Origin of the sequence: Nonomuraea sp. NPDC049684 (assembly GCF_044465345.1) — a bacterium.
Lineage (GTDB): Bacteria > Actinomycetota > Actinomycetes > Streptosporangiales > Streptosporangiaceae > Nonomuraea.
This window is the reverse complement of the sequence record NZ_JBITLO010000019.1, coordinates 57,425-168,061: the sequence shown is the minus strand read 5'-3', so window position 1 is coordinate 168,061 and position 110,637 is coordinate 57,425. Positions and strand designations below refer to the sequence as shown.

The 110,637-nt window shown below is 73.9% G+C and carries 109 protein-coding genes and 2 pseudogenes (2 of these 111 only partly in view); 65 read left to right on the top strand and 46 right to left on the bottom strand.

The genetic code is table 11. From position 1 onward, the window contains the following. Positions 1 to 417 carry the start of a CocE/NonD family hydrolase gene (locus ACIBST_RS42120; protein WP_397179109.1) on the bottom strand. Its footprint begins 1,383 nt before the window's first position, so 417 of the gene's 1,800 nt are visible here — the first part of the coding sequence; the start codon lies at positions 415 to 417; its stop codon lies off the left edge, out of view. A gap of 108 nt (positions 418 to 525) precedes the next feature. Beyond that, positions 526 to 1,809, bottom strand: coding sequence for a cytochrome P450 (locus tag ACIBST_RS42115; protein ID WP_397179108.1), 1,284 nt, complete (start codon positions 1,807 to 1,809; stop codon positions 526 to 528). 157 nt (positions 1,810 to 1,966) lie between these two features. Between ACIBST_RS42115 and ACIBST_RS42110 the strand changes: the two genes are divergently transcribed. Together ACIBST_RS42110 and ACIBST_RS42105 are read left to right on the top strand one after the other, a co-directional pair. After that, the gene (locus ACIBST_RS42110) at positions 1,967 to 2,863 is read left to right on the top strand and encodes a sigma-70 family RNA polymerase sigma factor (RefSeq protein ID WP_397179107.1); all 897 of its coding nucleotides are present in this window, start codon (positions 1,967 to 1,969) and stop codon (positions 2,861 to 2,863) included. Positions 2,864 to 2,955: 92 nt separating this feature from the next. Continuing rightward, positions 2,956 to 3,852, top strand: coding sequence for a polysaccharide deacetylase family protein (locus ACIBST_RS42105; RefSeq protein WP_397179106.1), 897 nt, complete (start codon positions 2,956 to 2,958; stop codon positions 3,850 to 3,852). 36 nt (positions 3,853 to 3,888) lie between these two features. Here the strand turns inward: ACIBST_RS42105 and ACIBST_RS42100 are convergent, their stop codons facing one another. Together ACIBST_RS42100 and ACIBST_RS42095 are read right to left on the bottom strand one after the other, a co-directional pair. Further along, positions 3,889 to 5,220, bottom strand: a complete 1,332-nt coding sequence (locus ACIBST_RS42100) for an FtsX-like permease family protein (protein WP_397179105.1) — start codon at positions 5,218 to 5,220, stop codon at positions 3,889 to 3,891. After that, complete coding sequence (locus ACIBST_RS42095; protein WP_397179104.1) at positions 5,217 to 5,996, bottom strand: ABC transporter ATP-binding protein; 780 nt, start codon at positions 5,994 to 5,996, stop codon at positions 5,217 to 5,219. The genes ACIBST_RS42100 and ACIBST_RS42095 overlap by 4 nt, the downstream gene beginning before the upstream one ends. Before the next feature lie 75 nt (positions 5,997 to 6,071). Here ACIBST_RS42095 and ACIBST_RS42090 point away from each other — a divergent pair, with 75 nt between their 5' ends. Further along, entirely contained in the window at positions 6,072 to 6,962 is an 891-nt protein-coding gene (locus ACIBST_RS42090) for a TetR/AcrR family transcriptional regulator (RefSeq protein ID WP_397179103.1), read from the top strand. Here the strand turns inward: ACIBST_RS42090 and ACIBST_RS42085 are convergent. The 3 genes from ACIBST_RS42085 to ACIBST_RS42075 are packed head-to-tail and all read right to left on the bottom strand — an operon-like array spanning position 6,935 to position 8,475. Beyond that, positions 6,935 to 7,462, bottom strand: a complete 528-nt coding sequence (locus ACIBST_RS42085) for a GNAT family N-acetyltransferase (RefSeq protein ID WP_397179102.1) — start codon at positions 7,460 to 7,462, stop codon at positions 6,935 to 6,937. The two genes, ACIBST_RS42090 and ACIBST_RS42085, sit on opposite strands and share 28 nt — an antisense overlap. A 25-nt stretch (positions 7,463 to 7,487) precedes the next feature. Next, complete coding sequence (locus ACIBST_RS42080; protein ID WP_397179101.1) at positions 7,488 to 8,084, bottom strand: TetR/AcrR family transcriptional regulator; 597 nt, start codon at positions 8,082 to 8,084, stop codon at positions 7,488 to 7,490. 1 nt (position 8,085) lies between these two features. Next, complete coding sequence (locus ACIBST_RS42075; RefSeq protein WP_352330754.1) at positions 8,086 to 8,475, bottom strand: hypothetical protein; 390 nt, start codon at positions 8,473 to 8,475, stop codon at positions 8,086 to 8,088. Between the two features lie 87 nt (positions 8,476 to 8,562). Between ACIBST_RS42075 and ACIBST_RS42070 the strand changes: the two genes are divergently transcribed. Next, positions 8,563 to 9,351 carry a class I SAM-dependent methyltransferase gene (locus ACIBST_RS42070; protein ID WP_397179100.1) on the top strand — a complete coding sequence of 263 codons (789 nt, stop codon included), beginning with the start codon at positions 8,563 to 8,565 and terminating at the stop codon, positions 9,349 to 9,351. A 7-nt stretch (positions 9,352 to 9,358) separates the two neighbouring features. On the opposite strand, the gene ACIBST_RS42065 is transcribed toward ACIBST_RS42070, so the two are convergent. Continuing rightward, on the bottom strand, positions 9,359 to 10,123 hold the full coding sequence (locus tag ACIBST_RS42065; RefSeq protein ID WP_397179099.1) for an NAD(P)-binding domain-containing protein: 765 nt from the start codon (positions 10,121 to 10,123) through the stop codon (positions 9,359 to 9,361). Between the two features lie 107 nt (positions 10,124 to 10,230). On the opposite strand from ACIBST_RS42065, the gene ACIBST_RS42060 reads away from it, so the two are divergent. Genes ACIBST_RS42060 through ACIBST_RS42040 form a run of 5 tightly spaced genes read left to right on the top strand, consistent with a single transcriptional unit; the run spans position 10,231 to position 15,487 of the window. Beyond that, complete coding sequence (locus ACIBST_RS42060) at positions 10,231 to 10,485, top strand: hypothetical protein (protein ID WP_397179098.1); 255 nt, start codon at positions 10,231 to 10,233, stop codon at positions 10,483 to 10,485. Positions 10,486 to 10,505: 20 nt separating this feature from the next. Next, positions 10,506 to 11,231 (top strand): ABC transporter ATP-binding protein, encoded by a 726-nt coding sequence (locus ACIBST_RS42055; protein ID WP_397179138.1) that lies wholly within the window; start codon positions 10,506 to 10,508, stop codon positions 11,229 to 11,231. Next, positions 11,228 to 13,627 carry an FtsX-like permease family protein gene (locus ACIBST_RS42050; protein ID WP_397179097.1) on the top strand — a complete coding sequence of 800 codons (2,400 nt, stop codon included), beginning with the start codon at positions 11,228 to 11,230 and terminating at the stop codon, positions 13,625 to 13,627. Before ACIBST_RS42055 ends, ACIBST_RS42050 begins: the two co-directional genes overlap by 4 nt. 40 nt (positions 13,628 to 13,667) lie before the next feature. Next, positions 13,668 to 14,858 (top strand): sensor domain-containing protein, encoded by a 1,191-nt coding sequence (locus tag ACIBST_RS42045; RefSeq protein WP_397179096.1) that lies wholly within the window; start codon positions 13,668 to 13,670, stop codon positions 14,856 to 14,858. Next, on the top strand, positions 14,846 to 15,487 hold the full coding sequence (locus ACIBST_RS42040) for a response regulator (RefSeq protein ID WP_397179095.1): 642 nt from the start codon (positions 14,846 to 14,848) through the stop codon (positions 15,485 to 15,487). The genes ACIBST_RS42045 and ACIBST_RS42040 overlap by 13 nt, the downstream gene beginning before the upstream one ends. Before the next feature lie 10 nt (positions 15,488 to 15,497). Here the strand turns inward: ACIBST_RS42040 and ACIBST_RS42035 are convergent, their stop codons facing one another. Next, positions 15,498 to 16,400 (bottom strand): aldo/keto reductase, encoded by a 903-nt coding sequence (locus ACIBST_RS42035; protein ID WP_397179094.1) that lies wholly within the window; start codon positions 16,398 to 16,400, stop codon positions 15,498 to 15,500. 1 nt (position 16,401) lies between these two features. Beyond that, complete coding sequence (locus tag ACIBST_RS42030; RefSeq protein ID WP_397179093.1) at positions 16,402 to 17,427, bottom strand: hypothetical protein; 1,026 nt, start codon at positions 17,425 to 17,427, stop codon at positions 16,402 to 16,404. Between the two features lie 85 nt (positions 17,428 to 17,512). Between ACIBST_RS42030 and ACIBST_RS42025 the strand changes: the two genes are divergently transcribed. Continuing rightward, a complete protein-coding gene (locus ACIBST_RS42025) occupies positions 17,513 to 18,109 on the top strand; it encodes a TetR/AcrR family transcriptional regulator (RefSeq protein WP_397179092.1) in 597 nt (198 codons plus the stop codon). 7 nt (positions 18,110 to 18,116) lie between these two features. Here ACIBST_RS42025 and ACIBST_RS42020 read toward each other — a convergent pair whose 3' ends face one another. Then, on the bottom strand, positions 18,117 to 18,698 hold the full coding sequence (locus tag ACIBST_RS42020; RefSeq protein ID WP_397179091.1) for a GNAT family N-acetyltransferase: 582 nt from the start codon (positions 18,696 to 18,698) through the stop codon (positions 18,117 to 18,119). A 68-nt stretch (positions 18,699 to 18,766) separates the two neighbouring features. Then, positions 18,767 to 19,975: an aromatic acid exporter family protein gene (locus tag ACIBST_RS42015; protein ID WP_397179090.1), complete on the bottom strand. Its 1,209-nt coding sequence runs from the start codon at positions 19,973 to 19,975 to the stop codon at positions 18,767 to 18,769. A gap of 88 nt (positions 19,976 to 20,063) precedes the next feature. Here ACIBST_RS42015 and ACIBST_RS42010 point away from each other — a divergent pair, with 88 nt between their 5' ends. Next, positions 20,064 to 20,393, top strand: a complete 330-nt coding sequence (locus ACIBST_RS42010; protein WP_397179089.1) for a cupin domain-containing protein — start codon at positions 20,064 to 20,066, stop codon at positions 20,391 to 20,393. A gap of 146 nt (positions 20,394 to 20,539) precedes the next feature. Next, entirely contained in the window at positions 20,540 to 21,016 is a 477-nt protein-coding gene (locus ACIBST_RS42005; RefSeq protein WP_352363651.1) for a hypothetical protein, read from the top strand. Here the strand turns inward: ACIBST_RS42005 and ACIBST_RS42000 are convergent. Then, positions 20,982 to 22,778: a glycoside hydrolase family 15 protein gene (locus ACIBST_RS42000; protein WP_397179088.1), complete on the bottom strand. Its 1,797-nt coding sequence runs from the start codon at positions 22,776 to 22,778 to the stop codon at positions 20,982 to 20,984. The genes ACIBST_RS42005 and ACIBST_RS42000 overlap by 35 nt on opposite strands. A gap of 18 nt (positions 22,779 to 22,796) precedes the next feature. Further along, complete coding sequence (locus ACIBST_RS41995; RefSeq protein ID WP_397179087.1) at positions 22,797 to 23,894, bottom strand: enolase C-terminal domain-like protein; 1,098 nt, start codon at positions 23,892 to 23,894, stop codon at positions 22,797 to 22,799. Between the two features lie 102 nt (positions 23,895 to 23,996). On the opposite strand from ACIBST_RS41995, the gene ACIBST_RS41990 reads away from it, so the two are divergent. The 3 genes from ACIBST_RS41990 (at position 23,997) to ACIBST_RS41980 (ending at position 25,589) form a co-directional block, all read left to right on the top strand. After that, positions 23,997 to 24,212, top strand: a complete 216-nt coding sequence (locus tag ACIBST_RS41990; RefSeq protein WP_352324434.1) for a hypothetical protein — start codon at positions 23,997 to 23,999, stop codon at positions 24,210 to 24,212. Next, a complete protein-coding gene (locus ACIBST_RS41985) occupies positions 24,209 to 24,673 on the top strand; it encodes a Clp protease N-terminal domain-containing protein (RefSeq protein WP_397179086.1) in 465 nt (154 codons plus the stop codon). Before ACIBST_RS41990 ends, ACIBST_RS41985 begins: the two co-directional genes overlap by 4 nt. 79 nt (positions 24,674 to 24,752) lie before the next feature. Next, positions 24,753 to 25,589 (top strand): SMP-30/gluconolactonase/LRE family protein, encoded by an 837-nt coding sequence (locus ACIBST_RS41980; RefSeq protein ID WP_397179085.1) that lies wholly within the window; start codon positions 24,753 to 24,755, stop codon positions 25,587 to 25,589. Between the two features lie 51 nt (positions 25,590 to 25,640). Here ACIBST_RS41980 and ACIBST_RS41975 read toward each other — a convergent pair whose 3' ends face one another. Together ACIBST_RS41975 and ACIBST_RS41970 are read right to left on the bottom strand one after the other, a co-directional pair. Beyond that, on the bottom strand, positions 25,641 to 26,642 hold the full coding sequence (locus tag ACIBST_RS41975) for a serine hydrolase domain-containing protein (RefSeq protein WP_397179084.1): 1,002 nt from the start codon (positions 26,640 to 26,642) through the stop codon (positions 25,641 to 25,643). 209 nt (positions 26,643 to 26,851) lie between these two features. Next, on the bottom strand, positions 26,852 to 27,304 hold the full coding sequence (locus ACIBST_RS41970) for a MarR family winged helix-turn-helix transcriptional regulator (RefSeq protein ID WP_397179083.1): 453 nt from the start codon (positions 27,302 to 27,304) through the stop codon (positions 26,852 to 26,854). Positions 27,305 to 27,418: 114 nt separating this feature from the next. Here ACIBST_RS41970 and ACIBST_RS41965 point away from each other — a divergent pair, with 114 nt between their 5' ends. Then, positions 27,419 to 27,595, top strand: a complete 177-nt coding sequence (locus ACIBST_RS41965; protein WP_189650423.1) for a hypothetical protein — start codon at positions 27,419 to 27,421, stop codon at positions 27,593 to 27,595. A 220-nt stretch (positions 27,596 to 27,815) separates the two neighbouring features. On the opposite strand, the gene ACIBST_RS41960 is transcribed toward ACIBST_RS41965, so the two are convergent. Beyond that, the gene (locus ACIBST_RS41960; protein ID WP_358297465.1) at positions 27,816 to 28,235 is read right to left on the bottom strand and encodes a MarR family transcriptional regulator; all 420 of its coding nucleotides are present in this window, start codon (positions 28,233 to 28,235) and stop codon (positions 27,816 to 27,818) included. 98 nt (positions 28,236 to 28,333) lie between these two features. Between ACIBST_RS41960 and ACIBST_RS41955 the strand changes: the two genes are divergently transcribed. Together ACIBST_RS41955 and ACIBST_RS41950 are read left to right on the top strand one after the other, a co-directional pair. Further along, positions 28,334 to 29,797 carry an MFS transporter gene (locus ACIBST_RS41955; RefSeq protein ID WP_397179082.1) on the top strand — a complete coding sequence of 488 codons (1,464 nt, stop codon included), beginning with the start codon at positions 28,334 to 28,336 and terminating at the stop codon, positions 29,795 to 29,797. A gap of 80 nt (positions 29,798 to 29,877) precedes the next feature. Further along, entirely contained in the window at positions 29,878 to 30,828 is a 951-nt protein-coding gene (locus ACIBST_RS41950) for a sulfotransferase family protein (protein ID WP_397179081.1), read from the top strand. A 128-nt stretch (positions 30,829 to 30,956) separates the two neighbouring features. On the opposite strand, the gene ACIBST_RS41945 is transcribed toward ACIBST_RS41950, so the two are convergent. Continuing rightward, complete coding sequence (locus ACIBST_RS41945) at positions 30,957 to 31,862, bottom strand: hypothetical protein (protein ID WP_397179080.1); 906 nt, start codon at positions 31,860 to 31,862, stop codon at positions 30,957 to 30,959. A 197-nt stretch (positions 31,863 to 32,059) separates the two neighbouring features. Here ACIBST_RS41945 and ACIBST_RS41940 point away from each other — a divergent pair, with 197 nt between their 5' ends. From ACIBST_RS41940 to ACIBST_RS41920, 5 genes are all read left to right on the top strand, one after another. Then, positions 32,060 to 32,536: an NUDIX hydrolase gene (locus ACIBST_RS41940; protein WP_397179079.1), complete on the top strand. Its 477-nt coding sequence runs from the start codon at positions 32,060 to 32,062 to the stop codon at positions 32,534 to 32,536. A gap of 117 nt (positions 32,537 to 32,653) precedes the next feature. Then, a complete protein-coding gene (locus ACIBST_RS41935; protein ID WP_397179078.1) occupies positions 32,654 to 33,475 on the top strand; it encodes an SDR family NAD(P)-dependent oxidoreductase in 822 nt (273 codons plus the stop codon). A 94-nt stretch (positions 33,476 to 33,569) separates the two neighbouring features. Further along, a complete protein-coding gene (locus ACIBST_RS41930; protein WP_397179077.1) occupies positions 33,570 to 34,721 on the top strand; it encodes a sensor histidine kinase in 1,152 nt (383 codons plus the stop codon). Then, complete coding sequence (locus tag ACIBST_RS41925; RefSeq protein WP_397179076.1) at positions 34,718 to 35,374, top strand: response regulator transcription factor; 657 nt, start codon at positions 34,718 to 34,720, stop codon at positions 35,372 to 35,374. The genes ACIBST_RS41930 and ACIBST_RS41925 overlap by 4 nt, the downstream gene beginning before the upstream one ends. Before the next feature lie 175 nt (positions 35,375 to 35,549). Continuing rightward, positions 35,550 to 36,338, top strand: a complete 789-nt coding sequence (locus ACIBST_RS41920; RefSeq protein ID WP_397179075.1) for an alpha/beta fold hydrolase — start codon at positions 35,550 to 35,552, stop codon at positions 36,336 to 36,338. An 11-nt stretch (positions 36,339 to 36,349) separates the two neighbouring features. On the opposite strand, the gene ACIBST_RS41915 is transcribed toward ACIBST_RS41920, so the two are convergent. Continuing rightward, positions 36,350 to 36,733 carry a VOC family protein gene (locus tag ACIBST_RS41915; RefSeq protein WP_397179074.1) on the bottom strand — a complete coding sequence of 128 codons (384 nt, stop codon included), beginning with the start codon at positions 36,731 to 36,733 and terminating at the stop codon, positions 36,350 to 36,352. Positions 36,734 to 37,208: 475 nt separating this feature from the next. On the opposite strand from ACIBST_RS41915, the gene ACIBST_RS41910 reads away from it, so the two are divergent. After that, the gene (locus tag ACIBST_RS41910) at positions 37,209 to 37,853 is read left to right on the top strand and encodes a TetR/AcrR family transcriptional regulator (protein WP_397179073.1); all 645 of its coding nucleotides are present in this window, start codon (positions 37,209 to 37,211) and stop codon (positions 37,851 to 37,853) included. A gap of 279 nt (positions 37,854 to 38,132) precedes the next feature. On the opposite strand, the gene ACIBST_RS41905 is transcribed toward ACIBST_RS41910, so the two are convergent. Both ACIBST_RS41905 and ACIBST_RS41900 read right to left on the bottom strand, forming a co-directional pair. Further along, positions 38,133 to 39,275: a Glu/Leu/Phe/Val dehydrogenase dimerization domain-containing protein gene (locus tag ACIBST_RS41905; RefSeq protein ID WP_397179072.1), complete on the bottom strand. Its 1,143-nt coding sequence runs from the start codon at positions 39,273 to 39,275 to the stop codon at positions 38,133 to 38,135. Positions 39,276 to 39,684: 409 nt separating this feature from the next. Beyond that, positions 39,685 to 41,562, bottom strand: coding sequence for a trypsin-like serine peptidase (locus ACIBST_RS41900; protein ID WP_397179071.1), 1,878 nt, complete (start codon positions 41,560 to 41,562; stop codon positions 39,685 to 39,687). Positions 41,563 to 41,906: 344 nt separating this feature from the next. On the opposite strand from ACIBST_RS41900, the gene ACIBST_RS41895 reads away from it, so the two are divergent. Then, on the top strand, positions 41,907 to 42,881 hold the full coding sequence (locus ACIBST_RS41895) for an NAD(P)-dependent alcohol dehydrogenase (protein ID WP_397179070.1): 975 nt from the start codon (positions 41,907 to 41,909) through the stop codon (positions 42,879 to 42,881). A 1-nt stretch (position 42,882) separates the two neighbouring features. Here the strand turns inward: ACIBST_RS41895 and ACIBST_RS41890 are convergent, their stop codons facing one another. Then, on the bottom strand, positions 42,883 to 43,611 hold the full coding sequence (locus ACIBST_RS41890; RefSeq protein WP_397179069.1) for a ThuA domain-containing protein: 729 nt from the start codon (positions 43,609 to 43,611) through the stop codon (positions 42,883 to 42,885). Positions 43,612 to 43,755: 144 nt separating this feature from the next. Here ACIBST_RS41890 and ACIBST_RS41885 point away from each other — a divergent pair, with 144 nt between their 5' ends. The 3 genes from ACIBST_RS41885 to ACIBST_RS41875 all read left to right on the top strand — a co-directional run bounded on the left by ACIBST_RS41885 (position 43,756) and on the right by ACIBST_RS41875 (position 46,849). Then, complete coding sequence (locus ACIBST_RS41885; protein WP_397179068.1) at positions 43,756 to 44,826, top strand: hypothetical protein; 1,071 nt, start codon at positions 43,756 to 43,758, stop codon at positions 44,824 to 44,826. Positions 44,827 to 44,987: 161 nt separating this feature from the next. Continuing rightward, entirely contained in the window at positions 44,988 to 46,169 is a 1,182-nt protein-coding gene (gene manA, locus ACIBST_RS41880; RefSeq protein ID WP_397179067.1) for a mannose-6-phosphate isomerase, class I, read from the top strand. 59 nt (positions 46,170 to 46,228) lie between these two features. Then, positions 46,229 to 46,849 (top strand): flavin reductase family protein, encoded by a 621-nt coding sequence (locus ACIBST_RS41875; RefSeq protein ID WP_397179066.1) that lies wholly within the window; start codon positions 46,229 to 46,231, stop codon positions 46,847 to 46,849. Between the two features lie 13 nt (positions 46,850 to 46,862). Here ACIBST_RS41875 and ACIBST_RS41870 read toward each other — a convergent pair whose 3' ends face one another. Then, on the bottom strand, positions 46,863 to 47,558 hold the full coding sequence (locus ACIBST_RS41870; RefSeq protein ID WP_397179065.1) for a hypothetical protein: 696 nt from the start codon (positions 47,556 to 47,558) through the stop codon (positions 46,863 to 46,865). Between the two features lie 266 nt (positions 47,559 to 47,824). Here ACIBST_RS41870 and ACIBST_RS41865 point away from each other — a divergent pair, with 266 nt between their 5' ends. The 4 genes from ACIBST_RS41865 to ACIBST_RS41850 all read left to right on the top strand — a co-directional run bounded on the left by ACIBST_RS41865 (position 47,825) and on the right by ACIBST_RS41850 (position 51,148). Continuing rightward, the gene (locus tag ACIBST_RS41865; RefSeq protein ID WP_397179064.1) at positions 47,825 to 48,316 is read left to right on the top strand and encodes a GNAT family N-acetyltransferase; all 492 of its coding nucleotides are present in this window, start codon (positions 47,825 to 47,827) and stop codon (positions 48,314 to 48,316) included. A gap of 171 nt (positions 48,317 to 48,487) precedes the next feature. Further along, entirely contained in the window at positions 48,488 to 49,384 is an 897-nt protein-coding gene (locus ACIBST_RS41860; RefSeq protein WP_352363708.1) for an alpha/beta hydrolase, read from the top strand. 69 nt (positions 49,385 to 49,453) lie between these two features. Beyond that, positions 49,454 to 49,915, top strand: a complete 462-nt coding sequence (locus ACIBST_RS41855) for a nuclear transport factor 2 family protein (protein WP_397179063.1) — start codon at positions 49,454 to 49,456, stop codon at positions 49,913 to 49,915. 147 nt (positions 49,916 to 50,062) lie between these two features. Next, positions 50,063 to 51,148 carry a hypothetical protein gene (locus ACIBST_RS41850; protein WP_397179062.1) on the top strand — a complete coding sequence of 362 codons (1,086 nt, stop codon included), beginning with the start codon at positions 50,063 to 50,065 and terminating at the stop codon, positions 51,146 to 51,148. Positions 51,149 to 51,199: 51 nt separating this feature from the next. On the opposite strand, the pseudogene ACIBST_RS41845 reads toward ACIBST_RS41850, so the two are convergent. Both ACIBST_RS41845 and ACIBST_RS41840 read right to left on the bottom strand, forming a co-directional pair. Then, positions 51,200 to 52,198: pseudogene (locus ACIBST_RS41845) on the bottom strand (MFS transporter); the annotation flags it as partial. Positions 52,199 to 52,210: 12 nt separating this feature from the next. After that, positions 52,211 to 52,591, bottom strand: coding sequence for a MerR family transcriptional regulator (locus tag ACIBST_RS41840; protein ID WP_352330857.1), 381 nt, complete (start codon positions 52,589 to 52,591; stop codon positions 52,211 to 52,213). Positions 52,592 to 52,875: 284 nt separating this feature from the next. Here ACIBST_RS41840 and ACIBST_RS41835 point away from each other — a divergent pair, with 284 nt between their 5' ends. From ACIBST_RS41835 to glgB, 17 genes are read left to right on the top strand one after another with little or no spacing between them, the layout of a single operon-like run. Beyond that, positions 52,876 to 53,121 carry a hypothetical protein gene (locus ACIBST_RS41835; RefSeq protein WP_387682278.1) on the top strand — a complete coding sequence of 82 codons (246 nt, stop codon included), beginning with the start codon at positions 52,876 to 52,878 and terminating at the stop codon, positions 53,119 to 53,121. Continuing rightward, positions 53,118 to 53,426, top strand: coding sequence for a Nif11-like leader peptide family natural product precursor (locus ACIBST_RS41830; protein WP_397179061.1), 309 nt, complete (start codon positions 53,118 to 53,120; stop codon positions 53,424 to 53,426). The genes ACIBST_RS41835 and ACIBST_RS41830 overlap by 4 nt, the downstream gene beginning before the upstream one ends. Continuing rightward, positions 53,423 to 54,952, top strand: coding sequence for a GMC family oxidoreductase (locus ACIBST_RS41825; protein ID WP_397179060.1), 1,530 nt, complete (start codon positions 53,423 to 53,425; stop codon positions 54,950 to 54,952). The genes ACIBST_RS41830 and ACIBST_RS41825 overlap by 4 nt, the downstream gene beginning before the upstream one ends. Before the next feature lie 6 nt (positions 54,953 to 54,958). Continuing rightward, positions 54,959 to 56,578, top strand: coding sequence for a GMC family oxidoreductase (locus ACIBST_RS41820; protein ID WP_397179059.1), 1,620 nt, complete (start codon positions 54,959 to 54,961; stop codon positions 56,576 to 56,578). Next, entirely contained in the window at positions 56,575 to 57,276 is a 702-nt protein-coding gene (locus tag ACIBST_RS41815) for an EthD domain-containing protein (RefSeq protein ID WP_397179058.1), read from the top strand. The genes ACIBST_RS41820 and ACIBST_RS41815 overlap by 4 nt, the downstream gene beginning before the upstream one ends. Continuing rightward, the gene (locus tag ACIBST_RS41810) at positions 57,273 to 58,100 is read left to right on the top strand and encodes a type 1 glutamine amidotransferase domain-containing protein (protein ID WP_358297542.1); all 828 of its coding nucleotides are present in this window, start codon (positions 57,273 to 57,275) and stop codon (positions 58,098 to 58,100) included. Before ACIBST_RS41815 ends, ACIBST_RS41810 begins: the two co-directional genes overlap by 4 nt. 9 nt (positions 58,101 to 58,109) lie before the next feature. Next, the gene (locus ACIBST_RS41805; protein WP_397179057.1) at positions 58,110 to 59,762 is read left to right on the top strand and encodes a thiamine pyrophosphate-binding protein; all 1,653 of its coding nucleotides are present in this window, start codon (positions 58,110 to 58,112) and stop codon (positions 59,760 to 59,762) included. Further along, entirely contained in the window at positions 59,759 to 60,358 is a 600-nt protein-coding gene (locus tag ACIBST_RS41800) for a DJ-1/PfpI family protein (protein ID WP_397179056.1), read from the top strand. The genes ACIBST_RS41805 and ACIBST_RS41800 overlap by 4 nt, the downstream gene beginning before the upstream one ends. Before the next feature lie 8 nt (positions 60,359 to 60,366). Then, positions 60,367 to 62,169 (top strand): AGE family epimerase/isomerase, encoded by a 1,803-nt coding sequence (locus tag ACIBST_RS41795; protein WP_397179055.1) that lies wholly within the window; start codon positions 60,367 to 60,369, stop codon positions 62,167 to 62,169. Between the two features lie 11 nt (positions 62,170 to 62,180). Next, positions 62,181 to 62,540, top strand: coding sequence for an STAS domain-containing protein (locus tag ACIBST_RS41790; protein ID WP_358010729.1), 360 nt, complete (start codon positions 62,181 to 62,183; stop codon positions 62,538 to 62,540). Then, positions 62,537 to 64,666 (top strand): glycogen debranching protein GlgX, encoded by a 2,130-nt coding sequence (glgX, locus tag ACIBST_RS41785; protein ID WP_397179054.1) that lies wholly within the window; start codon positions 62,537 to 62,539, stop codon positions 64,664 to 64,666. Before ACIBST_RS41790 ends, glgX begins: the two co-directional genes overlap by 4 nt. 19 nt (positions 64,667 to 64,685) lie before the next feature. Beyond that, complete coding sequence (locus ACIBST_RS41780; RefSeq protein WP_352329001.1) at positions 64,686 to 65,006, top strand: anti-sigma factor antagonist; 321 nt, start codon at positions 64,686 to 64,688, stop codon at positions 65,004 to 65,006. Further along, on the top strand, positions 64,990 to 65,421 hold the full coding sequence (locus ACIBST_RS41775) for an ATP-binding protein (protein ID WP_397179053.1): 432 nt from the start codon (positions 64,990 to 64,992) through the stop codon (positions 65,419 to 65,421). The genes ACIBST_RS41780 and ACIBST_RS41775 overlap by 17 nt, the downstream gene beginning before the upstream one ends. A gap of 9 nt (positions 65,422 to 65,430) precedes the next feature. After that, positions 65,431 to 66,603: a PP2C family protein-serine/threonine phosphatase gene (locus tag ACIBST_RS41770; RefSeq protein ID WP_397179052.1), complete on the top strand. Its 1,173-nt coding sequence runs from the start codon at positions 65,431 to 65,433 to the stop codon at positions 66,601 to 66,603. Further along, complete coding sequence (locus tag ACIBST_RS41765) at positions 66,600 to 67,907, top strand: sugar phosphate nucleotidyltransferase (RefSeq protein ID WP_397179051.1); 1,308 nt, start codon at positions 66,600 to 66,602, stop codon at positions 67,905 to 67,907. The genes ACIBST_RS41770 and ACIBST_RS41765 overlap by 4 nt, the downstream gene beginning before the upstream one ends. 3 nt (positions 67,908 to 67,910) lie before the next feature. Continuing rightward, positions 67,911 to 69,893: an alpha-1,4-glucan--maltose-1-phosphate maltosyltransferase gene (locus tag ACIBST_RS41760; protein ID WP_397179050.1), complete on the top strand. Its 1,983-nt coding sequence runs from the start codon at positions 67,911 to 67,913 to the stop codon at positions 69,891 to 69,893. Beyond that, positions 69,893 to 71,797: a 1,4-alpha-glucan branching protein GlgB gene (gene glgB, locus ACIBST_RS41755; RefSeq protein WP_397179049.1), complete on the top strand. Its 1,905-nt coding sequence runs from the start codon at positions 69,893 to 69,895 to the stop codon at positions 71,795 to 71,797. The genes ACIBST_RS41760 and glgB overlap by 1 nt, the downstream gene beginning before the upstream one ends. A 22-nt stretch (positions 71,798 to 71,819) precedes the next feature. On the opposite strand, the gene ACIBST_RS41750 is transcribed toward glgB, so the two are convergent. Both ACIBST_RS41750 and ACIBST_RS41745 read right to left on the bottom strand, forming a co-directional pair. Continuing rightward, a complete protein-coding gene (locus ACIBST_RS41750; RefSeq protein WP_358297574.1) occupies positions 71,820 to 72,458 on the bottom strand; it encodes a response regulator transcription factor in 639 nt (212 codons plus the stop codon). Then, positions 72,436 to 73,317, bottom strand: coding sequence for a sensor histidine kinase (locus ACIBST_RS41745; RefSeq protein WP_397179048.1), 882 nt, complete (start codon positions 73,315 to 73,317; stop codon positions 72,436 to 72,438). The genes ACIBST_RS41750 and ACIBST_RS41745 overlap by 23 nt, the downstream gene beginning before the upstream one ends. A gap of 330 nt (positions 73,318 to 73,647) precedes the next feature. Between ACIBST_RS41745 and ACIBST_RS41740 the strand changes: the two genes are divergently transcribed. The 3 genes from ACIBST_RS41740 (at position 73,648) to ACIBST_RS41730 (ending at position 77,000) form a co-directional block, all read left to right on the top strand. Then, on the top strand, positions 73,648 to 74,799 hold the full coding sequence (locus tag ACIBST_RS41740) for an IS701 family transposase (RefSeq protein ID WP_397179047.1): 1,152 nt from the start codon (positions 73,648 to 73,650) through the stop codon (positions 74,797 to 74,799). Between the two features lie 35 nt (positions 74,800 to 74,834). After that, positions 74,835 to 75,947 carry a low temperature requirement protein A gene (locus ACIBST_RS41735; RefSeq protein WP_397179046.1) on the top strand — a complete coding sequence of 371 codons (1,113 nt, stop codon included), beginning with the start codon at positions 74,835 to 74,837 and terminating at the stop codon, positions 75,945 to 75,947. Positions 75,948 to 76,037: 90 nt separating this feature from the next. Beyond that, a complete protein-coding gene (locus tag ACIBST_RS41730; protein ID WP_397179045.1) occupies positions 76,038 to 77,000 on the top strand; it encodes a hypothetical protein in 963 nt (320 codons plus the stop codon). Between the two features lie 85 nt (positions 77,001 to 77,085). Here the strand turns inward: ACIBST_RS41730 and ACIBST_RS41725 are convergent, their stop codons facing one another. From ACIBST_RS41725 to ACIBST_RS41715, 3 genes and pseudogenes are all read right to left on the bottom strand, one after another. Next, positions 77,086 to 78,420, bottom strand: coding sequence for a sensor histidine kinase (locus ACIBST_RS41725; RefSeq protein WP_397179044.1), 1,335 nt, complete (start codon positions 78,418 to 78,420; stop codon positions 77,086 to 77,088). Beyond that, a pseudogene (locus ACIBST_RS41720) lies at positions 78,417 to 79,087 on the bottom strand (response regulator transcription factor). Before ACIBST_RS41720 ends, ACIBST_RS41725 begins: the two are co-directional and overlap by 4 nt. A gap of 51 nt (positions 79,088 to 79,138) precedes the next feature. Beyond that, positions 79,139 to 79,669, bottom strand: a complete 531-nt coding sequence (locus tag ACIBST_RS41715; RefSeq protein ID WP_397179043.1) for a hypothetical protein — start codon at positions 79,667 to 79,669, stop codon at positions 79,139 to 79,141. 231 nt (positions 79,670 to 79,900) lie between these two features. Here ACIBST_RS41715 and ACIBST_RS41710 point away from each other — a divergent pair, with 231 nt between their 5' ends. Beyond that, a complete protein-coding gene (locus ACIBST_RS41710; protein ID WP_397179042.1) occupies positions 79,901 to 80,776 on the top strand; it encodes a diacylglycerol/lipid kinase family protein in 876 nt (291 codons plus the stop codon). A gap of 4 nt (positions 80,777 to 80,780) precedes the next feature. Here the strand turns inward: ACIBST_RS41710 and atpB are convergent, their stop codons facing one another. The 5 genes from atpB to ACIBST_RS41685 form a co-directional block, all read right to left on the bottom strand. Then, positions 80,781 to 81,557, bottom strand: a complete 777-nt coding sequence (gene atpB / locus ACIBST_RS41705; RefSeq protein ID WP_397179041.1) for a F0F1 ATP synthase subunit A — start codon at positions 81,555 to 81,557, stop codon at positions 80,781 to 80,783. A 40-nt stretch (positions 81,558 to 81,597) separates the two neighbouring features. Continuing rightward, positions 81,598 to 82,191 carry a response regulator gene (locus ACIBST_RS41700; RefSeq protein WP_397179040.1) on the bottom strand — a complete coding sequence of 198 codons (594 nt, stop codon included), beginning with the start codon at positions 82,189 to 82,191 and terminating at the stop codon, positions 81,598 to 81,600. After that, the gene (locus ACIBST_RS41695) at positions 82,188 to 83,525 is read right to left on the bottom strand and encodes a sensor histidine kinase (RefSeq protein WP_397179039.1); all 1,338 of its coding nucleotides are present in this window, start codon (positions 83,523 to 83,525) and stop codon (positions 82,188 to 82,190) included. Before ACIBST_RS41695 ends, ACIBST_RS41700 begins: the two co-directional genes overlap by 4 nt. A 138-nt stretch (positions 83,526 to 83,663) precedes the next feature. Next, positions 83,664 to 84,869, bottom strand: a complete 1,206-nt coding sequence (locus ACIBST_RS41690; protein WP_397179038.1) for an MFS transporter — start codon at positions 84,867 to 84,869, stop codon at positions 83,664 to 83,666. Positions 84,870 to 85,020: 151 nt separating this feature from the next. After that, entirely contained in the window at positions 85,021 to 85,614 is a 594-nt protein-coding gene (locus ACIBST_RS41685) for a helix-turn-helix domain-containing protein (RefSeq protein WP_397179037.1), read from the bottom strand. Positions 85,615 to 85,727: 113 nt separating this feature from the next. Here ACIBST_RS41685 and ACIBST_RS41680 point away from each other — a divergent pair, with 113 nt between their 5' ends. From ACIBST_RS41680 to ACIBST_RS41650, 7 genes are all read left to right on the top strand, one after another. After that, a complete protein-coding gene (locus ACIBST_RS41680) occupies positions 85,728 to 86,150 on the top strand; it encodes a nuclear transport factor 2 family protein (protein WP_397179036.1) in 423 nt (140 codons plus the stop codon). A gap of 247 nt (positions 86,151 to 86,397) precedes the next feature. Beyond that, entirely contained in the window at positions 86,398 to 86,913 is a 516-nt protein-coding gene (locus ACIBST_RS41675) for a (2Fe-2S)-binding protein (protein ID WP_397179035.1), read from the top strand. Beyond that, complete coding sequence (locus tag ACIBST_RS41670) at positions 86,910 to 87,905, top strand: FAD binding domain-containing protein (protein ID WP_397179034.1); 996 nt, start codon at positions 86,910 to 86,912, stop codon at positions 87,903 to 87,905. The genes ACIBST_RS41675 and ACIBST_RS41670 overlap by 4 nt, the downstream gene beginning before the upstream one ends. Before the next feature lie 104 nt (positions 87,906 to 88,009). Beyond that, complete coding sequence (pip, locus tag ACIBST_RS41665) at positions 88,010 to 88,981, top strand: prolyl aminopeptidase (RefSeq protein WP_397179137.1); 972 nt, start codon at positions 88,010 to 88,012, stop codon at positions 88,979 to 88,981. Between the two features lie 107 nt (positions 88,982 to 89,088). Next, positions 89,089 to 89,757, top strand: coding sequence for a LuxR C-terminal-related transcriptional regulator (locus ACIBST_RS41660; RefSeq protein ID WP_397179033.1), 669 nt, complete (start codon positions 89,089 to 89,091; stop codon positions 89,755 to 89,757). After that, entirely contained in the window at positions 89,754 to 90,938 is a 1,185-nt protein-coding gene (locus tag ACIBST_RS41655) for a sensor histidine kinase (RefSeq protein WP_397179032.1), read from the top strand. The genes ACIBST_RS41660 and ACIBST_RS41655 overlap by 4 nt, the downstream gene beginning before the upstream one ends. A 26-nt stretch (positions 90,939 to 90,964) precedes the next feature. After that, positions 90,965 to 91,291, top strand: coding sequence for a hypothetical protein (locus ACIBST_RS41650; RefSeq protein WP_397179136.1), 327 nt, complete (start codon positions 90,965 to 90,967; stop codon positions 91,289 to 91,291). Between the two features lie 15 nt (positions 91,292 to 91,306). On the opposite strand, the gene ACIBST_RS41645 is transcribed toward ACIBST_RS41650, so the two are convergent. From ACIBST_RS41645 to ACIBST_RS41625, 5 genes are all read right to left on the bottom strand, one after another. Further along, the gene (locus ACIBST_RS41645; RefSeq protein WP_397179031.1) at positions 91,307 to 92,920 is read right to left on the bottom strand and encodes a serine/threonine-protein kinase; all 1,614 of its coding nucleotides are present in this window, start codon (positions 92,918 to 92,920) and stop codon (positions 91,307 to 91,309) included. A 71-nt stretch (positions 92,921 to 92,991) separates the two neighbouring features. Beyond that, positions 92,992 to 95,781, bottom strand: coding sequence for an FAD-binding and (Fe-S)-binding domain-containing protein (locus tag ACIBST_RS41640; protein WP_397179030.1), 2,790 nt, complete (start codon positions 95,779 to 95,781; stop codon positions 92,992 to 92,994). 20 nt (positions 95,782 to 95,801) lie between these two features. Further along, the gene (locus ACIBST_RS41635) at positions 95,802 to 96,815 is read right to left on the bottom strand and encodes a zinc-binding dehydrogenase (protein WP_397179029.1); all 1,014 of its coding nucleotides are present in this window, start codon (positions 96,813 to 96,815) and stop codon (positions 95,802 to 95,804) included. After that, positions 96,815 to 97,663 carry a fumarylacetoacetate hydrolase family protein gene (locus ACIBST_RS41630; protein WP_397179028.1) on the bottom strand — a complete coding sequence of 283 codons (849 nt, stop codon included), beginning with the start codon at positions 97,661 to 97,663 and terminating at the stop codon, positions 96,815 to 96,817. Before ACIBST_RS41630 ends, ACIBST_RS41635 begins: the two co-directional genes overlap by 1 nt. A 46-nt stretch (positions 97,664 to 97,709) precedes the next feature. Further along, on the bottom strand, positions 97,710 to 98,474 hold the full coding sequence (locus tag ACIBST_RS41625) for an IclR family transcriptional regulator (protein WP_397179027.1): 765 nt from the start codon (positions 98,472 to 98,474) through the stop codon (positions 97,710 to 97,712). Positions 98,475 to 98,597: 123 nt separating this feature from the next. Between ACIBST_RS41625 and ACIBST_RS41620 the strand changes: the two genes are divergently transcribed. From ACIBST_RS41620 to ACIBST_RS41610, 3 genes are read left to right on the top strand one after another with little or no spacing between them, the layout of a single operon-like run. Then, a complete protein-coding gene (locus tag ACIBST_RS41620) occupies positions 98,598 to 99,974 on the top strand; it encodes an MFS transporter (RefSeq protein WP_397179026.1) in 1,377 nt (458 codons plus the stop codon). Positions 99,975 to 100,033: 59 nt separating this feature from the next. Further along, positions 100,034 to 100,465 carry an SRPBCC domain-containing protein gene (locus tag ACIBST_RS41615; RefSeq protein WP_397179025.1) on the top strand — a complete coding sequence of 144 codons (432 nt, stop codon included), beginning with the start codon at positions 100,034 to 100,036 and terminating at the stop codon, positions 100,463 to 100,465. Continuing rightward, the gene (locus tag ACIBST_RS41610) at positions 100,452 to 100,784 is read left to right on the top strand and encodes a metalloregulator ArsR/SmtB family transcription factor (RefSeq protein WP_364335006.1); all 333 of its coding nucleotides are present in this window, start codon (positions 100,452 to 100,454) and stop codon (positions 100,782 to 100,784) included. The genes ACIBST_RS41615 and ACIBST_RS41610 overlap by 14 nt, the downstream gene beginning before the upstream one ends. Positions 100,785 to 100,804: 20 nt before the next feature. On the opposite strand, the gene ACIBST_RS41605 is transcribed toward ACIBST_RS41610, so the two are convergent. Then, positions 100,805 to 101,989, bottom strand: a complete 1,185-nt coding sequence (locus ACIBST_RS41605; RefSeq protein ID WP_397179024.1) for an MFS transporter — start codon at positions 101,987 to 101,989, stop codon at positions 100,805 to 100,807. 153 nt (positions 101,990 to 102,142) lie between these two features. Further along, positions 102,143 to 104,386, bottom strand: coding sequence for an arylsulfatase (locus ACIBST_RS41600; RefSeq protein ID WP_397179023.1), 2,244 nt, complete (start codon positions 104,384 to 104,386; stop codon positions 102,143 to 102,145). A 110-nt stretch (positions 104,387 to 104,496) separates the two neighbouring features. On the opposite strand from ACIBST_RS41600, the gene ACIBST_RS41595 reads away from it, so the two are divergent. After that, positions 104,497 to 105,084 carry a TetR/AcrR family transcriptional regulator gene (locus ACIBST_RS41595; RefSeq protein WP_397179022.1) on the top strand — a complete coding sequence of 196 codons (588 nt, stop codon included), beginning with the start codon at positions 104,497 to 104,499 and terminating at the stop codon, positions 105,082 to 105,084. A gap of 105 nt (positions 105,085 to 105,189) precedes the next feature. Here the strand turns inward: ACIBST_RS41595 and katG are convergent, their stop codons facing one another. The 3 genes from katG to ACIBST_RS41580 all read right to left on the bottom strand — a co-directional run bounded on the left by katG (position 105,190) and on the right by ACIBST_RS41580 (position 109,610). Continuing rightward, entirely contained in the window at positions 105,190 to 107,418 is a 2,229-nt protein-coding gene (gene katG, locus ACIBST_RS41590) for a catalase/peroxidase HPI (protein WP_397179021.1), read from the bottom strand. A gap of 34 nt (positions 107,419 to 107,452) precedes the next feature. Then, the gene (locus ACIBST_RS41585) at positions 107,453 to 107,890 is read right to left on the bottom strand and encodes a Fur family transcriptional regulator (protein WP_352327424.1); all 438 of its coding nucleotides are present in this window, start codon (positions 107,888 to 107,890) and stop codon (positions 107,453 to 107,455) included. A 94-nt stretch (positions 107,891 to 107,984) separates the two neighbouring features. Further along, complete coding sequence (locus ACIBST_RS41580; protein WP_397179020.1) at positions 107,985 to 109,610, bottom strand: ABC-F family ATP-binding cassette domain-containing protein; 1,626 nt, start codon at positions 109,608 to 109,610, stop codon at positions 107,985 to 107,987. A gap of 315 nt (positions 109,611 to 109,925) precedes the next feature. On the opposite strand from ACIBST_RS41580, the gene ACIBST_RS41575 reads away from it, so the two are divergent. After that, positions 109,926 to 110,531, top strand: coding sequence for a TetR/AcrR family transcriptional regulator (locus ACIBST_RS41575; protein ID WP_397179019.1), 606 nt, complete (start codon positions 109,926 to 109,928; stop codon positions 110,529 to 110,531). A 26-nt stretch (positions 110,532 to 110,557) separates the two neighbouring features. Here ACIBST_RS41575 and ACIBST_RS41570 read toward each other — a convergent pair whose 3' ends face one another. After that, positions 110,558 to 110,637, bottom strand: the 3' portion of a protein-coding gene (locus ACIBST_RS41570; RefSeq protein ID WP_397179018.1) for an ankyrin repeat domain-containing protein. The gene runs 595 nt beyond the window's last position; the window shows 80 of its 675 coding nt (coding positions 596–675); its start codon lies off the right edge, out of view; its stop codon occupies positions 110,558 to 110,560.

Genomic DNA, 110,637 nt, shown 5'->3' with positions numbered 1-110,637 from the left:
GCCGCCGAAGCCGCGCAGGTCGACCATCACGAAGGTGTAGCCGCGGCCCATCAGCCCGGCGCCGTCGACGAAGTCGCGGAAGCGCGCCGACGGCCCGACCTGGTCCCATCCCTCCGGGCCGGTCTGCCCGGCGTGGGCGAAGTAGGGGCCGACCGAGACGATCACCGGCGTCCGCGCGCCGGCCGGCAGGTGCGCCGGGCGCAGCACGTCGGCGTGCAGCTCGACGCCGCTGCCGTCGGAGGAGGGGAAGTACGCCTCCGTCCACGCGGCGCCCGCGGGGACCCGGGGGTTCTCCTCGTGCGTCACCCCCGGGGCCGTGGTCCTGGCCGAGGCGGGCGGGCCGCCCGCGGCGAGGGTGGTGATCGTGACCAGGACGCCGGCCGTCACAGCGGCCGTCGCCTTCCCGCGGATGTTCATCGACTCTCCCCGTGCATGCCGGTGGCGTCCGAACGAGCGTGCATCACTCATATGCCAGCGGGCACGCCGAGGCAAGCCCCGCCACACCCGTCCGGCGAGGACGGCGGCTCAGCCGGGACGGCGGGTCAGCCGCATCCGGATGTCGTGCTCGGCCCACAGCACGAACCGTTCGACGGGCGTCACCGGATGGTCCTCGACCGGCTCGAAGGCGAACCTCCTGAGCAGCACGGCGAGCACCAGCTCGGCCTCCACCATGGCCAGGCTCGCGCCCTCGCAGCCGCGCGGCCCGAGGCCGAAGGGCAGGTAGGCGTAGCGGTGGCGGGCGGCCTGCTCCTCGGGGGTGAAGCGGGCGGGCCGGAAGGCGTGCGGGTCCGGCCAGTGGCGGGGGTCGAGGTGCACGGCCCAGAAGGGGTAGAAGATCGTGGTGCCCGCCGGGACGTGGTGGCCGTCCAGGGTGAGGTCCTCGGTGGTCTCGCGGGCGCCGTACGGGCCGGGCGGGTAGAGCCGCATCGACTCCTTGAGCGCCATCTCCAGGTACGGCAGGCGCCGCAGGTCGGCGTAGCCGGGGGCGGCGCGCCCGCCCAGCACGTCGTCCAGCTCGGCGGCCACGCGCGCGGCCGGACCGGGGTGGCGGGCGAGCAGGTGCAGGGTCCAGGAGACGGCCACGCCGGTGGTGTGGTGGGCGGCGAGCATGATCATGAGCACGGTGTCCCTGATCCGGGCGGGCGACATGTCCGCCCGTGCCAGGGCGGTGACCAGCTCGCTGCCGCCGCGGGCCAGCACGCCGTCCACGACCTCGCGCAGGTGGGCCAGCGCCCGGTCGGCGCGCGCGAGGTCGTCGTCGCGCTCGTACAGGCGGCCGAGGTGGACGGTCAGCACGGTCTCGAACGCGCTCACCACCCGCGCCGGGTCGGCCAGGCCGCCGCCCAGGGCGTACTGGGCGATCATGCGCAGGGACAGCTCGCTCAGGTCCTGCTGGAGCGCCACCGGGCCGTCGGCGGCGCGGCGCTCCCAGCGGTCGGCCAGCTCGGTGGCCAGGGTGACGAAGCCGGCGAAGTGCGCCTCGTGCGAGCGGCGGCCGGCGAGCACCGACAGCAGCACCCGGCGGAAGGGGCCGTGCTCGTCGGCGGGCAGCGTCTGCAGGTTGCCGGCCTCGCAGAGGGGGTCCAGGAACTCGAACAGCTTGCCGGGGCGTTCGTCGATCGCGGCCGTGGCCTCCAGCAGCACGGGGTCGGCCACCGAGATCGCGGCCGGCGCGCCGGGGAGCTGGAAGCGCACCAGCGGGCCGTACCGCTCGTGCAGCCGTAGCTGGTAGGTGTGCAGGCCGCCGGCGGCCGCGATGGCGCTCAGCCCGCCGTCCGCCGCGGGAGGAGGGCCGGGGATGTCACGCATCCGGCCACCGTCTCGCGGACGCGCGCGCCCGGCAAGGGTCCGGGCCGTGATCACCTTTGTCCGGGCCGCGATCACCTTTGTCCGGGGCCGCGGTCACCTTTGTCCGGTCCGGTGCGTCAGCAGAATGAGCATGTCACCCTTGAGAGGAAATATCGCCATGACTGCCCATGACCTGCTGGCCGACCGGTTCGAGGGGCATCGTCCCCGGCTGAAGGCGGTCGCCTACCGCATGCTCGGCTCGCTGACCGAGGCCGAGGACGCGGTCCAGGAGGCGTGGCTGCGGCTGGCGCGCTCGGACTCGGGCGACATCGCCAACCTGGGCGCCTGGCTGACCACCGTGGTGAGCCGGGTCTGCCTGGACCTCCTGCGCGCCCGCAAGGCCCTGCGGGAGGAGCCGCTGGAGGCGCGGCTGCCGGACCCGGTGGTCGGACGCGCCGAGGCCGCCGACCCGGCCGCGGGCCCCGAGCAGGAGGCGCTGCTGGCCGACTCGGTGGGCCTGGCGCTGCTGGTCGTGCTGGAGTCGCTGTCGCCGGCCGAGCGGCTGGCGTTCGTGCTGCACGACCTGTTCGGCCTGCCGTTCGAGCAGATCGCGCCCATCGTGGAGCGCACGCCGGCGACGGCCAAGAAGCTGGCCAGCCGGGCGCGTCAGCGGGTGCGCGGCGCGGCCCCGGCCCCCGATCCCGACCTCGCCGGTCAGCGCCGGGTGGTGGAGGCGTTCCTGGCCGCGGCCCGCGAGGGCGACTTCGACGCGCTGCTGGCCGTCCTCGATCCGGACGTGGTGCTGCGCGCCGACGGCGGCCTGCTCACCGGCGGCATGAGGGTCGTCCGCGGCGCCGCGGAGGTGGCCGGGCAGGCCGCCGCCTTCCGCCGTTCGATCGGGGTGGTCGCCCGCCCGGCGCTCGTCAACGGCCTGGCGGGGCTGGTCAACACCGTCGAAGGCAGGCTGTACTCGGTCATGAGCTTCACCGTCAGCGACGGCCGGATCGCCGCGATCGACATCCTGGCCGACCCCGACCGGCTGGCCGCGCTCGACCTCACGTCCTTCGGGCTCTGATCGCCGGACGGTGATTGACGAAGGTCGGCGCGGTGCTGCACGATCGGTCGCGCGGGGTCGTCCACCGGCCGCCACCTACGAAGGGTTCGCTGATGACGCTCGCCTCCCGGCTCGGCCACGCCCCCGACGACCGGCTGCTCATCGTCAACGCCGACGACTACGGCATGAGCCGGTCGGCCAACCTCGGCGTCACCTCCCTCCTGCGGGCGGGGGCGATCAGCTCGGCCACGGTGATGACGCCCTGCCCGTGGGCGCCGCAGGCCGCCGCGCAGGCCGCGGGCTTCGACGTCGGGGTGCACCTGACGCTGACCAGCGAGTGGGAGGGCTACCGCTGGGGGCCGGTCACCCGCGACCGGCCCGTCCCCACGCTGGTGGACGAGGCCGGCTACTTCTTCCGCGACTGCGCCTCCTTCGAGCGGTCCGCCGACCCCGGCGAGGTCCGCGTCGAGATCGTCAACCAGATCCGCAAGGCCGTCGCGCTCGGCCTGGACCCCTCGCACGCCGACAACCACATGGGCAGCCTGTACGGCCTGGCCACCGGCCGCCACTTCCTGGACGTCGTCCTGCCGGTGTGCGCCGAGTTCGGCCTGCCCTTCCGCCTGCCCCGCTCGCTGGCCGGCACCGGCGCGCCGGAGGAGCTGGAGCCCGTGGCCCGGGCCCTGGCCGCGATGGCCGACGAGGCCGGGGTGGTCATCCTCGACCACCTGTGGTCGCTGCCCTTCCACCAGGCCGAGGGCGAGGACTACGACTCGCTCAAGAAGGACATGATCGGGCTGCTGCGCTCGCTGCGGCCGGGCGTGACGGAGATCTACATCCATCCCTTCGAGGACACCGACGAGCTGCGCGCCATCATGCCGGGGGCGGCCAAGCGCGGCTGGGAGCTCGCCCTGTTCACCGACCCCGACGTCCGCGAGGTCCTGGACGGCGAGGACGTCAAGCTGATCGGCTGGCTGGACCTGCGGGCCGTCCAGCGCGGGCAGCGCCCCTGACCCCGGCCGCCGGTCGCACGCCGTCCCGCACGCGGGTCAGGGGGCGGACAGCGCGTCCACCGGACGGACGCGCAGCGCTCCCGCGGCCGTCGGGATCGAGGCCGCCAGGACGAGCAGCAGCGCCCCGCCCGCGACGGCCGCGTACGTCCACCACGGCCCGGACGGCAGCGGCGAGCCGGTCTTGACCAGGCTGTAGGGGACGGTGGTCGCCGCGGCGGCGACCGTGCCGAGCACGACGGCCACGACCGCCGTCACCGTGCCCTCGGCCACGACCGTGGCCATGACCTGCCCGCGCGTGGCGGCCGACAGCCGCAGCAGCCCGAACTCCCGGCCGCGCCGCCGGGTGGCCGCGATCAGCGTGTTGACCACGACGATCGCGGTGAACGTGATGATCATGGCGACGACCAGGTAGTTGACCGGGGCGAGGCGGCCGCTGACGTCGGCCGCGGTCCGGTGGAGGCTGTCCTCGGTGCTCTGCATGTAGAGCGTCCCGGCGGCGATGCCGACCAGGAGGATCAGCGGCCCGGCCACGCCGCCGGCGTGCCGGGCGCGGGCGTGCAGGTTGCGGGCGGCCAGCCGCCCGGCCGCGCCGAGCCGGGCCCGGGAGAGCCATCCCACCGGCGCGACGAACAGCGGGCTGAGCAGGGCCAGGCCGACCGCGACGGCGACCCCGGCCGGGCCGGCGGTGCTGGACAGGAGCGGGCCGTCGTCCATGAACAGGGTCGTCACGGACAGGCTCAGCCCCACCGCCAGCAGCGCGCCGCCGCCGATCACGCGCCCCCGCCCGAGAGCGCCGCCGACCGTGCCGCCGGGTGCGGCTCCCAGCGCTCGCACCGGCGGGACGGACGCGGCGCGCCTGCTGGAGATCAGCGCGGCGGCCAGGGCCGCGGCCAGGGACGTGCCCGCGCCGATCGCGGCACTCGCCCATCCGGCCACCAGCCCGGTGCCGCCCTCGACGAGCCCGCCGTCCACCAGCCTGCCGAGCACGACCGCGCCGAGCCCGGCGCCCGGCAGCAGCCCGGCGAGGATCGCGGGGACGGCCACCGCGACCGTCTCCAGCACGACGTCCTGCCGGATCTGGCGCGGGGTGGCCGCGATGGACCGCAGCAGGGCCAGCTCCCGCTCGCGATGGCCGATGGTGAGCGAGACGGTGGACACGACGCCGAAGGCCACGATCGCCACGGTCCAGCCGCCCAGGATGGCCGGCAGCATGACCAGGAACCCGGGGTCGCGGCCCGTGGCCAGGCCGGTCTCCAGCAGGCTCGCGAACGCCGTGAGCAGCGCGGTCCCGGCGGCCATGACGGCGGCCGAGGCCAGGTGGGACGCCCGGTGGGCGCGGATCGTGCCGAGGGCCAGCCGCCACCTCATCGCACGCCCCCCGCGTGGACGGGCGCCGACAGGCGGGCCATCCGGGCCGCGACCGTGGCGGCGTCGGGGCGCGGCAGGTGGTCGGCGATCCGCCCGTCGGCGAAGAACACCACGGCGTCGGCGTAGGAGGCGGCCACCGGGTCGTGGGTGACCATCACGATCGTCTGCCCGTCCTGGGCGGACGCCTGGCGCAGGAGGCTCAGCACCTCGCGGGCCGCCTGCGTGTCGAGGGCGCCGGTGGGCTCGTCGGCGAACAGGACGGCCGGGCGGCCGAAGATCGCGCGGGCGATCGCCACCCGCTGCTGCTGGCCGCCGGACAGCTCGCCGGGCCGGTGTCCCGTCCGCTCCCCCAGGCCCAGCCGGGTGAGCAGGGCGCGGACCCGGCGCCCGTCGGCGCGGCGGCCGGCGAACTCCATGGGCAGGGTCACATTCTGCGCCACGGTCAGGGTGGGCACCAGGTTGAAGGACTGGAAGACGAACCCCATCCGCTCGCGGCGCAACCGGGTCAGCGCCGCCTCGCCCAGGCCGTCCAGGCGGTGGCCGTCCAGGACGACCGAGCCGGAGTCGGGGCGGTCCAGGCCCGCGGCGCAGTGCAGCAGGGTGCTCTTGCCCGAGCCGGAGGGGCCCATCACGGCGGTGAAGGCGCCGGCGGGGATCGCCAGGGACACGTCGTCGAGCGCCGTCACGGCCGTCGGGCCCTGGCCGTGGCATTTCGTCACATGGTGCAGTTCAAGAGCTATTTTCGTCACAGAAGTGTCGTACGGTGCACGAGTCATAAATACACCGTACTGCAATTTCCGATTAGTGCTACGTAAAAGGCGTGGAGTATAATTTCGTCACACAAATTGCTTGTGACGAAAAAGGGGGGCGGCGTGGCGGCGTGCGAGGTGTGCGGGCGGGAGCTGCGGGCGGCCGAGCGGGGGCGGCCCCGGCGCTACTGCTCGCGCGCCTGCCGCACCAGGGCCTACCGGGCGCGGCTCGCCGAGCCGCCGCCCGCCGACGACCCCGCGGTGCCGGCGGGATCGATGCCCGCAGGGCGGGCGGCCGAGGCGGCGCTCGACCAGGACCGGGTCGTGCGGGCCGCGATCGCGCTCGCCGACCGGGAGGGCGTCGCCGCCGTGTCGATGCGGCGGATCGCGACCGTCCTCGGCGTGGGCGTCATGTCCCTCTACCGGTACGTCCCGAGCCGCGAGGAGCTCAACGACCTGATGGTCGACGCCGTCTTCGCCGCCCGCCCGCTGCCCGAGCCCGGCCCGGACGGCTGGCGGGCCAGGCTGGAGCTGTCGGCGCGGCGGGAGTGGGAGCTCTACCGCCGGCATCCCTGGGTGTCGCACCTGGTGGCGGTGACCACCCGGCCGCCGGTCGCGCCCGCGCTGATGGCCTACACCGACTGGCGCATGCGCGCCCTCGACGGACACGGGCTCGACTTCGCCACGCTCGTCCAGGTCGCCATCATGATCGGCACGTACGTGCAGAGCGCCGCCGTGCCGCTCGCCCACGAGGCGCAGGCCGCCCGTACCAGCCGCCACAGCCGCCGGGAGTGGGCGCGGGCGCGCAAGGAGGCGTTCGCGCGCAGCATCGGGGCGGCGCGGCTGCCGATGGTGTCGGAGTTCGGGGACGAGGCGTTCGAAGCGTCGGAGCCGGAGAACATCTTCGAATTCGGCATCCACCGCCTGCTCGACGGCATCGAGCTGCTGCTGCGCGAGGACCGCGGCTATCCGGGCCCGGTGGGCACCAGGTAGCGGCGTTTGCGTTCGGTGAGGTCGAGCAGCCGCCCGCCGTTGGCCTCGATGACCTTGCGTGAGGCCGTGTTGGCCAGGTCGCACATGACCAGCGCGCGCTCGATGCCCAATCGCCGGGCGATCGGCAGCGCCGCGGCCAGCATCGCCGTCGCGTGGCCCCGGCGGCGGGCGCCTGGGCGCACGTCGTAGCCGATGTGGCCGCCGAGCCGCGCCAGCTCCGGGGTGAGCCGGTGGCGGACGGCCAGCCGGCCGAGGAACCGGTCGCCGTCGGCCCACCACAGCGTGGTCATCGGCACGAACCCCTCGCGCACGCCCGCCTGGGCGCGCTCGCCCAGCACCCGCCGGACGTAGGCCGCGAAGGCCACCGGATCGGTCAGCGCCGCGGGATCGACGTCCTGGACGAACCACGGGACCGGGAAGTCGCGGTCGGCCCGGAACTCGGCCACCGCCTCCAAGAACGATGCCCGCAACCCGGGCGTGGGATCGACGAGGGCCGGCATGCCGACCATCATGCCCGACGGCCGGTCAGAACGGGCGGGGCGTTCTCGCGGTGGCGCGGTCGAAGAGGTCGGCGAGCTCGTCGGCGCAGTGGTCGGGGTCGAGGCCGCCGGCGAGCCGGTCGGCCACCGCGTCGATGGCGGCGCGCAGGGACGTGGCCATCAGGACGCTGTCGAACGTCCGGAACGCGCCGCTGCGCTGCCCGTCGTCGAACAGGGCCACCAGCCGGGCGATGGCGGCGTCCCGCTCGCCGCCCCCCACGGGCGCGCGGTTGAACGCGATCTGCTGGACCGCGCGCACGTGGGCCGGATGGGCGGCGATGAAGGCGACGTTCGCCCTGATGAACGCCTCCAACTGGGCACGGGCTCCGGACGCGGCCTCGATGGCCGGCCGCATGAAGGCGGCCGCGTCGGAGACGACCTGCCGGACGACGGCCTCGAAGAGCTGCTCCTTGGTGGAGAAGTGGTAGGAGATCAGCCTCTTGCTGCTGAGCCCGGCATGGTGGCAGATGGCCTCGAACGTGGTCTCCGGGTAACCCCGCTCGGCGAGCACGGCGATCGCGGCCGAGGCGATCTGGGCCTTGCGTGCCTCGGTGGCCGCCTGTCGGGTTCCGGAGCTCTCCATGTCAGCCCAGCTTGCCACGCTTCGGGAACGCCGCACGCACGGCACGGCGGTTGACGACGACAGCGACGGCGGCGACCAGGACGCCGACCACGGCCTGCTCGGCCTTCATCCACAGCGGGTAGCCGCTGTCCGGCGCGAGGAGGATGAGCACCACGCCGATGGGCGCGGCGACGGAGACGAAGCGGATGCGCACGTAGGCGGCCCGTCTGCCGCGGGCGGCCTGCCCGGCGAGTGAGACGAGCCAGGCGGAGGCGGCGGCGACGGCGGCGGCGCGCAGCCACACCACCCAGTTGCCGCCGACGACGGCGGCCACGCCGAGCGTGGCGATCGACAGGAGCAGCACGGCGGCGAAGAGGATCCGGACGAGCCGCCAGACCTGATTGTTATCCATAAGGATAAATTTACACGCTCGGATAACGAAGTGCGCGGCGCGGGAAAACTCGTTGCCTCCGGCCCGGCGGGGCGGCCACGATCGATCATGACCGTGACCCGCGAGGTACTCGCCTACTACGCCCAGGACCTGGAGCACGACCGGCTGCGCGAGGGCCGCGGCCGCCTGGAGTTCTGGCGCACCCAGGACGTGCTGCGCCGCACGCTGCCGCCGGCCCCCGCCCGGGTGCTCGACGTGGGCGGCGGCACCGGCGTGCACGCCGAATGGCTGCTGGCCGACGGCTACGAGGTGGAACTGCTGGACCCGGTGCCGCTGCACGTGGAACGGGCGGCGAGGGTGCCGGGGCTGCGCGCCCGGGTCGGCGACGCGCGGCGGCTGCCCGTGCCCGACGGCGGGGCGGACGCCGTCCTGCTGCTGGGCCCGCTCTACCACCTGGCCGACCGGGCCGACCGGCTACGGGCCCTGGGCGAGGCCCGGCGCGCCGTACGGCCCGGCGGGGTGGTGGCCGCGGCCACCATCAACCGGTACGCGGCCGTGCTCGACACCGTCAACCTCGGCACCTACCTGGAGGAACGGCAGCGGGAGGCGGCCCGCGCCGCCGCGGCGGACGGCGTCATGCTCTCCCCCAGGCGCGGCTTCTCCGCCTACTTCCACCATCCGGACGAGGTGGCCGCCGAGTTCGCCGAGGCCGGGCTGCCCGGCGCCGCCCGCCACGGCCTGGAGGGCACCTTCTGGCTGCACGGCGACGTCGACGACTGGCTCGACGACCCGGACCGCCGGGCCCTGCTGCTGGACGCCCAGCGCTCGATGGAGTCGGAGCCCTCGCTCCTGGGCGCCAGCGGCCACCTGCTGACCGTCGCCCGCCGGCCCGGCTGAGCCTCGGTCAGGTGAGGCGGTCGAGCAGGTCGTCGAGCGTGTCGGCCAGGGCCTGCGACCTGGCCGGGGTGAACCAGGTGGTGCGGACGCGTTCGTTGCTGCCGTTCGGGGTCTCGTGGTCGGCCGCCAGCCGCGCCAGCGAGCGGCTGTCGTCGCCCAGGGCCCGGCCGAGCCCCTGGAACAGGCCGCGGACGTAGCCCTCGGCCACCTCGGGCGGCACGCCGTGCCCGGCGGCCCACGTGCTGAGCGTGGCCAGGTAGGACAGGTGGGTGGTGAGCGTGGCGGTCAGCGCGGAGAAGACGTTGAAGGCCGCCTCGTCCTCGGCTGCGAGCACGCCGCCCAGCCGTTCGAACAGGGCGTCGGTCACCGGGTGCGACGGCCAGGTCACCGTGACGGAGCCGCGGTCGCGGACGGCGGGCAGGGGGATCGCGCGTACCAGGGCGGCGCGGGTGTCCAGGAGCTTGCGCAGCTCCTCGGCGGCGACGCCGGCCATCACGTTGACCACGATCGTGTCGTCGTCCACGCGCAGGCCGGCCAGCGCGTCGTGCCGGTCCGGCGGGCGCACGGCGACGACGACCAGGTCGGCGCGGTCCGCCACCTCCTGGTTGGAGGCGCACACGTGCACGCCGGCGTGGCGCTGCGCCAGCTCCGCCGCCGCGCGCGCACCCCGCGGGGAGAGGAACACCTCGGGACGCTCGCCGGGACCCTCGCACAGGCCCGTCACGAGGGCCCGGCCGATCTCGCCCACCCCGATGACCCCGATCCGCTGCACCGTGTCTTCCTCCCGATCCGTGGTCGTACGTACTACAGCAGTCTGTACCGTTACTTCGGTTGCTGGCGGGATTCAGCGCGGGGACCTGCGTCCATAGCGTTGTCCTCATGAGCGATCCGTACAGAATTGACACATATGAGCGGCCGGCGCGCAGCCCGCGTACCCGGCCGCGGCGACCGGTGCCGCGTTCCCTGCTGTGGATCATGGCGGTGTGCGGGGCCTCGGTGAACGTGGCGGCCAACATCGTCACGCGGGGCGATCTGAACCCCGTCGGGCTGGCGTCGGGCGTGGTGGGCGTGGTGGGCATCGCCGGGCTGCTGATCCTGCGCTTCGCCGGCGGCCGGTCGGGAGCGCGGCCGTGAGCGCGTTCGTGAGGCCCGTCATGGAGGCGGTCGTCACGCTGGAGCGGGTGAGCAAGACCTACGGTGACGTGGTCGCCCTCGACGACGTCTCGCTGGCCTTCCCGCGCGGCCGGTTCGTGGCCGTGATGGGGCCGTCGGGCTCGGGCAAGAGCACCCTGCTGCAGGCCGCCGCGGCCCTGGAGCCGCCGACGTCCGGCGAGATCACGATCTGCGGCGTCGAGGTCACCCGCATGTCGGAGACCCGGCGCACGGAGTGGCGCAGGAAGCACCTGGGCTACGTGTTCCAGTCCTACAACCTGCTGCCCACCGTGACCGTCGAGGACAACGTCACGTTGCCGTTGCGGATGGCCGGGGTGCGCCCGGACCGGGCCTGGCTCGGCGAGCTGGTCGACCGGATGGGCCTGCGCGACCGCATGCGGCACCTGCCCACGGAGCTGTCGGGCGGCCAGCAGCAGCGGGCGGCGATCGTCCGGGCCCTGGCCGCGCGCCCGGACGTGGTGTTCGCCGACGAGCCCACCGGCGCCCTCGACCTGCGCAGCGCCGCCCACGTGCTGGACCTGCTGCGCGAGCTGGTCGACGACCTGGGCCAGACCGTCGTCATGGTCACCCACGACCCGGCCGCCGCGGCCCGCGCGCACGACACCGTGGTCATGGCCGACGGGCGGGTGCTCGACGTCCTGCCCGCTCCGACCGCCGAGGACCTGGCCGTACGGCTGGCGCGGCTGAGCGGGGAGCGGGTCTCGTGATCAGGCTCGCGCTGGCGCTCGCCAAGGCGGGCGGGCTGGTCGTGGTGTTCGCGGCGGTGCTGGGCGGGATGGCGCTGGTGACCGGGACCGGCGTGCTGGTGGACTCGGCCTTCCGCGCGCAGCCGCCCCTGCGGCTGTCGGGCGCGGACGTGCTGGTCTCGGCCCGGCAGGCGATCCCGCTGAAGGAGGAGCCGGACATCGCGCTGCCCGAACGCGCCAGGATCCCCGGCTCGCTGGTCGCCGCGGCGTCCGGGGTGCCCGGCGTGGCGGCCGTGGCCGGCGACCTCGCCTTTCCCGCCGCCGTCGGGTCCGGGACGGCCGGGCGGACCGCCGACCCGGCCACTGCCGGGCACGGCTGGTCGTCCCTCGCGCTGAGCGGCCGGATCACCGCCGGACGGGCGCCGCGCGCCGCCGACGAGATCGCGGTGAGCGGCGCGCGGGTCGGCGACCGGCTGCGGCTGACGGCGGCCGGCACGCCGGGCACCTACCGGGTGAGCGCCGTGGTGGACGCCCCTGGCGTGTACTTCACCGACGCCGTGGCCGCCGACCTGGCCGCCAGGACGGCGGGCCGGGCGGGGACGGTGGACCTCGTCGCGGTCCGCGCGGCGCCCGGCGTCTCCCCCGAGACGCTGGCCGCCCGGCTGAAGGCCGGCCTGGGCGACGGCTACGCCTACGCCACGGGCCGGGACCGGGCCGACGTGGAGTCGCCGGCCGCGGCGGCCGGTCGCGGGCTGCTGCTGATCCTGCCCTCCTCGATCGGCGGGATCAGCCTGCTGGTGGTCGGGTTCGTGGTGGGCGGCGGCCTGGCGCTGTCGGTCAACCGGCAGCGCCGCGACCTCGCCCTGCTGCGCGCGGCCGGCGCGACGCCGCGTCAGGTGCGCAGGCTGGTGGCCGTCCAGGCCGCGGCGGCGGCGCTGCCGGCCGTGCCGTTCGGGGCCGCGCTCGGCTACTTCCTGGCCGCCCGCTTCGGCGAGCTGCTGGCCGGGATCGGGCTGGTGCGCCCGGACCAGTCGCTGGTGTACGGGCCGCTGCCGGCCGTGGCCGCGACGCTGCTGCTGCTGGGCGTCACGCGGGTGGCGGCGTGGGCGGGGTCGCTGCGGGTCTCGCGCATGCCGGTGGTCTCCGGGCTGCCCGAGCCGCGCACGCCGTCGCCCGCGCGGACCCGGGCGGGGCTGCTGCTCATGCTCGGCGCGCTGGCGCTGTCCGTGACGCCGCTGTTCATGCGGGGCGAGGCGGGCATGATCGGTCCGGGCATCGCGTCGATCGTCGCGGTGATCGGCCTGGCGCTGGCCGGTCCGCGGCTGGTGCAGGGGGTGGCCGGGGCGGTGGCCGGGTCACGGCTCATGGCGCGGCTGCCCGGCCCGCTGTGGCTGGCGGTGCACAACTCCAACGGTTACGCGCTGCGCACCGCCGGGGCCGTGGCCGCCCTCGGCATGGTCGTCACGCTCGGTCTCAGCGTGGTGCTCTCCCAGACCACGATGGAGCGGGCGCGCGCCGACGAGGTCGCCCTGGGCCTGCGCGGTCTCGTCACGATCACCGCTCCGGAGCTCGGCGGCGTCCCCCGCGACCTGCTGGACGACGTGCGGTCGCGGACGAAGGCGGCGGGCATGGCGATGACGACCGTGGTGACCGAGCCGCTGCTGACCGGCGACAGCCCCGCCCTGATGGCCAGGCCCGCCATGGCGCTCGGCCCGGACGCCGAGGGCCTGGTCGACCTGGACGTCGCGGACGGCGGCCTGTCCGGCCTCAAGGGCGCGGCCGTCGCCTTGGAAGCGGGCCTGGGCCAGGTGGGCCAGAGCATGGACGTGATCATGGGCGACGGCGCGCGGGTGCGGGCGCGGGTGGCCGCCACCTACCGGCGCGGCCTCGGGTTCGGCCCGATCGTGGTCTCCCGCGACCTGGCCGCCGCGCACACCACGAGCGGCCTGGACAGCGCGGTGCTGGCCCGTCCTGCCGACTTCGGCGACCTCGCGCGCCGCCCCGGGCTGCGCTTCGACGGCGACGCCGAGGGACCGCAGGCCGCCATGGCCTCGGCCCAGACGCTGGTGAACGTGGCCGTGCTCGCCGTGCTGCTGGGCTACGTGCTGGTGTCGGTGGCCAACCGGCTGGTGGCGACGACGACCGCGCGCCGGGAGGAGTTCGCCGGGCTGCGCGCGATCGGGCTGACCCGGCGTCAGCTCAGGCGGGTGGTGCGGTGGGAGGCGCTGCTCGTCGGCGCGGGGGCGTCGGTGTCGGGGCTGGTGCTGTCGGCGGTGCCGCTGGTGCTGCTGAGCGTGGGCTTCCTGGCCCGTCCGCTGCCCGCCGGGCCGTTGTGGCTGGTACCGGCCTCTATCCTGGCAGTGATGACGATTGTGTCCCTCGCCATGGAGCTACCCGCCCGGAAGATCATGACGTGACGTGAAAGCTCTGTGGCGGTTCGTTCGGTATCACTTGATCGTGTTCGCGTCGGCCCTGGCGGCGATGGTCTGGCTGGCGGTGCTCGTCGCGGGCGTCCTGCTCGTCCCGGTGGGCGGGGCGGGGCTCGTGCTGGTGCCGCGCATGATGGCGGTGCTCCACCGGTGGACGGAGTGGCAGCGCGCGCAGGCCGGCGCGGTGCTGGGGGTCGCCGTGCCGGCGCGCCCGGCGCCGCCCGCCGGGACCGGGGTGCGCGACCGGTGGCGGGAGCTCCTCACCGGGACGCGGGCCAGGCGCGACCTGCGCTGGACGGCGCTGCACGTCGTCGTCGGCCTGCCCGCCGCGCTGGCCGCGCTCGGGGTGGCCGGGCTGCTGGTGAACCCCGTGCTGGAGGCCCCGCTGTGGTGGCTGTTCCCCGCCGACGAGCCGTTGCGGCTGCTGGTGGCCTTCCCGGTCACCGGGTGGCAGCAGGCGATCGGCATGGGCGTCGCGCAGGTCGTCCTGGCCGCGCCGCTGGCCTGGTGGGCGCTGCCGCGGCTGGCCCGGGTGCACGCCCGCGCCTGCCTGGCCGCGCTCGCCCCCTCGCAGGCCGACCGGCTGGCCGAGCGGGTCGGCGAGCTGACCGAGAGCAGGTCGAACGTCCTCGACGCGCACGCCGCCGAGCTGCGCCGCATCGAGCGCGACCTGCACGACGGCACCCAGGCCCGGCTGGTCGCCATCGCGATGCGGCTGGCCATGGCCCGCGAGGCGCTCGACGACGACGGCGGGCCCGTCGGCCGGCTGCTGCAGGACGCGCACGAGGGCACCGAGGAGGCGATGACCGAGTTGCGGCAGGTGATCCGCACGATGTACCCGCCCGTCCTGGCCGACAGGGGGCTGGCCGGCGCGGTGGCCGCCGTGACGGCCAAGGCCGGCCTGCCCGTCGAGACGGACGTCAGCGGCCTCGGCGCCGTGCCCGCCGCGGTCGAGACGGCGGCCTACTTCATCGTGGCCGAGGCGGTCACGAACGCCACCAAGCACAGCGGCGCCGGCCACGTCACCGTACGGCTGGCGTCCGGCCGCGTGCTGCGCATCGAGGTCTGCGACGACGGCAAGGGCGGCGTGGACGAGAGCCGCGGCACCGGCGTCACCGGCATCCGCAGGAGGGCCGCCGCGCTCGACGGTACCTTGTCCATCGACAGCCCTCCCGGAGGGCCCACCCGTCTCGTCGTGGAGCTGCCGTGCGCGTCGTGATCGCCGAGGACAACGTCCTGCTGTCCACGGGGCTGGAACTGCTCCTGAACAGCAAGGACATCGACGTGGCCGCGGTCGTGCCGGACGCCGCCGGCCTGCTGGACGCCGTCACCGAGCACCGGCCCGACCTGGTGATCGCCGACGTGCGGCTGCCGCCGTCGTTCCGCGACGAGGGCATCAAGGCCGCCGTCGCCCTCCGGCGCGCCGACCCCGCCCTGCCCATCCTGGTCCTGTCCCAGTACGTCGAGCGCATCTACGCCCGCGAGCTGCTGGCCCACGGCTCCGGCGGCGTCGGTTACCTGCTGAAGGACCGGGTCAGCCGGGTGAGCCAGTTCGTCGAGGACGTCCGCCGGGTGGCCGCGGGCGGCACGGTCATGGACCCCGAGGTCATCGCCCAGCTCATGGTCGGGCGGGGCCACGGCCTGGACAGCCTCACCGGCCGGGAGCGGGAGGTGTTGTCGTGGATGGCCCAGGGCCTGAGCAACACCGAGATCGGCGAGCGGCTGACGATCACCGACAACGCGGTGCACAAGCACATCGGCAGCATCTTCGCCAAGCTCGGCCTGGCCGTCTCGGACGGCGGCCACCGCCGGGTGCTGGCCGTCCTCACCTTCCTCGACGACCAGTGACCCGCCTCCGCTAGACCGGGCCCAGGCGGGCGCGGACGGCCGCGTCCACGTCGGGCGGCAGCGGCCCCTTGCGGGCGGCGGCGACGTTGGCCCGCAGGTGCTCCGGCCGGGCCGAGCCGACGATCACCGAGTGCAGCTCCGGATGTCCGAGGATGAACCGGAGCAGCAGTTCGGTCACCGGCGCGCCGTCCGCCAGCTCCTCCAGGCGGGCGGCGGCGAGCCGGGCGTGGCGTTCGGCCAGCGGCCGGCGCACCGGCTCGGGCACGGCCGCGGGCGGCGGCGCGAGCGAGCGGGCCACCGCCCCGCGGGCGACCGTGCCCGCCCCGCTCGCCGCGGCGGCCCCGACGAGCCCTTCGTGGGAGCGGTCGAGCGCCGAGTAGGGCAGCAGGAACACGTCGAACGCGCCCGTCGCGACGTGATCGGGAAGGTGCGGCAGCTCCCCCGACATTCCGGTGAAGCGGATCAGGCCCTCGTCCTTCAGTGCCAGCATCCCGGCGATGGTGTCCTCGGCCTCCATCATGGCGAGGCTCGGGCTGAGGTGCACCATCAGGACGTCGAGATGGCCGGTGCGCATCCGGCGCAGGCTCCGCTCGACGCCCGCGCGGACGTTCGCCCTCGTGTAGTCGTGCGCGGGGTCGCCGTCGGCGAGGGAGCAGCCGCACTTGCCCGCCAGGACGAACTCGTCGCGGCGGTGGGCGATCCAGCGGCCGATGTGCTCCTCGGCGTCGCCGTAGTCGGGTGCGGTGTCGATGAGGTTCACCCCGGCGTCGAGGGCCTCGTTCAGCACGGCGCGGGCCGCGTCGTCGGACACCGGCGGGCCCCAGGCGCGGGGGCCGCGCAGCTCCATGGCGCCGTAGCCGAGGCGGCTCACGCGCAGGCCGGTGCGGCCGAGTGTGGTGGCGGGGAGCGTCACGTCAGTGCTTGGCGTAGTGGCCGGCGACGGCGGCGAAGGCGGCCTTGGGGTCCCAGGGCAGGCCGGGGTAGGCGGTGCCGGCGCGGTCCTCGTAGACCTTGACGACGCCGTAGCTGGCCAGGTCCAGGTCGTCGCGGGGGTCGCCGTCGGGGCGGTGCGGGTGGTCGCGCAGCGCGAAGGTGAACACGAAGGTGCTGTCCACGCCGGCGGCGTCGAAGAGCTCCAGCAGCTCGCGCACGTACGCGGCCTGGCCCTCCTCGTCGCGGGCGTGCTCGCCGGTCAGCCGGAGGGGCTCGCGGGTGCCCGGGGCGTACTCGACGATCTCCAGGCCGAGCGCGCCCCGGTCGCCGGCGCCGCGGTAGGTCGCCGAGCCGAACTCGGTGATCGCGACCGGCCTGCCCTGGGCGACGAGGTCGCGCACGCCCTGCTCGAACACGTCCACGATCTCGGCCGAGCGGTAGAGGTCCACGGAGACGAGGTCGAACGGCGTCCAGTCGACGCCTTCGAGCGGCACGGAGGCGTAGGTCACCCGGCCGCCGAACCGCTCGCGCACGACGGCCACCGCCCGCCGCAGGAAGTCGTTGACCCCCGCGCGGACGCCGCCGACCAGCTCGCGGACCTGGTCCGGACGGCTCAGCAGGGCGACCCGCTCGTCGATGTCGTCCCCGGGCAGGAAGCCCTTGCTCATCAGGCACAGCTCGGCGCCGGTGACGAAGACCACCTCGGCGCCGCGCCGCCTGAGCCGTTCGGCGCGCTCGGCGCAGTCGGCGAACAGCGCCAGCATCTCCTCCTCGGTCATCTCCAGCGGGTAGGGCGAGAACCAGACCTCCAGGCCGAGGTCGGCGGCGTGCCCGGCGGCGATCTCCAGGCGTTCGGGGTCGCCGCCCATGACGCGGACGGCCGTGCAGTGCAGGTCGTCCCGGATGACGCGCATCTCGCGCGCCACCACGTCGGGGTCGAATCCCGGGTGGCCGATCGTCCCGTTGACGACGAAGCCGGTGTCGTAGCTGATGCCTTTGGCACGCATGGGTGGTCCTCTCACATTTACGGTACTGCCCGTACCTTAACCCATTTGAGGTACGGTCGGTACCCTCAGACCGAGGAGGGTGGCGATGGCCGGGGCAGGCGGGCGGACACGGCGGCGCGGGGCCGCGCTGGAGGAGGCGATCCTGAGCGCGGCGGCCGACGAGCTCACCGAGTCGGGGTTCGCCGCGCTGACCATGGACAAGGTCGCCGCCCGCGCCGGCACCAACAAGAACGCCATCTACCGCCGCTGGCCGGGCCGCCTGGCGCTCGGCGTCGCCGCCTACAAGCGGCTGGCCAGGACGGTCTCGCCGCCCGACACCGGCGAGCTGCGCGGCGACGCCCTGGAGCTGCTGCGCCGGGCCAACCGCTACTGGAGCTCGCCGCTCGGCGCGATCCTGCGCGACCTGATCGCCGCCGCGGGCGGCGCCGCCGAGCTGCTGGCCGAGCTCCAGGAGCAGTCGGACGACGCGGTGGCCGCGCCCTGGCTGGCCGTCCTGGAACGGGCGGTGGCCCGCGGGGAGGCCGCCCCCGGGTCGCTGCGCCCGCGGGTCGCCACGGTGGCCATCGTGCTGCTGCGCAACGAGTTCGTGGTGCGGGGGGCGCCCAGCGCGCCCGACGACGTCCTGGTGGAGATCGTGGACGAGGTCTTCCTGCCGCTGGTCCGGCGCGGCCGGGACGCCTGAGGCGGGCTCACCAGAGCCGGTCGATCTCCCCCGGGTGGAGCTCGACGCGCGCGTGGTGGAACGACAGCCGGTGCGCCCGGCCGTGAGGCGAGGGGAAGTCGCCCATCGTGACCTTGTCGAACCCAGGCAGGTCGCTGGGGAAGGGCGCCTGCGGGGTGCCGCCGACCAGCACCGCGCCGGGGATCACCGACCAGCCGGCGCTCTCGTAGAAGCCCTGGAGCGGCCGGTCGCAGGTGAACAGGGCGACGTCGAAGCCCGCCTCGGCGATGGCCGCGCGCGCGGCGCTCACCAGGCGGCGGCCGTGCCCACGGCCGCGGGCCGCCTTCCTGGTCACGACGGTGCTCAGGCCCGCGGCGCGGAACCGGTGGCCGGCGTGGCCGAGGGTCTTGGACAGGATGTCCAGGGCCGCCACGACCGTGCCCTCGTCGAGCAGGAGCATGGTGCGGGGGGCGAGGGCGGGGTCGTGCGCGGGGCCGCCGCCGTCGGGCGCGGGGAAGTCGTGGCCGGGCCAGGCCTCCCGTTGCAGGTCGCGCACCTGGGCCAGCAGGTCCGCGGGAACGTCCGGCTCGGGGAACGACCTGATGGGCATGGCTCCCGAGTGTGCCGTGCGACGGTTCCCCGGGCAAACCGGTTTCCGCGAGCGCGGGGCCGGGCGGGTCAGGGACGGGTGGCGGGCGAGGAGGGGCGGTTGTCGTCGTCCTGGCCGCCGGGGGTGGCCGCCGAGATGTCGGTCAGGACCGCCAGGATGCGTTCGGCGTCGGTGAGCAGGCTGCCGCTCAGCGCCCAGCCGGCCGGGTGGGCGACCTCGCCGTTCTGGATCTCCGTCGTCATCTGGTCGTGGATGCGGCTCGCCTGCGCCTCCGCCCGGCCGAGCAGGGTGCGGGCCCTTGCGAGGTCCGGGTCGCGCCGCACGGTGGCGGTCAGGGCGTCGCCCAGCAGGTCCAGGAGGTCGGCGTAGTCGCGGGCGTAGTCGGGGCTGACGTCGGTCGTGGGCCCGTCGTGGTGTTCCAGGTGGGCCAGGGCGTGCACGATCGTGTGCACGTGCGCGGCCAGCGTGGTCAGCCGGCGCAGCACCTCCTCGTGGTCGTGCGCGGTCGTGACCGGGTGGAGGCTGTGGCGCAGGTTGTAGCGGCGGCTCTCCGCGCCGTCGGCCACGGCGGCGGCCGCGTCGGCCAGGTGCTCGTCCAGCCGGACGGCCTGGCGTTCCCAGTCGGGCAGCGCCGAGAGGTTCCACTCGTCCCGTAAGCCCTCGGCGACGGAGGTCAGCAGCGCGGCCGTCTCGCGGGCCAGGCGGCGGACGGCCGCGTCGGGCCGGTCGCGGTACAGCGGCGGCCACAGCACGCTGTTGACCAGCGCCCCGCTCAGCGCGCCGATGGCCGTGGCCAGCACGTACGCCAGCAGGTAGCGCTCCTGGGAGGCGGCGGCGAAGGACAGCAGCAGCACGGCGGTGGTGGCGACGTCGGAGCCGTGGTTGCCCATGCGGTGCCAGCGGGCGGCGACCAGCGCGGGCGGCACGACCAGGACCAGGCTGAGCACGCCCAGGCCGAGCAGGTGCCCGATGCTGCCGGCCAGGATGACCCCGGCGCCGACCGCGGCGACCCGGCGCAGGCCGTTGGTGAGCGTGCGGTACACGGTGGCGTGCACCATGATCACCGCGGTGGCGGGGGCGATCCAGGTGGCGCCGAGCGCCAGCAGCCGGCTGGCCGTCAGCCAGGCCAGCACCGCCGCCAGCGTCGCCTTGGCGATCTGCAGCGCCTGCAACCGCTGGTACGACCCCCGCTTGGCCAGCCCGGCGGCCTGCCCGCGCACGTACGACAGCTCCCGCCTGACAGCCGCGGACAGCCGGCCACTCCAGTCACGCCACATGACGTGACATTTGATCACATTTAGGGCAAGCCGCAAGCATCTCCCCACCGGCGGGCCCGCCCGCGCCGGCATGAGAGGATCACCGGCCATGGAGATCATCGACAGCGGCCGGTTCGAGCCCGCCCCGGACGGTTCCGCCAACTTCGCCGAGCACCTGAGCGTGCCCGCGCTCAGCTTCGGCACGTACTCCATCCCGGCCGGCGCCGTGGACGGCCAGTCCCCGCACGCCGAGGACGAGATCTACGTCGTGACCAGCGGGCGCGCCTCCTTCACCGCGGGCGGCGTCACCGTCGAGGTCGGCCCCGGCACCACCCTCTTCGTCCCGGCCCGCGAGGAGCACCGCTTCCACGACGTCACCGAGGACCTGGTGACGCTGGTGTTCTTCGGGCCCGCCTACAGCGGCGTCCCGGCGTCCTGACGCCCGCGCGCGAACTCGTGGGCCGCGACCGCGCCACGAGCGCGCCCGGCTGAGGAGACTGGAGGGCGGGAGCAGCCGGCCGGCCGTTCCCCGCGCGTGACCGTCGCCCACCGTTGCCGCCCGGCCCTGACGAGATGAGAGCCCTCATGACTGTCACCCCCGCCCAGCTGCGCGACCTCGCGCGCCGCGCCCAGGACCTCGCCGCCGAGGTGCGCTCGCTGTGCGACACCGAGCCCGCCGGATCCCCCGAGGGCGACCAGCTCCGGGCCGCGCGGCACGCCGCCGACTGGCTGGACCGGGGCGGCGAGGACCTGCAGCGGGCGGCCGGCGACCTGGCCAGGCTGCGGGCCCAGCGCGAGCAGGTCTGCGGCATGCCGTGGGGCGTCTGCCCCGAGCACGGCAACACCCTGTCCTACCGGGCCAACATCACCGAGTGCCGGGTCTGCCACCGCACCTGGCCGCAGGACCGGGCCGGCCGGCCCTGCCAGGAGCTGGTCCGGTGGAAGGTGACCGACCAGGCCGGGACGGTGACCAGGATGTGCGACGGGCACGTGCTCGGCGCCCGCGCCGTGCTGCACGGGGCCACCTTCACCCGGCTTGATGCCGAGGGCGCCCAGGCCTGAACCTGCCCGACAGGACGGTCGCGGTGTTGATCACCGAGACGTGGCTGTAGGCCTGCGGGAAGTTGCCGACCTGCCGGCGGTGCACGGTGTCGTACTCCTCCGACAGCAGGCCGACGTCGTTGCGCAGGCCGAGCAGCCGTTCGAACAGCTCGCCGGCCCGGCGCCGGCGGCCGGTCGCGGCCAGGGCGTCGGCCAGCCAGAAGGAGCAGGCCAGGAAGGTGCCCTCGCCGCCGGGCAGGCCGTCGACGTCCTCCTCCTCGGCCCGGTAGCGCAGGACGAGACCGTCGTGGACGAGGTCGCGGGCGATGGCGTCCACGGTGCCGACGACGCGCGGGTCGTCGGGCGGCAGGAAGCCGAGGCGCGGGATGAGCAGCAGGGCCGCGTCCAGGCCGGTCGAGCCGTAGTACTGGGTGAAGGTGTTGCGTTCGGCGTCGTAGCCGTGGGCGCAGACGTCCTGGTGGATGCGTTCGCGCAGGGCGCGCCAGCGGTCGACCGGGCCGTCGCGGCCGAACGCCTCGACGGCCTGGATCATGCGGTCGGCCGCGACCCAGGCCAGCACCTTGGAGTGCACGAACGGGCGGCGCGGCCCCCGGGTCTCCCACAGCCCGTTGTCGGGCTGGTCCCAGATGCCTTCGAGGTAGTTCATCAGGGCGTTCTGGAGGTCCCAGGCCTCGTCGTCGATGGCCAGGCCGGACCGGCGGGCCAGGTGCAGGCAGTCGAGGGTCTCGCCGTAGACGTCGAGCTGGAGCTGGCCGGAGGCGGCGTTGCCGATGCGTACCGGCTGGGACGCCTCGTAGCCCGACAGCCAGTCGGCGGTCCATTCCGGGATGCGCCGGCCGCCCTCGACGGTGTACATGATCTGCAGGTCGGCGGGGTGCCCGGCGACGGCCCGCAGCAGCCATTCGCGCCAGGCGCGGGCCTCGGCGTCGTAGCCCGCGGTCATCATGGCCTGGAGGGTGAAGCTGGCGTCGCGCAGCCAGCAGTAGCGGTAGTCCCAGTTGCGCGCGCCGCCCAGCCGCTCGGGCAGCGAGGTGGTGGCGGCGGCGACGAGCCCGCCGGTGGGGGCGTAGGTGAGGGCCTTGAGGGTGAGCAGGCTCGTGCGGACGGCTTCGTCGTAGTCCCCCTGGTAGCCGCACCGGCGGGCCCACTCGCGCCACAGCCGTTCGGTGTCGGCCAGGGCCTCGGGCGGGTCGACCGGTTCGGGGCGCGGCAGCCACGACTGCTGCCAGGTCAGCGCGAACGGCACCCGCTGCCCCTCCTCCACGGTGAAGGAGGCGGTGGTGCGGTGCCGGTCGGCGTCCGGGCACAGCTCGACGGGGGTGCGCAGCCAGGTGGCGTCGCCGCCGGCGACCGCGGCCAGCACGCCGGCCTCGTAGCGCAGCCAGGGGACGTCGCGGCCGTAGTCGAAGCGCAGCACCAGTTCCATGGTCATCTCGACCCGGCCGCGCACGCCCTCGACGATCCGCACGACGTCGGGGGCCTCGCCGCGGGGCGGCATGAAGTCCACCACCCGGACGCCGCCGCCGGGGCCGTCCCAGGTGGTCTCCAGGATGAGGGTGCCCTCGCGGTAGCGGCGGGAGGTGGCCCGGCCGCCGCCGGCGGGGGCCAGGAGCCAGCGTCCGGCGGGCGGGCCGTCGAGCAGCGCGGCGAAGCAGGCGGGCGAGTCGAAGCGGGGCAGGCACAGCCAGTCGATCGAGCCGTCGCGGCCGACGAGCGCGGCGGTGTGCATGTCGCCGATCAGGGCGTAGTCCTCGATCCGCATCGGCGTCCGCTCCTTCCCTCAGGTCACGCGGTGGGGTTCGGCGGCGGCGGCGCGCAGCTCCAGCCCGTGGCCGGGGGCGTCGGGCCGGGGGCGGGCCAGGCCGCCGGAGGGGTCGGCGGCGCCGTCGAACAGCTCCGCCTCGATGCGCTGGTGGTCGTGGAACCATTCGACGTGGCGCAGGTTGGCGGTGCCCGCGGCGGCCGGGAGGTGCAGGTTGGGCGCGCAGTGGGCGGACACCTGGAGGTTGTGGCCCGCGGCGATCGCGGCGGCGGCGAACCAGCCGGTGTAGCCGCCGCAGCGGGTGGCGTCGACCTGGAGGCAGTCGACGGCCTGGGCCTGGCACATGCGGGTGAAGTAGGCGGGGTCGCAGCCGTACTCGCCGGCGGTGACGTCGGGGGCGGCCCGCTCGCGGACCAGCCGCAGTCCGGGCAGGTCGTCGGAGGAGACGGGCTCCTCGAACCAGGTCACGTCGTGCTCGCGCATGCGCTCGGCCAGGCGGACGGCCTGTTTGGCGGTGTAGCCGCCGTTGGCGTCGACGTACAGCTCGGCCCGGTCTCCGATGACGCGGCGGGCCAGGGCGACGCGGTGCAGGTCGCGGTCGGGGCGGGTGCCGGACGACTCGCCGATCTTGATCTTGACGCGGCCGATGCCCTGCTCGTGGACCCAGCGGGCGAGCTGGGCGGTGGTGGCCTCGTCGTCGTAGGTGGTGAAGCCGCCCGAGCCGTACAGCGGGACCTCGGGCCGCGCGGCGCCGAACAGGCGGGTCAGCGGCAGGCCGAGCAGGCGCGCCTTGAGGTCCCACAGCGCCACGTCGGCGGCCGAGACGGCGTAGCCGGCGACGCCGGGACGGCCCGCGTTGCGCACCTGCCGGACCATCGCGGCGTGCAGGGCGGGGATGTCGGCGGCGTCCGCGCCGGTCAGGACGCCGGCCAGCAGCTCGGTGACGACCGAGGCGGCGGCGGCCGGGGCGTAGGTCCAGCCGGTGCCGGTGACGCCCGCGGCGGTCAGCGTGACGACGACCATGGTGGTGGACCGCCACGCCAGCATGCCGTCGCCTTCCGGCTGGTCGGTGGGGATGCGGTAGGCGGCGGCCCCGGCGTTCTCGATCGTGCTCATGACATCCCTGGCCCTACCCGGTGGCTCCCGGTATGACGCATCGGCCCCTGTCCAAGCAACCTGGATTGCCTGTTCCGGGAGCGGACGCCTAGGGTGGCTGGAATGTCAGTCAAGGAGCCCGCGGACGCGCTCGCGGCCGTGGTCGCGCTGCGCCGCCTGGCCGACCAGCTCGAGGACGCCGCCGTGGAGCAGGCGATGCGGGCCGGCTGGAGCTGGCCGCAGGTGGCCGAGGCGCTCGGCGTCACCCGCCAGGCGGTCCACAAGAAGCACGCCAAGCGGCTCATCGCGGCCGGGGTCGAGCTGAGGAGGCGGGCATGAGCGGCGCCTTCGACCGCTACCTGCACGACGTGCTGATCCGGGGGGAGGCCGAGGCGCGCGCGGAGAGCTCCCCCACGATCGAGGCCCACCACGTGCTGCTGGCCATGACGGCGCCGCAGGACACCGCGGCGCGGGCGATCCTGGCCGAGGCCGGGCTCGACCAGGCGGGGGTGCGGGCGGCGCTGCGGCGGGAGTTCGAGCACAGCCTGGCCGCGGCCGGGGTGTCGGCGGACGCCTTCGACCTGCGTTCGACGCCCGCCCCCGAGCGGCGGCCGCAGCTCGGGGCGTCGGTCAAGCTGGCGATCGAGCGGCTGGCCGCCACCCACCGCAAGAAGGACCTGCGGCCGGTCCACGTGCTGATCGGCGTCCTGCAGGCCGAGGTGGGCACGGTCCCGCGGGCGCTGGCCCTGGCGGGGGTCGACCGCGCCGCGCTGGCCGAGCGCGCCCGCGCCGCCCTGTAGATCCGGGCGAGATTCCTTCCCGGCGATGTCGATACGGCCCCCCGCCCTTCGTGTAGAGGGCAGAAGGAGGCATGACGACATGACCGAGACGAAGACATTGGTGACCGGATTGTGCGTGGGCGAGTCGCCGCGCTGGCACGAGGGCAGGCTGTGGTTCTCCCACTGGGGGGTGCAGGAGATCGTCGCCGTCACCCCCGACGGCGAGCGCGAGGTGGTCGCCAGCGGCCCCAAACCCGCCGGGTTCTGCCTCGACTGGCTGCCCGACGGCCGCCTGCTGGTGACCGGCGAGCGCGAGCTGCTGCGCGTGGAGCCGGACGGCACGACGTCCGTCCACGCCGACCTGGGCGGGCTGCCGCCCGGGCCGAACGAGGTCGTCGTCGACGGCCGCGGCCGGATCTACGTGAACTGCGTCGGCTTCGACTTCGGCCGGGCCGACTTCGCGCCCGGCGTGATCGCCCTGGTCGGCCCCGGCGGCGAGGCCCGGGTGGTCGCCGAGGACCTGCACTTCCCCAACGGGATGGTGGTGACCCCGGACGGCTCCACGCTGGTCGTCGCCGAGTCCTGGACGCGGCGGCTGACGGCCTTCGACATCGGCGCGGACGGCGGGCTGTCCGGCCGGCGGGTGTGGGCGCCCGTCGGCGGCGACGGCATCTGCATGGACGCCGAGGGCGCGATCTGGACCCAGGTGGACGACGAGCGGGGGTCCGCCTGCGTCCGGGTGCGCGAGGGCGGCGAGGTGACCGACCGGATCGAGCTCGATCGGGCCTGCTTCGCCTCCGCGCTCGGCGGCCCGGACGGCCGGACGTTGTTCATGACGGTCGCGGTGTTCCCGGGCGTCGAGCGGATGGCGGAGATGTTCGCCGGCCGGACGGGCGAGGTCAGGACGGCCGACGTGGCCGTCCCTGGGCTCGTCTGAGCCGGTGGGGGCCGCGCCCTGGGCTCGTGTGAGCCGGTGGAGGCCGCGCCGTCAGCCGAATTCGGCCTGGAACAGGTCGGCGCAGGTTCCCAGGAAGTCGCCCCAGTCGCCGTTCACGTTGCCGACCAGGGTGTGGGTGCCCTGGCGGTCGCCCATCGCGTACGTCATCGACCCCTGGATGTAACCGCCCCCGCCCCAGAGCGTGACCCCGGACGGGAAGCGCTGGGAGTAGACGCCGAGCCCGTAGCGGGCGCCGGGCACCCAGCCGGCGCCCTCGGTGGGCACGGTGGTGAACATCTCCTCCTGCTGCGCGGGCGGGAGCAGGCGGCCGCCCAGCAGCGCGGCCAGGAAGCGGTGGAGGTCGGCGGTGGTCGAGACCATGCCGCCGGCGGCCCAGGCCCAGGACAGGTCGGCGTCGGTCACGTCGTGGCGGACGGTCTCCCGGCCGGTCTCGTCCTGGCCGGAGTAGTGGCGGGCGTGCGGGTCGCGCAGCCCTTCGCCGGCCGCGGGCAGGTACGTCCCGGTCAGCCCCAGGGGGGCCGCGACGCGGCGGTCGATCTGCTCGGCGAGCGTCGAGCCGGACACCGCCTCGACGATCATCCCGGCGAGGTTGTAGTTGACCTTGGAGTAGACGAACCGCCCGCCCGGCTCCCCGGCGGGCGGCGTCTCCTGGCCGGGGATCGCGTCCGGCAGGCCGCTGGTGTGGTTGAGCAGCAGCCGCGGGGTGATGCGGGCGGCGTCGGCGCCGGGGAAGTACTCCTCGACGACGCCGGGCAGCCAGGTGGTCACGGGGGCGTCCAGGGCCAGGTCGCCGTCGGCCGCCAGGCCCAGCACGACGGTCCCGACGAACGCCTTGGTGAAGCTGCCGACGCGGAAGTGCTCCCCGGGCCCGCGGGGGCGGCCGGTCTCCAGGTCGGCCACGCCCGCGGCGCCGAACCACGGCGGGTCGTCGCCGTCCCGGACCTCGGCCACGACGCCGGGCCCGCGGTCGCCGGCCACCAACTGGTCGAGCACCTGCCGTAACCTCGGACGATCGGCCTGAACCATGGACATGCTGCCTCCAGCGACACGAATGGGACTCGCGAACGCGAGCAACCGTAGTTGACTATCCGATTCACAGTCAACTGCGGTTGCTTATCGGCGCCGCGCGGATGGCGGCGCACCGCGGGCGCGGTCAGGTGTCGCGGCGGGTCCGGGGGCGCGACCGGTCAGGCGTCGCGGCCGGGTCAGGCGTCGCGGCCGGGTCAGGCGTCGCGGCGCGGTCAGGTGTCGCGGCGGGCCGAGGCGATCAGGCGCATCAGCGCGGCGTGCAGGTCCTGGAGCTCGTCGAGGTCCATGCCGAGCCGGGCGACGATGGCCGGCGGGATCTTCTCCGCCTCGGCCCTGAGCTGCCGGCCCGCGGGCGTCAGCGTGACGGCCAGGGCGCGCTCGTCCTTGCTGTTGCGCTCGCGGTGGACGTAGCCCAGCGCCTCCAGCCGCTTGAGCAGCGGGGACAACGTGCCGGGGTCGAGCTGCAGGAGCTCGCCCAGCTCCTTGACCGACAGCGGCTCGTGCTGCCAGAGGGCCAGCATCACCAGGTACTGGGGGTGGGTCAGCCCGAAGGGTTGCAGCAGCGGCCGGTAGAGGCCGATCACGCTGCGCGAGGCGATGCTGAGGGCGAAGCACACCTGCCGGTCGAGCGCCAGCAGGTCTGTCGCCTCTGTCACAGGCTCCATGCGTGTACGCCTCCGATGCCGTCTGGTAACTTACTTTGTGTACAAACTAATAGCCTGCAAATCGATGCCACACAAATCGTACCCGTGGCCGGGCCGCCGAAAGAGGGACACCTCATGTTTCACCGCAAGCCGCTGGAGGAGCGCATCGCCGAGCGCCAGGCCAAACTGCCTCCACTGAAGGAGGGCAAGCACTTCGAGCACGGCCCGGCCAAGTTCGTGTTCGTCACGCTGCTGGTCGTGGTGGTGGTCACGCACCTGGTCGGCCTGGCCATCGTCATGCACTTCGCCTGATCTGCCGGGAACATCCCGGAGGCGGCCGCCGTTACATCCCTCGTGGCCGGTGTGCCCAGTGTCCCCGGGCCTCACCTATCGCCTTCGCGGACTACCGTTCGGCTGGAGCCGCGTTGTGCCCCTCGCCGAGAGGCGACACGCACACCGGTACGCACGCGTTGAGGGCCCCCGCCCGTCCCGGCGGGGGCCCTCACGCGTGTCAGGGCTCGGACGGCCCGGCTCAGGCGCGCGGCCAGGGGCGGCCGGCCAGACGTTCTATGTCGGTGTTGAAGCGCCGCAGGTAGGCGGCGAAGGCGGCGACGTCCTCGGGCGACCAGTCGGCCATCACCTTCTCCAGGCCGCGCACGTTCCGCTCGCGCTCCTCGGTGAGGCTGCGCTCGCCCTCCGCGGTGAGGCGGAACTTGCGGGCGATGCCGCCCTCGGGGTCGGGGATGCGTTCGACCAGGCCGGCGCGCAGGAGGGCCGAGGTGTGCCGGTTGAGGGTGGAGACGTCCAGGCCGAAGGCGTCGCTGAGCTGCCCGATGGACATCGGGCCCGAGCCGTGCAGCCGCCGCAGCAGCAGGTGGGCACTACGGTCGTAGTGCCGGTGCCGGCCGAGCAACATCGTCTCGAACTCGATGAGATGTGTGGGCTTTTCCATCCCAATCCCCCCTTTCGCGAGATATGTGCACCTTACATGAATTGTGTACGTAACACATGATGTGTAGCGTGCACATCCTTCGACGACGGGAGAACAACGTGGGGGGCTCCACATCCACCGCCCGCCCCGGCGGCATCGTCAGCGTGATGGCGGTGGCCGGCATCGTCGCCTCGCTCACGCAGACCCTGGTCGTGCCGCTGATCGGCGAGCTGCCGCGGCTCCTGCACAGCACCGCCTCCGACGCCTCCTGGGTGATCACCGCCACCCTGCTGGCCGGCGCGGTCGCCACGCCGGTCACCGGACGCCTCGGCGACCTGTACGGCAAGCGCCGCATGATGCTCGTCTGCACCGCGCCGCTGATCGCCGGGTCGGCGATCTGCTCGCTGGCCGGCTCGCTCGCCCCCATGATCGTCGGGCGCGGGTTACAGGGCATGGGCATGGGCCTGATCCCGCTCGGCATCAGCGCCCTGCGCGACCTGCTGCCGCCCGACCGGCTCGGCCCCTCGATCGCGCTGATGAGCTCGTCCATGGGGATCGGCGGGGCGCTCGGCCTGCCGGTCTCGGCCGCGGTCGCCGAGTACGCGAGCTGGCGGGCGCTGTTCTGGGGCTCGGCCGCGCTGAGCGTGCTCATCGCGGTGCTGATCCGGGTGCTGGTGCCGCCCACTCCCCCGCTGCCGCGCGCGGGCGCGGCGGGCGGGGCCGGGCGGCTGGACGTGCCGGGCGCGCTCGGCCTCGGCGCGGGGCTGGTGTGCCTGCTGCTCGGGGTCTCCAAGGGCGCCGACTGGGGCTGGACGGGCGGCGCCACGCTCGGACTGCTCGGCGCGGCCGCACTGGTCCTGCCGGCATGGGCCTGGTGGGAGCTGCGGGCCGCGGAGCCCCTGGTGGACCTGCGGGTGACCGCCCGGCGGCAGGTGCTGCTGACCAACCTCGCCTCCATCCTGGTCGGCTTCTCGATGTACGCCCAGGCGCTGATCGTCATGCAGATCCTCCAGCTTCCGGCGGCCACCGGGTACGGGCTGGGCCAGTCGATGCTGGCCGCCGGACTGTGGATGGCCCCCTCCGGCCTGGTGATGATGGCGGTCTCGCCGCTCGGCGCCCGGCTGTCGGCCGCCCGCGGCCCGAAGGTCACCCTGATCGCCGGGAGCCTGGTCATGGCGCTCGGCTACGGCTCCTCGACGGGCCTGCTGGGCTCGGCCTGGGGCATGCTGGTCGTCACCTGCGTGTGCAGCCTCGGCGTCGGCCTGGCCTACGGGGCGATGCCCGCCCTCATCATGGGCGCGGTGCCCCGGTCGGAGACGGCCGCGGCCAACAGCTTCAACACCCTGATGCGCTCGATCGGTACGACGGTCTCGGCCGCGGTCGTCGGCGTGATCCTGTCGCAGCTGACGATCAGGCTGGGCGCGCACACGCTGCCGTCGGAGGCCGGCTTCCGCACCGGGATGCTGGTCGGCTGCGGGGCGGCGCTGGCCGCGGCGGCCGTCACCATGGCGCTGCCCGGCCGTCGCGGCGGCCGGACGTCCGGGGACGAGAGCGCCGCGTCCGTCTCGCCCGCCCGCCGGTGACGTCGCGGGAGCCTCTTGGCTTCCTACACTTTTGGTAGGAAAATCAGGCAATATCGGTTCTCGTCACTGGGAGGACGACGGTGCCCTTGCCTGATTTCCTGATCGCGGGAGTGCCCAAAGCGGGGACGACGGCGCTGCACACCGCGCTGCACCCGCACCCCGACCTGTTCCTGTCGCCCATCAAGGAGCCGAAGTTCTTCCTCACCGACGGGCCACCGCCCGGACGTGGCGGACCGGGCGACGCCGAGACCTACCGGGAACACGTCTGGCGGCGCGCGGACTACGAGGCGCTGTTCGCCGCCGCTCCCCCCGGCACCCTCGCCGGCGAGTCCACCCCCTTCTACCTGTACGACCTGGACGCCCAACGCCGCATCCGGGAGACGATCCCGCACGTCCGGCTCATCGTGAGCCTGCGCGACCCGGTCGAGCGGGCCCACTCCAACTGGACCCACCTGTGGTCGGCCGGGCTGGAGCCGATCGGCGACCTCGTCCGCGCCTGCGAGGCCGAGCCGGAGCGCATCGCGGCCGGATGGGCGCACTTCTGGCACTACACCGCCCTCGGCCGGTACGGCGGGCAGCTCGCCCACCTGTTCACCCTGTTCCCCCGCGACCAGGTGCTGATCTTCCGCTACCGGGACATCGTGGACCGTCCGGCCGAGACCCTGGACCGCATCTGCGGCTTCCTCGGCGTGCGGCAGGGGCTGCTCACCGGCGTCCCGAGGGAGAACGTGACCGCGCACCCCGACCCCGGCGCGCTGCACGCGCTGCTGTCCACCCTGCGCCGCACCCTTCCCGCGTCCCTGTCCGGGCCGCTGGAGCGGCTGCTCCAGCGGCGGGGCCGGGCCCGACGGCCGCTGGAGTGGGCCCAGCGGCAGCGGCTGATCCCCTACTTCGCGGCGGACGTCGAGCTGCTCCAGCAGGTCACCGGCGAGGACTTCAGCGACTGGCTGCGGCCGCGGGAACGTTCGGGCGGGCTGGTCGGCAGCCGGCCGCCCGGCCAGCGCCAGGCCAGAAACGGCCGCGCCCCCTGACCCCGCGCCCCGACCGCGGCCCCTCTGACCGCGGCCCCTGACCGCGACGCCGCCCCGGGACCGGGCCGGGACCGATCCGGTTCCGGCCCGGTCCCGGGCCGCGAGCGGGCCAGCCGGTCCCGGGCCGGTCAGCGGGGCGGGCGGAGTTCCGTGCGCAGGTCGTGGGCTCCGTCGGCGCGGGTGTACTCGTAGTAGAGCCGCAGGGCGCCGTCCGGCAGGTCGACGAAGGTGAGGTAGCGCAGGCCGCCGCCGTGGTGCGGCGACATCGCGGCGGGCCGGTCGCCCAGGGCGGCCAGCGCGTCGGGCTCGGCGCCCACGGCCACGCCCGTACGCTCCTCGTAGTTCTCCTCCGCGCTGCCGCGGCCGTCGTAGAAGGCCACGACCCGGTCGCCGTCGAAACGCACGGCGCTGATCCGGACGCCGCGGGCGTCCCACAGGCCGGTGCGGCCGGTCAGGGCGGTGCCGTGCCAGGTCCAGTCCAGGCCGTCGGCGCTGGTGGCGTAGTCGGTCACCATGCGGTCGGCCTCGTCGGGGTCGGCCAGCGGGTGGCAGGAGGCCCACAGGTGCCACACGTCGCCGCGCCGTACGATCACGGTGTCCTTGACCCCGGTCTTGGGGTCGCCGGGCAGCACCGTGGTGCGGGTGCGCGGGTCGAACGCGGCGGGGTCGGCGGCCTCGACGACCTCCACCCGCCAGTGCTTGGTGCCGGGCGTGGCGCAGCTCAGGTACAGCCGCCAGCGTCCCTGCGGGGTGCGGACCAGGGCGGGCCGCTCCAGCGACTCGGCGTCCATCTCCTCGCGGGTGATCGTGGTCAGCGGCTCGAAACGCTCGCCGTCGGACGAGCGCGCGACCACGACCGCGTACCCGCGGCCCTCGCCGACCGGGCGGCGCAGGCGGTAGGCGAGGTAGATCAGCCCGTCCGCGGCGACGGCGCTCGGCGCCCCGGCCCAGTGGCCGTGCGCCGGGACCGGCGGCTCGACCGCCACGACGGCGCGGCCGGGATCGGGCAGCAGGGCGTTCTCGTCGATCGACATGGAACCGAGGCTAGGCCAGGACGTGAAGCCGGACATGGCTGCTTACCTCTCCTTGGGATTATCCTTATTACCTATAGACTTTATGGGTTATGGTCGTCCGCCGCATGCCCGGCACGCCGGAAACGTCGTTCCGCGTCCCGGGGCGGGCGGTGCGCAGCGGCCTCCGGCGGCCGGCGTCCGGTGCTTATGCTGGGCGGATGCCAACCCCTGAGTTCGTCCTCGCGCTGCGCGAGAAGATCGGCAACGAGCCGCTGTGGCTGTCCGGGGTGACCGCGGTCGTGCTGCACCAGGACCAGGTGCTGCTGGTCCGCCGGAGCGACACCGGCGCCTGGACGCCCGTGACCGGCATCATCGACCCGGGCGAGCAGCCCGCCGACGCCGCGTTGCGCGAGGTGGCCGAGGAGACCGGCGTACGGGCCGTCGCGGAACGGCTGGCCCTGGTGCACGTCACGCGCGAGGTCACCTACCTCAACGGCGACCGGGCCCGCTATCTGGATCTGGTGTTCCGCTGCCGCTGGCGGTCCGGCGACCCTTACCCGGCCGACGGCGAGAACAGCGAGGCCCGCTGGTTCCCCCTGGGAGCGCTGCCGACCCTGAGCCCCGACATGCAGGCCCGCCTCGACGCCGCCCTCGACGACGCCCCAGCCGCCCGCTTCCTCACCACGGACGGCTGACCGCGCGCCCTCACCGCGCCATCCGCTGACCGCGTGCCTTCCACCGCGGGCCGCTCGGCGTGGCGGGGCGGCGCTTCGCGATCTATGGTGGGGGCCGGATGCGGAAGGATGGGGCCCATGGCGGGAAAGACCATCGTCCTGACCGGCGCCAGCGACGGCATCGGCCGCGCCGCGGCACGCGTCCTGCGAGAGCGGGGCGACGAGGTCGTCCTCGTCGGCCGGTCGGCCGGCAAGACCGCGGCGCTGGCGAAGGAGCTGGCGGCCGACCACCACGTGGCCGACTTCGCGCGCCTGTCAGAGGTACGCGAGCTGGCGGCCACCCTGCTCGACCGCCACCCGGCCATCGACGTGCTGGTCAACAACGCCGGGGCCATCATGGGCTCGCGCACCACCACGCCCGACGGCCACGAGGCGACCTTCCAGGTCAACCATCTGGCGCCGTTCCTGCTGACCACCCTGCTGCTGCCCCGGCTGCTGGCCGACGGCGGCACGGTCGTCACGACGTCCAGCCTGCTCAACACCCGCGCCCGGCTCGACCTCGACGACCTCGACGCGGTGCGCCGCTACTCGGGCAGCCGGGCGTACGCCAACTCCAAGCTGGCCAACATCCTGTTCACCCGCGAGCTCCAGCGCCGCCACGGCCCGGACGGCCTGGCCGCGGCCTCCTTCCATCCCGGCGTGGTGGCCACCAACTTCTCCGGCGGCGGCGACAGCGCGGCCCGGCTGCTCTACCACACGCCGCTGAAGCGGTTCCTGCTCACGCCCGAGCAGGGCGCCGACACCCTGGTCTGGCTGGCCACCTCGCGGCCGGGCGCCGACTGGGCCCCGGGCGGCCACTACGAGAGGCGCCGCCCCTCGGCCGTCCACCGCCTGGCGGACGACCCCGACCTGGCCCGACGTCTGTGGGAACGCAGCCAGGAGCTCGTCGAGCCCGCCTGAACGGTCCCGCGGCCACGGGTGTGAGCGCCGGGCCGACCCCGTCATGCCGGTGTTAGGTCGGTGGCGGCATCCTGGAGTCCCCGGAAGGAGACAGATGCCGCCACGTCCCAGGCTGCCCGCACGTACGGTGCGGCTGCGCTTCACCCTCCTGTACGGCGGGCTGTTCCTCGCCTCAGGCGCGGGCCTGCTGGTCCTGGTCAACCTCGTCGGCACGCCGCTGTCGCGGACCCAGCCGGTGCCGGGCGGGCCCGGCGGCCGGCCGGCCCCGGCCGCCGCCGCGGAGCACATCGCCCTGCTCCAGGCCCAGCTCGCCGACGTGCACGCCACGCAGTCGCGTCAGCTCCTGGCGGGGTCGGTGCTCGCGCTGGCCGTCATGGCCGTGGTGTCGATCGTGCTCGGCCGGGTGGTCGCGGGCCGGGTGCTGCGCCCGCTGCGTACGATCACCGCCGCCACCCGCCGCATCTCCGCCGACAACCTGCACGAACGCCTGGCCGTCCCGGGCCCGGCCGACGAGGTCAAGGACCTGGCCGACACCATCGACGGGCTGCTCGCCCGGCTGGAGGGCGCCTTCGCCGCGCAACGCCGGTTCGTCGCCGACGCCTCGCACGAGCTGCGCACCCCGCTGGCCACCATGCGGGCGCGGCTGGACGTGACCGTCGCCAAGCCGGACCCCGTACCGACGCAGACGCTGGCGCTGGCCGACCGGCTGCGCACCGACCTCGACCAGGTCGACCGGCTCCTGGAGGGCCTGCTCGCGCTGGCCCGCGCCCAGCACGGCAGCCTGCCCGACGCCGCGGCGATCACCCTCGACGACCTGGTGCGGCACACCATGGACGCCCGCGCCGCCGACCTCGCGGCCCGCCGCCTCACCCTGGACGACGAGGGCGTCGCGGAGGGCGTGCGGACGCGGGGCAGCGTCGCGCTGGTCACGCGGATGGTGCACAACCTCGTCGACAACGCGATCGTCCACAACCAGGAGGGCGGCTGGATCAGGGTCGAGGCCGCGGCCGACGGGCGGTGGGCACGCCTGGTCGTGGAGTCCGGCGGGGACCGGCTCGACCCCGGGCAGGTGGCGCGGCTCGGACGGCCGTTCCAGCGGCTCGGCGCGGACCGCACCGGGTCGGGGGACGGCTCGGGGCTCGGCCTGTCGATCGTCGCGGCCGTCGCGCAGGCGCACGGCGGCGGCCTCGACCTCGCGGCGCGCCCCGAGGGCGGGCTGCGCGCCACGGTTCGGCTGCCGGCATGAGGGTGCTGGTGGTGGAGGACGCGCGGGCGCTGGCCGCCGTGCTCGCCGAGGGCCTGCGCGACCAGGGCATGGCCGTGGACGTCGCCCACGACGGGCTGGAGGCGGCGGCCAAGCTCGACCTCGCCCCCTACGACGTGGTGCTGCTCGACCGCGACCTGCCGGGCATCCACGGCGACACCCTCTGCCAGATGCTCACCGACCAGGACGAACGCCCCATGGTCCTGATGCTGACCGCGGCCGGCTCGCCCGGCGACCGGGTGAGCGGGCTGACCCTGGGCGCCGACGACTACCTGGCCAAGCCCTTCCACTTCCCTGAGCTGGTGCTGCGGGTGAGGGCGCTGGCGCGCCGCCGTCCCGGCGCCCGGCCGCGCACGTTGCGCGGGGCCGGGATCGAGCTCGACCCGCAGCGGCACACCGTCACCCGGGACGGACGTCCGGTGGAGCTGTCGGTCAAGGAGTTCGCCGTGCTGGAGGCGCTGCTGCGCGCGTCGCCCGGCTTCCTGAGCACCGAGGCCCTGCTCGAACAGGTCTGGGACGAGCACGCCGACCCGTTCACCAACACCGTGACCGTGACCGTCGGCCGCCTGCGCCGCAAGCTGGGCGACCCGCCGGTGATCAGCACCCGGCCGGGCGTGGGGTACCGGATCGGGTAGCGGGGCCGTCCGCGCTCTGCCCGACGGGGGCGGTGGGTGGTGCGCAAGGTCAGACCACGGGCTGATGCGCGGCGGGGTTCCGTCTGCGATCGTGAGGACCGCCGGGGGCACCTCGGCGTTGATCGTCCGCGAGACGGGGCCGGTCCGCCCCTGGTGACAGACAGGAGGAGACGCCGTGATCAGATTCGGCTATGCCGACACCCCGTTCGGCCAGATCCACCACGCCACGTGCGGCACGGGCGAGCCGGTGCTCCTGCTGCACCAGACCCCCCGCTCATGGGACGAATACCGCGAGGTGCTCCCCCTGCTCGGCCGCACCCGGCGGGCCATCGCCATGGACACGCTCGGCTTCGGCAACTCCGCCCGCCCGCCCGAGCACTCGATCGAGACCTACGCCGCCGGCGTGTTGGCCCTGATGGACGCCCTCGACCTGCCGCGAGCCGCCGTGGCCGGGCACCACACGGGCGGCGTCGTCGCGGTCGAGACGGCGGCGCGCGCGCCCGACCGCGTCACCGCCCTGGTGCTGTCGTCCACGCCGATGGTCGACCCGGAAGGGCGTCGGCGTCGGGCGGGCCATCCCTCCATCGACGCCGTGCGCGAGCAGTCCGACGGCTCCCATCTGGGCGAGTTGTGGAGCCGACGGGCCCCCTACTACCCGTGGCCGCTGCTGACCCGTTTCGTCCGCGACGCGCTGACGGTCCTGCCGGAGGTGGAGCACGGGCACGAGGCGGTGGCCGCGTACCGGATGGAGGAGCGGGTCGGGCTGGTCCGCTGCCCGGTGCTGGTCGTCGGCGCCACCGACGACCCCTTCGCCTTCCCCGAGCTGGAACGCCTGGCCGCCGCCCTTCCCCACAGCACCCAGGCCGTGGTCAAGGGCGGCGTGATCCCGCTGGAGCACCAGGCGGCGGAGTTCGCGGCGCTCGTGGCGGACTTCCTCGACGGCCAGGCCCGCGAGACCGGGTGAGGCGGCCCCGGTCAGGCGGGAGCCACCCACTCGACGAACTGGATGATGATGCCGTTGGGGTCGGTCACCTGGAACAGGCGCTCGCCCCAGGGCTCCTCGCGCAGCGGCATGGTGATCTCGACGCCCGCGTCACGCAGCAGCTTCTCCTGCCCGTCCAGGCCGCCGTCCAGGGTGAAGGCCAGGATGAGGCCGGAGGCGTGCTGGTCGCGCTGCTCCGGCGGCAGGACCTCGATACCGCGGGCGAGCAGCACGATGTCCATCGCGTCGGCGCGGGTGAGCGAGGCGAACCCGTCCGCTGCGACCCGGACGGTGTAGCCCAGGTGCTCGGTGAGGAACGCCTGGGAGGCGGCGACGTCGGCGACGGTGAGCGAGACGGTGGACGTGGTGATCTGCAAGAAGGTCTCCATGAGGGATGAGAACGGCTGAGCGAAACACGATCCGCCGGTTCGAACGCCCCCCGCCATGGACGTGCCGGGCGGGGAGGCAGCGGACGGGTCAGCGGTGACCGTGGTCAGGGGTCAGCGGTGACCGTGGTCAGGGGCGAGGGCGGTCGTTGCGGGGAGGCCGGGGATCAGTGAGCGCGGCGGCGCGGGAGGTTGCGGGTCACTTGCGGGTCCTGCCATCCGCGTGCGCCATGGTCGGCGGACGGTCGGCGGAGTACCCCGCCGGGGAGGGAAGAGCGCTGCGACTTGCGGTCGCGGCCCTCCGACGTCCCAAGGTCGATCTTGAAAGCCGCAGGCGGGAAGAGCTTGAGTTCCAACCAGGTTTCTCCTTTTTCGTTCGTCGGTCGCAAACTTACGACGGACGTAAATATAGTCCGAGTAGCTGAGGTGTGTCAACGTAAAAATACGACGAGGGTAAGATTGCGTCATGGCTCACGAGACCTCGCCCGCACCCGGCCTCCGCGAATCCAAGAAGCAGGAGACCCGGCAGCTCATCTCCGACCACGCCACCAGGCTGTTCATCACCCAGGGGTTCGAGCAGACCACCATCGCCGAGATCGCCACCGCCGCCCGCATCGCCAAGAAGACGGTCACCAACTACTTCCCGCGCAAGGAGGACCTGGCCTTCGACCATCAGGAGGCGTTCACGTCCGCCCTGGCCGACGCCGTCGCCACCCGCGGTCCCGGCGAGTCGGCCCTGTCCGCTCTACGACGTGCCTTCCTGGCCTCGGTCGCGGCCCAGGACCCGGTGGCCGGGTTCTCCGGACCGGAGTTCGCCCGCATGATCGCCGACAGCCCCACCCTGACGTCCTGCCTGCGCGGCCTGCACGACCAGCGCGAACAGCACCTCGCCCAGGCCCTCGCCGAGGCCACGGGAGCCGCGGTCGGCGACATCACCGTCCAGACCGCCGCCGGGCTGCTGGGGACCGTGCACCGGGTGCTGTTCCAGCGCATCCACGAGCTCACTTTGGCGGGCCTGCCCAACGACCGCATCGCCGACACGATCGCCACCGACGCCACCCGCGCCTTCGACCTCCTCGAGCCCGCCCTCTCCACCTACGCCCCCGCCTGAGGTCCGGCCTGCGCGCCAGAAGACCGCCTCCCCAGGGCCGGGGACCGCCGATGGGCTCAGGAGCCGTCTGGATGGGGCGGGCCGGGCAGGAGCTGCTCGGTCGCCGTCGCCACAGTCTTGGGCAGCGGCGCCAAGGTCACAGGCGGCCCGAGCCTCGTGGCGGCCACCCATTCAATCCGTCACCCACTGGGTGGGCGGCGCCCACTCGGGCTCCGTCACTTAGGTCCCGTCACCCACTCAGGAGCCGCCCATGCAAAAGCCGCCGCCACCCAGGAGCCGTCACCCATTCAGGAGCCGCCCCCCCCCCCCCCCCCGCTCAGGGCCGTCACCCGCCCAGAGGCCGCCGCCCGCGCAGAGGCCGTCGCCCGCCCGGGGCGTTCCCGTGTCAGGGGCCAAGGGTGGGGTGGGTGGGGGTTGCCAGGTTGTGAGGAAGGCTTGGGCCAGGGTGCAGGCGCCGGTGTACGGGCCCTCGGCGTGGGACAGGGCGGCGGCGGTGATCTCCGCGACGCGGTTCTCGACCAGGTGGCCGACCTCGTCCGCGGTGGAGACCGTGCCCGCCCGTTCGGCGAGGTAGCCGATCGTGGCCCCCGCGCCGCAGACGAAGTCCGCCAGCGCCACCACGCCCCGCTCCCCCAGCGTCCGCAGCCCCCGGGCGGTGTAGGGGACGTTCGCGGCCGGCGCGACCACGGCGGCCCGCACCGTCGCCGCCCGCCGCGCCGACAGGGCGCCGGTTCGCGCCCCGGGGACCAGCACGTCGGCGGCCACCTCGTACAACGCCTCCGGGGGCAGCACGGGCAGGCCGAGCCGGGTCACGCACGCGTCGCCGTGCTCGGCGCGCAGTTCTTCCAGGGCCGCGACGTCCAGCCCGGCGGGGTCGATGACGCACCCGTGCAGGGTGGACAGGGCGACCAGGCGCGCGCCGCGCCGCGCCGCCTCCCGGACGACGGCGCTGCCCACCTTGCCGAAGCCCTCCACGGCCAGCGTCCGACCGTCCAGGCCGCCGAGGGCCGTCCCGGCGGCCACGACCACGCCCAGCCCGGTCACGACGGTGTCCACCAGCTCGCCGCCGTCCTCCCCGTGCATGATCGAGTCGGGCCGGTACCCGGGCAGCGGCGCGAAGTCCTGCGTCCGCGTGCCGAGGTCCGAGGAGGTGAGGAAGGTGCCCTTCTCGACCAGCGGCGCGATCTCCCGGCAGAAGCGCGCCACCGTGCCCGCCCGGTCGGCCGGCGAGGCCCGCAGCACCGCCTTGGCGCCGCCGATCCGCTCGCCGAGCACGGCCAGCTTGTACGTCATCGCCCGCGCCAGCAGCCCCGCCTCCTCGCGGGTGACGTCCGGCGCTAGCCGGGTGCCGCCCGCGCTGACCGGGCAGTCCAGGTCGAAGGCGATGCAGCCGTCCACCGAGACGAGTTCCATGATCCTCATCCGCGCTCCCGCGTCCGTGCGAACCGTGCCTCCCGCCCAATCTCGACGCCACCGGGCTGCCTGTCCATGGGGCGGCATCGCCCGGAACGCCCTCCGACGCCCGGACGCCTGCCCATCGGACAGCGCCGACCGAAACAGCCGCCCCGAACGACCTCCAGCGCCCGGACGCCAACCCGCCGGACAGCGCCGGCCGAAACGGCCGCCCCGAACGCGCTCCAAGGCCCCGGCATCCCGGTCATGGTCGGCCCTGACCGGGATGTCCGGGCGCCTGTTCGTGGATCAGGGAGCGTTGTAGCCCGAGGCCGGGGAGGGTCATGGCGGCGTTCCAGCCGTCTGTTCGCGGGTCAGGGAGCGTTGTAGCCCGAGGCCGGGGAGGGTCATGGCGGCGTTCCAGCCGTCTGTTCGTGGGTCAGGGAGCGTTGTAGCCCAAGGTGTACGGACCCGTCCCGGAGTAGGAGTGCACCCGGTAGCGGTAGTAGCCGGCCGCGCCGGTGTAGGTGAGCGTCTCGTCGGCTCCCGACCCGGCGCTCTGCGCGACCGTCGCCCACGTGGACCCGTTCCAGCGTTGCAGGTACAGGTCGAAGTCGGCGCCGGACGGGCCGTCCAGGCACGCCTGGTGCGGGCCGGTGACGGTGGTCTGCAGATACCCGCCGTCCGGCTGGTACTGCTCCGCCCCGGAGGCCAGCGTCCCGGACTTGGTGGTCTCGTAGCCGGAGCAGCCGCCCGCGACGGCCACGGACAGGACGAACGCGGCCGTGTGGGTGGCGGCCGGGCCGATGCCGGTGACCGTGATCGTGTAGACGCCGCCGGGCGTCTGCGCGGAGGTGGAGACCGTCATGACGGACGTGCCGCCCGACTGGACGGTGGGCGGCGCGAACGTCACGGCGGCCCCCGCCGGCAGCCCGGAGGCCGCGAACTGCATCTGCTGCGGCCCGCCGCGCGTGACGGACGTGGAGATCGTGCTCGTGGTCGACCCGCCCGGCGTGACGCCGCCGCTCGCGGGCGACAGCGACATCGCGAAGTCGTCGCCGCCGCCGTTGGGCGGGGTGTTGTCGATCAGGCCGGAGATCTCGTTGTAGACCTCGGTGATCCGGGTCCCCCAGTTGGGGCAGCCGCCGAGGTGGTGCAGCGCGATCACCTTGTGGCTGGAGGCGGCGATCACCGGGGAGCCGGAGTTCCCGCCGGAGGTGTCGCAGCGGTAGCCGGTGTTGACGCCCGACGACACCACGTCGATCTTGCAGGCCGCGCCGCCCTGCGTGTCCTCGTACAGGGACAGGCGCTTGGGGAGGGTGTCGCCGTGGCCGGGGATGTAGATGCGCTCGCCCGCCACCGGGGGACGCGGATCGAGGTACAGGGTGCCGAACTGCTGGATCGCGGCGAAGTCGGCGACGCTGAAGAGCGTGTAGTCGAGCGCTTCGAGCGCGCTGGTCTTCAGGAACTGGCCGCCGCCGACCTTCGTCCCGGCGCCGGGGTCGTTGCCGCCGCAGGTGGCGCAGTCGTAGTCGAACTGGAACTCGCTGGCGCTCAGGTCGGCGGCGCTCTCCATGCAGTGGTGGTTGGTCAGCATGCGGTTGGTGTTGCCGACCCGCCAGGCCGTGCAGTAGCCGAGTCCGTTGAGGAGCTGGCGGGCCACGGCGCGGCTGCGGGCGTACTCGGTGGGGTTGCTGTCCTTGTAGCAGACGACGTCCCGCCGCGCGTCGGTGCCGCAGACGCTGAACGTCCGCGGTGTCAGGGCCGCGGCCTCCGCGGTGGTGTAGCCGCGGAAGTACCGGTCGATGCGCACGCCGAAGCCCTGCCGGGCCAGCCGGACGGCGTTGCGCGGCCCGGACGCGTGCAGGGTGACCACCGCCGTGTCGCCGTCCACGGAGAGCGCGGCGAAGCCGGGGACGCCGTGCAGCGTGTACCCGGAGCCGGCCGGATAGCGTCCGCGGGTGGGGTCGCCGTAGTAGGTGTGGGTCTCGCGGCCGTCCGGCGAGGCGACGGTGACGTAGTCGCCGGGCACGAGGGTGAGCGCGGCGAAGTGCACCTTGACGTAGCGGGAGCCGGGCCGGGTGACGCGCGTGCTCCAGCTCCGTCCGGCGGCGCCGTAGGGCAGGGTCAGGTCGGCGAGGACCTCCTCGCCGGCCGGGGAGACCCGGCTGTCGATGTGCGCGCGCAGGGGTGCGTCGGCGGGGGCCTGCGCGACGGCGGGGGTCTGGGCGAGGGCGGGGGCCGGGGTCGCCGGCGCGACGACGGCCAGCGCGGCGATCAACGCCGTGGCCGCCGCTCTCCATCGGGAAGGACTCATGCGGGGGACACCTCCACGTGAGGGGTGACCGAAGCAGGCCGCCGGTCGCCGGGAGCCGGGACCGGTCCGGGCGCGGATCCAGGGTGCGGAGGCCGCGCCGGCCTGAGGCCGGCGGAGCCGGCGAACAGGCGGCCCGCCGTGGTGGGGGGTGGGCAGAGGGTAACTCCGCCTCCCATCCGTACCGTTATCGGTAGCGATACCGATATTTCGGGTTATCGGGTGGAAGGCTCCGGCGTGTCACATCAGGCAGCCCCTCCGAGCCGAGAGATGTACAAAATCATTGACACGATGTCCGCCTTCTTTTACGTTCATCATGTCTACTTTCTTTGACATGGAGACCTGCCTTGAAGGCCATCACCCGGCACGTCTACGGCCCCCCGGCCCTCACCGACCTCGACCGTCCCGCCCCCGGCCCCGGCGAAGCGCTCCTGCGCGTGCACGCCGCCTGCCTCGACCACGGCGTCTGGCACCTCGGCGCCGGGCTGCCCTACCCCGTCCGCCTCGCCACCGGGCTGCGCCGCCCCCGCTCACCCCTCCTCGGCCGCGACGTCGCCGGGACCGTCGAGGCCGTCGGCCCGGGGGTCACCGGCCTGGCGGCCGGCGACGAGGTCTTCGGCGTCTGCGACGGCGCGCTCGCCGAGCACGCCGTCGCCCGCGCGGACCGGCTCGTCCCGAGGCCGGCCGGCCTGTCGGCCGAGGCCGCCGCCGCCGTCCCCACCGGCGGCCTGACCGCGCTCCAGGCGCTGCGCGACCACGCCCGCCTGCGCCCGGGGCAGCGCGTGCTGGTCATCGGCGCGGGCGGCGGGGTGGGGACGTTCGCCGTCCAGCTCGCCAAGGCGCAGGGCGCACACGTCACCGGCGTCTGCGGCCCCGGCAAGGGCGACCTCGTCCGCTCACTCGGCGCGGACGAGGTCGTCGACTACACCCGCCAGGACCCGGCCGCCGGCCCCGGCCGCTACGACGTCGTCCTCGACACCGCGGGCAACCGCCGGCTGCGGGACCTGCGGCGGCTGCTCACCCGCCGGGGCACGCTCGTGATCGTCGGCGGCGAGAACGCCTCCGGCCGCTGGCTGCACGGCACCGGCCGCCAGCTCCGGGCGACGGCGCTGTCGCCGTTCGTCCGGCACACCCTGCGCGCCCCGATCACCAGGACCGACCCGGCGGACCTGCGCCACCTGGCCGGCCTCGCCGCCACAGGGGAGCTCACCCCCGTGGTCGGCAGGACGTTCCCGCTGGCCGGCTTCTCCGACGCGATGGACCACCTGCGGTCCGGCCACGTGACCGGCAAGGTCGTCATCGTCATGCCCGGCCGAAGGTAGGTCACCAGTCGCCCACGGCGACGCGGGTGTTGCGCAGCGGTTCGCCCGCGCCCTCGGCCGGTGCCGCCCACACCACGGCGTTGGCCAGGATCCGCCGCACGCCCGGCTGGTGGAAGACCGGGTAGTTCTGGTCGCCGGGGCTGAAGTAGAAGACGCGTCCCTTGCCGCGCCGGTAGCAGCAGCCGCTGCGGAACACCTCGCCGCCGGAGAAGGAGCTGACGAACACCAGCTCGTCGGGCGCCGGGACGCCGAACGGCTCGCCGTAGGTCTCCTGCTCGGGGATGACCAGCGGCTGGGGCACGCCCGCGGCGATCGGGTGGGCCGGCTCGACCGTCCAGACCAGCTCGCGGTCGGCGCTGTCGCGCCAGTTGACCGTGCAGGTGGTGCCCATGAGGGCGCGGAAGACCTTGGAGTAGTGGCCCGAGTGCAGCACCAGCAGGCCCATCCCGGCCCAGACGCGCTCGCACACCCGCGCCACGACCTCGTCGTCCACCTCCTCGTGCGCCGCGTGCCCCCACCAGGTGAGCACGTCGGTGCCGGCCAGCGTCGCGGCGTCGAGGCCGTGCTCGGGGTCCTGCAAGGTCGCGGTGCGCACGCGCACCCGCTCCCCCAGGTGCTCGCGCAGGCCGGCGGCGACCGCGCCGTGCATGCCCTCGGGGTAGCGGCGGCGCACCTCCTCCTCCCGCTGCTCGTGTACGTTCTCGCCCCAGACGGTCACGTTGATGCTCACGCGCGATGCTCTCCCTCCGGACTGCCGCACCTACCGTCCGGTCCTTACCCGTCCGCCCGCCGGTTCCGCCGCCAGGGGGCGGACGGAAAATGTCTCGCGGGAGGAAGGGCGGTTTGGGTAGGTTCGCCAGTGACCATGGAAGTCATGCGAAGCCGCGCGCCGGACGGCCAGCCCGTCGAGATCGCCTGCGACGAGTCCGGCGCGGAGGGCGAGAAGCTCGTCGGCGGCAACACCGACGTGTTCGCCCACGCCGGCGTCTCCCTCGACGTGACCGCCGCGGCCGAGTGCGTACGCGAGCTGCGCCTCAGGGCGCCCTCCCCGGTCACCGAGTACAAGGCCGGGCACGTGCTGCGCGAGAAGAACCGGGCCACCCTGGTCTGGCTGCTCGGCCCGTCCGGCCCCATCCTCGGACGGGCCCGCGTCCACCTGACCGACAAGGCGTACTTCGCCGTGAGCAAGGTGACCGACCTGCTCACCGGCCACCACTCCAGCCTCGGCCTCGACCAGGACGAACGCTCGGCCGCCCTGGCCGTCACCCTCTACCAGGAGGGCCGCCGCGCCTTCGGCCCCGCCCGCTGGACGGCCTTCCTCGACGCCTTCAACCACCTGCTGCGGGCCAGGAACGGCCGCGGCCCCGAGATCTCCGCCGAGTCGGTCTTCGAGCTGGTCGCCGACCTGCGCACCACCCCCGGCCCGGCCGGCGAGATCATGGACGCTCTGTGGGCCGCCCGGCCGCTCGTGGACGCCTTCACCGCGCGCCTGCTCGACGACCCGCACGTCTTCCCCGCGCTCGACCCGCTGATCCCGGCCATCGCGCACGCGGTCGCCCACTGGGGCGCGGGCGGCCGTCCCGTCTCGGTGGTGCACGACCGGCAGACGACGCTGACCGAGGAGCGCATCGAGCGGCTGCGGCTGCTGCTGGCCCGCCCGGACGGCCCCGCCGGCCCGCTGGTGCTGACCAGCCTGACGCTGGTCGCCTCGCACCTGGACCCCCGCGTCCAGGTGGCCGACATCGTCGCCGGGGTGGCGCGCAAGATCGCATCCGAGGAGCTCAACGGCCGCGGCGACCCCGAGCTGACCGGCCTGCTGCGCCCGTACGTCGACCTCGCGTCGGTCTGGCCGGACGAGCGCAGCCGGGCCGCGCTGATCGCGGGTCAGCCGAGCCAGGCGCGCGCCTCGGCGGCGGCCTCCGGGCCGAGCACCGGCTGGGAGTAGACCTCGATCAGCGTGCGCATCAGCAGGCGCCCGCCCTCCGGCGCGGACAGGCCGAGCGAGCCCCCCGCCGACTCGGCGATGTCGCGGATCGTGGCCCGCTCGAACGGTGCTCCCGGCCCCGGCCGCGCGGGAGCGGCCGCCGGCGACTACGCTCCTGCCCTGTGCCGACGTTCGAACTGCCCCTGCGCCTGGACACCACGATCCGGCCCTACGACTGGGGTTCCGTCACCGCCATGCCCGAGCTGTTCGGCACCGAGCCGACCGGCCGCCCGCAGGCCGAGCTCTGGATGGGCGCCCATCCCGCCGACCCGTCGATCGCCGGAGGCGTGCCCCTCGACCGGCTCATCGCCGGCGACCCCGTCGCCGCACTCGGCGCGCCGGCGGTGGCGAGGTTCGGGCCCGCGCTGCCGTACCTGCTGAAGGTGCTCGCGGTGGCCCGGCCGCTGTCGCTCCAGGTCCACCCCACGATCGCGCAGGCCGAGGCCGGGTTCGCCGCCGAGGAGGCGCGCGGCGTGCCGATCGGCGACCCGGCCCGCACCTACAAGGACCGCTCGCACAAGCCCGAGATGGTCTGCGCGGTCACGCCCTTCCACGGGCTGTGCGGCTTCCGCTCCCCCGTCGTCACCGCCGGGCTGCTCGCCCGGCTCGGCGTGCCGGGCCTGCAGCCCTGGATCGACGCGCTCGCCGTCCGGCCCGCCGGTGAGGCCCTGCGCGCGGTGTTCGCGCAGATGCTCGACGACGCCTCCGCGCCGCTGCGCGCCCAGGTCGAGGACGCCCTCAGTGATAGCTCCGACCCGGACCTGGCGCCGTACGCCGACCTCGCCGCGGCCTGCCCCGGCGACCCGGGAGTCGTGGCCGCGCTGCTGCTCAACCACGTCGACCTGCGGCCCGGCCAGGCCCTCTACCTCGGCGCCGGCGTGCCGCACGCCTACCTGGGCGGCGTCGGCGTGGAGATCATGGCCAGCTCCGACAACGTCCTGCGCTGCGGGCTGACCACCAAGCACGTCGACGCGCCCGAGCTGATGCGGGTGGTCGACTTCACGCCCGCCGAGCCGCACCTGGTCGAGCCCGAGCGTCCGGCCGGCGGCGAGTGGCGCTACGTCCCGCCCGCCCCCGAGTTCGCCCTCACGCGCTACGACCTGGCCGAGGCCACCCCCTTCGAGCTGCCCGCCGGGCTGCCCCGGATCGTGTTGTGCCTGGAGGGCGAGGCCCGCCTGATCCCGGATCGGGGCGAGCTGACGCTGCGGCCGGGCGAGTCGGCGTTCGTCCCGGCCGTCGCGGGCGCCGGCCTGTCCGGCAAGGGCGTGGCGTACGTGGCCCAGCCAGGCGCCTTTACGATGTAGATCAGAACGACGGGGACATTTCGGCCGGCGGTTGAACGTCGCGTTCCTAGGCTCCTGCCATGAACACGGCAACCCTCGGCCACGTCGCCATCGAGCCCAGCATCCTCTACTTCGGCACCCCGGTCGTGCTGCTGAGCACGGAGAACCCCGACGGCTCGGCCAACCTGGCCCCTATGTCGTCGGCCTGGGCGCTCGGCCGGACCGTCGTGCTCGGGCTCGGCGCCGACGGGCAGACCGCGCGCAACCTGGCCGACCGGCCAGAACTGGTCGTCAACCTGCCGGCGCCGCACCTGTGGCCGCAGGTGGAACGGCTCGCGCCGCTCACCGGCCGCGACCCGGTGCCCGACACCAAGGCGGCCGGCTGCCGCTTCGAGCCCGACAAGTTCGGCGCGGCGGGCCTGCGTCCCGAGCCCTCGCAGACCGTGCGGCCGCCGCGCGTGGCCGAGTGCCCCCTCCAGCTCGAGGCGGCCGCGGTGCGGATCTCGCCGAACGAGTCCGCGGACTTCGTCATCGTCGAGGCCGTCGTGCGCAGGGTGCACGCCGACCCGCGGATCGTCGTCCCCGGCACCCAGCACGTGGACCCGTCCGCGTGGAGCCCGCTGCTGTACAACTTCCGCCACTACTTCGGCCTCGGCGAGGAGCTCGGCCACTCCTACCGGTCGCAGACGCCGTCGGCCTGAGCCCCGCGGCGGGTCAGCCGGCCCGCGAGCCGCACCCGGCGTACGACCCGACCGGCGAGGAGACGGCAGGCCGGCCCGGCCCCAGCGCCGAGGCCAGCGCCGACGGCTCCTCCAGCCCGCGCGGCGGCGGCGTCGGACGGTCGGCCGCCACGGTCAGCACGAGCGGCCCGAACCGGCGCCACCACCCGTGCGCCACCCCGCGCCCGCCCGCACGCACGGTCAGCGCGCTCCACCCGTCGCGGGGCCGGCCGCAGCCCAGCGACACCTCCAGCGCCCGGGGGTCGGCGCGGCGCAGCACCTCGGCCGCGCTCTCTTTGGCCGACCACAGCAGGCTGCCCAGCAGCGGGTCGTCGCCGGCGATCCGCTGCTCCTGGCGGGTGAACCGGTCGGCGACGAGCCCCGCGCCGCGCGGCTCGACCCGTTGCAGGTCGCAGCCGACGGCCCCCGGCTCCAGGCCGAGCAGGCACACCGCCCATCCGGCGCGGCTGGTGATCGAGATGCCCACCGGCAGCGGGCGGCCGTCCCGCCACGCCTGCGCCGCGCCGTCGGGGCGGCGCCGCACGTCGGGGTCGCCGGCGGGGCCGGGACAGACCAGGTGCAGCGCCTGACTGACGGTCCAGCGGGCGAGCGGGTGCTCGGCGGGCCGCCCGTCGCCCGTCCGGTCCTCCCCCGCCGGGAGTTGCCCCTCCCCGCGAGCCAGCCACCTCATCGAGCCTCCATTCCGCGCTCCCGCGCTACGGATGACCTCCGGCCGCGGCACGGCGGCCGGGATCGCGTGATCGACCGACCCGGCCGCCACGCCCGGACGGCCGTCTCGCGCAGCTTCTCCGCCCGCACCTCCTCGAACGCCTCGTGCGGCGGCCGACGCGCCGAGCGCCGCCCCGCGTGCGTGCATACCCGTACGTGCCCGCGCTCCGCCGCCGGACACCCGCGGGACCTCTCGACTAGTGTGATCTTGTGACCGGAATTTTCACAGTGTTCCCAGCCTCGCCGGGCGACGGCGAGACGCTGGGAGAGATCCACGCCGAATCCTGGAAGGCCGCCTACGCCGGCTTCTTCTCCCCCGACTTCTTCGACCAGGCCGTGCGACACCGGCGCGGCAAATGGCACGACGTGCTCGCCGAGACCCCGGCGGGCCTGGTGCTGGCCGCGCTCGACGGGCGCCGGCTGGCCTTCTCCTGGTTCGGGCCCTCGCCGTCGCGGGCGGGCGCGGCGGAGATCCTCGGCTTCTACGGCCATCCCGACGGCTGGGGCACCGGCGTGGCCGCCGCCCTGATGACCGACACCCTGCGCCGCATCCGCGACGAGGGCTTCACCGGGGTGCACCTGTGGACGCTGCGCGACACGCCTCAGGCGCGCCGGTTCTACGCCAAGAGCGGCTTCACCGAGTCCGGCGCCGCCCGCACCCACGACTACGGCGACGGCAACCCGGTCGAGCAGGTCGAGTACGAGCTGTCCTTCCCCTGACCGCCGCCGCCTTCCACGCGTGCCGACTTGACAGAGTTCCCCGGCGTATTTCGCGGTGAATACCCCGGCGCGGGCTCTCTCGTTGACCGTCTCCATGGCCCATGGCAACCATTCTTGAGTATGGCCAAGCGGGCACGAGAAACGGTCGAGTGATCGCGTGAGAGGAATGGCATGAGCGCGAATGCTTTGTACGCCGGTCGAGACTGGAAACTCGACCACGACAAGCGAGTCAAGGTCAGCAACGCGGAACTTCGTTACACCGTCGTGGGGCGCGGCGAGCCCGTCCTGTGCATCCACTGCACCTCCATTTCGGACGGTCTCATCACGCCGCTCCTGAAGTACAACCCGGAGCTGCTGGACAAGTACCAGTTCATCAGCTATTACCGCGCCGGTTACAACGGCAGCACGCTGGAGAAGGACAGCCTCAGCATCGAGGAGGGCGCCGAGCACGCCAAGCAGCTCCTCGACCACCTCGGCATCGACAAGGCGCACGTCATGTCGTACTCCTTCGGCGGGGTGATCGGCTTCCAGTTCATGCTCTCCTACCCCGAGCGCACGCACTCGGCGGTGCTGCTGGAGCCGTACCTGCCGCGTGAGGGCGCCGAGGCCGAGAAGGCCAACAACGACGCCGTGATGACGGCCATCGAGCTGGTGCAGAAGGGCGACAAGCTCACCGCCGCCTGCGACTTCATGGCCGCCGTCTGCGGCCCGAGCTACCTCGGCTCGGTGGACATGACCTGCCCCCTCGACGTGTGGGAGCGGGTCGAGGAGTGCGCGGACGTCACGTTCAAGGTCGACTTCCCGGCACTGGGCGGCTGGGGCTTCCGCATGTCCAAGGCCGACCAGCTCGTGCCGGACAAGCCGCGGATGCCGGTGCTGGCCGTGATGGGCCTGGACAGCGAGGCGGCCATGCCCGGCTTCCGGGAGGCCCAGCACTTCCTCATGAACTGGCTGCCCCAGGCCGAGCGCTGCGGCATCGTCGGCGCCACCCACGGCCTGCAGATCATGAACCCGAGGGCGGTCGGCGAAGGCGTCTCGGCCTTCCTCGCCAAGCACCCGATGCAGTAGCACCCGAGGCAGCACCCCCGAGGCAGTACCTCCCGACGCAGTACCCCCCGAGGCAGTGAGAGGAGAGCGATGTCGGATCTGACGGCTGAGCGACTGGCGGCGGCACACCAGGCGCTGCGGTCCGGCGACCGCGAGCGCGCGCTGGAGTACTGGCACCCCGACGTGCGGTTCCAGTCCCCCGGCAACCACCCGTACGCCGGATGGCACGACGGCCTGGACGCCTTCATGGGCTTCATCAAGACCTGGCAGCGGCTGGCCGGCGGCACCCTGCGCATGGAGCAGATCGCCTGCCTGGTCAACCCGGTGGACGGCTACACCATCGACGTCAACCGGTGCACCGCCGTGCGCAAGCGCACCGGCTCGGACGGCACCTCCTTCTACGAGCACCTGCAGATGGAGGGTGTGGACCTGATGCGGTGGGAGAACGGCCGCGTCGTGGAGGGCCGCGGCGGCATCTTCGGCGACGGGACCGCCAACTTCAGCTCGTTCTTCGGCCCGATCGGCCCCGACGGGGTCAGATCCGACGACTGAGCGGGCGGATCCCGGGCGGGCCGGTCGGTACCGGCCCGCTTTCTCGTGCCCGGAGCCCGTCCCGGCCGTCCTGCGTGCCCCCCTTTCCCGCAGGAACGCGCCCGCACTCGTGCCCTTGTTCGCAGGAACGCGCCCACAGGAGAAGACATGACCCGTTTCCGTGGCGTCCTCCGCGCCTCCGCCGCCGCCCTGGCCGTCACCGCCGCGCTGGCGGCGGCGACCCCGGCCCAGGCGCTGCTTGCCCCGTCCTTCCGGGCCGTGGACCCGCCCGGCGACCCCACCACCCTCTGGAACGTCGACGTGCTGGACGCCGCCCACGCCTACGCCGTCGGCTGGCGCGGCTACGACGGCTCGCCGGACACCTCCGTGCTGCGCTGGGACGGCACGTCCTGGACCAGGCTGCCGCTCACCGCCGGCTACGACGTGCCCAGCCCGTGCTGCGTCGCGGCCGTCGCGCCGGACCAGGTGTACGTCACCGGCAGCAGGACCATCGCCGACGTCTCCTGGCCGCGCTCGGCGTACTGGAACGGCTCGGCCTGGTCGGAGATCCCGCCCCCGCCCGGCTGGACGCCCCCGCTGCCCGGCGACGAGTGGACCGGCCCGATCGCCGCCACCAAGGACGGCTCGCTCTGGTCGATCAGGTACAGGAACACCGGCGGCACCGACATCCTGCGCCTGCGCCAGGGCTCCTGGACGGTCTACCCGCGCACCGAGAACCTGGGCCTGCTGCGCGCCGTCGACGGCGGCGACCAGATCGTCTTCGCCGCCGAGAACGGCGTCGTCCTGTGGGACGGCACGGCCCTGCGCTCGCTGGGCAGGCCGGGGCTCAGCCCCCGGGGCGTGTACGTCGAGGGCCCCGACAGGATCTGGGTCAGCGGCTACCAGCCCCGTACCAACCGGCCCGCCACCCCGGCGATCGCCCGCTACGACGGCGCCCGCTGGACCGTCTCGGCGCTGCCCGGCGACCCGGGCAACGGCTCGGCGAGCCTCAGCGGCGACGGCGCGGGCCACCTGATCCTCCCGACCGGCGGCGGCACCACCGCACCCGCCTACCTGTACTTCGACGGCGCCTCGTGGACCCGGGTCAGCGGCCCGGCCCGCCCGTCTGCCGGGTACGCCGGCGCGTACGCGGTGGACCGCGTGCCCGGCACGTCCACGATCCTGTCGGTGGGCGGCGCCAACGTGACCAGCCTGACCGGGTTCGCGATCAGCGAGCTGATCGGCCCCCGCTGAGCGGGCGGCGCGGACCGCGCGGGCGGGGAGTGGCGGCCGGCCCCTCCCCGCTCACGCGCGCCCGCCGGCGCCGGTGACGCGACCGGCGCGGATCGCCGCGACGAGCGTGCCGGCCAGCAGCAGCGCCGAGGTGACCGTCAGGACCAAACCCAGCCGGTGCAGCCCCTCGTCGGTGGCGCGCTCGCCGTAGGTCACGCTGATGAGCAGCGCCGAGCAGATGGCCCCGGCGTACTGCGAGGTGCGCAGCAGGCCGGCGGCCATGCCGATCTGGCCGGGCGGCGCCTGGGCGTACATGGCGGCCTGGTTGCCGACGATGTTGAGCCCGTTCTGCACCCCGAAGACCATGCTGAGCAGACACAACGACAGGATGGACGCGCCGCCGTCGAGCGCCGGCAGCCAGGCGCAGCCCGCCAGCAGGGCCGCGGCGCCGGCCGGCAACATCCAGCGCGCCCAGCCCGACGCGCCGTCGGCGCGCGCGGCCAGTCCCGAGACCACCGCGCCCACGGCCGAGGTGGGCGTCAGCAGCAGCCCGGCGACCGCCGCCGTCAAGCCTCTGCCCTGCTCCAGCCACTGCGTCCAGCCGTACAGGAAGCCGTAGGTGGCCATGAAGGTCACCGCGTTGCGCAGGTAGGTGACCAGCAGCGGCCGGTTGCCGGCCAGGTCGCGCAGGCTGCCGCCGCCGCCTGCGCCGGAGCGCTCGTACGGCTCGTCGCGCGGCAGCCACAGCAGCGCCGAGACCACCCCGGCCACGGCCATCGGCAGGTTGACCAGGAAGATCCAGCGCCAGCCGCCGAGCGCGTCGAGCAGCCCGCCGAGCGGCGGCCCGAGCACCATGCTGACCTGCCCTGCCATGGCCAGCGCGCCCATCACCGAGGCGGGCGCGGCGCCGCCGGACCGCTGCGACCTGCGGCGGACCATGCTCATGGCGGCCGGGTAGGCGGCCGAGGTGCCCAGGCCGATCACCACGCGGGCGGCCACGAGCAGGCCGAGGGTCGGCGCCCAGTAGCCGAGCAGCCCGCCGGCCGCGACCGTGACCAGCCCGGCCAGGTAGACGCGGCGCGGTCACAGCTGGTACTTCTCCTCTAGCTTCTCGTAGATGTCGATCTTGTAGTCGATGGCGGCCAGGTCGTCCTTGAGCTGGTCGATGCGCTTGGCCACCTCCTCGCGGTGGGTGAGCAGGATCTGCTTGCGCTCGGCGGTGGTGCTCTCGCCGGCGCGGACCAGCTCGGCGTAGCGGCGGACGTCGGCGATGGACATCCCGGTGCCGCGCAGCCTGGTCAGGAAGCGGATCCAGGCCAGATCACGTTCGGTGTAGCGGCGGTGCCCGTTGCCGCCGCGCGGCGGCGTCTCCCGCATCAGGCCGGCTTTCTCGTAATAGCGCAGCGCGTGGGCGCTGAGGCCGGTCTCGGCTGCGACTTCCGCGATCGTCAGGCTCTGACTCATACCGATCATTGTCGCCCTTCGAGCGCGATCCAAGTCAAGTGCATTCGCTGGAATTCCGGTGAATGCGGCTTCGGACTTGACGGAATGGGATCGGCTACCTCCATACCGCCCGGTCACCGCCAGGCGGCGCGTTGACGCGTTTTCCGGCGGCTGAACATGATTCATCCGTAGCGCCGGACGAAATGGTGGTGCCAATGGCGAAGAGCGAATTCGTGAGATTCCTCGGCGACCTCCGGGAGAATCCGCAAAGACGCGCTGAGTATAGCGCGAGAAATCTCAGTCAATTGTTGTTCCACGCCTCCGACGAGGGCTTCCGGTTCACCGCCGAGGAGCTGGTGTCGGTGGTCGGGGCCCTGGAGATCGAGGTCATCGTCGCCAAGGACGGCGAGTCCGTCGACGGCGGCAGCACGCTCTGGCGGCACATGTGGGGCAGGCGTTACCTGGACTACCTGCTCGATCACGTGGTGGCCAGGTTCGGCGAGGAGGAGCTGCGCGGGTTCGCGGCCGACGAGAGGCGGCCGGTGGCATGAGCGGGACGAATCTGATCGCGTTCCTGCGCCTGGCGGGCTCGCGCCCCGACGTGCTGGAGTCGCTGAAGGCCAAGAGCAAGGCGGAGGTCATCGCCGCCGCGGCCGGGCACGGGCTGCCGTTCTCCGAGGCCGACTTCAACGGCGTGGTGTGGGAGCTGGAGGAGCGCCTGGCCGACCTGCGCGGCGACGCCTTCGACGCCACCTTCCCGCTCTGGCGGACGATGTGGGGGCAGCACTACCTGGAGTTCCTGGTCGGCGACCTGCTGCCCGCGCTGGAGCGGGCCCGGCTGCTGGAGCCGTCGTGAGCGCCTACGACTACATCGTGGTGGGCGCGGGCAGCGCCGGGTGCGTCCTGGCCAGGCGGCTGCTGGACGCGCTGGGCTGCCGGGTGCTGCTGCTGGAGGCCGGCGGCCCGGACGACGCCGAGTGCGTGCACCGGACCGACGTCCCGTCGATGACGTCGATGTGGGGCTCGCCGGAGTTCGTGTGGGACTACGCCAGCACCCCGCAGCGGGAGCTGGGCGGCCGGGTGGTGCCCATCCCGCAGGGCCGCGTGACGGGCGGCGGCAGCTCGGTCAACGCCATGATGTACGTGCGGGGCAACCGCCGCGACTTCGACGGCTGGGCCGCGCTGGGCAACGACGGCTGGTCCTACGACGAGGTGCTGCCCTACTTCAGGCGCTCGGAGGACTACCCGGGCGGCTCGCCTGAGTACCGGGGCGGCGGCGGCCCGCTGAAGGTCGTGGACTACGGCTCGCCGTCGGACGCCTCGCGCGCGTTCGTCCGGGCGGCGATCGCCCGCGGCCGCGCCGACGGCACGGGCGACTACAACGGCCCGCGCCAGGAGGGCCTGGCCTTCTTCTACCAGTCCACCCGGGACAAGGACGGCCGCCGGTCCAGCACGTCGGAGGCGTTCCTGGCGCCGGTGCTCGGCGAGCCGGGTCTCACGCTGGAGACCGGCGCCGTCGTCACCCGCCTCACGTTCGAGGGCGGCCGGGCCGCCGGCGTGGAGTACGTCAAGGACGGCCGTGCGCAGCGGGCCACGGCCGCGCAGGAGGTCGTCGTGGCCTGCGGCGCGCTGGGCTCGCCGGCGCTGCTGTTGCGCTCGGGCCTCGGCCCGGCCGCGCACCTGCGCGAGCACGGCGTCGAGGTGGTCGCCGACCTGCCGGGCGTGGGCGGCAACCTGCAGGACCACGTGCTGTTCGGCATCGGCTACGAGAGCCTGCGCGAGCTGCCCTTCCCCGAGCTGCTGGCCGAGGCGGGGCTGTTCACCAACGTCCTGGGCGGCGACGGGCCGGACCTGCAGTTCTTCTTCGGCCCGGTGCAGTTCATCGACGACCGGTACAGGACGGACGGCCCGGGGTTCACCTTCGCGCCGATCCTGCTGCAGCCGCAGAGCAGGGGCGAGGTGCGGCTGCGCCCCGGCGACCCGCTGCGTCCGCTGATCGACCCGCACTACCTGGAGGCCGCCGCGGATCTGCGGCTGCTGACCGAGGCCGTCGTCCTGGCCAGGGAGCTGGTCTCGGACGCGGCCTTCGACTCCCTGCGCGGGCGGGAGCTGGCCCCCGGCCCCGGCGTGACGAGCCAGGCCGCCCTGGCCGAGTACGTGCGGGCCAGCGCCTCGACCGTGTGGCACCCGGCCGGCACCTGCCGGATGGGCCGCGACGACGAGGCGGTCGTCGAGCCCGACCTGCGGGTCCGTGGCGTGGACGGGCTGCGCGTGGCCGACGCCTCGGTCATGCCGGTCATCACCCGGGGCAACACCAACGCGGCCACGATCATGATCGCCGAGAAGGCCGCCGACCTGGTCGCCGCATCGGCGCGGAGGTGAGCTGAGATGACACAGAGCTTCGACTTCGTCGTCGTCGGCGGCGGCACGGCCGGGTCGGTCATCGCCGCCCGGCTGAGCGAGCTGCCCGGGGCCAGCGTGCTGGTCCTGGAGGCGGGCGACACGAAGGTCACGGACGCGGTCGAGGACCCGAGCCGGTGGAACGAGGTGCTGCTGACCGAGCTGGACTGGGCGTACATGAGCGAGCCGCAGCCGGGGCTCGGCGGGCGCCAGGTCTACTCGGCGGCGGGCCGCGGCCTGGGCGGGACGTCGAACGTCTACCACATGATCCACACGCGTGGCCGTCCGGCGGACTTCGACGCCTGGGCCTACGACGGCTGCCCCGGCTGGTCCTTCGCCGACGTCCTGCCCTACTTCCAGCGCCTGGAGGGCCAGCGGGACGCGACCAACCCCACGGCGGGCCACGACGGCCCCATCAAGATCGTCAACGCCCGGGACATGGGCAACCCGGTCTCCCAGACGTTCGTGGACGCCTGCGTGGAGCTGGGCTACCCGCAGGTCGAGGACTTCAACGCCGACAGCTTCGGGGTGAGCTGGCACCACGTCGACATCGACATGGACATCGACGCCGGCAAGGGCACCCGCTGCGGGGTGCGCGCCTCCTACCTGGAGCCGGCGCTGGAGCGGCTGAGCGTCGAGGTGGGGGCGCTGGCCACCCGGCTGCTGTTCGAGGGCGAGCGCTGCGTGGGCGTGGAGTACCTCAAGGGCGGCGAGCTGCGGACCGTCCGGGCCGCGCACGAGGTGATCGTCAGCGCGGGCGCGATCCAGTCGCCCAAGCTGCTGCAGCTGTCCGGCATCGGCGAGGCCGGGGCGCTGGCCGCGCTCGGCATCCCGGTGGTCGCCGACCTGCCCGGCGTGGGGGCCAACTTCCACGACCACCCGCTGGTCATCGGCCCGATCGGGTACATGGAGGAGGCCGCGCCCGACCCGCGCGGGCAGGTCACCGAGGTCGGCCTGTTCTGGGGGTCGGAGCCGGGGCTGCCGGTGCCCGACATGGAGATCTGCCTGGTGCACCGGGCGCCGTTCGGCGACCAGTTCTTCGCCAACGTCATCAAGCGGGTGGAGACCGGGCAGCCGCTGACGCCGGTGCGCGAGCTGGTCGACCCGAAGATCGTGCTCACCCTGCCGGGGCTGGTCCGCCCGCTGTCACGGGGCAGCGTACGGCTGGCCGGCACCGACCCGACGGCCTACCCGCGGGTCAGCGCGAACTACTTCGCCGAGCGCTCGGACCTGGAGCGCACGGTGACGATGGTGCAGATCGCCCGCGACATCTACGCCAGCTCGGCCTTCCGGCGCGACTGGGGGCTGACCGAGGTCGCCCCCGGCCCGGACGTGCGCACCCGGGAGCAGCTCACCGCCTGGGTGACGGAGAACGTCGGCTCCTACTACCACTTCGCCGGCTCCTGCAAGATGGGCTCCGACAGCCTGGCCGTGGTGGACACCCGGCTGCGGGTGCGCGGCGTCGAGGGGCTGCGCGTCGCCGACGCCTCGATCATGCCGACGATCGTCTCGGCCAACCCCCACACCACCACCGTGATGATCGGCGAGCGCGCGGCCGAGTTCGTCGCGGCGGACTTCCTCCCGGCCCGACAGGAGGCCACCCGATGATCCACCAGTTCATCTTCGGCGCCCCCAAGCCCGGCTTCACCGTCCAGCAGTTCCAGGACTACTGGGTGAACGTGCACGCGGTGAAGTACGCGAGCAAGATCAAGCAGATCAGGCAGTACCTGGTCGACACCCGCATCCCCTTCGACGGCGACGTGGGCCGGCCGGCGCTGCCGCACCAGGGCATCGCCGAGATCTGGCTGGCCGGCGCCGAGGAGCAGCTCGCCTCGCTGCAGAGCGAGGAGTTCCTCCAGGGCGCCCGGCTGGACGAGCCCAACTGGGCGGCGTTCTGGTCGACGATCGTGGTCGACACCATCGCCCACGAGCTGGTGCCCGGCCCCAGGCCGCGGCCGGACAGCTGGGTGAAGGTCACCACGCTGATCAAGCGGCGGCCCGGTATGCCGCTGGACACCTACCGCAAGCAGTCCCTGGAGTCCTACGCCGCCGCGGTGGCCGGGCTGCCGGGCCTGCGCAGGCACCTGCACTGCCACACCGTGGACGGCGCGTACACCTTCGGCGAGGCCGGCTTCGACGCCGTGGACCAGCTCTGGTTCGACGACGTGGACGCGCTGCGCGCCGCGCTGGCCTCGGCCCACCACGCCCGCCGGGTCAAGCCGGAGCTGGAGGCGATCGCCGACCCGGCCCACGTGTTCTCCATGACCTGCAAGGAAAACTGGATCATTCCCGGGGAGTCGGCATGACCAAGCGCGTTCTCGTGATCCTCTCGGAGTTCGGCTACTGGGGGGAGGAGCTCGTCGGCCCGCTGTCGGCCTTCGACGAGCGCGGCTACGACGTCGTGTTCGCCACGCCGACCGGCAAGCAGCCGCACGCCCTGCCGCCCAGCATGGACCCCGACTACGTCGACCCGCCGCTCGGCCGCTCGGTCACCACGCCCGAGGTGGCCAAGCTGACCCGCGACCTGGACGAGTCGGGCCGCCTGGCCAACCCGCTCAACCTGTCGGCCTGGGCGCCCGAGCGTCCCTACACCAGCAGCCCCGACTACCTGCGCCGGCTGGAGTCCTACCACCGGGCGGTGGCCAAGCTGGAGGCCGAGCTGGTGCCCTACGACGCGGTGCTGATCGTGGGCGGCAGCGGGCCGATCGTGGACCTGGCCAACAACGAGCGGGTGCACGAGATCGTGCTGGCGTTCGTGCGGGCGGGCAAGCCGGTGGCCGCCGAGTGCTACGGCGTGGCCTGCCTGGCCTTCGCCCGCGACTGGGAGGACCGCAAGAGCATCATCTGGGGCAAGCACGTCACCGGCCACTGCAAGGAGTACGACTACAAGGACGGCACCGGGTTCCTCGGCGTGCCCGACTTCAACATGGGGCCGCCGCCGTACCCGCTGGAGTACATCCTGCGGGACGCCACCGGGCCGCAGGGCCGCTACATCGGCAACTTCGGCAGGGAGACCTCGGTCATCGTGGACTTCCCGTTCGTCACCGGACGCTCCACGCCCGACTCGTTCCTGACCGGGCAGAAGATCGTCGAAGTGCTCGAGGGCGGCCTGCGCCGCTTCGGCTGGTGATGGCGGGCCATGGCCAGGGACGGCAACACCGCGATCATCGAGCAGTTCCTCAGCGACGGCATCACGTACATGTTCGGCAACCCGGGGACGGTCGAGCAGGGCTTCCTCGACGCGCTGGAGGGCTTCGAGGACTTCCACTACATCCTCACCCTGCAGGAGACGGTGGCGGCCGGCATCGCCGACGGCTACGCCCGTGCCACGGGCGGCCCCGCGCTGCTGCAGCTCCACAGCGGCGTGGGGCTGGGCAACGCGATCGGCATGCTGTACCAGGCCAAGCGGGGGCACTCCCCGCTGGTGGTGGTCGCCGGTGAGGCCGGGGTCGGCTACGACGCGATGGACGCCCAGATGGCCGCCGATCTCGTGGCCATGGCCCGGCCCGTCACCAAGCACGCCATGCGCGTGATCGACCCGGGCTCGGTGCTGCGGGTGCTGCGCCGGGCGGTCAAGCTGGCGATGACGCCGCCGCGCGGCCCGGTGTTCGTGGCGCTCCCGCTCGACGTGCTGGACCAGCCCAACCACGAGCCGGTCCAGCCGTCGGTGGTGCCGCACTCGGCCGCGCTGCCCGCCCCGGAGCTGGTCCGCCGGGCCGCCGAGCTGCTGTCCGGCGCCCGGTCGCCGATCATCCTGGCCGGCGACGGCGTGTCGGTCTCCGGCGCGCAGGCGGAGCTGACCCGGGTGGCCGAGCAGCTCGGCGCGGACGTGTGGGGCGTGGAGTTCTCCGAGGCGAACATGGACGGCCGCCACCCGCTCTTCCGTGGCCAGCTCGGCCACATGTTCGGCCAGGTCAGCGCGGACGCCGTCAAGGACGCCGACGCCGTGCTGGTGGTGGGCACGTACCTGTTCCCCGAGGTGTTCCCGTCGCTGAGCAGCCCGTTCGGCAAGGACGCGCGGATCGTGCACATCGACCTGGACTCGTACGAGATCGCCAAGAACCACCCGGTCACGCTGGGCCTGGTGGCCGACCCCCGGCTCACGCTGGCGGCGCTGTCGGCGGAGCTGGAGGGCACGCTGAGCCGGGCCGACCGGCAGGCGGCGGCGGCCCGGCTGGCCCGGCGGACGGCCGCGCAGCAGCAGCGGGTCGGCCCGGCGCCGGCCGAGGACTCGATACTCGACGCGTTCATGCGCGAGCTGGCGGCGCGGACCCCCGAGGACGTGATCGTCTTCGACGAGGGGCTGACCGCCTCCGGCGTGATCGGCTCCTACTTCCCGCCGCGCGGGCCGGGGAGCTGGTTCCTGACCCGCGGCGGCTCGCTCGGCGTGGGCATCCCGGGGGCGATCGGCGCCAAGCTCGCCCACCCGGACCGCACGGTGATCGGCTTCACCGGCGACGGCGGCAGCATGTACACCTTCCAGGCGCTGGCCACCGCCGTCCGGTACGACATCGCCGCCAAGTTCGTGATCTGCAACAACCACAGCTACCGGCTGCTGGACAACAACATCGAGGAGTACTGGCGCGGCCGGGGCATCCCCGGTCACCGCTTTCCTCGTTCCTTCGACCTCTCCCATCCCGACCTCCAGTTCACCGACCTGGCCAGAGGCTGCGGCGTGGACGGGCTGCGGGTGGAGAAGGCCGACCAGATCGAGGAGGCCGTCGAGCGGCTGCTCGGCCACGACGGCCCCTTCCTCATCGACCTCGTCACCGAACCGGGGAGGCCATTGTGAGCGGCATCGAGCCACGGGCCGGCGCGGCGCTGAACGGCCGCAAGGTCGCCGTCCTGATGGAGAGCGACTACGTCGAGCCGGAGATCTTCTACTACGAGCGGCGCTTCGCCGAGGCCGGCGCCGAGGTGCACTTCATGACCCGCCTGTGGGGGCAGCCGTCGATCACCTTCACCGGCCACGAGTGGCGGGTGCCGTTCACCGTGGACCGCGGGTTCGAGGGCATCAGCGACCGTGAGCTGCGCTCCTACGCCGCGGTGATCGTGCCCTCGGGGATCGTCTCGGACCGGCTGCGCTACACCGACGACGTCAACCGGCTGGCGCCGGCCACCGCGTTCGTGCGGCGGGCGCTGGAGGAGCCGTCGATCATCACGGGCGTGATCTGCCACGGCCTGTGGCTGATGGCCGCCGCCCCCGAGACGATGCGCGGGCGCAAGGTCGTCGCGCACAACAACCTCGTGGGCGACGTGCGGAACATGGGCGCCGAGTACGTGGACCAGGACGTGGTCATCGACGGCAACCTGATCACCGGGCGCAGCGTGTACCACTGCCATCTGTTCGCCCACACCATCATCGGCCAGCTCGCCGAGACGCTGTAGGAGCAACGATGAACTTCACCTTCATGGACACCGTGGCCGGGCGGGTCGAACGGTTCGACGCCGGCTCCGGCTCCTTCCGGCTGGCGACCATCGACGGCCGCACGGTCGAGGTGCGCCTGGACGGCGAGGTCTCGGCCGAGGTGCTGCGCAACCTGGGCGAGCCGTACGTGGACGCGGGCGACCACGTGCGCGACATGCTGACGCCGGGCCGCCACCTGTTCGTCTACGGGATCTTCTACCCCGAGGGCGAGGAGCCGGTCTTCTCGGCCAAGCGGCTGATCTTCCTGGGCCGCGGCGCCGGCGAGTACCGGTTCGAGCAGCCCGACTGGTGGATCAACCAGCTCGACGAGATCGCCGCGTTCTACCGCCGCGCCCAGTTCGGGCAGGGGCCGGTCGACTTCCGCGACTACCGGACGATCCTGCGCCTGGGCGGCGACAAGACCGCCAGCCACGTGCAGGAGACCGACACGATCTCGCGGCTGGTGTACGGCATGGCCTCGGCGTACCTGCTGACCGGCGACGACGCCTACCTGGAGGTCGCCGAGCGCGGCACCCGCTACCTGCGCGAGCACATGCGCTTCGTGGACCCCGAGAACGACGTCGTGTACTGGTACCACGGCATCAAGGTGGACGGCGAGCACGAGAAGAAGCTGTTCACCTCGGAGTTCGGCGACGACTACGACGCCATCCCGATGTACGAGCAGATCTACGCCCTGGCCGGCCCGACGCAGACCTACCGCGTCACCGGCGACAAGCGCATCGCCTCCGACGCCGACGCCACGCTGCGGCTGTTCGAGAAGTTCTTCCGCGACCACCGGCGCGGCGGCTACTACTCGCACGTCGACCCGATCCTGCTCAGCCCGCACCACGAGTCGCTCGGGCCGAACCAGTCGCGCAAGAACTGGAACTCCATCGGCGACCACGCCCCGGCCTACCTGATCAACTACTACCTGGCCACCGGCGACGAGCGTCACCTGGAGATGCTGGAGCGCACCTTCGACACGATCGTCGAGCACTTCCCTGAGCCGTCGAGCCCGTTCGTCAACGAGCGCTTCCACGACGACTGGAGCCACGACCTGACGCACGGCTGGCAGCAGGACCGCGCGGTCGTCGGGCACAACCTGAAGATCGCCTGGAACCTCATGCGCATGCACGGCGCCCGCCCCAAGGACGCCTACCGCGACCTGGCCGAGCACCTGGCCCGAACCATGCCGGCGGTCGGCAGCGACCAGCAGCGCGGCGGCTGGTACGACGTCGTCGAGCGGCACCGGGCCGAGGGCCAGCGGTGGCACCGCTTCGCCTGGCACGACCGCAAGGCGTGGTGGCAGCAGGAGCAGGCGATCCTGGCGTACCTGATCGTGGCCGGCGAGCTGGGCGGTGAGGACCACCTGGAGCAGGCGCGGCAGGCGGCGGGCTTCTACAACGCCTTCTTCCTCGACCACGACGAGGGCGCGGTCTACTTCAACGTTCTGGCCAACGGCCTGCCGTACCTGCTCGGGACCGAGCGGTTCAAGGGCAGCCACTCGATGAGCATGTACCACTCCTCCGAGCTGTGCTATCTGGCGACCGTGTACACGCGGCTGCTGGTCACCCGGCAGCCGCTCACCCTGCACTTCAAGCCGGGCCCGGACGCCGACCGCATCCTGCGCGTCGCGCCCGACCTGCTGCCGGCCGGGCGGGTGCTGCTGACCGAGGCCGAGGTGGACGGCAAGCCGTACGAGGTGCTGGACCCGGTGGCGATGACCGTGGAGCTGCCGGAGTCCACCGAGGCGCTGCGCGTCAAGGTGACGCTGACCCCGGTGCAGGAGTGAGCGTGCCGGCCATGGAGATCACGACGGACACGATCGGCCCGGTCACCGTGATCGGGCTCACCGGCCAGCTCGACAGCAGGTCGGCCCCGGCGGCGCAGGAGCGCATCCTGTCGCTGCTGCCGGACAGCCGGCCGGTGCTGCTCGACCTGACCGGCGTCAGCTACCTGTCCAGCGCGGGCCTGCGCACGATGCTGCTGGTCTACCGGCAGGCGCGGACCCTGGACAGCTTCATCGCCCTGGTGGGCCTGTCGGCCGAGCTGCGCGGGGTGATGGCGGCGACCGGGTTCCTGCGCTTCTTCGTCGTCGCCGACTGCGTGGCGGACGCGCTGGAGATCGTCCGGGCCGCCGAGCCCCGGGAGGAGGCCACATGAGTGTGGAGACGCAGGGCGTGCCGGGCCGGATCGACTCCTTCCCGACGGCCGAGCTGGCCGGGTTCGGGGTGCGGGCGGGCCATCCGATGCCGTTCGGCGCCACGCTGGTGCCCGGCGGGGTGAACTTCTCGGTCTACTCCAGCGGCGCGAGCGCGGTCTCGCTGGTGCTGTTCCGACGCGGGGAGCGGGAGCCGTTCGCCGAGCTGCCCTTCCCCGGCGAGTACCGGATCGGCGGCGTGTGGGCCATGACCGTGTTCGGCCTGGACCACGAGGGCGTCGAGTACGGCTACCGCGTCGCCGGCCCGGAGACGCCGGGTCCCGGCGACCGGTTCGACCCGGGCAGGATCCTGGCCGACCCGTACGCCAGGGTCATGTCGGGCCGCGACGTGTGGGGCGCCGACGTCGACTGGGACGACCCGTACCCCTACCGGTCGGTGCTGGTCTCCGACGACTTCGACTGGGAGGAGGACCGGCCGCTGCGCGTCGCGCCGGAGGACCTGGTCGTCTACGAGCTGCACGTGCGCGGCTTCACGGCGGACCCGTCCTCGGGGGTGTCGGCGCCGGGCACGTACGCGGGGCTGATCGAGAAGATCCCCTACCTGAAGGCGCTCGGCGTCAACTGCGTGGAGCTGATGCCGGTCTTCGAGTTCGACGAGTTCGACATGAGCCGGGTCAACCCGGTCACCGGCGAGCGCCTGTACAACTACTGGGGCTACTCGACACTGGGCTTCTTCGCGCCCAAGGCCGGCTACGCGGCCACCGGCCGGTACGGCATGCAGTCCGACGAGTTCAAGAACCTGGTCAAGGAGCTGCACCGGGCCGGGATCGCGGTGGTGCTGGACGTGGTCTTCAACCACACGGCCGAGGGCAACGAGAACGGCCCGACCATCCACTTCCGCGGCCTGGACAACGGCACGTACTACATGCTCACGCCGGAGGGTTACTACTACAACTTCAGCGGCACCGGGAACACCTTCAACTGCAACCACCCGGTGGTGCGCGACTACGTGCTCGACTGCCTGCGCTACTGGGCCGGCGAGTACCACATCGACGGCTTCCGCTTCGACCTGGCCGCGATCCTGGACCGCGGCCAGGACGGCGCGCCGCTGGCCAACCCGCCGCTGATCGAGACGCTGGCCCACGACCCGCTGCTGCGCGACTGCCTGCTGATCGCCGAGGCGTGGGACGCCGGCGGCCTGTACCAGGTGGGCTCCTTCCCCGGCTACCAGCGCTGGTCGGAGTGGAACGGCCGCTACCGCGACGCGCTGCGCCGCTTCCTGAAGGCCGACCCCGGCTCGGCCGGCGAGCTGGCCACCCGGCTGGTCGGCTCGCCCGACCTGTACGCCTCCCGCGGCACGCTGGCCTCGGTCAACTTCGTCACCTGCCACGACGGGTTCACGCTGGCGGACCTGTTCGCCTACAACGGCAAGCACAACGAGGCCAACGGCGAGGACAACCGCGACGGCAGCGACGACAACCAGAGCTGGAACTGCGGCGCCGAGGGCCCGACGCGGGACGCCGAGGTGCTGGCGCTGCGCGGGCGGCAGGCCAGGAACGCGATGCTGCTGCTCCTGCTCAGCCAGGGCATCCCGATGATCCTGGCCGGCGACGAGGTCGGCCGCACCCAGCAGGGCAACAACAACGCCTACTGCCACGACGGCCCGCTGTCGTGGTTCGACTGGGGCCTGACCGAGCGAAACGGCGGCCTGCTGCGGTTCGTGCGCGAGTGCGTCGCCTTCCGCGCCGCGCACCCGATGGTGCGCGACCGCCGCCACCCGTGCGGCGACGAGGGCGCCGGGCTGCCGCGGGTGTCCTGGCACGGCGAGCGGGCCGGCGAGCCCGACTGGTCGCCGGACAGCACGCTGGTGGCGATGCTGCGCAGCGGCCCGGCGGCCGGCGGCGGCGAGGAGCACCTGTACCTGGCCGCCAACACCCACTGGCAGGCGCGGGAGCTGGAGCTGCCCGCGCTGCCGGACGGCGCGGTGTGGCACCTGTTCGCCGACACCGCGGCCGCCGCCCCCGGCGACGTCCACTCACCGGGCCAGGAGCCGCCGCTGGCCGACCAGCGGCGGATCGTCGTCGGCCCGCGGGCCGCGGTCGCGCTGGTCGGCCGCGCCCATCCCTGAAATCCCCGAAGGAGATCCCATGTCGTTCAACGCGATCCTGACCCACGACGGCAGCACCGCACTGATCACGCTGGAGGGCGAGCTGGACGCCCTGACCGCCGAGACCTTCAGGAGGGAGGTGGAGCGCGCGGCCGAGGCCGCGGCCGAGCTGCTGGTGCTGGAGATGTCGCAGCTCAGCTACATGTCCTCGGCGGGGCTGCGCGGGCTGGTGTTCGCCCGGCAGAAGCTGGCCGACGACGTGCGCATCGTGCTGGTCGGCGCCAACGACGCCATCGAGCAGACCATCCGGCTGGTCGGCTTCCACCACAGCGTGGACTTCAGCGATGCGATCCCCGAGTAGGCAGGCGATGCAGCGGCTCAGGCTCCCCGCCGAGCCCGAGTCGCTGGACGAGCTGATGGCCTACGTGCAGACGCTGAGCGCGCTCGGCGGCCTGACCCGCACGCGCGCCCACTGGCTGCGGCTGGCCGCCGAGGAGCTGATCGTCAACATCATCACGCACGGCCACCGCGACCGGACGGGCGAGCTGGAGCTGACCGGCGGGGTGGAGCCGGGCCGGGTGTGGCTGCGCCTGACCGACTCGGCGCCGCCGTTCGACCCGACCGCCTACGAGGCCGTTCCCGACCTGGAACGGCCGCTGGGCGAGCGCCGGCCGGGCGGGCTGGGCGTCTACCTGGCCCGTACGGTCGCCGACCAGGTCCGCTACGAGTACAGCTCGGGTCGTAACCAGACGACCATCATCATGAACCGCGTCTAGGAGGTACCGATGGATGCGGAGGTGACCCTCGTCGTCAGTGGCCCATCACCAGCAGCGGAAGAGCTGTGCCTGCTGCTGGCCGCCGACGGCGCTCCCGTGGCCAGGCGCACCCCCGAGCAGCTGCTGGCCGAGGCGCCTCCGCCCACCGGTCTGCTGCTGGTGAACGCGAGCCTCGACGTGGAGGTCGTGCGCGAGGTGACGCGGGTCGTCCAGGCCGGCGCGCGGCCTCCCGTCGTGGTCGCGTTCACCGACGGCGACCTGCGTCAGCTCGAACCGCACGTGCTGGCCGGGCTGGACTACGTCGTCCCGCCCTTCGTGCCGGAGCTGCTGCACCGCAGGCTGCGGGCGGGCCAGGTGTTCGGCCGCTTCCCGGGCGCCGAGGAGGAGGCGCTGCTGAAGTACGAGCGCGAGCTGCAGATCGGGCGGGAGATCCAGGCGGGTTTCCTGCCCGACGCGCTGCCGGCCCGCGCCGGCTGGCAGCTCACCGTCCGGTTCCAGCCGGCCAGGGAGGTCGCGGGGGACTTCTACGACGCCCTGGAGCTGCTGGGCGGGTCGCGGATCGGGCTGGTGGTGGCCGACGTGTGCGACAAGGGCGTCGGCGCCGCCCTGTTCATGGCCCTGATCAGGACGCTGCTGCGGCACACGGCCGCCCATGTGGGGACCGGCGAGGCCGACCCCGTCCAGGACGACGCCACGCCGCTGCTGCGCGCGGTGATCGCGACCAACGACTACCTGACCGCCAACCACCTGCGCCAGGGCTACTTCGCCACGCTGTTCTTCGGCGTGCTCGACCCGGTCACCGGCGCGCTGGTCTACATCAACTGCGGGCACAACCCGCCCATCATCCGCCACGCGGGCGGCGGCCACACCCTGCTGCGTCCCACCGGGCCGGCGCTGGGGCTGGTGCCCGACTCCGTCTTCGAGGTCGGCAGGGCCCACCTGGACCAGGGGGACCTGCTGTTCGCCTACACCGACGGCGTGCCCGAGGCCAGGGACGAGTCCGGCCGCTTCTTCAGCGAGGAGCTCATGCTGACCCTCGTCTCGCAGCCCGCCACCGGCGCGGACGACCTGCTGGACAGGCTCGAACGGGAGATCAGCGCGCACATCGGGTCCGCCGAGCAGTTCGACGACATCACCATGATCGCCCTACGTAGGACACCCACGGGGAAGTACGGACAATGAACGAGATCGCCGGAATCGCACTGGCGGGCGGACAGGGTCTCAGGGCCCGGCCGCTCACCCTGGAGGCCCCCGGCCACCTGCGGAGCAAGGCCACGGTCTGCTTCGCCGGACGGCCGGTCATCGAATGGCAGATCATGGCCCTGCGCGACCAGGGGGTCAGCGACTTCTACCTCATCGCCAACGGCCGGGAGAACCGCTACCAGGCCAAGGACGTGCTCGGCCACGGCGAGGGGCTGGGCGTGCGGGTGCGCTACTCGCGGCCCCGGATGGACTGGACCAACACCGGTTCCGGCGAGGCGACGCTGAGCAGCCTGGACTACTGGCAGCTCGACGGGCTGGCGCTGGTCTTCCCGACCGACTCGCTGTTCGAGTTCGACCTGGAGGAGCTGGTCCGCCGCCACCGCGACAGCGACGCGGTGGTCACCGTGGCCGTGGTCGAGCGGCCGGCCGAGGAGGTGGCGGGCAAGTACGGCACGATGGTCACGGACGCCTCCGGGCGGATCCGGCGTTTCGTGGAGAAGCCACCGCTGGCCGAGGTGCAGGCCCTGGCCGCCGACCCGGCCCGGGTGCCCGTCAACGCCGGGCTCTACCTGGTCGACTGCGGGCGGCTGCGGAAGCTGGCCGGGGAGCCGGGGCTGGCCGAGCTGGCCCGCCACCGGCTCGACTGGGGGCACGACCTGCTCCCGTGGCTGGTGGAGGCCGGGCACCGGGTCGGCATCGCGCCCATCGCCAAGCTGGGCGACCTGGGCAACCTGCGCGACTATCTCGGCACGCTGACCGACGCGCTGAGCGGCGGCTACCCGCACGTGCTCAAGGGCATGCTGCGGGCCTGCCCGGGCAACGTGCGCATCCACGAGTCCTCGCTGCGCCAGCGGGACGCGACGTCGGGCATGACGCTGGCCGAGAAGATCAGCGCGGGCCTGGTCAGGATCGGGCCGAACGTGCACATCGGCCGGGACGTCGAGATCGGCCCCGGCGTGGTCGTCTCCGACTCCGCGATCGGCGACGGCGTGGACCTGCACACCGGGTGCCGGTTGCAGCGGGTGGCCTGCCTGGACGGCGCGATCATCGGGCCCTGGGCGCGGCTCACCGACACGCACGTGGGGACGATGGCCAGGGTGGAGTCGTTCGTGGACTGCGTGACCGTGCTGAGCGGCTACAGCGCGCTGGGCAACGGAGTGACGGTTCAGGCCGGCGTGCGGCTGTCCGGGGTGACGGTGTACCCGGGGCTGACCGTGCCGGCGCACTGCGAGGCCGCCGCCGGCACCTCGATCGAGACCATCGCCGACCTGCAGGACGCGTGACACATGACTGAGACGCTGGTGTTGACCGAGATCTCCGAGATCGCCGCGGGCCGGGTGCCCGTCGTCGGCGTCCGGCCCGTCGTGGCGGGCGGGTGCCGGCCCGCGCGCGCGGTGCCGGGCGAGCCGTTCGAGGTGTCGGCGACGCTGTTCCGGGAGGGGCACGGCGTGGTGGGCGCGAACGTCGTGCTCACCGATCCCGACGGCAAGCAGGCCGCCTGGATCCCGATGGCGGCCGTCGCCCAGGGCTCCGACCGGTACGCGGCCGAGGTGGCCGCCCACCGGGAGGGCGAGTGGACGTTCCGGGTGGAGGCGTGGAGCGACCCGGTGGCGACCTGGCTGCACGTGGCCGAGGTGAAGATCCCCGCCGCGATCGACGTGGCCGTCACGATGGAGGCCGGCGCCCGGCTGCTGACCAGGGCCGCCGCCCAGCCGGAGGTGCCGCCCGCCGACGCCCGGCTGCTGCGCGTGGCCGCCGCGACGCTGCGCGACGGCGAGCTGGACCCCGAGGCGCGGCTGGCGATCGCGCTGGCCGAGCCGGTGCTGCGGACGCTGGCCCGCCGGCCGCTGCGCGACCACGTGACGGCCGGTGAGGACCTGCCGCTGCTGGTGGAGCGCGAACGGGCGCTTTATGGGGCCTGGTACGAGTTCTTCCCCCGCTCCGAGGGCGCCGTGGTGGACCCCACGGGGTGCCGGCCGCCGCGCTCGGGCACCTTCCGGACCGCGGCCGAGCGGCTGCCCGCCGTCGCGGCGATGGGCTTCGACGTGGTCTACCTGCCGCCGATCCACCCGATCGGCCGGACCAACCGCAAGGGGCCGGGCAACTCGCCGATCGCCGGGCCGCACGACCCCGGCTCGCCGTGGGCGATCGGCTCGGCGGCGGGCGGGCACGACGCCGTCCACCCCGACCTGGGGACGATCGACGACTTCGACTTCTTCGTGGCCAGGGCCGCCGAGCTGGGCCTGGAGGTGGCGCTGGACTTCGCGTTGCAGTGCTCGCCCGACCACCCGTGGGTACGGGAGCACCCGCGGTGGTTCGAGCACCGGCCCGATGGCAGCATCGCCTACGCCGAGAACCCGCCCAAGAAGTACCAGGACATCTACCCGATCTCCTTCGACGCCGACCCCGGCGGCATCCTGGCCGAGTCGCTGCGGGTGCTGCGCCACTGGATGGGCCACGGGGTGCGGATCTTCCGGGTGGACAACCCGCACACCAAGCCGGTGTTCTTCTGGGAACGCCTGATCGCCGAGATCAACCGCACCGACCCGGACGTCGTCTTCCTGGCCGAGGCGTTCACCCGGCCGGCGATCATGCACACGCTGGCCGCGGTCGGCTTCCAGCAGTCCTACACCTACTTCACCTGGCGCAACGCCAAGCCGGAGCTGGAGAGCTACCTGGGCGAGCTGGCCGGGGAGGCGGCGGCGTACATGCGGCCGAACCTGTTCGTCAACACGCCCGACATCCTGCACGCCTACCTCCAGGAGGGCGGCCCCGCCGCGTTCCGGGTGCGGGCCGCGCTGGCCGCGACGGCCTCCCCCGCCTGGGGCGTGTACGCCGGGTTCGAGCTGTGCGAGCGCGAGCCGGCCGCGCCGGGCAGCGAGGAGTACACGGACTCGGAGAAGTACCAGTACCGGCCGCGCGACTGGTCGGCGGGCGGCACGCTGGCGCCCTTCCTGGCCGCGCTGAACCGGATCCGGCGCCGCCATCCGGCCCTGCGCCTGCTGCGCAACCTGCGCTTCCAGCACGCCGACGACGACGCCGTGCTCTGCTTCGCCAAGCAGGCGGGCGAGGACACCGTGATCGTCGTGGTCAACCTCGATCCGCACCACGTGCGGCAGGCCACGGTGACGCTGGACCTGCCCGACCTCGGGCCGTCCTTCCGGGTGCGCGACGAGCTGACCGGCGAGGTCTACCAGTGGGGGGCGCGCAACTTCGTGCGGCTGGACCCGTCCGGCCAGCCGGCGCACATCCTGACGGTGGAGCGGTGATGGACGTCCTGACCGGCGGGGGGCCGTCCGTGCTGGGCGAGCTGGACCTGCACCTCATCGGCGAGGGCAGGCACGAGGAGCTGTGGCGGGCGCTGGGCGGACGCACCCGGACGGTGGGCGGCGTGGCGGGCGTGTCGTTCGCCGTGTGGGCGCCGGGCGCGCGCGAGGTGCGGCTGGTGGGCGACCTGAACGGCTGGGACGGCGCCGGGCACGCGCTGCGCCGGGCGCCCGGCGGCGGCCTGTGGGAGCTGTTCGTGCCCGGGGCCGGCGACGGCTGCCGGTACATGTACGAGATCACCGGCGCGGACGGCCGTACCCGGCGCAAGGCCGACCCGCTGGCCCTGGCGGCCGAGCACCCGCCGCGCACCGCGTCGGTGGTGTTCACCTCGCGGCACCGCTGGCGCGACGGCGCGTGGCTGGCGGCCCGCGGCGAGGGCCCGGCCCGCGAGGCGCCCATGAGCGTGTACGAGCTGCACCTGGGCTCCTGGCGGCGCGGCCTGACCTACCGCGACCTGGCCGAGCAGCTTCCCGGGTACCTGCGCGGCATGGGCTTCACCCACGTGGAGCTCATGCCGGTGGCCGAGCATCCCTTCGGCGGCTCGTGGGGCTACCAGATCTCCTCCTACTACGCGCCGAGCTCCCGCTACGGCACCCCGGACGACTTCCGCGCCCTGGTCGAGGCGCTGCACCTGGCCGGGATCGGGGTGATACTCGACTGGGTGCCGGCGCACTTCCCGCGCGACGACTGGGCGCTGGCCCGCTTCGACGGCGGCCCCCTGTACGAGCACCCCGACCCGCTGCGCGGCGAGCACCCCGACTGGGGCACGCTCACCTTCGACCTGGGCCGCCCGCAGGTGCGCAACTTCCTCATCGCCAACGCCCTGTACTGGTGCGAGGAGTTCCACGTCGACGCGCTGCGCGTGGACGCCGTCGCCTCGATGCTCTACCTGGACTACTCCCGCCCGGACGGCGCCTGGCGGCCCAACGCGCACGGCGGCAGGGAGCACCTGGAGGCGATCGCGTTCCTGCGGGAGCTGAACGACACCGTCCACCGGCGCTGCCCGGGGGTGCTGACGATCGCCGAGGAGTCCACGGCGTGGGAGGGGGTGACCCGGCCGGCGTCCGCGGGCGGGCTGGGGTTCGACTTCAAGTGGAACATGGGCTGGATGCACGACACGCTCGGCTACATGCGGCGCGACCCGGTGCACCGGCCGTACCACCATCACGCGCTGACGTTCGGGCTGACGTACGCGTACGCGGAGGACTTCGTGCTGCCGCTCAGCCACGACGAGCTGGTGCACGGCAAGGGCTCGCTGGCCGGGAAGATGCCGGGCGACGAGTGGCAGCGGCTGGCGAACCTGCGCGCGTACCTGGCCTTCATGTGGGCGCATCCGGGCAAGAAGCTGCTGTTCATGGGCCAGGAGTTCGCGCAGCGGAGCGAGTGGTCCCATGACCGGGAGCTGGACTGGGCGCTGCTGCGCGACCCCCGGCACAAGGGCGTGCGGGACCTGGTCAGGGACCTGAACCGGCGCTACGCCGCGACCCCCGCGCTGTGGCGGCTGGACTGCTCCCCCGGCGGCTTCTCCTGGATCGACGCCGACGACGCCGGTTCCAGCGTCTACTCCTTCGTGCGCTGGGACCGGTGGGGGGCGCCGCTGGTGTGCGTGAGCAACCTGTCGCCGGTGCCGCGTCACGGGCACCGGCTGGCGCTCCCCTCCGGCGGGCGCTGGCACGAGGCGCTCAACACCGACGCCGCCTGTTACGGCGGCGGGAACCTCGGCAACCTGGGCTCGGTCACCTGCCCGGAGGGGGGTGCGGTCGCCGAGGTGCTGCTGCCGCCGCTGGCGACGCTCTGGCTGGTCCCCGGGGAGCCCGGAGGGGAGGCGTCAGAGCGTCAGCAGTGAGGCGGCCGTGGCGGAGGAGGCGTCAGAGCGTCAGCAGTGACGCGGCCATGGCCTTGTTCACGGCGTCGAGGCGGGAGGTGGCGTCGAGCTTGGTGAAGATGTTGCGCAGGTGACGCTTGACCGTGCCTTCGGCGATCATCAGCCGGGTGGCGATCTGGGCGTTGCTGAGGCCCTGGGCGGCCAGGGACAGCACGCTCAGCTCCCGCTCGGACAGCTTGCCGGCGCGCGGCCGGCCGGACATCATCAGGCTCTCCCGCGACACCGACAGGACCACCCGCTCGGCGTCCGCGCAGACGCCGCGGATGGCCTGCACCAGCTCCTCCCGGCCGACGCTCTTGAGCAGGTAGCCGCGCACGCCGTGGGCGATGAGCTCCTGCACCAGCACCGGGTCGTCGTACATGCTCAGCACGATGACGCGGGAGCGGGGCGAGACCCGGTGGATGTGGGTGGTGGTGCGCACGACGCCGTCGCCGGGCATCTCCACATCGAGCACCACGACGTCCGGCCGCAGCGCCTCGGCCGACTTCACCGCCGCGCGCGCGTCCCCCGCGGTGGCGACGACACGAAGGTCGGGTTCGAGCTCCAGTGTCTGCTTGAGCGTCTCCCGCAGGATCGTGTGGTCGTCGGCGATGAGGACGTCAATGCTGCCTTCTCTTTGCATCCGATGTTTCCTTCGGCCGCTCGTCCCGGACAGCCCGGACAGGGGCACGGAAGACGACCTCGGTGCCCTTCCCGGGGGTGCTCTCTATGGTCACCAGGCCGCCCAGAGCGACCCCGCGCTCGCGCATGGAGGTCAGGCCGTTCCCATGTTTCGCGCGCCAGCCCGAGAAACCCCGGCCATTGTCCCGCACAATTGCTGTGATCCGGTCGTGCACAATCTTGACGCACACTTCGAGCAGGTCGGCGGCCGCGTGGGAGATGCTGTTGGTAATGGCTTCGCGTAATATCAGGAATAACTCGTCCCGAATGCGCGGAGGCAGGCCGTCGACATCGCCGATAAGGGTGATGCGGTGCTCCAGCCGCGGGTCCACAATGGTAGTCATGAGCCGCACAAGCGCTTGCTCCATTCCCGGCCAATGGGCATGAACGCGCAGGTCGGATATGACGTCGCGGATTTCCTGGTGAGCTCGCAGCAGCGCGGCCTTCGCCTCCTTCACATGCACCGGGAAACCGTCCGTACCACGTGCGTGACCGATTTCGGCGAGCTCCAGCTGCCGGCTCGCCACGCTGATCTCGTGGCCCACCCGGTCGTGCAGGTCGCGGGAAATTCTCCGCCATTCCCGGGCGTCGCCGCGGCCGCCGTCCATTGACCCGGCCAGGGCTCCCGCGGAGCGGTCCGTACTGGCCTTGAGCCGGGCCACCATCAGGTCGAGGAGCTCTTCCGCCAACTCCGCGCACTCGCCCGCGGCGGCCCCGGAAGTTGATTCTTCAATTTCGCCGCACAGCTGTGCCAAGATCGCAGCCTTATGGGCCTCGATCCGTTCGGCTATCACAACCGTGGGCTGGATGTTGCACTGCACTGGTCATCCCCCGTAGTGTGTGTCGCCTTACTCTGTCACCGGCGCAGATCCCCGCATCATATGATCACATGATTCCGGTGGATGCAAGAGTGCACTCCAGACTCATCGGGCGGCAAGTGCATTACCCGCACACCTGACTGGGGCCGCGTGTGATGTAATACCGGGTTATCGATGAGCACCCGGTAGATGCCTCCTAGAGTACTCCCTTTAATACTCCAGGACAGCTCCGCTGCCACCTTGGTGTTACTCTCTTGTGCGAACCAAAACTTAACTGCGATCCTGACCGCGTTCGCCATTACGGATCTTCTCTAATGCAGGTGAGGGGCGGTCATGAGAGAACTCGCGGTGAACGAGCGCGAAGAGTTCGCGGAATTCTTCGGTACGATATTCGGTTCGCTGCCGCGCTCCGACCAGCGTAGCGCGGCCGAGTCGTACGTGCTGGGGCTGCTGCACGCGGGCGGGCGCAAGTCCATCCAGCGCATCGCCGACGAGGTGGGCGGCCCGCACAACGGCCAGTCGCTCCAGCAGTTCGTCAACCAGAGCCGCTGGGACCCGCGCCCGGTCCGCCGCACCGTCGCCGACGTGCTGGCGACCGGCGCGCCCCCGGCCGCGTGGCTGGTGGAGGAGGTGGCCTTCGCCAAGCACGGCCGCTGGTCGGCGGGCGTCGAGCGCCAGTACGTGCGCGGCCTGGGCCGCACGGTCAACTGCCAGGTGGGCGCGGCCGTGCTGATGACCTCCGGCGAGGCCGCCGTGCCGGTCAACTGGCGGCTGTGCCTGCCGCAGTCGTGGGAGGCCGACCACGACCGGCGGGCCCGCGCGCACGTGCCCGACCAGGAGCGGCACCGGCCCTTCGGCGAGCACGTGATCGACCTGGTCGACGACCTGACGCTCGACTGGGGCACGCCCGTCGCGCCGCTGGTGGCCGACCTCACCCACGTCCGGGGCGTCGCCGACCTGCTGCGCGGCCTGGAGGACCGCGGCCTCGACTACGTCGTCGAGGTCGAGGCCCGCCACCGGGTCAGGGCCTCGATGAGCGTGGTGCGCGGGGGCGGCCCGCGGGCCCGCGTCTCGCTGGCCGAGGCGGCGCAGGCCGCGGCCGGGGCGGAGCGGCGCACGGTGGCCTGGTGGGAGGGGCCGCGGGGGCGGTCGCTGCGTTCGCAGTTCGTCCTCCTGCCGGTCTCCGACGAGCAGGCGCGCTCGCGCAGGGTGCTGGTGGAGTGGCCGCTCGGCCGGCCGCGGCCGCGCGCGTTCTGGCTGACGAACATGTCCGTGCCGGCGCAGGAGCTGGTCGCGCTGGCCAAGTCCCGCTGGCGGGCCGCCCACGCCATCGGCGAGCTGGCCGGGGGCTTCGGGCTGTTCGACTACGAGGGCCGTTCCTTCCACGGCTGGCACCACCACGTCACGCTGGCCTCGGCCGCCTACGCCTTCGACGTGCGCTGGCGGCTGGCCGCGGGCGCCGAGCCCGCGCTGCTGCCCGCGTGAGCACCCGCACGACGTACGAGGAGTCACACCGCTCGATGAAGCCGAAAGCAGACAAGCAAGTCACCTGGGTCGAGCTCTTCTTCGACCTGGTCTTCGTGTTCGCCGTCACCCAGCTGTCCGACCTGCTCCACCGCGGCCACGGCTGGGGCAGCGTGGGGCAGGCCGTCGTCGTGCTGGTGCCGACGTACTGGGCCTGGGTGGGCATGGCGGTGCACGCCAACACCCGCGACGTCAACAACACCCCCGACCGGCTGGGCATCCTGGCGCTCAGCCTGTGCGGGCTGTTCATGGCGCTGGCCACCCCCCTGGCCTACGAGGAGCGCGGGCTGATGTTCGGCGCCGCCTACTTCGCCCAGCGCTCGCTGCTGGCCGCGCTGTACTTCCGCGGCCGGCCGTTCGAGCTGGTCAATCCGTTCACGCTCTCGGTGTGCGTGACCGGGCCGCTGCTGCTGGCCGGGGGCCTGCTCGACAGCGGCACCCGGGTGTGGGTCTGGGCCGCGGCCGCCGCCATCGACCTGGCCGCGCCGGTGCTGACCCGCAGCCATCTGGTGCGGGTCAACTTCCATCCCCATCACTTACCCGAGCGGTTCGGCCTGTTGCTGATCATCGCGATGGGCGAGCCGATCCTGGCCATCGGCGCGCAGGCGTCGGCGGCGCGCCCGCTCGCCGTGGGCTCGATCGGCGCGGTCGCCGCGACGTTCGTGCTGGCCTGCGCGCTGTGGTGGGTGTACTTCATCTTCGCCGCCGAGTCGCTGCCCAAGGCCCTGGACGAGGCCGTGATCCGCACCGACCTGATCCGGCGCGTCTTCTCCTACGGCCACCTGGCCTTCATCGGGTCGATCATGGCGATGGCGGTGGGCATGGCCGAGGTCGTCTCCCATCCCGGCCAGGTCTTCGCCGCTCCCGTGACCGCGCTGCTGTTCGGCGGCTGCGCCCTGTACTTCGCGACGTTCTGCTACGCCCGCTGGCACATCTTCGGCAAGTGGTCGGGGCCGCAGCTCGCCATGCCGGTGGCCAGCCTGGCGATCATCCCGATCGCGTTGCAGGCGCCGGCGCTGCTGTCGGTGGCCGCCCTGGTGCTCGTGGTGATGACGTTCAACTTCCTGGAACATTCGCGGGCCAGATCCGAGTCCGACGCCTTGACTTAGCGCGCGCTCTAACCGGCAAGGTGAGGGCGGCGGCGCCGGTCGTGCGGGCCGCCGCCAGGACCTGAGCCGGGTGGACAACTGAGGAGCGTCATGAAGAATCCCGCTGTTCGAGTCGCGGTCGCCTACCTGGTGTCCGCGGTCGTCGGCGCCGTGATCATCGGCTCGTTCGTCGGAGCGTTGCACCACCCGGTTCCGCACAGGGTGCCGCTCGCCGTGGTCGGCCCCGACGCCGCCCGCCTGGAGCAGGCCGCGGGCGGGGCCGTGGACGCGCGCCCCTACGCCGACGCGGCCGGCGCGCGGACGGCGGTGCTCCGGCGCGAGGTCGAGGCCGCCTACCTGGCCGGCGAGGGCCGCCTGCTGGTCGCCAGCGCGGGCGGCGACACGGCGGCCCCGCACTTCACCGCCCTGATGCAGCGCGCCGCCGGACGGCAGCTCGCGGTCGAGGACGTGCGGCCGCTGGCCGAGGGCGACTCCTCCGGCGTGTCCGGCATGTTCTACGTGCTGGGCCTGCTGCTGACCGCGCTGGCGACGACCGTGCTCACCATGCGCATGCAGCCGATGATGCACCGGGGGCTGCGGCTGGCGGCGCTCGCGCTCGGCGCGGTGACCGGCGGCCTGGCGCTCACCTGGGTCGTCGACGGCCTGCTCGGCGCGCTCACCGGCGCCCCGCTCGGTCTCCTGGCCGTCTCCGCTGCGGTGATCTTCCTGATCTCGGTGGCGGTGAACGGCCTGATGCGCCGCTTCGGGCCGCGCGGCGTGATCGCGGCGGCCGTGCTGTTCATCCCGATCGGCCTGCCGGCCAGCGGCGGCCCGTTCGGCGCCGCCTTCATCGAGCCCTGGTACGCGGCGCTCGGCTACGTGCTGCCCACCCGGTCGGCGCTCGAACTGGTGCGCAGCGTGGTCTACTTCGACGGCGCCGCCGTGGCCGTCCCGCTGACGGTGCTCGGCCTGTGGGCGGTGCTCGGCCTGGCGCTGATGGCGCTGCCGCCGCGTCCGATGCCCCGGCCGGCCGCGCCCGCCACGCCCGCGGTGCCCGTCGCCGGGGCTCATTGAACACCGACCGGCCACCGGCCCCTTGACCGGCGCGGCCGCGGGTGCGGGGGTCCGCGCCCGTGGTCGCGCCCTCATCCGCGGCGGGTCAGGTGGCCGGGGGCAGCGCGAGGACCAGCCGTACGCCGGGCCGCAGCGGCTCGGCGCGCACCGATCCGGCGTGCGCCTCGGCGATCTGGCGGACGATGGCCAGGCCGAGCCCCGAACCCGGCAGGGAGCGGGCCGACTCGGCGCGGTAGAACCGGTCGAACACGAACGGCAGGTCGTGGGCCGCGATGCCGGGGCCCTGGTCGGCCACCGACAACGAGCCCGCCGCGTCCACCCGTACCAGCACCACGCCGCCGGGCGGGCTCCACTTGATCGCGTTGTCCACCAGGTTGGAGACCGCCCGTTCGACCGCGTCGGCGTCGGCCGTCACCAGGCACTCGGCCAGCTCGCCGCGCAGCCGTACGTGCGGGGCGCGGGCCGCGGCCCTGGCCAGCACGCGCCCGGCCACCAGGTCGAGCCGGACGTCCTCCAGGTGCAGCTCGACGTCGCCGTGCCTGGCCAGCTCGACCAGGTCGTTGACCAGCACCCGCAGCTCCTCGGCCTGGACGCGGGCCTCGTGCACCAGGGCCGGGGCCTGCGGGTCGGCCGTGCCGCGCCCTTCCTCCAGCAGCTCCAGGTTGGTGGTGAGGCTGGTCAGCGGCGTGCGCAGCTCGTGGGAGGCGTCGGCGACCAGGCGCCGCTGGGCCAGCACCGACTCGCGCAGCGCGAGCGTCATCGTGGTGAACGAGCCGGCCAGGCGGGCCACCTCGTCCCGTCCGGCGCCCATGCCCTCCAGCCCGTCGGCGGTGAGGGTGCCGGTGGCGGTGACCCGCTCCACCACGGCGGTCAGCCGGGCGACGGGCCGCAGCGCCCGGCCGGCGAGCAGCCGCGCGCCCGCCGCCGCGACCAGCGCGCCGCCCAGCGTCAGCGCGGCCAGCAGCAGCTTCAGCGCGTTCAGCGTCCGCTCGTCGCGGTTCAGCGGGAACGCCGTGCGCACCAGGACGCCCTTGCCCAGGTTGAGCGGGGCCGTGTAGAGCCGGTAGCGCACGCCGTCGTAGGCGACGTCCCGGAAGTAGGGGGGCAGCTTGCCGTACGCGACCGCCTCGTCCTGCTCGGCCAGCGGCACGAACCCCTCGGTCGGGCCGGTCACCAGCGGGTCGGGGCAGAACTGCAGCAGCGTGTTGCCCACCGGGAGCGGGGTCGCGGGCAGCGGCGAGTCGGCGGTCTTCAGCGACTCCAGCAGCCGCGGCGCCTGCCCGGCGGCCAGCACCAGCTCCCCGTCGTGCTGGCCGGCCAGCCCCGCCGCGGCCGCCGGGTAGACCACCAGCGAGACCGCCAGCAGCGCGGCGGCCACCACGGCGGCGACCGCCAGCGCGACCCTGGTGCGCAGCCTCACCGCTCCTCCCGCAGCACGTACCCCAGGCCGCGGACGGTCTGGATCAGCCGCGGCTCTCCCCCGGCCTCCAGCTTGGCCCGCAGGTAGCTGATGTAGACCCACAACGCGTTCGAGGACGGCCCGAAGTCGTACCCCAGACCGAGTCGAAGATGACCTCGCGGCTGAGCACCCGGCCCGGGTTGCGCAGGAACACCTTCAGCAGCGTGTACTCGGTCCTGGTCAGGTCGAGCGGCCGGCCGCCGCGGCTGGCCCGGCAGGCGGCCGGATCCAGCTCCAGGTCGGCGTGGCGGAGCAGCCCCTGGGCGGGCGCGCTGCGGCGCAGCAGCGCGCGCAGCCTGGCCCGCAGCTCCTCCAGCGCGAACGGCTTGACCAGGTAGTCGTCGGCGCCCGCGTCCAGGCCCGCGACCCGGTCGCCGACCAGGTCGCGGGCGGTGAGCATGAGGATCGGGGTGCGGTCGCCGGCGGCCCGCAGGCGGCGGCACACCTCCAGGCCGTCCAGGCCGGGCATCATGATGTCCAGCACCACCGCGTCCTGTCGTCCGCCGCCGGCCGCCTCCAGGGCGCGCAGGCCGTCGGCGGCGACGCTGACGTCGTAGCCCTCGCGGGTGAGCGCGTGGGTCAGGGAGCGGCGGACCGCCTCGTCGTCATCGGCAACAAGGACGTGCATGGTGCCACTCTCCCCTCCGCAACCCCGGCCGAGGAAGATCGGTGCCGGTCTCTATGCGGGCTCGGAGGCGGCCAGCGCGCGCTTGACGTTCCGCAGCGCCTGCTCCAGCCGGTCCGGCGTGACGCCGAGGTGCGCGGCCACCGCGCCGAACCCGGCCGAGTCCGGGTCCACCCGGCCCTTCTCGCTCAGGGCGTCCAGCTCCTTGACGGCGCGCAGGGCGCGGTCGTGGCCGACGCCCAGCTCGGCCGCGAGCGCCTTGGCGAACGCCTCCCGGGAGATGCCGTGGTCCTTCTCGCCGAATTTCCCGCGCTTGTCGGGCTTGTCGGGCTTGTCGGTCTTTTCGGGACCGCAGCCGGGCTTGCCGTCGCGCGGCTTCCCGCCGCCGGGGTCCCGCTCGGTCCTGACGTCGATCTTCACGTGGGTCTTCAGGTCGGCCCCTGCGTCGGCCTGCACGTCGGCGGGCGAGCACGTCGACGAGACCTGGGCACACGGGCCGGCCGCCGCGGCCGGCACCGCCCCCGAGGCGGCCAGCGTCAGGGCCGCCGCCGTCCCGAGGGCCAGCGCGGTCTTTCGTGGGTTCATGTCGGTTGCCCTTCTGGCGGCCGGTCCCCGGTGGCCCGGCCCGCTGCGGCCACTCAACCGCGGCCGCCTTCACCCCACCGTCGGGAAACCTTAGAAACGCCACAGAAGCGCGCGCCGCCGCGTCCCGCGCGCCGAACCTCCGCCCCGCGAACGCGTCCCGGCGGCGGGGCATTGTGGCGGGCGCCCGGGGAAGAGACCCATCCGCCCGGCGGAAGGGAAGGCGAGGACCCCGTGAGACTTCTGGTGATCTGCAACCGGCAGGCCGGCGGCGTCGGCGACGACGGCACGCGGGAGGTGCTGCGGCTGCTGCGGGCGGAGGCCGACGTGCGGGTCTGCGACGGCGACGCGCAGGAGGCCGTGCGGTCGCACGACGACCGGGTCCCGGTGGTGATGGGCGGCGACGGCAGCGTGCACGCGCTGGTCGCCGCGCTGCTGGAGCACGGCCGCCTGGACGCCGGCCCGGTCGGGCTGATTCCCATGGGCACCGGCAACGACCTGGCCCGCACGCTGGGCATCCCGCTCGACCCGGCCGAGGCGGCCCGCGTCGTGCTGGCGGGTCACGAGCGGCCCGTGGACCTGCTGATCGACGACGACGGCGGCATCGTGGTCAACGCCGCGCACCTCGGCGTGGGCGCGCACGCCGCCGAGCGGGCCGCGCCGCTGAAGCCGCTGCTCAGCCGGGCCGCGTACGCGGTGGGCGCGGTGCTGGCGGGCGCCGGGACGGGCGGCTGGCGGCTGCGGATCAGGGTGGACGGCGCCCAGGTGTGCACCGGCCGCCGCCGCGTGCTCATGGCCGGCGTCGGGAACGGCGCCACGATCGGCGGCGGCACGCCGCTGGCCCCGGCGGCCCGGCCCGACGACGGGCTGGCCGAGGTGGTGGTCTCCTACGCCACCGGACCGCTGGCCCGGCTGGCCTTCGCCGCCGGGCTGCGCCGCGGCCGGCACCCCGCCCGCCCCGACGTGCAGACCTTCCGGGGCAGGCGGATCACCGTGGCGGGCGGGCCCGTCCCGGCCAGCGTGGACGGCGAGCTGGAGCAGGTCGCCGAGCGGCGCACCTGGATCGTGCGGCCGGCCGCCTGGCGGGTGCTGGCGCCGCCCGCGTCCTGACCGGTCAGTGCTCCGGATGCAGGGACTGGCCGAGGTACATGGCGGTGAGCATCGTGAACAGGTACGCCTGCAGGAACATGACGAAGATCTCGAACGCGGTCAGCACGCACGTCATGAACACGCCCAGCACGCCCACCGCCACGCCGCCCACGGTCGGCCGCTCCACCAGGAACCAGTAGCCGACCGCGCTGAAGAAGGCCAGCAGCGTGTGCCCGGCGAACATGTTCGCGAACAGCCGCACGGCATGGGTGAACGGCGCGGTGACGAAGATGTAGAACAGTTCGAGCGGCGCGTACAGGGTGATCGCCAGGGCCTTGGGCAGGCCCTCGGGGAACATCGCGTTCCTGAGGTAGCCGGCCAGGCCCTGGTGCCTGAAGCCCAAGTAGAGCTTGAGCAGGTAGACCACCCCGGCCAGCACCCACGGGAAGGCGACGTGGGCGGTGACCGGGAACTGGAGCAGCGGGATCACGCCCATCACGTTCCAGAGCAGGATCAGCAGGAAGAGCGTGAGCAGCAGCGGCATCCAGCGGTCGGCGTCCGCGCCCAGCGACGGGCGGGCGATCTGGTCGCGGACGAACAGGTAGGCGTACTCGCCCGCGTTCTGCAGGCCGCGCGGCACCAGCTTGGGCCGGGAGAAGGCGCCCCAGGCCAGCGCGCACACCACGAGCACGCCGACGACGGCCAGCAGCACCGGCTTGGTGAGCCAGAGCGGGGCGCCGTCCCACAGGGCGGGGTAGTCGAACAACTCCGGTCCGGGCGGGCGGAAGTCGTCGGAGGGCATGACACAGCTCCTCTTGAGAGGTTGCGGGGGTGGGCGGGGGTCAGAGCCAGCCGCGGGACTCGGCCGTGCGGACGGCCTCGGCGCGGTTGCGGGCCCCGGTCTTGGTGATCGCCGAGGACAGGTAGTTGCGTACGGTGCCCTCGGTCAGGAACAGGATGCGGGCTATGTCGGCGACGGTCGCGCCGCCGGAGGCGGTCCGCAGCACCTCGGCCTCGCGCTGGGTGAGCGGGCTCGGCCCGACGGTCAGGGCCGACACCGCCAGCTTCGGATCGATCACCGTCTCACCGGCCATCACCCGGCGCACGGCCGCGGTCAGCTCGGCCACCGGCGCGTCCTTGACCACGAACCCGGACACGCCCGCGTCGAGGGCACGGCTGAGGTAGCCGGGCCGGCCGAACGTGGTGACGATGACCACCCGGTGGCCGCGCAGGCGTTCGGCGACCTCCAGGCCGGACATGCCGGGCATCTCGATGTCGAGAAGGACCACGTCGGGGCGGTGCTCGGCCACCGCTGGCTCGACCAGGTCGCCCCGGCCGACCTCGGCCACCACCTCGATGCCGTCCTCCAGAGCGAGCAGCGCGGCCAGTCCGCCACGGACGAGGTCCTGGTCGTCGGCGATGAGGACGCGGATCATGGGATCTCCAAGGGCACTCGCGCGTGCAGCCGATAACCGCCGCCTGGCAGCGGACCGGCCTCCAGATGGCCACCGACGGCAACGATCCGCTCAGCCAACCCCATCAGCCCATTGCCGCCAATCCCCCGAGGCGCCACTCCGCCGGCCCTTGCCCCCTCGCCCCCAGTCCCTTCAGCCCAGCCCCCCTCGGCACCCGCCGCACCTCCTGCGGCTCCGGTGCTGGCGGCGCCACCCCTGCCGGCAGAACCTCCGCCGGCCGTTGGCCCGGTCGCCTCGCCCCCGGACCCGGGCACTGCGGCTCCGGGGGTGGTGGTTTCGTGGCTGGTGGCCGCGGCTCCGATGGGGCCGGGGCCGTCGTCGCGGATTTCGACGGTGGCGGTGTGGTCGTCGACGGCGAGGTCGATGCGGCAGTGGCGGGCGCGGCTGTGGCGTACGACGTTCGTGGCGGCCTCCCGTACGGTCCAGGCCAGCAGCGTTTCGGCGGCGGCCGGGACGGGGCCGCCGGCGGGCGAGACCTCCAGCCGGATCCCGGCCAGGTCCAGGCTGTGGGCCGCCGTGCGCAGCTCGCCCGACAGGGACGGGGCGCGGTAGCCGGCCACGGCGTGGCGCACCTCGTCGAGCGCCTGGCGGGCGGCGCGTTCAACGTCGGCCATCTCGCGGGCGGCCCGTTCCGGGTCGGTACGGGCCAGCCGGGCGGCGAGCTGGCTCCTGATGGTGATCGAGGTGAGCGTGTGGCCGAGCGTGTCGTGCAGGTCGCGGGCGAAGCGCAGGCGTTCGTTGTCCACGGCGAGCCGGGCGACGTGGGCGCGGGCGGCGTCGAGCCGGGCGACCATCTCGCCCAGGTGCTTCAGGCTCGCCACCGTCACCGCCTCGACCAGGATCACCAGCGGCACCCACCAGACCTGGTCGAACGGCCGCCCGTACGCCGTCAGCGCGGCCACCACCACGACCGTCGTCACCGCCGCCGACACGACGAAGGCGACCCGCGAGAGGCAGGCCGACAGGGCGCTGACCACGAACACGAACCCGACGTACGCCCACGGCGCCCGCAGCACCGGCAGCAGCGCCAGCGCGGCGGCCACCAGCCCCACCGGCGTCCAGGTCAGCGCCGCCGCGCCCAGGGCGCTGAGCGCCCGCCACATGATCCGCAGCCAGCACGCCGTGAAGACCGCGACCGCCACGACCACCCACACCACCGCGAGCACGCCGGGACGCGCGGAGAAGAACGACCACAGCGGCCACCCCAGCAGCAGCAGCCACCCGCACGACCCGGCGCGCGCCGCCGTCCGGCCCCGGCTGAACTCCACCTCCCGCACCGCCGCGTCACCCGTCACAGGGCCCGACGGTAACGCGCGGCGGCCGGCGTCGGCCGCCGGGGCCGGTCATCCTTGAGTTTCAGCATGGGACCAGCCTGCTGGGAGTGGCGGCGCCGGGTGTAGTGCCGGTCGTCAGAGACGCGTCCATGACAAACGTCATGGACGGCTCCGGCCGGGAGCGGCGGGGGCGGCGGCGCGCCGGGGGTGGGGGGGACGGTTCGTCAGCACGAGCACGCCCGCGGTGACGAGCCCCGCGGCGTGCAGGCACAACGCGGGGACGATGCCGACGACCTCCCCGAGCACCCCGGCCGACGCCATGCCGAGCAGCGAGGTGACGGCCTGGGCGCTGGCGAGCAGCCCGATGAGGCCGCCCCGGCGCTCGTCGGTGGTGGCCGTCTGGGCCAGCGTGGTGAACCCGGCCATCGCCGCGGCCGCCGGGAGCCCGGCCAGCGCGATCAGCACGAGGGCGGGCCACAACGCGTCGAGGGCGAGAAGGTAGGCGAACAGCGCCAGGTCGAGCAGGCCGAACGCGACCGTGCCCCAGCCGAGGAGCAGCCGTGGCGCGGGGTCGCGCCGGTGCAGGGCCACAGCCAGCCCGCCGGCCAGCCCGCCGACCGCCTGCACCGACAGGAACAGCCCGTACGCGTCGCCCTGGCCGCCCAGGACGTCGGCCACGAAGGGGGCGGCGAGCGTGGCGAAGATCCCCTCGCCCGCCCCTGTGATCAGCATGTATCCCGCCAGCAGCCGGACGCCGGGGTTCCCCATGGCCAGCCGCAGCCCGGAGGCCCACTGGGCACGGACGGACGGCGCCCGCGCCACGACCGGCGACCTGGCCGGGACGCGCAGGGTCGCCTGCAGAACCGCGGAGATCACGAAGCTGGCCACGTCGAGCAGGACGATGGCGGGCAAACCGCCCGCCGTGACGGCGACGCCGCCCAGCATCGCCCCCAGCAGCCGGGCGAGCTGGCCGCTCTGGCCGTGCAGGGCGTTGGCCCGGACCAGCCCGGACGCGGGCACGAGCTGCGGGACGAGCGCCCGTTGCGCCGGGGCGAGCAGGGTGCCGAGCACGCCGGTCCACAGGGCGACCGCGTACACGATCCAGACCTGGGCGGGGCCGCGTACCGCCAGCAGGGGCAGCAACCCGAGCCCGAGCAGCACGTCGGTGACGACCAGCAACCGGCGGCGGTCCCAGCGGTCGGCCAGCACCCCGGCCACGGACCCGAGCAGGACGTGGGGCAGCCGGGAGACCAGCAGCATGATCGCGGTGGACAGGGTGGAGCCGGTCAGGCGGTAGACGTGGAACGCCAGCCCGGTGCTGATCACCCAGTCGCCCGTCTGGGACACGACGGACGCGACCAGCAACCGCCCGAACCCCCGCCCGCCGCCGGGCCCCACCCACCCGCCACCGCCCCGCCCCGGCCACCACCGCATCCCGGCCCTGGCCTCCCGACCCGGCGGCTCCTCAGCCGTTTGCCCACCGGCCCGGCCGGCCGCCGCGGCCGGGGGGCGTCGGTCAGTCACCGGAGGCCGTCGGGGCGAGCGGGATCACCATCTGCGTCACCAGCACGGGCCGGGCCCCTTCGGGACGGGCCGCCGCGTCGTCCACGCGGGCCATCAGCGGCCGCAACAGGTCGGCGACGGCCTCGCCGAGCGCCGTGATCTCCTGCGGGGTGACGTAGAGGTAGGTGTTGCCGATGCCGCCGACCCCGCGCCAGGGCTCCTCCTCGCCCCGCCGCGCCTCCTGCCACTCCACCAGCCGCGAGAGCGCCCGCTCGGCCAGGACCTGCTCCAGCAGGCTGCGGGCGGCCGACCGCTCGGACCCGGTCACGTCGTCATCCCACACCTGGACGCTCGCGGTCACCTTCCAGGGCCGCTCCCGCTCGTCGCGCGCCTCGGCCTGCTCCACCAGGCCGTACTTGGCCAGTTGCCGCAGGTGGTAGGAGGCCAGCGCCTGGCTGATGCCGAGCTCGCGGGCGGCGTCGGCGGCTGTGGTCGCCCCCGACCGCAACAGCAGCTCGTGCAGCGCCAGCCGGACCGGATGGGCGAAGGCCCGCATCGCGGCCGGATCGTCGAGCACCAGCCGCCGCCCCGAAGATTCCAAAGACATGCTTGGAATGTTCCGCCATCCGCCCCGGCGATGTCAAGGATTCCTTTGGAATACCGTCGGCGGTTACCTCCGGGGTAATCGACGGCGTTCAGGCGGGCCGGGAGACTGGGGGTATGAAGAGGGACACGCGGGACATCGTGCAGGAGTTGTTGCGGCGGATCGGCGAGGGCGATCCCGAGCGGACGGCGGAGTTGTTCGCCGAGCCGGTCGACTGGCAGCTCAGCTGGCCCGCCGAGGGGCATCCGGCGGTGCCGTGGATCCGGCCCCGGTCCGGGCGGGCCGAGGTGGCCGAGCACTACCGGTCGCTGGGGGCGCATCACGTGCCGGAGCTGAACGGGACCACGGTGCGGCAGATCCTGGTCGACGGGGCGGACGCCGTGGTGCTGGGGCAGATCGTGCAGACCGTGCGCGCGACCGGCGTCTCCTACACGTCGCCGTTCGCGCTGCACCTGACCGTCGAGGACGGGCTGATCACGCGCAGCCACATCTACGAGGACAGCCTGACGGTCGCGCAGGCCATGACCGCCAAGGGGTGATCCCCCGGGAAGGCCGGTGGCGGGCGCGCACGGCGGCGGGCCGCGGAAGCCGGTGGCGGGCGCGCACGACGGCGGGCCGCGGAAGCCGGTGACCGGCACGCACGACGGCGGGCAGCTCGCTGCGTCCGATGATCCGTGTTCGGCAATGTCTGTCACCGTTTTGGCCCTTGACCAGCGGACGGACCGCTCCGTCCCACGCCGCGCGGGTTACGGTGATCGCGACAGTCCGTACGGCCGGAGGGATGGGATGGACGGCCGCGCCCCGCTCCCCCTGCGCGTCAACGGCCGGCCGCACGAGCCGCCGGCGGACCCGCGCGTGTCCCTGCTCGACTTCCTGCGCGAGCACCTCCGGCTGACCGGCACGAAGAAGGGCTGCGACCAGGGGGCCTGCGGCACCTGCACCGTCCTGGCCGACGGCCTGCGGGTGTACGCGTGCCTGCTGCTGGCCGTCCAGTGCGAGGGGATGGAGATCGTCACCGTCGAGGGCCTGGCGGACGACGCGGTGGGCGCGCGGGTGCAGGAGGCGTTCGTCCGGCACGACGCCCTGCAGTGCGGATACTGCACCCCCGGCCAGGTCTGCTCGGTCGCCGGCCTGCTGGCCGAGCTGCGGGACGGCGTGCCCAGCGCCGCCACGCCCGACCTGACCGCTCCACCGCGCGAGCTGACCGACGCCGAGCTCGGCGAGCGCATGGCGGGCAACCTGTGCCGGTGCGGGGCGTACCACCACATCGCCGCCGCCGTCCGGGAGGTCGCCGCGACGTGAGGGAGTTCGTCTACCTGCGGGCGGCCGACGTGGCGGAGGCCGTCGCGATGATGGCCGCGACGCCGCCGGACGGCGGCCCGGCCCGCTACCTGGCCGGCGGGACGAACCTCGTCGACCTCATGCGGGAGGAGGTCGAGCGGCCGGGCCGGGTGGTGGACATCTCGCGCCTGCCGCTGTCGGCCGTCGAGGACCTGCCCGGCGGCGGGCTGCGGCTCGGCGCGCTGGCCGGCAACACCAAGGTCGCGGCCGACCCGCGCGTTCGGCGGCGCTATCCGGTGCTCGCCCGGGCCATCCTGGCGGGCGCCTCGCCGCAGTTGCGCAACCGCGCGACCGTGGGCGGCAACCTGCTGCAACGTACGCGCTGCCGCTACTTCTACGACACCGCCGCCGCCTGCAACAAGCGCGTGCCCGGCGCGGGGTGCGACGCGCTGGAGGGGTTCAACCGCGCGCACGCCGTCCTGGGGGCGAGCCCGAGCTGCGTCGCCGTCCACCCCTCGGACATGTGCGTGGCCCTGGCCGCCCTCGACGCGACCGTCAACCTGACCGGGCCGCGGGGGGCGCGCAGCGTGCCGTTCACCGGCTTCCACGTGCTGCCCGGCCGGACGCCGCAGGTGGAGACCGTGTTGCGGGACGGCGAACTGGTCACGAGCGTGGACCTGCCGCCCGCACTGCCGGGGCGCGGGGCGTACGCGAAGGTCAGGGACCGGGCCGGGTTCGCGTTCGCGCTGGTGAGCACGGCCGTGCTGCTGCACGTCGAGGACGGCCGGATCGTGTTCGCGCGGGTCGCGCTCGGCGGGGTGGCGCACAAGCCGTGGCGCGCCCACGCCGCCGAGGACCTGCTGACGGGCGCGGTCCCGGACGCCTCCGCCTTCGCGCGGGCCGCCGGCGTGGCGCTGGCCGAGGCCCGTCCGCTGCGGCACAACGCCTTCAAGCCGGTCCTGGCCGCACGGCTGCTCCGCCGCACGCTCGCCGGACTCGCACGCCCGTCGTAGATCGGCCGCGCGACGCGAATCGGCCACAGGACGCGGATCGGCCAGGCGGCGTGGATCGGCTGCGCGCCGGGCGGCCCGGGCGAGTAGGTCTGGTAGCCATGACGCTGATGACGTTCTACCCGCCCGTCGAGCCCTACGAGAGCGGCCTGCTCGACGTCGGCGACGGCCAGGAGATCTACTGGGAGACCTGCGGCGACCCCGGCGGCAAACCGGTCGTCCTCCTCCACGGCGGCCCCGGCGGCGGGCTGCTGCCCGTGCAGCGCCGGTTCTTCGACCCCGGCGCCTACCGGATCGTCCTGTTCGACCAGCGCAACTGCGGGCGCAGCCGCCCGCACGCCGCCGACCCCGGGGTGTCGCTGGAGGCCAACACGACCTGGCACCTGGTCGCGGACATGGAACTGCTCAGGCGGCGGCTCGGGATCGACCGGTGGCAGGTGTTCGGCGGCTCGTGGGGCGCGACCCTGGCCCTGGCGTACGCGCGCCGCCACCCGAGCCGGGTGACCGAGCTGGTGCTGCGCGGGGTCTACCTGGCGAGCGCGGCCGACGAGGCGTGGGCGTTCACCGGCTCGGGGGCGGCCCGGCTGTTCCCGGCGGAGTGGACGGCCTTCCGCGACGCGATCCCGCGGACCGAGCGGGACGACCTGCTCGGCGCCTACCACCGCCGCCTGTTCGACCCGGACCCGGAGGTGCACCTGCCGGCGGCGCGGGCGTGGGCGGCGTGGGAGCTGGCGGCCAACACGCTGCTGCCCGCGCCTCCCCCTCCGCTGACGGACCGGGAGGTGCTGGGCTTCGCCCGGATCGAGGCGCACTACTTCACCCGGCGCTGCTTCCTGCGGGAGGGCGAGCTGCTCGACGTGGCGGCGATCCGGGAGATCCCCTGCGTCATCGTCAACGGCCGCTACGACATGAAGACGCCGCCCGACGCCGCCTGGGAGCTGCACCGCGCCTGGCCGGAGGCCGAGCTGCGGATCGTCGAGGACGCTGGCCACGGCGGCGCCGAACCCGGCACGCTGCACGAGCTCGTCAGGGCCACCGACGGCTACCGTCCGAACGCCCGTGCACCACAGGATTCATGATCTACAATACGAACTTGTAGTGGTTTTTCAGGACTTGCTGGTCTTGCACACTTCTGCTCACCGTTGTTGACATGTCACCTCGTTCGCAGCCTGCCGCGGAGCAAGACGTGATCCGGATCGCCGTGATCGACGACCACGAGCTGATCCGCCATGGACTGGAGTACCTCCTGCACCGGCACGAGGACCTGCAGGTGGTGCTGCGGGGCTCGTCCGTCGGGGACCTGCGCGGCTTCGACGCCGGGTACGACGTGCTGATCCTCGACCTCTACCTGGCCGAGGACCGGCCGTGCCTGGCCGCGGTCAAGGAGCTGGCGGCCGTCACGCGGGTCCTCATCGTGTCGGCCTCCGGACGGCCCGCCGACGTGCTGGCGGCGATCCGCTGCGGCGCCAACGGGTACGTCACCAAGGACGCCCCCTCCGAGCTCATCGTCGCCGCCGTGCGCACGGTGGCCGCGGGCGGCTTCTACCTGTCGGCGGGCCTGGCCGACATCCTGCAGAGCGAGCTGGACGACAGCGCCCGCCCGCCCGCGGGATCCGGCGCCCAGGAGGAAGGCGAGGGCGGCGAGGCCCCGCCCCGGCTGTCGGCCCGGGAGGAGGAGACCCTCTCCTACATAGCCCAGGGCTTCACCCACGCCCAGGTGGGCCGCCGGATGGGCCTCAGCAAGGCCACGGTGGACACCTACGTCGAGCGCATCAGGGCCAAGCTGCAGGTCGGCAACAAGGCCGAGCTCACCCGCGCGGCGCTCAACCGGCTCGAACGCCGCGACCGGCCGTGAGCCCTCCGCGACCGCCGCGCCCGCCCGGCACGGCGGTCGCCGGCATGGAGCGCGGCCGGGCCCTCACCATGGTGGTCGTCCGGGTGGGCGCGCTGGTGTTGTGCGGGTCGCTGGAGGTGCTGGGCGACGGGCGGTGGCTGACGCTGGGGCCGCTGCCGTACCTGCTGGGGGCGATGGGCGCGGTCAGCCTGCTGGTGTGCGTGGTCACGGCGGCCCGCGCCGCGCTCCCGCCCCGCTGGCTGCTCTGCGTGGACCTCGGCCTGGTGACGGCGGCGGTGCTCGCCGCCGGTCACCACGCGGGCTCGCGGGTGACCGACGGCTGGCCTGGCACGGTCCTGCCGTACGTGCTGCTCGTCGGCATCATGGCCGGCATCTCCTTCCGCACGTTCCCCGTCGTGCTGGCGTGGACGGCGGCGCTGGGCGGCGCGCTGGTCCTCGGGTACGTCCAGTCGGACCTGGCCTGGTGGGCCGGGCTGCCGCACGTCGCCGGGCTGACGACGAACGCCACGATGGCCGCGTACGTCATGCGCATCCTGTTCAGGACCGCCGGCGACCTGGACCGGGCCAGGGCCGAAGAGCTGCGCCGCTCGGCGCGGGTGGCGGAGGAGTCGCAGTGGCTGCGCGCCTTCCTGCGCGGCGACGACGGCGATCCGGCCGAGGACGTCGTGGCCGCCCTGGAGGAGGTCGTGCGGCAGGCGGTCGGCAGCGGGCTGCGGGTGGAGTTCAACGCGGGCCGGCTGCGTTCGGCGCCGGAACGCGAGGGCATGCCGGCCGAGGTCGTCGAGGCGCTGAGCGGCATCCTGCGCGAGGCGCTGACGAACGTGCGCAAGCACGCGGGCGTGCGGCACGCCGTGGTGCGGGCCGAGTGCCGGTCCGGGACGCTGGCGCTGAGCGTGCTCGACCACGGCAGCGGCTTCGACCCGGACGCGCCGACGACCAGTCTCGGCATCGCCCGTTCCATCCGGGACAGCGCCCGCGCGGTGGGCGGCAGCGCCGACGTCGAGGCCGCTCCCGGCGAGGTGGCGGCATGCGATCACACCGGACGGCGGTCCTGCTGGCGGCGGCGGCTCTGGCCCTGCTCCCGGTCACGGGGGCGCACGCGGACGACGGCCCCGCGGACGCCCGGCCGGCCGCCCGGACCTGCTCCGGCACGGCCTGCGACGGCAAGGACCCGGCGCTGACCGGCTGCACGGCGGGCTCCTCCACCGTGGCGTCCAAGTGGGTCCGGGCCTTCGGCGGCTACCTCGAACCGCGGTACGGCCCCGGCAAGGGCGGCACCTGCCAGGTCAACTGGGCCAGGTTCACCAAGCGTGGGCAGGGCGCGGACTACAACGTGTGGGTGGAGCGCAGACCGGGCGTGCGGGCGGCCGCGGGGGACGACAAGAGCCTGACCCAGTACTCCGGCGGCGACGAGGGCACCGGGGTCATCTACTCCGACCAGGTCTGCGCGCCCGAGGTCCCGGCGCGGGCCTGCGTCGAGCCCGCCCGTGCCCGCCGCACCGCGAGCTCGGCCGTCTGCACGGACGCCGTCTGACCCGGCCCGCGCGGGTCAGCCGAAGCCGTTGGGGCACAGGAAGCTCTTGATCGAGCCGGGCGCGCTCGCCACCAGCGCCGGGCGGCCCTCCAGGGAGCAGAAGTTGCTGCCGATCTGGGCGTCGAGGAACCGGGACGCGTTCCGCCGCGCGATCAGGTCGATGGCGCCGACGCTCGGGGAGGACAGCTCGGCGGCGACCCACGAGCCGACGCATCGTTTGCGGGCGACCACGGCGTCCTGCGGCAGGCTGCCGCCGTTGAGCGCGGCGGCCTCGCGCAGGATCGAGCCCGAGGAGGCGCACGGCAAGGTGCGGGGCCTGCTCTTGGTGGGCGTCTCCTCGGGTGTCTTCTCGGGCGTCTTCTCCGGCGTTTCGGTCTCGGTCGGGGTGTCCTCCGGGGTGTGGGTCTCCTCGGGGGTCTCGCTCTCCTCCGGGGTGTCCGTCGGGTCCGGGTCCGCGGAGGTGGCGGGCGGGTCGGTGTAGGAGGAGGTGGGCCCGTCGTCCGTGGACGGCAGCGCCTCCGGCGTGCCGGCCGCGTTCAGCGCGAACGCCGCGCCGACCGCCACGACGGCGACGACCGCCACCACCGCGGCCCCCACCGGCCACAACCGCGCCCGGCCGCCGGACGACGGCGGCCCCAACGGTCCCTGCCCGCCGGACGACGGCGGCCCCAACGGTCCCTGCCCGCCGGACGACGGCGGCCCCAACGGTCCCTGCCCGCCGGGCGGGGGCGGCGTCAGGGGCAGTGTGCCGGGTGGAGGCGGCGGGGGTGTCAGAGGGAGCGTGCCGGACGGGGGCCGGGGCAGGAGGAGCGTGCCCGACCGGAGCGCGTCGAGCAGCTCCGCCGCCCCGGGACGCGCCGCCCTGTCCTTGGCGAGCGCCGCCCGGACCAGGTCGCGCACCTCCTCGGGCACCCCCGACAGGTCGGGATCGACGCTCATGACCCGGTAGGCGAGCACGTCGGGCGCCCCCAGGCCGAACGGCGGCCGCCCGGTCGCGGCGTAGACCATCAGCGCGCCCCAGGCGAAGACGTCGGCGGCGGCGTCGGCCTGGTCGCCCCGGTACTGCTCGGGGCTGATCCAGCCGGGCGAGCCGATGAGCGCGCCGGTGCCGGTCAGCCCGCTCTCGTCGAGGGCGCGGGCGATCCCGAAGTCGAGCACCTTCGCCCCGGACGCGGCCAGGATCACGTTGCCCGGCTTGAGGTCGCGGTGGACGATCCCGGCCCCGTGGATGTCGGTGAGCGCCTCGGCGATGTCCACCCCGAACGCGACCAGGTCGTCCGGCGGCAGCGGCCCGTGGTCGCGTACGTGCTCGGTCAGCGTGGGGCCGGGCACGAACTCGGTGGCCAGCCACGGCGGCGAGGCGCCGGTGTCGGCGGACAGGACCGCGACCGTGCAGCGCCCGCGCACCCGCGACAGCACCTCGACCTCGCGCACGAACCGGTCGTGGAAGTGCGGGTCGGCGGCCAGCCCCGGATGGATGACCTTGACCGCGACCCGCCCGCCGTCGGGCGCGACCCCGGCGTAGACCACGCCCATGCCGCCCGCGCCCATGCGGCCCACGATCCGGTAGGGACCGATGCGCTCGCGTTCGTCCATCTCCAGGGGGCCGAAGCCGCCGGGGTCGCTCATCGTGCTCCCGATCGCCGGATCTTCGCAACAGCGACGATCTTATTGACACATCGGTGTAAACCGCGCCCCCCTCAGGCGGTTGCTTCGTCGAGGAGCTCCAGGAGGTGCCGGTAGGTCTGGCCGGTGGCGCGGGTCAGGCCCAGCTCGCAGGTGCGGTTGACCGAGGCGTGCGCGGCGCAGCCCGCCTCGGCCACGGACGCTGCCTCGGCGCGGGTGGCCGAGGCGGTCAGCTCGGGGTGCAGCAGGCCGCGGTCGCCGGCGAAGGCGCAGCACTGCCAGCCGTCCGGGATCACGACCCGCTCGGCGACCGCCTCGGCGAGGCAGGTGACGGCGGCGTCCAGGCCGAGGCGGGTGGAGGAGCAGGTCGGGTGGAGCGCCAGCGACGGCAGGCGGCGCGGCTGCGGCAGGCGGGGCAGGACGTGCTCGGCGGTGAAGGCGACCGCGTCGACGACCCGGAGGCCGGGCACCAGGTGGGCGTAGCCCTCGGTGCAGGAGGCCGCGTCGCTCACCACGGGCAGCCGGCCGCCGTCGGTGGCGCGCGCGAGCACGTCCCGGACGCGCTCGCCCATGGCCTCGTGGCCGTCGGCGAAGCCCTTGGACGACCACGGGGTGCCGCAGCACAGGCTGGCGATCTTCTCCGGGACGTGCAGCGTCAGCCCGGCGCGGGCGGCCAGGCGCTGGAAGGCGGTCATCACGCCGGGGCCGCCGTCGGCGGGGGCGAACAGCGTGTTCAGGCAGGACGGCAGGTAGACGGCGTCGGCGTCGTCCGCCGGGGACGGGCGGCGCCTGGTGCCGCCGCGCGGCAGGTCGCGGCTCCACCGCGGGACGTCGTCCGCCCCGGCCAGGGCGCGGGCGGCGCGCGAGGCGGCCTCGGGCAGCGCGGGCGGGACCGCGGCGGCGGTGTCCAGGGCCAGGTTCATGGCGCGGGTGACGCCGTCCCAGTGCTTGGCGGCGCTCTTCCAGCCCGCGTGGGCGGCGCGGCCGTGGCGCTCGGCGCGCAGACGTTTGGTCAGGTCGCCGGTGTTGATGAGGACGGGGCAGGCGGTGGCGCACATGCCGTCCACGGCGCAGGTGTCGACGGCGTCGTAGGCGTAGGCGTCCGCCAGCTCGCGGGCCAGGGCGTGGTCGCCGGCCGCCTGCGCGGCGGCCAGCTCGCGGCGCAGCACGATGCGCTGGCGCGGGGTGGTGGTCAGGTCGCGGCTGGGGCAGACGGGCTCGCAGTAGCCGCACTCGACGCAGCGGTCGACCTCGGGCTCGACGGTGACGACGGTCTTGAGGTCGCGCAGGTGGGCCTCGGGGTCGTCGGTGAGGACGACGCCGGGGTTGAGCGTCCCGGCCGGGTCGCACAGGCGTTTGACCTCGCGCATCACCTCGTACAGCTCGTCGCCGTACTGGCGGCGCACGAACGGGGCCATGACGCGGCCGGTGCCGTGCTCGGCCTTCAGCGTGCCGCCCCTGGCCAGGACGGCCTCCACCATGTCCTCGGTGAACTCGGCGTAGCGGTCGAGGTCGGTGGCGAACCGCTCGTTGAGCATGAAGTGCAGGTTGCCGTCCTTGGCGTGGCCGAAGACGACGCTGCGCTCGTAGCGGTGCTGGGCGAACAGGGCGGTCAGGTCGTCGCACAGGTCGGCCAGCGCGGGCACGGGGACGGCGACGTCCTCCAGCAGGGCGGTCGTGCCGCTGGGGCGGGCGCCGGCGACGGTGGCGTACAGGCCCTTGCGGATGTGCCACAGCGCGGCCCGGCCGCCGGCCTCCCTGCTCAGCCGGGCGGGGGCGGCCAGGCGCAGCCCGGCGAAGACCCGCTCGGCGGCCCGCTCCCGCTCGGCGAGCAGCTCCGCGTCGGACTCCTGCCATTCGACCAGCAGCGCGGCGTGCTCGGCGACGGTCATCGCGCGCAGCGTCTCGTCGGCCTTGGGGTCGGTCCGGGCGACGCGCAGGGACTCGGCGTCCAGCAGCTCGACGGCGGCGGGCCCGGCTGCGACCAGCTCCGGCACCGTGGCCATCGCCTCCCGCAGGGTCGGGAAGACGAGCAGGCCGGTGGCGGCCAGGCGGTGGGCGGGGACGGTCCGGAAGACGGCCTCGGCGACGAAGCCGAGGGTGCCCTCGCTGCCGATGACCAGGTGGGCGAGGATCTGCGCCGGGTCGTCGTGGTCGAGGAAGCTGTTCAGGCCGTAGCCCATGGTGTTCTTCAGCGAGAACTGCTCCTGGACGCGCCGCACCGAGCCGGGGTTGCCGCGGATCCGGTCGCGCAGCCTGGTCAGGCCGTCGGCGAGGTCGGGTTCCAGGGCGCGCAGCCGCTCGTCGGCGTCGGGGGCGCCGGTGTCCAGGACGGTGCCGCTCGGCAGCACCAGCGTCATCGACTCCAGCGTGCGGTAGGTGTTGGCGTGCGTGCCGCAGGTCATGCCGCTGGAGTTGTTGGCCACGACGCCGCCGATCGTGCAGGCCGACTCGCTGGCCGGGTCGGGGCCGAGCTTGCGCCCGTACGGGGCCAGGCGGGCGTTGACCTGCCGCAGCACGGCGCCGGGCTGGACCCGTACGCGGGCGCCGTCGTCGAGCACCTCGATCGAGCGGAAGTGCCGGCGGGTGTCCACGAGCAGGTGCTCGCTGACGCCCTGCCCGCTGAGGCTGGTGCCGCCGGAGCGGAAGGTCAGCGGCAGGCCGGTGCGCAGCAGCGCGGCGACCTGGCCGGCGCTCTCGGCCACCAGCACGGCCTGCGGGGTCAGCAGGTAGTGGGAGGCGTCGTGGGCCATGCCGAGCCGGTCGCTCGCGCGGGCGCGGGTGATCCCCGGGACGGCCGTCTCGACCGCCGCCAGGACGGCGGCGTCCGGCGCGTTCAGCCGTCGCGGTTCACGGTGGGTCATGCTCGTGCTCACTTCCAGGTTCATTGCCGGGGATCGATGTGGATCTTGGGTCCCGGGCCGGCGCCGGGCGGTCGCCGTCCGGCCAGCACGCCGGCCGTCTCGGCGAGCCCGACCGTGGCGGCCACCAGCGGACGGGCGTCCACCGAGCCGCCGGCGTAGGCGTCGATGGCCCCGGCCAGCCCCGCCGAGCCGCCCAGGACGCCGACCGCGGTGACGTCCTTGAGCACCAGCTCGCGGGTGTCGAGCGTGGACGGCGTGCCGGCCAGGCCGATGTAGACGACGCGGCGGGCCGGTTCGGCCAGGCCGAGGGCGAGGGCGGGCATCGCGGCGGCGTTGGTGGCGTCGATGACGGCGTGCCAGGGCAGGCCGGGCAGCGTCGCGCGGGTATGGGCGTGCCGGAACCCGAGGCCCGCGGCCAGGCGCAGGTCGGGCTCGGCGCGGCCCATGAGGTGCACCTCGGCGCCGCCGGCGCGCGCGAACAGCGCGGCCAGCAGGCCGATCGTGCCCGTGCCCAGAACCAGCAACCGCTCCCCCGCCTCCAGCCCCGCCGCGCGGACGGCGCGTAAGGCGTTGCCACCGGGCTCGACCAGCGCGCCCGAGGTAGCGTCCACCGTATCGGGCAGCCGGTGGAGCGCCGCGACCGGGACGGCGAGCCGCTCGGCCAGCGCTCCCGCGGCGCCCCGGCTGATGCCCAGCTCGGCCAGGTCGGGGCACACGTGGTGGCGGCCCTGGCGGCAGCGGTCGCAGCGCCCGCAGCCGAGCATGGTGTCGCCGACGACCCGCCGCCCCAGCCACGCCGGGTCCACGCCCGCGCCCAGCTCCGCGACGCGCCCGCACCACTCGTGGCCGGGGCGCAGCGGGTAGCGGGAGCGGCCGGTGCGCAGGTAGCTCATCCCGCCGCTGAACAGCTCCATGTCGGTGCCGCACACGCCGGCGCGCTCGACGTCCACGACCACCTGGCCGGGCCCCGCCGAGGGGGGCTCGACCTCCTGGACCTCGGCCGCGCCCGGCCCGGTCAGGACGAGCGCCCGCACTACCGGGGCTCCACGACCCGCTGGCGCTGGCTGCCGAGCCCGTCGATGCCGAGCTCCATGACGTCGCCCGGCCGCAGCCAGATCTGCGGGTCGTGGCCCATGCCGACGCCGGGCGGGGTGCCGGTGTTGATCAGGTCGCCGGGCTCCAGCACCATGAACTGGCTCAGGTGGTGCACGATGACGTACGGGTCGAAGATCATCGTCTTGGTGCTGCCGGTCTGGCGGCGCACGCCGTTGACGTCCAGCCACATGCCCAGGTTGCGGACGTCGGCCAGCTCGTCGGGGGTGACCAGCCAGGGGCCGGCCGGGTTGAACGTCTCGGCCGACTTGCCCTTGCTCCACTGGCCGCCGCGTTCCATCTGGAAGGCGCGCTCGCTGACGTCGTTGACCACGCAGTAGCCGGCGATCGCGTCCGCCGCCTCCTCGACCGAGTCCAGGTAGGAGGTGCGGCGGCCGATCACGATGCCGAGCTCCACCTCCCAGTCGGTCTTGGTCGAGCCGCGCGGGATGCGCACGTCGTCGTCCGGGCCGACCAGGGTGTTGGGCGACTTGGTGAACAGGATCGGCTCGGCGGGCACGGCCTGGCCGGTCTCGGCGGCGTGGTCGCTGTAGTTCAGGCCGATGCACAGGATCTGGTGCGGGCGGGCGATCGGCGCGCCGACGCGCTCGCCGGCGAACGCCTGCCGCGGGCCGGCGGCCACCCGCTCGGCGAGCAGGGCGGGGCCGCCCGCGGCGAAGAAGCGCTCGTCGAAGTCGGGGGTGAGGTCGGAGACGTCGACGTAGTGGTCGTCGTCCACGCGGACGACCGGCTTCTCGGCGCCGGGCGCGCCGATGCGCATGAGGTACAAGGGGATCTCTCCGGTTCTGTACAGGTCAGGGAACGGGCTGTGCGGGTCAGGGGAGGTGGTGGCCGGCGACGACGGCGCGGATGGCCGGCACGTCCTCGACGAGCACGCTCAAGGGGGTGCGGTAGGCCAGGCCGCTGATGCTGACCGCGCCGCTCGGCACGGTGGGCGAGGTCAGGTACGCCGGGACCGCCACGCAGTTGACGCCCGGCTCGTTCTCCTGGTCGTCGGCCGCGTAGCCCTGCTCGCGGACGCGCACCAGCGCGGCGTGCAGCTCCTCGGCGGTGCCGACCGAGCGTTCGGTGGGCCGCTCCAGCCGCCGGTCGCCCACCCAGGCGCGCACCGCGGCCTCGTCCCGCAGCGTCCCGGCCAGCAGCATCTTGCCGACGGCGGTGCAGTGGGCCGGGTTGCGCCCGCCGACGACCGAGGTCAGCCGGACCGCGCCGGACGGCGGGTCGAGCTTGGACCGGTAGACCACCGACGTGCCCTCCAGCACCGCGTAGTGCACGGTCTCGCCGTAGCGGTCGCACAGCGCCTTGAGGATCGGGGTGACCCGGACATGGTCGGGCCGGGCCTCGTGGTGGGCGAAGGCCATGCGCAGGAACTCGTCGCCGAGCACGTACCGGCCGTGGCCGTTCTGGACGGCGAGCCCGGCGCGGCGCAGCGCGGCCAGGGCGCGGTGGGCGGTCGGCTTCGGGCTGGAGACGGCGCGGGCCATCTCCTCCAGGCCGATCCCGTCGGGGTGCCGGGCGAGCTCGGCCAGCACGGCCAGCACGCGGTCGGCCCCCACCAGCTTGGCGTCACTGTCGGACATGTTCCGAAGGTTAGACCACCGTTCCGGAAAACGGAAGTTCGCCGCGATCGGACGCGGCATTGACGCAACCAATCGGTTGCCATACTGTGGCAACCGATTGGTTGCTACTACTGGGAGGCCGCAATGAGTGTTCCTGTCGCGACCGTCGAGGCCGCCCCGCCGCGCCTCGGCGGCAGACAGCGGTTGATCGCGTTCGTCCTGCTCGGCGCCGGTTTCATGCTGGCGGTCGACTTCTCGATTCTGAACGTCGCCCTTCCCCAGACCGGCGCGGGCGTCGGGCTGAGCCCGGCCCAGTGGCCCTGGATCACCTCGGCGTACGCGCTGCCTGCGGCCGGGTTCACCCTGGTGTTCGGCCGGACGGCCGACCTGTTCGGCCGGCGGAGGCTGTTCCTGGCCGGCATGGTCGTGCTGGCCGGGGCCTCGCTCCTCGGCGGCCTCGCCGGCGGGCCCGCGACGCTCCTGACCGCCCGGGTGCTGCAGGGCCTGGCCACGGCGATGACGGTCCCCGCCGCGCTGTCGCTGCTCACCACCACCTTCAAGGAGGGCCCGCTGCGCGCCCGCGTCCTCGGGCTGAACGGCGCCCTGCTGTCCGGCGGCTTCACCGTCGGCGCGCTGCTCGGCGGCGCGCTGGTCAGCCTGCTGAGCTGGCGGGCGGCGTTCCTGTTCAACGTGCCGGTGGCGGTGGCGATCGTGGTGCTGGCGCCGTTCCTGATCCGCGAGAGCGTGCTGCCGGAGCGGGTGCGGCTCGACCTGCCGGGAGCGGTCACCGTGACCGGCGGCCTGCTGGCGGTGATCTACGCGGCCGTCGAGAGGAACCTCCTGGCGGCCGTCGCGGGCGTGCTGCTGCTGGGCGCGTTCTGGCTGATCGAGCTGCGCGCGCCCGCGCCGCTCGCGCCGGTGCGCATCCTGCGGCGGCCCACGGTGAAGTGGGGAAACTTCGCCGGGTTCGTCATCTTCACGATGGAACCCGCCATGATCTTCCTGGTGACGATCTACCTGCAGCGGGTGCTGGGCCTGTCGCCGCTGGTCACGGGCCTGGTGTTCGGCATCCCCGGGCTGGCCTCGGTGGTCGCCGGGGTGATCGCCGGGCGGTTCGTCGGACGCCACGGCAGCCGCCGCGTCCTGGTCGCGGGTATGACGGTCCAGGCGCTCGCCACGCTTCCCGCCGTCTTCCTCGGGACCGGCTGGACCGTGCCGGCGATCCTGGTCCCCGCGCTGTTCGTCGGCTTCTTCGGGCACGTCACCGCGATCGTCGCCTACACCGTCACCGGCACCTCGGGCCTGCCGGACGAGGAGCAGGGGCTGGCGACCGGGCTGACGTCGATGACGCAGCAGGTGGCCGTCACCGTCGGGATCCCGCTCCTCGGCGCGGTCGCCGCCACGCGCGCCGGGGAGGTGGCCGGCATCCGCCTGGCCCTCCTGGTGGACGTCGCGGTGACGCTCGCCGCCGTCGTCCTCGTCTCCTACGGCCTGCGCCGGCACCCGCGTCCGGAGCAATGACCGTCCACCCGCCGCCACGAGGTGTGGCACCCTTTTCCCTGCTGCATATGGAGGTCGTCATGGGATTCCCCGATCGGGTCGAGCGCACCGTCGAGCTCGCCCACCCGCCAGGCAAGGTGTGGGCGGCGCTCACCACCCCCGAGGGGCTGGCCGCCTGGTTCGGCCAGGAGGCGGCGATCGAGCTGCGCCCCGGCGGTCCGGCGCGGATGAGCTGGAGCGACGGGCACACCGTCGACCTGCGCGTGGAGCGCGTGGAGGAGCCGTCGGTGTTCGGCTTCACCTGGCCGGTCTTCGGCATGCCGGAGGGCGACCCGCGCCGCACGTACGTCGAGTTCACCCTCGAACCGGCCGGCACGGGCACCCGGCTGACCGTCGTCGAGACCGGCTTCGCCCAGTTGCCGGACGACCACCACCGCAAGGCGTACGACGCCCACGCCGAGGGGTGGGCGAGCGAGCTGGGCGAGCTGGCCGGGCACCTTGACGCCGCCTGACATCGAGGCGGTGGCCGAGCAGGTCTTCGTCGCCCTGGCCGACCCGAGCCGGCGAGCCGTCCTGGCCGAGCTGGCCGCCCGGGGCCCGGCCACGGCGACCGACCTGGCCGCCCGCCTGCCGATCACCCGGCAGGCGATCGCCAAGCACCTGACGCTGCTGGGCGAGGCCGGTCTGGTGACGGCCGAGCCCGGTGAGCGCCGCCGCGTCCGCTACCGGCTGCGCTCGGCTCCGATGCGGGTGGCCCAGCAGTTCCTGGCCGCGCTGGCCAGCGACTGGGACGGCCGCCTCGACGCCCTGCGCGACCACCTCGACGGCTGAGCGCCCGTCCCCTCCCCCGCTCACGCGGCCCGGCGGGGACGGGTGAGCCAGGAGAACGACCCGGCCATCACGAGCGCGACCAGCCCGCCCGCCGCCATCGCGGCCGAGACCGAGAAGGCGTCGACGACCGTGCCGCCCAGGAGCGCGCCGAGGGCGAAGGTCGCCTGGAACGACGAGGTGAACACGACGGTCGCCGCCTCCGGCGCGTTCGGCGCGGCCCGCAGGAACCACGCCTGGGAGCAGACCGGCACGCCCCCGTAGGCCAGCCCCCACACCACCAGCAGCACGACCGCGCCCGCCGGCGACGTGCCGGCCAGGGGCAGCAGCGCGGTGGCCGCCGCGATCAGCCCGCCGCAGACGGCGAAGGTCAGACGGGGCGCTGTGGACACGGCCCGGCCGGCCAGGAAGTTGCCCGCGACGCCCGCCGCGCCGTAGGCCAGCAGGACGGCGCTGACGGCGGCCGGCGGCAGACGGGTGACGTGCTCCAGGAACGGCGTGACGTAGGTGTAGGTGCCGAAGTGCGCCAGCACGACGAGGAACGTGCCCAGCAGGGCGATCCCGGTGCCGCGTACCCGCAGCAGGTCCAGCAGGACGCGCGCGCCGGTGACCTGACGGGCGGGCAGCGGCGGCAGCACGCGCAGCAGCGCGACCAGCACGAGGACCGAGAGCCCGGCCAGCACCAGGAACGCCGCCCGCCAGCCCGCCAGGTGGCCGATGAAGGTCCCGGCCGGCACGCCGAGCACCGAGCCCAGCGGCACGGCCGAGAAGATCACCGCCGTCGCGGTGCCCACGGCGGCCGGCGGCACCAGCCGGGACGCCAGCCCCGCCGCGATCGACCAGAAGCCGCCGATGGTGAGCCCGACGAGCACCCGCGAGGCGAGCACCACCCAGTAGGCCCCGGCCACGGCCGCCAGGACGTCGGCGGCGGCCAGCACCGCCATCAGGACGCAGAGCATCACCCGGCGGTCCAGCCGGGCGGTGGCCACGGTCAGGACGGGCGCCGCGACGGCGGCCACGAAACCGGGCAACGTCATGGTCAGCCCCGCCGTGCCGTCGGTGACGCGGAAGTCGGCGCCGATGGTCGTCAGCAGGCCGATGGGCAGGATCTCGCTGGTGACGATGGCGAAGATGCCGAGGGTGATCGAGGCGACCGCGAGCCAGGAGATCAGCGGCGGGCGCGGCGGGGCGAGGGTGGTGGTTGCCATGGTTCCGTTCCAGGACAGGGGTTGATCTACGGCGAACCAGCCAACCAGGCACGACGTCCCCGGCACCGGCCGATTTCGGACCACACCGTCAACCCGCCCCGGACCGGGCCGTCAGTCGGCGTGGACCGCACCGTCACCCCCCGGACCGGGCCGTCAGTCGGCGTGGAGGGCGGTCCGCAGGCCGGCGAGCAGGTCGGGGGTCGCGGCGCCCGGCGTCCTGAGCCGGACCGACAGCAGCCGCCCGTTCCACCGGGCCGGGACGCGGTACCGGCCGGAGACGGGCAGCCCGAGGTCGTGGCCGAGCCGCAGCCCGGCCCCGCCGTGCTGGAGCGCGACCGGCAGCAGGCCGTCGAAGGCCAGGCTGCCCACCACGACCCCGCCCTGCGACAGGTGGAACGCCGAACCGGCGGGGCCCGTCGTGTGGACGACGTCCACGGACTGGCGGCCGGCCGGCAGCGGGCGGTCGGCGGTGAGCTCCAGCGGCTCCCCGGCGCGGGAGAAGGTGAAGGCCAGACGGCCTCCGGTGACGTACAGGGCGAAGCCGCCGTTCCAGTCGCCCAGCGCGAACAGCACGCCTTCGGGCTCGCGGGCCGCCTCGATCTCGGCCGTCCAGCGGAAGCCGCCGAACAGCAGCGGCAACGACTCGTCGCACACGGGCGAGGCCCCGGGCCGGAACGTGCGGTCGTCGCCGGGCGGCCAGGCCGGCCCGATGAGCGCGCCGAAGCGGGCCACGAGGTCGTCGTACAGCGGCAGGACGTTGTTGCGCCCGGCCTCGCGGTCCCACAGCCGCCGCAGCTCGGCGACCACCTCCGGATGCCCGGCGGACACGTCGGCGGACTCGGAGAAGTCGGCCGCCAGGTCGAACAGCGCCCAGTGGTCGGCGTCGAGGTCGCGGCTGCCGGTGAGCAGTTCCTCCTCGTCCGGGACGCCCGTGGAGACGTGGTCGGTGGTGACCTTCCAGCGGCCGTGGATGAGGGAGCGCGAGCCCAGCATCTCGAAGTACTGGGTCGTGCGCGGCGCGGGCGCCGCGGGGTCGCCGAAGGTGGCCAGGAAGCTGGCCCCGTCGACCGGCTGCTGCTCGATCCCGTCCACGACGTCCGGCGCGCGGATGCCGATCGCGTCCAGCAGGGTCGGGAACAGGTCGTTGACGTGCACGATCTGGTCGCGCACCGCGCCGCCGCCGCCGATCCCGGCCGGCCAGTGCACGATGAGCGGCGTACGGGTGCCGCCGAGCCAGGTGTAGCGCTTCCACAGCCGGAACGGCGTGTTCCCGGCCCACGCCCAGCCCCACGCGTAGTGGTTGTAGGTGCGCGGCCCGCCCCAGTCGTCGTGGTGGGCCAGGTTGTCCTGCGGGGACTCGCGGATGCCGGCGGAGAAGCGGTGCTCGTTGACGCTGCCGTCCACGCCGCCCTCGGCGCTGGCGCCGTTGTCGGAGAAGATCACGACGATGGTGTCGTCGAGCCGCCCGGTCTCCTCCAGGTGGGCGATCAGGCGGCCGAGCTGGGCGTCGGCGTGGGTGAGGAAGCCGGCGAAGACCTCCTGCTGGCGGGCGTAGAGGCGGCGCCGGTCGGCGGTGAGGCCGTCCCAGGCGGGCACCCAGTCCGGGCGCGGGGTGAGCACGGTGCCGGGCGGGACGACGCCCGTCTCGGTCTGGCGCCGGAAGATCTCCTCCCGCCAGGCGTCCCACCCCTGGTCGAAGCGGCCCCGGTAGGGCCGGCTCCACTCGGGCGGGACGTGGTGCGGGGAGTGCGTGGCGCCGAGTCCGAGGTAGAGGAAGAAGGGTTTGCCCGGGGCGGCGTGGCGCTGATCGTCGAGGTGGCGGACGGCCTGCGTGAGGAGGTCCTCGGTGAGGTGGTAGCCCTCCTCGGGGGTGGCGGGCGGCTCCACGTGATGGTTGTCCCGGACGAGGTTGGGCGCGTAGTGGTTGGTGTCGCCCTGCAGGAAGCCGTAGTAGCGCTCGAAGCCCTGGCCGAGCGGCCAGTGGCCGAACGGGCCGGCGGCCGAGCGCTCGTAGCGCGGCGTGAGGTGCCACTTGCCGATGGCGATGGTGGAGTAGCCGTGGTCGCGCAGGATCCGGGGCAGGGTCGCGGCCGAGCGCGGGATGCGGGCGGTGTAGCCGGGGTGGTCGAGCGGGAGGTCGGCGAGGAAGCCCATGCCGACGGCGTGGTGGTTGCGCCCGGTGAGGAAGCAGGCGCGCGACGGCGAGCACAGGGCGGTCACGTGGAACCGGTTGTAGCGCAGGCCGCCGGCCGCGAGCCGGTCGATGTGCGGAGTGGCGATGCCGGAGCCGAAGCAGCCGAGCTGGGCGAAGCCGGTGTCGTCCAGGACGACGGCGAGGACGTTCGGAGCGTGCTCCGGCGGGCGGCCGGCCCGGCGGAAGATCGGTTCTGCGGTCACGGCGAGGCTCCTGCCAGGAGAGGCGTACGGTTCTGGACAGCAGACGGCACGAGAGTAAGACAGGTTGTCTTAATCCGCGACGATACCTCGGTGATCCGGAAAAGGTGGGAATGCAGGCCAAAGAGAAAATTCTCCTGGCGGCCGAACGGCTCTTCGCCGAGCGCGGGCTCGACGTCTCGCTCCGGGAGATCGCCGTCGCGGCCGGGCAGGGCAACCATTCGGCGGTCCAGTACCACTTCGACGGCAAGGCCGGCCTGATCGACGCCCTGTACGCCCACCGCATGACCCCCCTCAACGAGCGCCGCCGCGAGCTGATCGGCGACCTGCGCGCCCGCGGCCTGGAGGAGGACCTTCCCGCCCTGGTCACCGCGTACCTGGCCCCGCTGGCCGAGCATGTGCTCGCCCACCCGGGCGCGAGCTGGTACCTGCGCTTCACCAGCCGTTACGTGCTGTCCGGCGGCTACCGTTCCTGGCCCTACTCCAGCGACCACCATCCCGGGGTCGCCGAGCTGGCCGCCCTGCTGCGGCGGCGGCTGCCCGGCCTGACGCGGGAGCGGCTGCGGGTGCTCAACCTGCACGTCGTCGTGGTGCTGGCCGACCTGGAGCAGCGCCTGGGCGACCCCGCCTTCGACGCCGGGCGGGCCGCGGCGGCCGTCGCCGACCTGCGCGTCACCGCCCAGGCCCTGCTCACCGCCTGACGTGCGGCGAGACGGGCGGCGAGACGGGCGGCCGGTCCCGCCGCCCCGCAGGTTCCCGGGCACGCGGAACGCCCGGGGCGACCGCCCCGGGCGTTCCGGTCACGCTCAGGCCAGGTCGAACCGGTCGAGGTTCATGACCTTGTCCCACGCCGCGACGAAGTCACGGACGAACTTCTCCTCGGCGTCGTCGCTGGCGTAGACCTCGGCGACCGCGCGCAGCTCGGAGTTCGCCCCGAAGACCAGGTCGGCGCGGGTGCCGGTCCACCGCACCTCGCCGGTGGCGGCGTCGCGGCCCTCGAAGACGTTGGCGTCCTCGGTCGGGTGCCACGTCGTGCCCAGGTCGAGCAGGTTGACGAAGAAGTCGTTGGTCAGCCTCCCCGGGGTCGTGGTGAGGACGCCGAGCGTCGACTGCCGGTGGTTGGCGCCCAGCACCCGCAGGCCGCCCACCAGTACGGTCATCTCCGGCGCGCTCAGCGTCAGCAGGTTGGCCCGGTCGAGCAGCAGGTACTCGGCCGGCAGGCGGTTGCCCTTGCCGAGGTAGTTGCGGAACCCGTCGGCGACCGGCTCCAGCGCGGCGAACGACTCCACGTCGGTCTGCTCCTGCGTGGCGTCCGCGCGTCCCGGCGTGAAGGGCACCTGGACGTCGAAGCCGGCCTCCTTGGCGGCCCGCTCGACGCCCGCGCACCCGGCCAGCACGATCAGGTCGGCCAGCGAGACCTGCTTGCCGCCGGTCTGGGCGCCGTTGAACGCCTTCTGGACGCCCTCCAGCGTGCCCAGCACGGTCGCCAGCCGGTCGGGGTCGTTGACCTCCCACGCGCTCTGCGGCTGCAGGCGGATGCGCGCGCCGTCGGCGCCGCCGCGCTTGTCGCTGCCGCGGAAGGAGGAGGCCGAGGCCCACGCGGTGGAGACCAGCTCGGACACCGACAGCCCCGTGGCGAGGATCTGCTCCTTGAGGGCGGCGACGTCGGCCGCGTCGACCAGCTCGTGCGTCACCGGGGGCAGCGGGTCCTGCCACAGCAGCGGCTCGGCCGGGACCTCCGGGCCGAGGTAGCGGGCCAGCGGGCCCATGTCGCGGTGGGTGAGCTTGAACCAGGCGCGGGCGAAGGCGTCGGCGAGCTCGTCGGGGTGCTCCAGCCAGCGGCGGGTGATCTGCTCGTAGATCGGGTCCACGCGCAGGGTCAGGTCGGTCGTCAGCATCGTCGGGGCGTGCCGCTTGGCCGGGTCGTGGGCGTCGGGCACGGTGCCGGCGCCGGCGCCGTCCTTCGGCCGCCACTGGTTGGCTCCGGCGGGGCTCTTGAACAGCTCCCACTCGTAGCCGTACAGGATCTCCAGGAAGCTGTTGTCCCAGGTCGTGGGGGTGGTCGTCCAGATGCCCTCAAGGCCGCTGGTGATGGCGTCGCCGCCCTTGCCGGTGCCGTAGCTGTTGCGCCAGCCGAGGCCCATCTGCTCGATCGGGGCGGCCTCGGGGTCGGGGCCGACGTTGTCGGCCGGGCCGGCGCCGTGCGTCTTGCCGAAGGTGTGGCCGCCGACGATGAGGGCTGCGGTCTCCTCGTCGTTCATCGCCATGCGGCGGAAGGTCTCGCGGATGTCGCGGGCCGCCGCCAGCGGGTCGGGGTTGCCGTTGGGGCCCTCGGGGTTGACGTAGATGAGGCCCATCTGGACCGCGGCCAGCGGGTTCTCCAGCTCGCGGTCACCGGTGTAGCGCTGGTCGCCGAGCCAGGTGGACTCGGGGCCCCAGTAGACGTCCTCGTCGGGCTCCCAGGCGTCCTCGCGGCCGCCGGCGTAGCCGAAGGTCTTGAAGCCCATCGACTCCAGGGCCACGTTGCCGGTGAGGATCAGCAGGTCGGCCCAGGAGATCTTGCGGCCGTACTTCTTCTTGACCGGCCACAGCAGGCGGCGGGCCTTGTCGAGGTTGCCGTTGTCCGGCCAGCTGTTGAGCGGCGCGAAGCGCTGCTGCCCGGCCCCGGCGCCGCCGCGTCCGTCGCTGATGCGGTACGTGCCCGCGCTGTGCCAGGCCATCCGGATCATGAACGGGCCGTAGTGGCCGAAGTCGGCCGGCCACCAGTCCTGCGAGGTCGTCAGCACCTCGGCGATGTCCCGCTTGACGGCCGCGAGGTCGAGGGTCTTGAACTCCGCGGCGTAGTCGAAGCCCTCGCCGAACGGGTTGGCCACGGCCGGGTTCTTGGCCAGGATCTTGACGTTGAGCCGCTCCGGCCACCACTGGCGGTTGCCGCCGCCCTGGGTGGGGTGCGGGGCGCGCTCGTGCGCGACCGGACAGCCGCCCGAGTCCTCCGACTTGGCGTCTGTGACGATCGCATCATGGTTCTCAGACATGGGAATCCTTCCGGACGAGGCGGAATCTGGGTGCTCAGGAACTGCTGCCGGTGGAACAGGCGGGGCACAGGCCCCAATAGATGACCTCGGCCTCGTCGATGGCGAAGCCGCGGTCGTCGGAGGCGGTCAGGCAGGGGGCGTGGCCGACGGCGCAGTCGACGTCGGCCACGGCGCCGCAGGACCGGCACACGAGATGGTGGTGGTTGTCCCCGACGCGGCCCTCGTACAGGGCCGAGCTGCCAGGGGGGTCGAGGCGGCGGACGAGCCCCGCGGCGGCGAGCGCGTGGAGGGCGTCGTACACGGCCTGCAACGAGATATGACCCACGCGCTCGCGCACCCCGGAGGCGATCGCCTCGACCCCGAGGTGGTCACCCTCCCGGACGGTCTCCAGCAGCGCGACCCGGGCGGCGGTCACCCGCAGCCCGGCGCCGCGCAGCTCCTCGGCGGTCGTCGGAGCCTTCGATGCGGTCATAGCCGCCAAACCTACCTATACAAACCTGAATGACACAAGAGAACGAACCATCCAAGTTTAGTAATATGTCCGGAAATAGCCCCCTAGAAGGGCGTCACCCCTGGTCCGGCCCGCCGCCCTCCAGCAGCCGCCCGCCGGACAGCTCCAGCCGGCGGTCCACCCGGATCTCCGCCAGGAACCGCTCGTCGTGGCTGACCACCACGAACGCCCCCTCGTACGCCCCGAGCGCGCTCTCCAGCTGGCCCACGCTGACCAGGTCGAGGTTGTTGGTCGGCTCGTCCAGCAGCAGGAGCTGGGGCGCCGGCTCCGCGCACAGCACGCAGGCCAGCGTGGCGCGCAGCCGTTCGCCGCCCGACAGCACACCTACCCGCAGATGGGCGCGCGCCCCCCGGAACAGGAAGCGGGCCAGCAGGTTCATCCGCTCGGCGGCCGGCATCGCGGGGGCGAAGGCGGCCAGGTTCTCGGCCACGGTCAGCTCGTCGTCGAGCAGGTCGAGCCGCTGCGACAGGTAGGCCACCCGGCCGTCGGCCCGCCGGGCGGTGCCGCCGTCGGGCTCCAGGTCGCCGGTGATCAGGCGCAGCAGCGTGGACTTGCCTGCGCCGTTGGGGCCGGTCAGCGCGATGCGCTCGGGCCCGCGGACGACCAGGTCGATGCCGGGCTCGGCGAACAGGCCGCGGGCCATGAGGTGCTCGCCCTGGAAGACCGTGCGCCCGGCGGGCACGTTGGTGCCCGGCAGTTGCAGGGAGATGCGCTGGTCGTCGCGCAGGGCGCGGCCCGCCTCGTCGAGCCTGGCCTTGGCGTCGCTGACGCGGGCGGCGTGCGTCTGGCCCGCCCGGCCGGCCGACTCCTGGGCGCCGCGCTTCATGTTGCCGGCGAAGATGCGCGGCAGGCCGGCGTTCTTGAGGTTGCGGGCGGCGTTGCCGGCCCTGCGCTCGGCGCGCTCGCGGGCCTGCTGCATTTCCCGCTTCTCGCGCTTGAGCTCCTGCTCGGCCGTGCGCACGTTGCGCTCGGCGGCCTCCTGCTCGGTGCGCACGGCCTCCTCGTAGGCGGTGAAGTCGCCGCCGTAGAAGCGCACCTCGCCCCGGTCGAGCTCGGCGATGCGGTCCATGCGGTCGAGCAGGGCGCGGTCGTGGCTGACCACGAGCAGGCAGCCCTTCCAGTCGCCGAGCACGGCGTGCAGCCGGTTGCGGGCGTCCAGGTCGAGGTTGTTCGTGGGCTCGTCGAGCAGCAGCACGTCGGGACGCCGGAGCAGCTGCGCGGCCAGGCCGAGCGAGACGATCTGCCCGCCGCTCAGCGTGCGCAGGGTGCGGGCGAAGTCGAGGTGGCCGAGCCCGAGCCGGTCGAGCTGGGCACGGGTGCGCTCCTCGATGTCCCAGTCGTTGCCGATGGTGGTGAAGTGCTCCTCGGCGGTGTCGCCCGCCTCGATGGCGTTGAGCGCGGCGATCACCGGGGCGATGCCCAGGACCTCGGCCACGGTCAGGTCGCCGGCCAGCGGCAGGCTCTGCGGCAGGTAGCCGAGCACGCCGTTGACGGACACGCCGCCCGAGCGCGGCCGGTACTCCCCGGCGATCAGCTTGAGCAGCGTGCTCTTGCCGGCGCCGTTGGGGGCGACCAGGCCGGTACGGCCGCCGGGCACGCTGAAGGACAGGTCGCTGAAGACGGGGGTGTCGTCAGGCCAGGAGAAGGACAGGTTGGAGCAGACGATGAACGCGTCGGACATGTGAAGAAGACCTCGACGGAGAACGCGGGCATGCCGAAGCCGCCCGGTGGAAGGACAGGGATTCGGGAAACGACGAACGCGGCCGCGCCGGCGGCGCTCACGCGCACACGCCGGGGCCGATCAACCTCCGGTATCACCCGGAGATGTCGTCGTCACCTGCCATGTCTGGTCTCCTAGCTGAGAATCACAAGCATTTCACACCATAGCAGGCGTCCAGCATGCTCCGGACGCCCGCCTCCCGCACGCCCGCCTCCCGCACGCCCGCAGAGGCCGCCCGGCTAGCATGGACCGCCCGGTCCACTCTGGAGGCTGATCGTGCGCACGCTGACCCGCAAGGGAGCCGCCACCCGGCAGCGCATCCTGGAGGGCGCGGCCCTCCACATCCGCGAGCACGGCGTGGCCGCCACCACCCTCGACGACGTGCTGGCCAGGACGGCGACCAGCAAGAGCCAGCTCTTCCACTACTTCCCGGGCGGCCGGGAGGAGCTGCTGCTGGCCGTGGCCCGCCTGGAGGCCGACCGGGTGCTGGCCGACCAGCGTCCCCAGCTCGACGCCCTCACCTCCTGGGAGGCCTGGCAGGCGTGGCGCGACAAGGTCGTCGGGCGCTACCGGCGGCAGGGCCGGCTGTGCCCGCTCAACTCGGTCACCTCCCACCTGGGCAGCGGCACGCCCGGCGCGCGGGCGGTGGTCACCGAGCTGATGCGGCGCTGGCAGGGCGAGATCGCCGCCGGCGTGCGGCACATGCAGGCCGCCGGCGAGATCGACCCGGGCCTCGACGCCGACCGCGCGGCGGCCGCGCTGCTCGCCGGCATCCAGGGCGGCGTGCTGATCCTGCTGTCCACCGGCGAGACCACCCACCTGGAGGCCGCGCTCGACCTGGGCATCGCCCACCTGCGCGACAGCGGCCCCGGCGGCTCCTGACGAGCCGCCCCGGGGGTCACGCCGCGTCAGTGGGCTCCGGCTGCGCGGAGCAGGGCGGCCACCTCCCGCTGGCCCTTGGAGACGGCGTGGGCGAGCGGCGTGACGC

Bases quoted from the DNA above. Each gene is read 5' to 3' on its own strand.
- ACIBST_RS41980 (WP_397179085.1), top strand. From the start codon at position 24,753: ATGACCGAGACGAAGACATTGGTGACCGGATTGTGCGTGGGCGAGTCG.
- ACIBST_RS41910 (WP_397179073.1), top strand. From the start codon at position 37,209: ATGGCTCACGAGACCTCGCCCGCACCCGGCCTCCGCGAATCCAAGAAG.
- ACIBST_RS41990 (WP_352324434.1), top strand. From the start codon at position 23,997: ATGTCAGTCAAGGAGCCCGCGGACGCGCTCGCGGCCGTGGTCGCGCTG.
- ACIBST_RS41795 (WP_397179055.1), top strand. From the start codon at position 60,367: ATGAACTTCACCTTCATGGACACCGTGGCCGGGCGGGTCGAACGGTTC.
- ACIBST_RS41775 (WP_397179053.1), top strand. From the start codon at position 64,990: ATGCGATCCCCGAGTAGGCAGGCGATGCAGCGGCTCAGGCTCCCCGCC.
- ACIBST_RS42060 (WP_397179098.1), top strand. From the start codon at position 10,231: ATGAGCGATCCGTACAGAATTGACACATATGAGCGGCCGGCGCGCAGC.
- ACIBST_RS41810 (WP_358297542.1), top strand. From the start codon at position 57,273: ATGACCAAGCGCGTTCTCGTGATCCTCTCGGAGTTCGGCTACTGGGGG.
- ACIBST_RS41925 (WP_397179076.1), top strand. From the start codon at position 34,718: ATGAGGGTGCTGGTGGTGGAGGACGCGCGGGCGCTGGCCGCCGTGCTC.
- ACIBST_RS41815 (WP_397179058.1), top strand. From the start codon at position 56,575: ATGATCCACCAGTTCATCTTCGGCGCCCCCAAGCCCGGCTTCACCGTC.
- ACIBST_RS42005 (WP_352363651.1), top strand. From the start codon at position 20,540: ATGACTGTCACCCCCGCCCAGCTGCGCGACCTCGCGCGCCGCGCCCAG.
- ACIBST_RS41935 (WP_397179078.1), top strand. From the start codon at position 32,654: ATGGCGGGAAAGACCATCGTCCTGACCGGCGCCAGCGACGGCATCGGC.
- ACIBST_RS41740 (WP_397179047.1), top strand. From the start codon at position 73,648: ATGAGAGAACTCGCGGTGAACGAGCGCGAAGAGTTCGCGGAATTCTTC.
- ACIBST_RS41675 (WP_397179035.1), top strand. From the start codon at position 86,398: ATGGACGGCCGCGCCCCGCTCCCCCTGCGCGTCAACGGCCGGCCGCAC.
- ACIBST_RS41945 (WP_397179080.1), bottom strand. From the start codon at position 31,862: ATGTCGATCGACGAGAACGCCCTGCTGCCCGATCCCGGCCGCGCCGTC.
- ACIBST_RS41605 (WP_397179024.1), bottom strand. From the start codon at position 101,989: ATGGCAACCACCACCCTCGCCCCGCCGCGCCCGCCGCTGATCTCCTGG.
- ACIBST_RS41730 (WP_397179045.1), top strand. From the start codon at position 76,038: ATGAAGAATCCCGCTGTTCGAGTCGCGGTCGCCTACCTGGTGTCCGCG.
- ACIBST_RS41975 (WP_397179084.1), bottom strand. From the start codon at position 26,642: ATGTCCATGGTTCAGGCCGATCGTCCGAGGTTACGGCAGGTGCTCGAC.
- ACIBST_RS41780 (WP_352329001.1), top strand. From the start codon at position 64,686: ATGTCGTTCAACGCGATCCTGACCCACGACGGCAGCACCGCACTGATC.
- ACIBST_RS41625 (WP_397179027.1), bottom strand. From the start codon at position 98,474: ATGTCCGACAGTGACGCCAAGCTGGTGGGGGCCGACCGCGTGCTGGCC.
- ACIBST_RS41940 (WP_397179079.1), top strand. From the start codon at position 32,060: ATGCCAACCCCTGAGTTCGTCCTCGCGCTGCGCGAGAAGATCGGCAAC.
- ACIBST_RS41985 (WP_397179086.1), top strand. From the start codon at position 24,209: ATGAGCGGCGCCTTCGACCGCTACCTGCACGACGTGCTGATCCGGGGG.
- ACIBST_RS41855 (WP_397179063.1), top strand. From the start codon at position 49,454: ATGTCGGATCTGACGGCTGAGCGACTGGCGGCGGCACACCAGGCGCTG.
- ACIBST_RS41680 (WP_397179036.1), top strand. From the start codon at position 85,728: ATGAAGAGGGACACGCGGGACATCGTGCAGGAGTTGTTGCGGCGGATC.
- ACIBST_RS42080 (WP_397179101.1), bottom strand. From the start codon at position 8,084: ATGGAGAGCTCCGGAACCCGACAGGCGGCCACCGAGGCACGCAAGGCC.
- ACIBST_RS41760 (WP_397179050.1), top strand. From the start codon at position 67,911: ATGACTGAGACGCTGGTGTTGACCGAGATCTCCGAGATCGCCGCGGGC.
- ACIBST_RS41640 (WP_397179030.1), bottom strand. From the start codon at position 95,781: ATGACCCACCGTGAACCGCGACGGCTGAACGCGCCGGACGCCGCCGTC.
- ACIBST_RS42105 (WP_397179106.1), top strand. From the start codon at position 2,956: ATGACGCTCGCCTCCCGGCTCGGCCACGCCCCCGACGACCGGCTGCTC.
- ACIBST_RS41830 (WP_397179061.1), top strand. From the start codon at position 53,118: ATGAGCGGGACGAATCTGATCGCGTTCCTGCGCCTGGCGGGCTCGCGC.
- ACIBST_RS41615 (WP_397179025.1), top strand. From the start codon at position 100,034: ATGGGATTCCCCGATCGGGTCGAGCGCACCGTCGAGCTCGCCCACCCG.
- ACIBST_RS41805 (WP_397179057.1), top strand. From the start codon at position 58,110: ATGGCCAGGGACGGCAACACCGCGATCATCGAGCAGTTCCTCAGCGAC.
- ACIBST_RS41860 (WP_352363708.1), top strand. From the start codon at position 48,488: ATGAGCGCGAATGCTTTGTACGCCGGTCGAGACTGGAAACTCGACCAC.
- katG (WP_397179021.1), bottom strand. From the start codon at position 107,418: ATGTCTGAGAACCATGATGCGATCGTCACAGACGCCAAGTCGGAGGAC.
- ACIBST_RS41960 (WP_358297465.1), bottom strand. From the start codon at position 28,235: ATGGAAAAGCCCACACATCTCATCGAGTTCGAGACGATGTTGCTCGGC.
- atpB (WP_397179041.1), bottom strand. From the start codon at position 81,557: ATGCCCTCCGACGACTTCCGCCCGCCCGGACCGGAGTTGTTCGACTAC.
- ACIBST_RS41765 (WP_397179051.1), top strand. From the start codon at position 66,600: ATGAACGAGATCGCCGGAATCGCACTGGCGGGCGGACAGGGTCTCAGG.
- ACIBST_RS41750 (WP_358297574.1), bottom strand. From the start codon at position 72,458: ATGCAAAGAGAAGGCAGCATTGACGTCCTCATCGCCGACGACCACACG.
- ACIBST_RS42110 (WP_397179107.1), top strand. From the start codon at position 1,967: ATGACTGCCCATGACCTGCTGGCCGACCGGTTCGAGGGGCATCGTCCC.
- glgX (WP_397179054.1), top strand. From the start codon at position 62,537: ATGAGTGTGGAGACGCAGGGCGTGCCGGGCCGGATCGACTCCTTCCCG.
- ACIBST_RS41875 (WP_397179066.1), top strand. From the start codon at position 46,229: ATGAACACGGCAACCCTCGGCCACGTCGCCATCGAGCCCAGCATCCTC.
- ACIBST_RS42055 (WP_397179138.1), top strand. From the start codon at position 10,506: ATGGAGGCGGTCGTCACGCTGGAGCGGGTGAGCAAGACCTACGGTGAC.
- ACIBST_RS41580 (WP_397179020.1), bottom strand. From the start codon at position 109,610: ATGTCCGACGCGTTCATCGTCTGCTCCAACCTGTCCTTCTCCTGGCCT.
- ACIBST_RS41620 (WP_397179026.1), top strand. From the start codon at position 98,598: ATGAGTGTTCCTGTCGCGACCGTCGAGGCCGCCCCGCCGCGCCTCGGC.
- ACIBST_RS41965 (WP_189650423.1), top strand. From the start codon at position 27,419: ATGTTTCACCGCAAGCCGCTGGAGGAGCGCATCGCCGAGCGCCAGGCC.
- ACIBST_RS41770 (WP_397179052.1), top strand. From the start codon at position 65,431: ATGGATGCGGAGGTGACCCTCGTCGTCAGTGGCCCATCACCAGCAGCG.
- glgB (WP_397179049.1), top strand. From the start codon at position 69,893: ATGGACGTCCTGACCGGCGGGGGGCCGTCCGTGCTGGGCGAGCTGGAC.
- ACIBST_RS42020 (WP_397179091.1), bottom strand. From the start codon at position 18,698: ATGCCCATCAGGTCGTTCCCCGAGCCGGACGTTCCCGCGGACCTGCTG.
- ACIBST_RS42085 (WP_397179102.1), bottom strand. From the start codon at position 7,462: ATGCCGGCCCTCGTCGATCCCACGCCCGGGTTGCGGGCATCGTTCTTG.
- ACIBST_RS41905 (WP_397179072.1), bottom strand. From the start codon at position 39,275: ATGAGGATCATGGAACTCGTCTCGGTGGACGGCTGCATCGCCTTCGAC.
- ACIBST_RS41870 (WP_397179065.1), bottom strand. From the start codon at position 47,558: ATGAGGTGGCTGGCTCGCGGGGAGGGGCAACTCCCGGCGGGGGAGGAC.
- ACIBST_RS41735 (WP_397179046.1), top strand. From the start codon at position 74,835: ATGAAGCCGAAAGCAGACAAGCAAGTCACCTGGGTCGAGCTCTTCTTC.
- ACIBST_RS42075 (WP_352330754.1), bottom strand. From the start codon at position 8,475: ATGGATAACAATCAGGTCTGGCGGCTCGTCCGGATCCTCTTCGCCGCC.
- ACIBST_RS41930 (WP_397179077.1), top strand. From the start codon at position 33,570: ATGCCGCCACGTCCCAGGCTGCCCGCACGTACGGTGCGGCTGCGCTTC.
- ACIBST_RS42095 (WP_397179104.1), bottom strand. From the start codon at position 5,996: ATGACTCGTGCACCGTACGACACTTCTGTGACGAAAATAGCTCTTGAA.
- ACIBST_RS42070 (WP_397179100.1), top strand. From the start codon at position 8,563: ATGACCGTGACCCGCGAGGTACTCGCCTACTACGCCCAGGACCTGGAG.
- ACIBST_RS41995 (WP_397179087.1), bottom strand. From the start codon at position 23,894: ATGAGCACGATCGAGAACGCCGGGGCCGCCGCCTACCGCATCCCCACC.
- ACIBST_RS41885 (WP_397179068.1), top strand. From the start codon at position 43,756: ATGCGAAGCCGCGCGCCGGACGGCCAGCCCGTCGAGATCGCCTGCGAC.
- ACIBST_RS42015 (WP_397179090.1), bottom strand. From the start codon at position 19,975: ATGTGGCGTGACTGGAGTGGCCGGCTGTCCGCGGCTGTCAGGCGGGAG.
- ACIBST_RS41840 (WP_352330857.1), bottom strand. From the start codon at position 52,591: ATGAGTCAGAGCCTGACGATCGCGGAAGTCGCAGCCGAGACCGGCCTC.
- ACIBST_RS41790 (WP_358010729.1), top strand. From the start codon at position 62,181: ATGGAGATCACGACGGACACGATCGGCCCGGTCACCGTGATCGGGCTC.
- ACIBST_RS41645 (WP_397179031.1), bottom strand. From the start codon at position 92,920: ATGAGCGACCCCGGCGGCTTCGGCCCCCTGGAGATGGACGAACGCGAG.
- ACIBST_RS42115 (WP_397179108.1), bottom strand. From the start codon at position 1,809: ATGCGTGACATCCCCGGCCCTCCTCCCGCGGCGGACGGCGGGCTGAGC.
- ACIBST_RS41595 (WP_397179022.1), top strand. From the start codon at position 104,497: ATGCAGGCCAAAGAGAAAATTCTCCTGGCGGCCGAACGGCTCTTCGCC.
- ACIBST_RS41970 (WP_397179083.1), bottom strand. From the start codon at position 27,304: ATGGAGCCTGTGACAGAGGCGACAGACCTGCTGGCGCTCGACCGGCAG.
- ACIBST_RS42030 (WP_397179093.1), bottom strand. From the start codon at position 17,427: ATGCGTGCCAAAGGCATCAGCTACGACACCGGCTTCGTCGTCAACGGG.
- ACIBST_RS41700 (WP_397179040.1), bottom strand. From the start codon at position 82,191: ATGATCCGCGTCCTCATCGCCGACGACCAGGACCTCGTCCGTGGCGGA.
- ACIBST_RS41900 (WP_397179071.1), bottom strand. From the start codon at position 41,562: ATGAGTCCTTCCCGATGGAGAGCGGCGGCCACGGCGTTGATCGCCGCG.
- ACIBST_RS42010 (WP_397179089.1), top strand. From the start codon at position 20,064: ATGGAGATCATCGACAGCGGCCGGTTCGAGCCCGCCCCGGACGGTTCC.
- ACIBST_RS41850 (WP_397179062.1), top strand. From the start codon at position 50,063: ATGACCCGTTTCCGTGGCGTCCTCCGCGCCTCCGCCGCCGCCCTGGCC.
- ACIBST_RS41585 (WP_352327424.1), bottom strand. From the start codon at position 107,890: ATGACCGCATCGAAGGCTCCGACGACCGCCGAGGAGCTGCGCGGCGCC.
- ACIBST_RS42000 (WP_397179088.1), bottom strand. From the start codon at position 22,778: ATGCGGATCGAGGACTACGCCCTGATCGGCGACATGCACACCGCCGCG.
- ACIBST_RS42100 (WP_397179105.1), bottom strand. From the start codon at position 5,220: ATGAGGTGGCGGCTGGCCCTCGGCACGATCCGCGCCCACCGGGCGTCC.
- ACIBST_RS42025 (WP_397179092.1), top strand. From the start codon at position 17,513: ATGGCCGGGGCAGGCGGGCGGACACGGCGGCGCGGGGCCGCGCTGGAG.
- ACIBST_RS41685 (WP_397179037.1), bottom strand. From the start codon at position 85,614: ATGTCTTTGGAATCTTCGGGGCGGCGGCTGGTGCTCGACGATCCGGCC.
- ACIBST_RS41820 (WP_397179059.1), top strand. From the start codon at position 54,959: ATGACACAGAGCTTCGACTTCGTCGTCGTCGGCGGCGGCACGGCCGGG.
- ACIBST_RS41715 (WP_397179043.1), bottom strand. From the start codon at position 79,669: ATGAACCCACGAAAGACCGCGCTGGCCCTCGGGACGGCGGCGGCCCTG.